This is a genomic window from Microbispora corallina (assembly GCF_016863035.1).
In the GTDB taxonomy this organism is placed as follows: domain Bacteria; phylum Actinomycetota; class Actinomycetes; order Streptosporangiales; family Streptosporangiaceae; genus Microbispora; species Microbispora corallina.
The window spans coordinates 1-88651 of record NZ_BOOC01000042.1; the positions used below are offsets into that span (position 1 = coordinate 1).

Here is an 88651-nt window from a genome sequence, read left to right on the forward strand (position 1 = left end):
CCTGGTCATGAACCCTCCACAGTTGTAAAGCGGCTGCCGTCAGCCGCGCTCCGCTCGACGGCGGCCAGCACCCGCTGCACCCGCAGACCGTCGTCGAAGGACGGCTCGGGGGCGGTGCCGGCGGCGATCGCCTCGATGAAGTCCTTCACCTCGTGGGTGAAGCTGTGCTCGTAGCCCAGGCCATGCCCGGGCGGCCACCAGGCGCCGACGTAGGGGTGCGAGGACTCGGTGGCCAGCACCCGCCGGAACCCGGCCTCGGCGCCGTCGAGAGTGTGGTCGTGGAACCACAGTTCGTTCATCGCCTCGAAATCGAAGGCCAGGCTGCCCAGCGAGCCGTTGACCTCGATGCGCAGCGCGTTCTTGCGCCCGGTCGCGAAGCGGGTGGCCTCGAAGGAGGCCAGCCCGCCGCCGCTGAGCCGGCCGATGAACAGCGCGGCGTCGTCGACGGTGACCGTGCCTCTCCCGGCGCCGCCACCGGCCGAAAGCCCCGCCGAGCCGGAGGCCAGGGGACGCTCCTTGACGAAGGTCTCGGTCAGCGCCGACACTCCGGTCAACCGCTCACCGGTGATGTACTCGGCGGTGTCGATGATGTGTGCGCCGATGTCGCCGAGCGCGCCGGAGCCCGCCTTGTCCTTCTGCAGCCGCCACACCAGCGGGAACTCAGGGTCGACGATCCAGTCCTGCAGATACTGCGCCCGCACGTGCCGGATCTCGCCGAGCCTGCCCTCGGCGACCCACCGCCGGGCGAGCGCGACGGCGGGTACGCGGCGGTAGTTGAAGGCGACCATCGAGCGCGCCCCACGGGCGGCGGCGGCGCGGGCGGCGGCGGCCATGGCCTCGGCCTCGGCGACGGTGTTGGCCAGGGGCTTCTCGCAGATGACATGCTTGCCCGCCTCCAGTGCCGCGATGGCGATCTCGGCGTGGCTGTCGCCCGGCGTGCAGATGTCGATGATCTGCACGTCGTCGCGGTCGATCAGGCGCTTCCAGTCGGTTTCCGCGTGGGCCCAGCCCAGCTTCTCGGCGGCCTGCGCGGTCGCCTCGGCGGATCTGCCCGCCAGCGCGACCATCGCGGGTTCGAGTGGCAGGTCGAAGAACGCGTCCACGCTGCGCCAGGCCTGCGAGTGGGCACGGCCCATGAACGCGTAACCGATCATGCCGACTCCGGCGACCGGCCTCATGACTCGAAACCGGTCGGCAGGTACTTGGCGGCGTTGTCCTTGGTGACGGTCTCCGACGTCAGCGTGATCGACTGCGGCACCTCGTTCTCCAGCAGGTCGCCCATGCCCTTGCCCTGCGCGATCAGGCGGGCAAGCTTGATCGCCGAGCCGGCCATCGTGGGGCTGTAGGTGACGGTGGCCTTCAGCACGCCCGAGTCGGCCTGGATGTCGCGCATCGCGTTGGCCGAGCCGGCGCCGCCGACCATGAAGAACTCGTTGCGCCCGGCCTCCTTGATCGCGGCCAGCACGCCGATGCCCTGGTCGTCGTCGTGGTTCCAGATCGCGTCGATCTTCTTGTGCGCCTGGAGCAGGTTGCTCGCCACCTGAGTGCCGGACTCCACGGTGAACTTGGCGTCCTGCTGCGCGGTCACCGTGAACCCGTACGTCTGCAGGGCGTCGGCGAACCCCTTGCTGCGGTCCTGCGTCAGCGGCAGCGTCGCGATGCCCTGGATCTCCAGGATCACCGGGTTCGACACGCCCTTGTCCTTGAGCGTCTTGCCGATGTAGTGGCCGGCGGCCACACCCATGCCGTAGTTGTCGCCGCCGATCCAGGTCCGGTACGACAGCTTGTCGGGGAAGACCCGGTCCAGGTTGATCACCGGGATGCCGGCGTCCATCGCCTTGCGGGCGACCTGGTTGAGCTGCTGGCCGTCGTTGGGGAGGATGACCAGCGCGTTGACCTTGGCCTGGATCAGCGACTCGACCGCGGAGATCTGCTGGTTGATGTCGTTGGTCGGCTCGACCGACTTGAGCTCCACGTCGGAGTACCGCTTGGCCGCGTCCCGCGCGTTCTGCGTGATCGCCGCGATCCAGCCGTGGTCGGCGGCGGGGGCGGAGAACCCGATCAACACCTTGGTGCCGGGCTCGTCGTTGCCGCCGCTCGCGACCGTCTGCGCGGCGGCCGGAGCGCTCGCCTGCGCCGCGGGCTCGTTGCTGGTGCAGGCGGTGACGAGGGCTCCGGCGCCGATGACGGCACCACCGAGGAGGAAGCCTCGGCGGCCGGGATTCTGGGTCATATCGTTCGTTCTCCCTTGCAGTGGGGGTGGAGAAGGGCGTGAGGAACCGGGACCGCGGCCGTGCGGCGGCAGACCTGGGAGATCGAGGGTGTGTCGGGGGTCAGGTGACGGATTTGAGACTTCGCCGCTGCAGCAGCACGGCGATGACGATGATCAGGCCCTTGGCGATGAGCTGGTCACTGGTGTTGAGCCCGTTCAGGATGAACAGGTTCGTGATCACGGTGAAGATCAGCAGGCCGAGGATGGAGCCGATGATCGTGCCCCTGCCGCCGGTGAGCAGGGTGCCGCCGATGATGACGGCGGCGATGGCGTCGAGCTCGTACAGGTCGCCGTGGGTGGACGACCCGGTGGTCGTGCGGGCCATGATGAGCACCGCGGCGATCCCGCAGCACAGTCCGGACAGCGCGTACAGCAGCACGGTGTGCCGGCGCACGTCGATGCCGGCCAGGCGCGCGGCCTCGGGATTGCCTCCGACCGCGTAGGTGCGCCTGCCGAACGTGGTGCGGTTCAGCAGCACCCAACCCAGCACCACGACGACCGCGAAGACGTAGACCAGCACCGGCAAGCCCAGCACCCGCGTCGTGGACATGTCCACGATCGCCTGGTTGGCCTGCTGGACCAGTTGGGTTCTGCGATCCGACATCCGCTGGGCGAGCCCGCGGGCGGCCACCAGCATCGCCAGCGTCGCGATGAACGGCACCATCCGTCCGTAGGAGATCAGCAGCCCGTTGACCAGTCCGGCCCCGGTGCCGACCAGCACCGCGCAGAGCACCATCACCACGGGTCCGTACGACTGGGTGGCCAGTGTGGTGGCCCACACCGAGGCGAGGGCCATCACGGCGCCGACCGACAGGTCGATCCCGCCACCGATGATCACGAAGGTCACGCCGACCGTGATCACTCCGATGGTCGCGGCCAGCGACAGGACGCTCACCAGGTTGGACCCGGTGGCGAAGGTCTCGGGGACCGTCACCATGCCCACCACCGCCAGCAGCGCGAGCGCGATGATCAGACCGAGATGCGGGATCCCCCCGAGTCTGCTCCACATCGTCGGCCCAGGGGTCGGTTTGCCGCGCTGTGCCCGGGCGTTCGCCTGCTCGTCCACCGCGGGCGTCAGAGAGTCGCTCACGCCGGCCTTCCTTCCATGATCATGTCCAGGATGTGGTGTTCGTCGAGGTCTCGGGCGTCGCTCTGGTGAATCAGGCGCCCCTCCCGGATGACCAGCACCCGGTCCGCCAGGCCGAGCACCTCGGGCACCTCGCTGGAGACCAGCAGCACCCCGACACCCTCGTCGGCCAACTTCCTGATTACGGCGTACAGCTCCGCCCGCGCCCCGACGTCCACCCCCCGGGTCGGCTCGTCGAGCAGCAGCAGCTTGCGGCCGTTGATCAGCCAGCGCGCCAGTACCGCCTTCTGCTGGTTGCCTCCGGAAAGGTTCTTGATCGGCCGGTCCAACTGAGGGGGGCGGATTCCCAACTCCTCGACCTGCCGCCTGGCGTCGGACGCCTCCCGGCTGCGATTCATCCAGCCGAACCTCGCGTAGCGGTCGAGGCTGCTCAGGGAGATGTTCCGCATGACGCTCTGGTCGAGCAGCAGCGCCTGGGCTTTGCGCTCCTCAGGGGCCAGGCCCATGCCGGCCCGGACGGCGCGGCTGGGGCTGCCGCCGCGGACCGGTGAGCCGTTCAGGATGACGCGGCCGTCGGCGCGGCGGGCTCCGTAGATCGCCTCGACGATCTCCGAGCGGCCCGATCCCACCAGCCCGGCCAGTCCGACGATCTCTCCGGCCCGCACGGTGAACGACACCTCGTCGACCCGGCCGGGGACGGTCAGTCCCTCCACCCGCAGGACCTCGGGACGGCCGTCGTGGCTGCCGGGACGGGGCCGGGGCGGGAAGACATGCTCGACGTTGCGGCCGGTCATCAGCGAGACCACCTGTGAGGTGGGCGTCTCCTTGGCCGGCAGTCCGACCGCGACCGTGCGCCCGTCCTTCAGCACCGTCACCCGATCGCCGATCTCGCGGATCTCCTCCAGCCGGTGCGAGATGTAGATCACCGCCACGCCCTGCGCGGTCAGCTCCCGGATGATGCGGAACAGGTTGGCCACCTCGTCGTGGGCCAGGGCCGCCGACGGCTCGTCCATCACGATCAGCCGCGTGTCGTACGAGAGGGCCCGTGCCATGCTCACCACCTGTTTGGCGGCCGGCGACAGCCGGCCCACCTCCGTCGTGGGGCGGATCTCGCCGTGGCCGAGCCCGGTCAGCAGTTCCCGGGTGGCCCGGTTGACCTCGCTCTGACCGACGAACCCCAGACGGGCCGGCTCGTGACCGAGGAAGACGTTCTCGGCCACGCTCAGTCCGTCGACCAGGTCCAGTTCCTGATAGATCGTGGAGATGCCGAGCCGGATCGCGGCCGTCGGACCAGTCAGGCGGACCTCCTGGCCGCCGAAGACGATGGTGCCCTCGTCGGGCTGGTGTGCCCCGGCCAGCACTTTGATCAGGGTCGACTTGCCCGCGCCGTTCTGGCCGAGCAGGCAGTGCACCTCCCCGGCGCGAACGTCGAGGTCGACGCCGTCCAGAGCGCGCACGCCAGGGAACTGCTTGACGATTCCTCGCATCATGAGGAGAGACGCCGAGTCGGATGATGACGGCGGCACAGGAGCCTCCAGGGGATCTGGGTGCGTCTGGTGTCCCGCCCGCCTGACGGCGCCGCTGGGCACCACCGCGGCGGCACCGAGGTCGGCGTCAACGGTGCCGATGCGGTTACGGCGGCCGATCAGGCGGGCGGGACGTTCTGGTGGAGGGGAAGGGGCATGGTGGGGGATCCCGCCCGCCTGACCGCATGCCTCATGGCCGCGGCACTCGGGATGGGCGGGGGTGACGAGGGACGCGGAACAGGACGGTCAGGCGGACGGGACGTCGAGATCGGGCGGGGGGACGTTGCGGGCGGGAGGCAGGGGTTACGGTGAGTGAGACGTGCGGGTCATGGTGGTTGCCGCGATCACTTGGGATCTCGGATCGCGATGGCTGTGGGGTCGGACAGAGCACGTTCGACGACGACGCCGGCGGCCCCACGTGAGGCGGCGCCGAAGCCGAGGTCGGAGGCGGCGAACCGGAAGCGGTCACCGGCGCCGGTCATGTCCAGTCGCGCCATCTCCTCCTGGGCGGCGGGGATGAGCCGGTCGGCGAGCTTGGCGAAGTAGCCGCCCAGCACGATCACCCGTGGGTTGAAGAGATTGATCAGCGTCGCCGCCCCGAATCCGAGCCAGCGGCCCACCTCGGTGACGGCCGCGTCGACGCGCGGGTCTCCTTCGGCCTGCCGCTGTTCGATCTCGGCCAGCCGCTCCTCGGGATCGCGGACGACCTGCGGGCCCATGCCGTACGCGTGGTCGGGGGTGGCCATGCGGACCAGCGCGGCCAGCCCGACCTTGGTCTCCCAGCAGCCGACGCGGCCGCAGCGGCACGGCTCGCCGGACGGATCGACCATGACGTGGCCGACCTCCCCGGCGAATCCGTCCGCTCCACCGAGCAGCCGGCCGCCGGAGATGATGCCGCCGCCCACGCCCACCTCGCCGGTGAGGTAGATCAGGTCAGGGGTGCCCGCCGCGGTGCCCGAGGTGTACTCGGCCAGAGCGGCGAGGTTGGCGTCGTTGTCCACCGTGATGGGGATGTGCCCGGCGATGTCGGCGCGGGACAGCCGCTCCGCCACCGCCACCCCGCGCCAGCCGAGGTTCGGGGCGACGACGACGGTGCCGGTGCCGGCGTCGATGAGACCGGGGACGGCCACGGTGATCCCGGCCGGCGTGACCCCGAGCCGGTCGAGGTCGGCGACGGTCTTCTCGACCATGCGGGCCATCTCGTCCAGTGAACGATCAGGGCCGGATCCCATGGCGTCGAAGCCGATGCGCCGGTCGATGAGCACTCTGCCGGCAAGATCGGTTGCGATGGCGGCGATGTAGTCGACGTTGACTTCCATGCCCAGGGCGCCGACCCCCGAGCCGTCCAGGACGAGCGCGACACTTGGGCGGCCGACAGAGCCGGCGTGCTGCGGTCCCGTCTCCTTGACCAGCCCGCGTGCCTGCAACTCGCTCACCAGACTGGTGACGGTGGTCTTGTTCAAGCCGGTGGCGACGGCGACGGCCGACCGGGAGCATGGGCCGTACGTACTCACGTGACGCAGCACCAGAGCGAGGTTGGAACGGCGCACACTGGCCTGGTCCGCGGCGACTCCCGCGGACCAGCACCGACTCATCGAGTCGGTCGTCTGGCCGTCGCTCCTGCCGTGGTCCACGCCGCTCCTTAATTAGTCCGCATGGCTGGCCGAATTAAAGGCAGCGATCTCCTGAGGACGCAAGGGTGAAACCGGTTACATGTTCTGTAACGTTCCCGTAACCGCAGGGGGGATAGCGGCTGATCTGCGCGGAAGCCGGCGATGCCAACTCGTTACAGATTCTGGGGGTGCATGGACGGACATCTTCGTGTTACAACCCTGATTAATTGATCTCAGAGACAAACAAAGGGCAGGTGGGGTGGGTGACGAACGAGCCGCACCTCGCCCGTGCCACTGGCGGCGCGGCGCCGCCGGCGGGCCCCGCCGCGCTCCGCAGGGCGAACCTCTCGCTGGTGCTGCGCGAACTGCGCGACCACCCGTCCCTGTCCCGCGCCGACATCGCGGAGGCGACCGGGTTGCACCGGGCCACCGTCTCCAACCTCATGGCCGAGCTCCTGGAACGGCGACTGGTGCGGGAGGTCGGCGTCGAGCACGCGGGGGCGATCGGACGTCCCAGACGGGCGGTGGCGCTGCACGGCGCGCACGTCGGCGCCCTGGGCATGGAGATCAACGTCGATTACATCGCGGTCCACGGGACCGACCTCAGCGGTCGCGTCCTGGTCGAGCGCCGAGTGGTCTTCGACGCGATGGGCAGCGGCCCGGACAGGGCGGTGCGCCGGCTCGGGCTCGTGGCCAAGGAGGCGGTGGAGGCGCTGCGGCGGGCTGGAACGGTCCCCGCCGGCATCGCGGTGGCCGTCCCCGGACTGGTCGACGTGGCGCGCGGCGTCGTGACACTCGCGCCGAACCTGTACTGGCACGATCTGCCGCTGGCCGACCGGTTGACCTCCATGCTCGGCCCGCTGAGCGTGCCGGTGCGGGTGGACAACGACGCCAACCTCGCCGCGCTGGCCGAGTACGTCTCGGGCGTCGCCGCGGGCACGCCGGACCTGGTCTACCTCACCGGTGAGGTCGGCGTCGGCGGCGGCATCATCTCGGGGGGCAGACTCCTGCGCGGAGCGGACGGCTTCTCCGGTGAGGTCGGACATCTGCGGGTCGATCCGAAAGGCGACCGGTGCGGCTGCGGCCGCGTCGGCTGCTGGGAGACCAAGGTCGGCCTGGCCGCGCTGGTACGTGCGACCATGCCGGAACAGGCGTACGGGCTTCCCGGCAAGCCGGTGCCGGACCCCGGCGAGCGAGTGGCCGACATCGCCCGGGGCCTGGCCTCCGGCGACCGGCGGATGACGATGGCGGTGGCGCAGGCCGGTGAGTGGCTGGGGCTCGGTGGCTCCATCCTGGCCAACCTGTTCAACCCGCGAGTGATCGTCGTCGGTGGTCACTTCGCCTCGCTGGCCCAATGGCTGCTGCCCCACGCGCAGGATCAGCTGCGGCGGCTCGTGGTGGCCGCTCCCGCCGTCCAGTGCCGATTCGTCGCCTCCACGCTCGGCTTCGGCGCAGCCTCCCGCGGCGCCGCGAGCATGGTGGTCAACCACATCCTCGACGACCCGACGACGATCATGGATCCGCTACCCCGGCCGGCAGCCCACTGACGGCCCCCTCAGACCTGGAGACGGCACCCTCCAGCACCCGCAATGTCCGCTACCACCAAGTGGCAACAAGCGCGGCGGCGCGCGCCTTGCCTGACCTCCCCCCAGTCAGGAAGGGTTTTCCATGTCACCACGTCATCGAACGTGGGCCAGGCTGCTCAACGCGGCCCTGCCAGAGAAGGGACGACGTCCGAGACGTCGAACCGCTGCGACGCTGGCCCTCGCCCTCGTCGTCCCCGTCATCACGTTCCTCGCGTCGCCCGCGAGCGCCGAGGCCGCGACAGCCGCGGCGGCACCCGACTTCAAGGTGCTCGTCTTCTCGAAGACCACCGGCTTCCGGCACGACTCGATCCCCGACGGCATCGCAGCCGTGCAGAAGCTCGGTCAGGAGAACAACTTCGCGGTCGACGCCACCGAGGACAGCGCTCTGTTCACGGACGAGAACCTGGCGCAGTACCAGGCCGTGATCTTCATGTCCACGACCGGCGACCCGCTGGGCACGCAGGAGCAGAAGGACGCCTTCCAGCGCTACATCGAGAAGGGCGGCGGCTTCGTGGGCGTCCACGCCGCCGCCGACAGCGGGTACAACTGGGCCTGGTACGGCAAGCTGGTCGGGGCGTACTTCAAGCAGCACCCGGCGATCCAGCAGGCCACGGTCAAGGTCGAGGACCCGGCGCACCCATCGACCAAGGACCTGCCGACGACCTGGACCCGTACCGACGAGTGGTACGACTACCAGACCAATCCGCGCGGCACGGTCCATGTCCTGACGTCGATGGACGAGAAGTCCTACACCGGTGCCACGATGGGCGCCGATCACCCGAACACGTGGTGCCAGGACTTCGACGGCGGCCGTTCGTGGTACACCGGGCTCGGCCATCTCAAGGAGAACTACAGCGAGCCGAACTTCCTGAAGCTGCTTCTGGGCGGCATCGAGACCGCTGCCGGAGCGGTCAAGGCCGACTGCTCGGCCTCGCAGAGCGACAGCTTCGAGAAGGTCACGCTCGACGACAACACGTCGAACCCGATGATGCTGGACGTCGCCAAGGACGGCCGGGTCTTCTACATCGACCGGCTGGGTGACGTCAAGATCATCAAGCCTACCGGCGGCACGGTGACGGCCGCTCACCTCAACGTCTTCACCGCCAACGAGAGCGGCCTGCTCGGGGTGGCGCTCGACCCCGGCTTCGCCTCGAACCACTGGGTGTACCTCTACTACTCGCCCAATGGGGAGAACGTCGACCGGCTGAGCCGGTTCACGGTCACCGGTGACGCCCTGGACCTGTCGAGCGAGAAGAAGCTTCTCGACGTCCCGGTGCAGCGGGCCGAGTGCTGCCACCACGGCGGCGGCTTGGTGATGGATCCCAAGACCGGCAACCTGTGGCTGGCCGCGGGCGACAACACCAACCCGTTCGCCTCCGACGGCTACGCGCCGCTCGACGAGCAGCCCGGCCGGTCCAGCTGGGACTCCCAGCGCACCGCGGCCAACACCAACAGCCTGAGCGGCAAGCTGCTGCGTATCCACCCCGAGGCTGACGGCACCTACACGATCCCGTCCGGCAACCTGTTCGCGCCGGGCACGGATAAGACCAGGCCGGAGATCTACGGCATGGGCTTCCGCAACCCGTTCCGCATGGGTCTCGACGCCAAGACGGGCAACATCATGCTCGGCGAGTACGGCCCCGACGCCAACGCGGCGAGCTCCACCCGGGGTCCGCAGAACACGGTCGAGTGGAACCTCATCTCCAAGCCGGGCAACTACGGATGGCCGTACTGCATCGGCAACAACACCCCGTTCGTCGACTACGACTTCGCCACCAAGACGTCGGGATCGCCGTTCAACTGCGCGGCGCCGGTCAACAACTCCCCCAACAACACCGGCCTGACCAACCTGCCGCCGGTGATCCCCGCGACGATCTGGTACCACTACGCGTCCGACCCGCAGAACTTCCCCGAGATGTCCGGCGGCGCCCCGATGGGCGGTCCGGTCTACCGGTACGACGCGAACCTGCAGTCGGATGTGAAGTGGCCGGCGTACTGGGACGGCAAGGCCATATTCGGTGAGTGGAACAACAACGCCATGTGGTCGTTCCAGCTCAACGAGGACGGCACCAAGCTCGTCGAGATGAACCGGATCCTTCAGTCCCTGAGCTTCAAGAAGCCCATGGACATGAAGTTCGGCCCTGACGGCGCGCTGTACCTGATCGAGTGGGGCTCCGGCTTCGGCGGCGACAACGCCGACTCCGGCGTCTACCGCATCGAGTACACCAAGGGCACTCGCCCGCCGATCGCGCACGTCACGGCGGACAAGACCGACGGGCCCCTGCCGCTGAGCGTCAAGTTCTCCAGCGACGGCAGCCGGGACCCCGACGACAAGGCGATCACCTACGCCTGGGACCTCGACGGCGACGGCACGACCGACTCCACCGACCCCAACCCCACCTTCACATACGAGAAGGCGGGCGAGTACAGCGTGGTCCTGACCGTCAAGAACGCCGACGGCAAGACCGCCACGGCCAGCGTGTCGATCAGCGCGGGCAACACCCGTCCCACCGTCACCGTGAACGTGCCGCCGAACGGCGCCTTCTTCGAGTTCGGCGACCAGGTGAAGTTCAAGGTCACCGTCACCGACCCCGAGGACGGCACGATCGACTGCGACAAGGTCCAGATCCAGGCGATCCTCGGCCACGACAGCCACGGCCACCCGCTCGACCAGCTCAAGGGCTGCGAGGGGACTCTGCAGACCTCGCAGAGCGGCCACGGCGAGACGGACAACCTCTTCTACGTGATCGAGGCCAGCTACACCGACGGTGGCGCCGGTGGCGCCAAGCCGCTGACCGGGCGGGGTCAGGTCATCCTGGAGCCCAAGCGCAAGCAGGCTGAGCACTTCGCGCAGACCGGCCGGGTGTCCGACGGCAAGGGCACCGACGCCGCGGGTGTCCAGACGGAGACCTCGAGCGACCCGCAGGGTGGCAACCTCAACATCGGGTTCGTCGAGGACGGCGACTGGTGGTCGTTCGACCCGGTGAACCTGTCGAACGTCTCCGCGATCCGGTTCCGGGCCTCCTCGGCCGGCGCCGGCGGGACCGTGCAGGTACGGGCGGGCGACCCCGAGACCGGCACCCTGGTCGGCTCGGTCGATGTGACGCCCACCGGCGGCTGGCAGACGTTCACCGACGTCACGCTCAATCTGACCAACCCGCCGACCGTAAGCGGACCGCTGTACTTCGTCGTGCGCAAGCCGGCGAGCGCGGCCAACGACGCCTACCTGGCCAACTTCAACTGGGTCGACTTCGTCGGCAAGGGGGCCACGGAGAACCAGCGTCCGACCGTGACCGCCACGGCGAGCCAGGCGACGGGCGTCGCCCCGCTGAAGGTCGACTTCAAGGCGACGGCCGCCGACCCCGAAGGCGACCCGATCACCTACAAGTGGAACTTCGGGGTGAACGGCGCGCCGCAGCCCACCACCGCCAACGCGAGCTACACCTACACCGCGCCGGGCACCTACACCGCCGTGGTGACCGTGACCGACGACAAGGGCGCGTCGGGCACCGCCCAAATCCCGATCAAGGTGGACGCGGCGGCCACGGTGTGCTTCACCGGCCGTTCCGACGACTTCCTGGGTAACCAGCTCGACCGTGACCGCTGGTCGGTCATCCGGGAGAACCAGGACCTCAAGGTCGCGGACGGCAAGCTCGTGATCCCGACGTCGACCACCGACATCTACAGCACGGGCGGCAACACGCCGAACATCGTCGTGCAGCCGGCGCCGTCGGGTGCCTGGACCGCCACCGCCAAGCTCACGCTGGACGCGCGTGACGCGTACCAGCAGGCGGGCCTGATCATCTACGGCGACGACGACAACTACGCCAAGATGGTGCTGCAGGCGCGGTCGACTTCGGGTTCCAACCACGCCAGCCGCATCTTCCAGTTCATCCGCGAGGACAAGGGCGCCCCGAACGAGGTGTCGGCGAGCAACTCCGCCAGCCTCGGGGACACCTACCCCGACACGGTGTACGTGCGGTTCGTCAGCGACGGCACCAACATCACCGCCCACTACTCGGCGGACGGCACCACGTTCACCGCAATGCCCGAGACGAAGCCGCTCGCCGGGATCACCAACCCGAAGATCGGCCTGATCTCGCTCGCCGGGGCGAACCACCCGGTGGTGAACGCGTCCTTCGACTGGTTCTCCATCACGCCGGACGACAAGGCGACCGCAGCGGACCCGAACGACGAGTTCAACGGCACGGCGCTCGACGCGTGCCGCTGGAACGCGGTCGTGCGCCCCGACGCGACGGCCGCCCGGATGACCGGTGGCAACCTGGAGCTCGACACCACGACAGGTGACATCTACACGACCACCAACACCGATCCGAAGAACTTCATCCTGCAGACGGCGCCGAGCGGCGACTGGACGCTGGAGACCAAGGTGGATGCCTCGGCCCTCAACGAGCAGTACCAGCAGGGCGGTCTGATGGTGTACGCCGGTGACGACGACTACGTGAAGTTCGACTTCCTCACCACCAATGCCGCGGGGTCGGCGGTGGCGCGGACCATCGAACTGCGCAGCGAGGTCGGCGGAACCGTGCAGAACCCGCAGCCGCAGGTGAACAACCTCACCACAGGTGTGTGGTGGCTGCGCCTGAAGAAGGTGGGAGACAGCTTCACCGGCTCCTACTCCTCCAACGGCACGACCTGGACCGATCTCGCCACGAACGGCACGCCGGCCGTGGTGAAAAACAGCGTGGTGGCGAACGCGTCGAAGGTCGGTGTGTACAGCATCGGCACCAGCCAGAAGGCGTCGAAGACGGTCAAGTTCGACTACTTCCACCTGATCAAGGGAGCGGCGAACGAGGACAAGACCGCGCCGGTGACGACGGCGACCGCCGACCCGGCAGCGCCGGCGAGCGGCTGGTTCACCGGTCCCATCTCGGTCACGCTGACGGCCGCCGACGAGGCGAACGGCAGCGGGGTCGACAAGACCGAGTACCAGTCGGACGGCGGTGCCTGGACCGCCTACAGCGCTCCGGTCGTCGTCTCGGGCGACGGCTCGCACACGCTGGCCTACCGCTCGGCCGACAAGGCGGGCAACGTCGAGGACGCCAAGACCCTGACGGTCAAGGTGGACGCGACGGCGCCGGTGACCAGCGCGACGGTCGCTCCGGCGAACGACGAGGGCTGGCACAACGGTGCGGTTCCGGTGAGCCTCGCCGCGACGGACGCCACGTCCGGTGTGGCGAAGACCGAGTACTCCCTGGACGGCGGCGACTGGACGCCGTACAGCGAGACGGTCGACCTGTCGGGCGAGGGGCAGCACGAGCTGCGGTACCGCTCGGCCGACAAGGCCGGGAACGTCGAGGAGATCAAGGCCGCCACGGTCAAGATCGACACGAAGGCCCCGACCGTCGTGGTCTCCGGCGTGGCGGACGGGCAGAAGTACGGCGACAGCCTGAACCTGACCATCGGCTGGACGGCCGTCGACAACGGCTCCGGGATCAAGACGGTCACCGGCACGCTGGACGGCAAGCCGTTCACGGCGGACACGGTCCAGGCGCTGTACGAGCTGGCTCTGGGCGAACACACGCTCACCGTCACCGCCGTCAACAACGCCGGCAACCAGACCGTTCAGACGGTGACGTTCTCCGTCGTGACCTCGACGGATGACATCGCCGCCCTGATCGACCGCTTCGAGGCCGCGAGCAAGATCAGCGCCAAGAGCGCCGACAGGCTCCAGACCAACCTCGCGACCGTGCGCGACGCGGAGAACAAGGACAAGAAGACCGACAAGATCATTAAGGAGCTGCAGAAGTTCAAGGACGTCGTCAACGACCAGAAGGTCGTCTCCGACGACCAGGTCCGCGACACGCTCCTGCGGGACGCCGACGCGCTGATCGCCCAGTACGGCGGCACCGAGCACTGACAGAAACGGGGCCGCGGCCCCGAAGGGGTGCCGGGCGACCGCAGGGAGACCCGGCACCCCCGTCCGACCACCCGGGGTCCCCGCGACACGCGTCGCGGGGCACCCTCGTTCCCCACAGATCCCCGCGTGCGCCCATCAGGAGGTGGCGGTCATCAGCCGACGCACGGAACCGACGCCGATCCGGCGTCCGGCCCGGAGCCGGGCGCTCGGCCTCGCGGCCGTCTTCATGCTCGGCGCGCTCGTCGCCGGCGGCCTGGTCTTCGCGGCGACCCGGCCGAGCTCCACCGAACAGATCGCGGACCGGCTCAGGGCCGAGGACGCTCTCCGGGACAAGGCGCAGATCAAGGCGCTCACCGAGCTGGCCCGCACCACCCGCGATCGGCTCGTCCCCGTGCTCGAAGGCCTGGGCCGCGTCATGCCCGTCGACGGCACCGCCGGACCGGCCGTCGTGACCCCCGCGGACGTCGCCCGCTGGCGGCAGGCGGCCGCCACGGCCGTCGACGGCTTCGCCGATCCGCCTTCCGGCGAAACCGCGACCAACATCGCGAGGTCGAGTCTCGCCTCCGCCGTACGGCAGATCGCCACCACCGTGGACACGTACGCGGCCTCGCGGGGACTCACCGGACAGATCCGGACGACCGTGATGGACCTCGCCGTGCGGCAACGCGCCGCCGCGCTCTTCACCTGGTCGGTCGGAGCCACCGCCCTCGACGCGGTCAACGTCGACGCGGGCTACGGACACCAGCACGTGTTCCTGCCGGCCTCGCCCGGCGACGGGGCCCTCACCCCCGACCCCGAACCTGAAGGGACCCACGAGTCGTGAACAAGACTCTGCGATACGTCATGACCCTCTTGCTGGCAGGACTCGTGCTGATGCTCGGGGCGCCCGCGGCCTCGGCCCACGAAGGACCGATCAAGCTGGAGGTGGCCGGGGACGGCGGCCAGAACGTCAACGTGCTGGCCACCTGGAAAGAGGACGGCCATCCCGTCACGGAGATCGTCGAGGCGACGTTGGTCGCGACCTCCACCGACGGCCGTTCCTTCGGACCGGTTCCCCTCAGGTCGTCACCCGAGGGCCAGAACCTCTACCACCTCGCCGAGCCGCTGCCTGCCGGCGAGTGGAAGGTCACGGTGACCGCGACCGAGCCCTCCAAGGCCAGCCTGACGACGAAGGTGAACGCGCGGGACATCGCCGCCGGATCCGCCGCGGCGGCGGCCCCGCTCGGACCGGAAAGGCCGGCGACCGCCTCCGCGCAGGACGCCGGGGTGTCGTTCGGGACGCCGCTCCAGATCGGCGTCATCGCCCTCGCGGCGTTGGCGGCCGTCGCGGTCGGGATCGCCCTCATCCGCCGCGGGCGGCCAGGCATCCGGCGCTGACGATCCTGACCGCTGACGGAAGCGGGCGGGCACGCCCGGTGCGACCTCTCCCTCTGCGCGCCCGGCGTGCCCGCCTCAACCCCACTGCAGGTGTGCCCCATGACCTGCAATGGCCACAGGTGCCCCGCATTTCGCGGCCTACACCTAAACGGGCGGAAGAAATCCCCCGGGAGTCGGATCCGCCGGTTCCGCCGGCCGCGCGGGCCCCTGGGTGACCGGCCCCGGTACGCCGCCGTACGGGCGGGGAACCCCGGCGTGCACGGGCCGTTCGTACGAGGGGAGCGGGCGGCGCGCCCGGGCGAGGCGCGCCTCGTCGCGGCGCCGGCGCTCGGCGAGGACGGCGGCGAGATAGGCGTGCGGCGGCACCCCGGGCGGGGGCGGGGGCGCGACCTGGGCGGCGACGCGGGCCGCGATCCGCGTCCCCATCTCGTCCCGGGTCCGCGGCGCGAGCTGGTGCCAGCGGGACAGGTATCCCCGGGCAGTGTCGGCCACCTCGCCGGTCAGCTGCGACAGCTCCAGCATCGCGGCCCACGAGGCGAGCTGCGGCGGCATGGCGGGGGGAGGGTCCTGCCGGGGGACCCTCTCGCTGATGACGATCGTGCCGGCGAAGACGTCGCCGAGCCGCTTGCCGCTCCGGTTGAGCAGCGACGTGATCAGCGCGGGCGCGCCCATGAACGTCCAGAACTCGACGAACCCGGCCAGCCCCCGGAACAGCGCCTGCCGGAAGCGCTCGGGGCCCCCGTCGTCGCTCACCACGCGCAGGCCGAGCGCGAGCTTGCCCAGCGTGCGGCCCCGGCTCACGGTCTCGGAGATCACCGGGTAGCCCACGAGCACGAGCACGGTCAGCAGGATGAGCAGGCCGGTGCTCAGCGCCTCGTCCGCGATGACGGACGCGTGGGACACCAGGACGTACGCCACGATCAGGACGGCCCACTGGAGGACCCAGTCGACGACGACGGCGAGGGCGCGGCTCGGCAGCTGGGCCACCCGGACCTCGACGACGACGGCTTCGCCGGTCACGACTTCGGACACACTGCGCACCCTACTGCGACCCTGTCGGTAGGGTCCCATGCGTGGACATGGACGCGTTCGTCGCCGCGAGCAAGCCGACCTGGGACCGGCTCGAGGACCTGGTCCGGCGGCACCGCCGGCTGACGGGCGCGGAGGTCGACGAGCTGGTCGAGCTCTACCAGCGGGCCACCACCCACCTGTCCGTCGTCCGCTCGGGCTCGACCGACGCCCTGCTGGCCGGCCGCCTGTCCTCGCTGGTGGCCCGGGCGCGCTCGGCCGTGACGGGGGCCCACACCCCGGCCTGGCGGGAGGTCGTCCGGTTCTTCACGGTGTCGTTCCCCGTGACGGCCTACCGCGCCCGCCGCTGGTGGCTCGGGGCCGCCGCGGCCTCGCTGGTCGTCGCCTACGTCGTCGGCGTGTGGGTGGCCAGGAACCCCGACGTCCAGGCGGCCGTCGGCACGCCGGAGGACATCAGGCAACTCGTCGAGCACGACTTCGCCGACTACTACTCCGAGCACCCGGCCGCGTCGTTCGCCGGCGAGGTGTGGATCAACAACGCCTGGGTGTCGATGCAGGTCATCGTCTCGGCCGTCCTGCTGGGCATCCCGATCCCGTGGATCCTGTGGCAGAACGCGGCGAACGTCGGCCTGCTCGGCGGGCTCATGCACGCGCACGACAGGGCCGGCGTGTTCTGGGGGCTGATCCTGCCGCACGGCCTGCTGGAGCTGACCGCGGTCTTCCTAGCCGCCGGGGTGGGGATGCGGCTCGGCTGGACGGTGATCGACCCCGGCCCGCGACGGCGCGGCGAGGCCCTGGCGGAGCAGGGCCGGGCCGTGATGAGCGTCGCCCTCGGCCTGGTGGCCGTGCTGTTCGTCTCCGGCCTGATCGAGGCCGGCGTCACGCCGTCCGGCCTGCCCACCTGGGCGCGCGTCTCGATCGGCGTCCTGGCCGAGGCGCTCTTCCTGACGTACGTGATCGTGTTCGGCCGGCGGGCCCTGCGGGACGGCGAGACGGGCGACATCGAGCAGGCCCCCGACCTGGCGCCCACGGCCTGACCGCGAGTCGCGCGTACGGAGGTCAGAGGCGGCCGGCGGCCTTGAGGGCGAGGTAGGCGTCGGCGAGGGCGGGAGCGAGGTCCTCGGGGAGGGCGTCGACGACCTCCACCCCCTGACGGCGCAGCAGCGAGACGATGCGCCGCCGCTCGCCCCTGAGCTGCTCGGCCGCGGCGGCGTCGTAGACGCGCTCGGCCGTGCCCCGGCCCGCGGCCATGGCCGCGACCTTCGGGTCGGCGACGGAGGCGACCAGCACGAGGTGGCGGCCCGACAGCTGGGGCAGCACGGGCAGCAGGCCCTCCTCCATGGCGGCCGGGTTCAGGTCGGTCAGCAGCACCACCAGGCAGCGCCGCCTCGCCCTGGCCAGCACGGCTGCCACCATCCCCGGGCCGTCCGACTCGACCAGCTCCGCCTCGATCGGGGCCATCGACGTCACCAGGGACGACAGCAGCTCGGTGCGGGAGGCGCCGGACAGCCAGGCGCGCACGCCCCTGTCGTAGGCCAGGAAGTCGACCCGGTCGCCCGCGCGGGCGGCCAGGGCGGCCAGCAGCAGCGCGGCGTCCATCGACCAGTCGAGCCGGGGCCATCCGGCCGTCCTGCCGCCCGCGCCGGGGATGGGCGAGACGCCGACGCGGCCGGCCGACGTGCGTCCCGTGTCGAGGACGATCAGGACCCGCCGGTCGCGCTCGGGCCGCCAGGTGCGGACGACGACGTCGCTGCGCCGCGCGCTGGCCCGCCAGTCGATGGACCGCACGTCGTCGCCGACCACGTACTCCCGCAGCGAGTCGAACTCGGTGCCCTGGCCGCGGACGAGCGCCGGGTGCCGGCCGTCCAGCTCGCGCAGCCGGGCCAGCCGCGCCGGCAGGTGCCTGCGGCTGAGGAACGGCGGCAGCACCCGGACCGACCACGGCACCCGGTGCGTGCCCTGCCGCGCGGCCAGTCCGAGCGGACCGACCGAGCGGACGGTCACGGTCACGGCCTCCCGGTCGCCCCTCCTGGTCGGGGTCAGCGTCGTCTCCAGCCGCCTGCGCTCGCCACGGGGGACGTCGACGCGGAGGTGGCGGGGGGTCGCGCCGGCCGAGGGCGGCCACGCGTCGCGCAGCACTCCCCGCACCCTCCGGGGCCCGGAGTTCTCCACGACCAGGCCGACCCGGACGGACTGGCCGAGCCGCACCAGGCGCTCGCCGTCCCGCTGGAAGCGCAGCCCGCGCACGCCGCCCGCGAGCAGCAGGTCAACGACGACCAGCGCGGCCAGCAGGAGCAGGATGCCGGCCACGGCGAGGCCCGGCCGCGGGGCGAACAGCACGAGGACGGCGCCCAGGGCCGCGAGCAGCCCGGCGCGACCGGTCAGCGCCATGGCGGCCGCCCGGTCGGCCCGGCCGGAGGCTGGGGCTGCGTCATCGTGAGAGGCTCCCTTCGGTACGGCCCGCCGGGTGTCATCGAGGGACGGGCACGGAGGCGAGGATGCCCTCGAGGATCCCGTCCGGGGTGGCCCCCTCCAGCTCGGCCTCCGGGCGCAGCTGCACCCGATGCCGCAGCGCGGGCCGGGCCAGGGCCTTCACGTCGTCAGGGGTGACGTACGCGCGGCCGGACAGCCAGCCCCACGCCCGGGCGGCGGCCAGCAGCGCCGTCGCGCCCCGAGGGGACACGCCCACCTGCAGGGACGGCGACTGGCGGGTGGCGCGGGCCAGGTCGACGACGTAGCCGAGCACCTCGGGCCCGACGTGCACCTGCCGGACGGCCCGGCGGCCCGCCTCCAGGTCGCCCGCCGTGGCGACCGCCTTGATCTCCGACAGGTCGCGCGGGTCGAAGCCCAGGGCGTGCCGCTCCAGGACGGCGATCTCCTGCTCGCGCGGCGGCAGGGGCACCGTGAGCTTCAGCAGGAACCGGTCGAGCTGGGCCTCGGGAAGCTGGTAGGTCCCCTCGTACTCGATGGGATTCTGCGTGGCGGCCACGATGAACGGGTCGGGCAGCGGGCGCGCCGTCCCCTCGACGCTGACCTGACGCTCCTCCATCGCCTCCAGCAGCGCGGCCTGGGTTTTCGGCGGCGTCCGGTTGATCTCGTCGGCGAGCAGCAGGTTCGTGAAGACGGGCCCCTCGCGGTACTCGAACTCCGCCGTCCGCGCGTCGTACACCAGCGAGCCCGTGACGTCGCCCGGCATGAGGTCGGGGGTGAACTGGACGCGCTTGAAGTCCAGCGACAGCGTCGCCGCGAGCGTGCGGACCAGCAGCGTCTTGGCCACTCCCGGCACGCCCTCCAGCAGCACGTGCCCCCGGCACAGCAGCGCGATGACGAGGCCGGTGACGACGGCGTCCTGCCCGACCACGGCCTTGGCGACCTCGGCGCGCAGCGCGCCCAGCGCCTCCCGCGCGGCGTCGGACCCCGGCGGCGCGGGGGATGGGGATCCCGGTGTGGTCACGACTCTCGTACCTGCCTTTCGAGTGTGTCGAGGTGGCCGGCCAGGGCCACCAGCGCGGCGTCGTCCGCGGGCGGCGGGCCGTACAGCGCCGACCGCACCCGCTCCGGGTCCTCCCCGGTCCGTACGGCGACGGCGGCGGCGATCTCGTCGAACGTCGCGGTCCGCGGAAGTCCCAGGGGCGCGGTGAGACGGTCGGCCGCGGCGGCCCGCAGCGCGAGCGCGGCCCGGTCCCTGGCTCTGCGCGCCCGGTAGAGCCGGCCGCGTCCCTCCACCGTCTCGGCGGCCCGCACGACCACCGGCAGCCGCTCCGCGACGACCGGCCCGAGGCGGCGGCCCCGCCACAGCGCCACCACGCCGACCGCGGCGACCAACTGGACCACCGCCCAGCCGACGCCGTCCGGGATGAGGTCGCCCAGCCCGCGTCCGCCGCCCGAGCCGCCGTCACCCGAGTCGTCGTCGCCCATGCCGTCCGCGTCGTCGGCGTCCGGGGGGACCAGCCAGATCAGCCGGGGCCGGGCGCCGGCGAGGTTCACGGCGAGCGCCGCGTTGCCGTCCTCGGCCAGCCTGCGGTTGGTGAGGAACGCGCCGTCCCCCACCACCGTGACCGTGCGGCCGCCGGTCGCGTAGCGGACCAGCGTGGGCCGTCCGTCGTCCGGGTAGCAGCCGGTCGACCCGGGCGGCCCGGTGAACGCCGTGCCGCCCATGTGGGCGCTGCCCGCGCGGACGGCCTCCCTCAGCGCGCACCCGGGCTCGCGTGAGCGGGGGCGGGCCGGCTCCCTCCTCGCGGTGACGCCGCTCGCGAGGACGTCGAGGTAGGGCACCTGCCCGACGACCAGCCGGTCGCCCGGCGCCGCTCCGATGCGGGACGCCTCGTCCCTGGTCAGCGCGCTCGCCTCGGTGACGAGGAGAAGGGTGTCCGGCCCCGCCTGCGCCAGCGCGCCGGCCACGCCGTCGGCCCGGCTCACCGACACGCCGTGGGCCGTCAGCAGCGCCGACAGCGCGCCGCTCCCCGACAAGGAGGTGTCGCCGGGGTCGAGGTACCTGCCGCTTTCCTCGGAGGGCGCCAGCAGCGCGGGGACCAGGGCGGCGACGAGGACGAGCACCGCGACCAGCAGCACGGCCCGCCCGCGGCGCCACAGGGCGCCCGCGGTCGGCGAGACCGGCGCCGGGCTCCCGGCCACGGTCACGGTCATGTGCCGGCGTCCAGCGAGACCCGCGCCGCCCGCAGGCGCTCGTCGAGGCCGGCCATCGTCTCGTACGCCTCCCGGGTGCCGGGGACCTCGCCGTACGTGACGTCGTCGAACACCCGCGCGGCGGCGCGCAGGTCGGCCGCGTGGGCCGGCAGGGCCCGTCCCGCGACGTCGGCGAGCTCCATGGCCGTGCGGCCGGGCAGCGGGGTCACGATGGCGCGCTCCTCCAGGTCGCGGGCGACGGCCCGCAGCCGCTCCCGGATCGCGCTGCTCCAGTCTCCCTCGGCCGCGAGCCGCCCGGCGGCGGCGCGGTGCTCGGCGGCGGTCAGCTCGCCCCGCTCGAACACGCCGCCCGCGCCCGCCCCGCGGTCACGCGACATGCGGCGCAGCGCCCACAGCAGCAGGGCGGCGAGGGCCACGAGGACCACGACGATGAGGACGAGCGACAGCACGCCGCCGGCCGTGCCGCCGCCGGCGTCCAGCAGGTCGCCCAGGAACTGCGTGAACGTCCGCCACATCCGGTCGAGGACCGACTCGTGCTGGTAGACCGGCTTCAGCAGCTCGCGGGCCGCCTCGCGCCGGGCCTCCTCCCGCCCGGCGTCGGGCCCGGCGAGCAGGAGCGCGGCCGCCGCCAGGGTCATGGCCGGGGCCCGTAGTAGGGGCCGGGGGCGGCGGGGTCCGTGCCCGCGGCGTACGAGGGGTGCCAGAGGTCGTCGACGCTCGCGTGCACCCAGCCCTGGGTGGCGTTGCGGGCGGCCGCCGTCTGCAGCACGAGGTCGAACGCCTCGGCCCGCATCCGCCGGTCGGCGTACAGCAGGCCGTTCACCCCGGCCTGGAACGGATAGGTGATCATGGCGCTCACCACGTTGCCGAGCGTCAGCGCGAGCGCCGCGAGCAGGGAGGCGGCGGGCGAGTGCCCCAGCAGCCCGAGCAACGAGCCGCCGATCGAGAACGGCACCGACAGCACGCCGCTGATGAGCGCCGCGAGCAGCTGCGTCAGCAGCAGGATGCCCAGCACGCGCCACGTGTCGCCCTTCACCAGCCGCCACGAGCGGCGCATCGCGTCGGTCACGCCGCGGCGCTCCAGCACCACGGCGGGCGCCGACAGGGCGAACCTCGACTGGAAGAACAGCACGTACGGGATGTAGAGCAGCAGGAACACAAGGGCGAGCACGACCGCGAGACCGACCCCGCCCGAGGCGTCGAACGCCCCCGCCACCGTGAGCGTCACGAACAGCAGGACGGCCACGATCAGCGGCGCCAGCATGAGGAGCCCCTGGACGAGCACGAGCCCGAGCAGGGCCGGGACCCGCGAGCGCACGAGCGCCCAGGCCTCGCCGACCGTGATGCGGCCGCCGAAGACGGCGCGCCCGAGCACCCGCGTGAGGATGCCGGTGAGGACGGTGGTCGCGACGAACGTCATGACGAGCGTGGCCAGCGTGCCGACGAGCTGCGGCCCGATCCCGTCGAGCGGCGTCGCGTCGCCGGACGACAGGGCCGCCGGGTCGTTCATCACCTCGCCGAGCGACCCCAGCCTGACCGCCTGCCCGATGGCCAGCGGGACCGAGGTGATCGCGGCCACGATGGCGGACAGGCCGAGCGTGGCCCGCGGGTTCGAGCGGATCAGCTTGATGGTGCCGTCGAGGATGTCGCCCAGCGCCAGCGGCCGCAGCGGGATGATGCCGGGGCGCGGCGCCTGCGGCACCTGGCCGTACGGCCCGTATCCCTGGTATCCCTGGTATCCCGGTTGGGCCCCGGGCCCGCCCGGGTACCCCTGCCGGCCCTGCTGGCCATCGGGGGCGCCGGGCTGCTGACCGCTGTACGGGTGGCCCTGCCAGGAGCCGGGCGGGGGCGGCGGCGGGGGAGGAGCGGCCTGGCCGTCGTCCGGCCGGCCCTGGTCGCCGGGGGAGGCCCAGGACCCGGGAGCCGCGCCGTACGGCGGCGGCTGCGCGGCGGCCCAGCCCGGGGGCACGTCGGGGGTGGATCCGGGACCGTCTGTCATGTCCCAATCCTGGCATGATGTACGGCGCGCTGGAGCGGTGTGCGGGCGAGGGCGGGCCGTAATCCGGCGGACACGCGTGGGCGGGCGCGCGGCACGGCCGGGGACAGCGCCGGGGACAGGGTCGCGGGCAGCTCCCGGGACGGCGCCGGGGACACGGTCGCGGGCAGCTCCCGGGACGGCGCCGGGGACACGGCCGGGGGATGGCCGAAACGGTGGCCGCGAGCGCAGACTGGGAGCGTGGCCGCACCAAGGGATTCCCCCCGATGTGACCGCATCTGGTCAGATAATCGCGCGCTCCAGCGTGTGCGCCTAAACTCCATGCACTGTCCCGGTCGTGTAACGCCCAAGGGGCGGCCGCCGGTAGCCTTCGGGGGAACCTGTGACAAACGCCCAAAACTCCCAAACGCGTAGAACGAATGAGGGGCCATGAAAGGACGCGTGCTGGTCGTCGACGACGACGCCGCTCTCGCCGAGATGCTCGGCATCGTCTTGCGCGGGGAGGGGTTCGAGCCGTCGTTCGTCTCGGACGGCGACAAGGCGCTCGACGCCTTCCGGGACACGCGTCCTGACCTCGTTCTGCTCGACCTGATGCTGCCCGGCGCCGACGGGATCGACGTGTGCCGCCGCATCCGGGCCGAGTCCGGCGTCCCCATCGTCATGCTGACGGCCAAGAGCGACACGATCGACGTGGTGCTCGGGCTGGAGTCCGGCGCCGACGACTACATCGTCAAGCCGTTCAAGCCGAAGGAGCTCGTGGCCCGGGTGCGCGCCCGGCTGCGCCGCACCGACGAGCCGACCCCCGAGATCCTGCAGATCGGCGACATCACGATCGACGTCGCCGGCCACTCGGTCAAGCGTGCCGAGGAGACCATCAACCTGACGCCGCTGGAGTTCGACCTGCTGGTCGCGCTCGCCCGCAAGCCCCGCCAGGTCTTCACCCGCGAGGTGCTGCTGGAGCAGGTCTGGGGCTACCGGCACGCCGCCGACACCCGTCTGGTCAACGTGCACGTCCAGCGCCTGCGGGCCAAGATCGAGAAGGACCCCGAGCACCCCGAGATCGTCGTGACCGTGCGGGGCGTCGGCTACAAGGCCGGACCCGCGTAAGCCGCGCGCCATGCCGGCCCCCGCAAGGAAGCCCCGCCGCCGGACCCCGGGCCAGATCGCCCGAGGGGTCCGCAGGCGCGCGCGCCGCCTCGCGGGGAGGGCGCGCCGGGTCTGGCGGCGCTCGCTCCAGCTCAGGGTCGTCACCAGCACGCTCGTGCTGTCGGTGGCCGTCGTGGTCGTCCTCGGCGTCTTCCTGATGCAGTCGATCATCACGTCGGTGCTGCACGCCAGCGAGCTGTCCGCGGTCGAGGAGTCGCGGGCCAACATCGCCACCGCGAGCGGGCTGCTCACCCCGCCGCCGACCGACGTGACCGACGCGCCGCAGGACGCCGCGTCCGCGCTGCAGAACGGCAACCTCGTCGACGCGGCCGCCAAGGCGCTGGCCGACCGGTCCGGCGGCCGGTACGACGTGGTCGTCTTCAACGACAGCACGATCGGCGAGGGGCGCGCCTCCGGCAACGTCGACCCCGCCAGCATCCCCGCGAACCTCCGGGCCAAGGTCCAGGGCACCGTCGAGGAGGGGACGCTCTGGCAGCAGTTCGTGACGCTCAGATATCTCGGGAACAGGCCGCCGGAGAAGGGCATCGTCGTCGGCGCCCGGATCAACGGGACGTACGAGATCTACCACCTCTTCCCGCTCGGCGAGGAGGAGAACACCCTCGACGCCGTCCAGCGGATGCTGATCGGCGCGGGCGCGGCGCTCGTGCTGCTGCTCGCCGGCATCGCCTCCCTGGTCACCCGCCAGGTCGTCACGCCCGTACGGCTGGCCAGGCAGGCGGCCGAGCGTCTCGCCGCGGGACGCCTGGAGGAACGGCTCAAGGTGCGCGGCGAGGACGACCTCGCCCGGCTCGCCACCTCGTTCAACGAGATGGCCTCGACGCTGGCCGTCAAGATCCACCAGTTGGAGGAGCTGTCCCAGGTGCAGCGGCAGTTCGTGTCCGACGTCTCCCACGAGTTGCGCACGCCGCTCACGACCGTCCGGATGGCCGCCGACCTGCTGTACGAGGGCCGCGAGGGCTTCGACCCGATGGCCGCCCGGTCCGCCGAGCTCATGCAGGCCCAGCTCGAACGGTTCGAGTCGATGCTCGCCGACCTGCTGGAGATCAGCCGGTACGACGCGGGCGCCGCCACCCTCGACATCGAGTCGGTCGACATGCGCGACGTCGTCCTGCGGGCCGTGGGCGACTCCGAGGCGCTGGCCGAGCGGCAGGCGACCCGTTTCGAGCTGCGCCTGCCCAGTGAGCCGTGCGTGGCCGAGGTGGACAGCCGTAGGGTCGAGCGCATCCTGCGCAACCTGCTGTTCAACGCCATCGAGCACGGCGAGGGCAGGGACGTCGTCGTCACGCTCGGAGCCGACCGCGACGCCGTCGCCGTGGCCGTGCGGGACCACGGGGTGGGGCTGAAGCCGGGCGAGGAGACGATGGTCTTCGACCGCTTCTGGCGGGCCGACCCGTCCCGCGCCCGGACGATCGGCGGCACCGGTCTCGGCCTCGCCATCTCCCGCGAGGACGCGATGCTCCACGGCGGATGGCTGCAGGCCTGGGGCTCGCCGGGGGAGGGCAGCCAGTTCCGGCTGTCGCTGCCCCGCCTCGCGGGCGCGCCGCTGAAGGGCTCGCCGCTGCCGCTCGTGCCGCCGGAGGTCGAGATGCGGCGCACCTGGCGCAGCCACGTCACCCCGGTCCTGTCCCCGGCCGTCGCCGTCGCCGAGGCCGGGATGCGGGTCAGGGAGAACGCCGACGCGGGCGGTTTCGATGGCGACTGAGCCGCGCTCTCCGAGGCGGACCGGCACGGTGCACGGCCGTCGCGCCGCGTATCGCCTGCCGCGGCCCCGGCTCGCCGTCGCCGGCGTGGCCGTCGTGCTGCTGTCCGGCGGCGCCGGGTGCGCCGTCGTCCCCACGAGCAGCAGTCCGCGCGCCGCCGAGGAGAACAGCGGCAGGGACACGCTCATCCAGCCGTACGTCCGCATGATCGCCACACCGCCCCGGGCGAACGCGCTCCCCGAGGAGATCGTCAAGGGCTTCCAGGCGGCGATGGCGAGCTTCGACGACTCCCGCCTCCGGATCGCGCGGACGTACCTGACGCCGTCGACCGCGAGCAGGTGGAACCCGCTCAAGGAGACCGAGGTCTACGAGGGCAAGCTGGAGCCCGACCGGTCCGCCTACCCGAAGAACGCGACGAGCGTGACGATCCCGCTGAAGGGCCGGCTGGTCGCCACGATCGACCCCCAGGGGCGGTACCACGCGGTGTCGGGCCCCCTCGACCAGGCGTTCACGCTGGTCAAGGTCCAGGGGCAGTGGCGCATCGACGCGCCGCCAGACGTCCGCTTCCTGTCCAGCGACGACGTGAAGCGGGCCTACCGTCCCGTGGACCTGTGCTACCCGTCCGCGACCCCGTCGCCGGGGCTCGTCGTCGACCGGGTGTGGGTGCCGATCGAGCCGAGCCGCGGCGTGCCCGAGACCCGCGTCCGCCGCCTCCTGGACGGTCCCACGGACGCGGTCAGGGACGCGGTGACGACCGCCTTCCCGTCCGGCACCGACCTCAACCAGATCACCGTCGAGGGCGACACGGTCGTGGTCGACTTCACCGCGGCCATCGAGTCGGTCCAAAGCGACCGGATCGAGACGATGAAGGCCCAGCTCGCCTGGACCCTCGGTGAGCTGGCCGCCGGCCGGAACATCGAGATCCGGGTGAACGGCGAGCCGTTCCGGGACACGGGGCTCAGGTTCCGGCCGGGCGACTACGCCAGGTTCGACCCGAACGTCCTGACCAGCTCCGCCCAGATCTACTACATGCGGGACGGCAAGCTCCAGCAGGCGCAGGAGAAGGAGAAGAGCGGCGGCCTGCCCGTCGCCGGCGCGGCCGGCGAGCAGGACGTGAAGTTCACCGACCCCGCGGTGTCGAGCGACTACACGCCCAGGGTCGCCGCCATCGTGAACGGCGACGGCGTGTACGTCACCGCCATGTCCAAGGGCAGCCCCTGGCGGCGCGTCATCACCGGCAAGAAGCTGACCGCCCCCTCCTGGGACCGGTACGGCCAGGTGTGGACGGCCGAGCCGTACGGGCTGCAGCAGACGCGGGTCTGGCAGTCCGACGGCGGGCCGGCGCGCAAGGTGCTGATCCCGGAGGAGCTCGCGACCTCGCACGTCTCAGCGTTGCGCGTCTCCCGTGACGGCGCCCGGGTCGCCGTCATCACGGACGAGGGGCTCGGGACCACGGTCAAGGTCGGCACGATCGTCCGCATCGGCGGCCAGGCCAAGATCGACGACATGCAGACGCTCGTCGACGCCCGCGACGAGCAGAAGATCGTCAACATCGCCTGGCAGGACGCGGCCGACCTGCTCGTGCTGTCGGAGGGCAAGAGCGGCCAGGAGCTCACGACCTGGTCGGTCATGGAGGGCAAGATCGACCCCGACGCGCCCAGCAAGCCCGACACGAACGCGAAGATCGACTCGCTCTCCGCCGCCCCCGGCCACGTGCTGGCCGGGGAGGAGGACGGCACGGTGCTGAACTACAGCATCGACAAGAAGGACTGGACCCCGGTCGCCAAGGACGGCGCCCGCACTCCGGTCTACCCCCTCGGCTGACCGCCGCCCCGCGAAGTTCTCCGCGCTGCGAGGGCGCCCGCGAGCGCCGCCCCGAAGCCGGCGGCCGCCGGTCCGCGGAGGCGCGGAAATGTCGGCGGCGGCTGGCAGGGTGGGGTCGTGCTGGCGGCGATGCTCGACCTCGTGCTCCCGCCCCGGTGCGCCGGATGCGGCGAGCCGGGGTCCGTGACCTGCCGCGTGTGCGCGACGGGACTGTCTCGCGACCCTGAGCCCCGGCCGCCCCACCCACCGCCGGACGGGCTGCCCGAGTGCTGGTCCGGGACCACGTACGAGGGGGCGGCCCGCCGCGTGATCCTCGCGTACAAGGAGCGCGGCCGCACGTCGCTCGCGCCGTTCCTGGGCGCCTGCCTGGCCGCGACCGCCCTCGCGGCGCTGCGCTCGCCCGGCGGCCCGTCCGGTCCAGGCGTTCCGGTTGCGGCCGGCATCGCCGGGGCGATCGGAGGAGCACGGCGTCCCGGCCCGATCGCCGGGCCGGCGCTGCGGCCGCTTGAGCCGTCCGGTCCGGTGGCGCGGGCGGGGTCGTTCGGGCCAGTCGTCCCGTTCCGGGCGGCGGGGCCGGTCGTGCTGGTGCCGGTCCCGAGCGCGCGGGCGGCCACGCGCAGGCGCGGGCACGACCCCGTGCGCGCGCTCGCGACCGTCGCCGCGCGCGAGTTGAGCGGCCGCGGCGTCCCCGCCGTCGCCGTGCCCCTGCTCCGGCAGGCGAGGCGGGTGGCCGACCAGGCGGGCCTGAGCGCCGCGCAGCGGGCCGCCAACCTGTCCGGGGCCTTCCAGGCAGCCCCCGGCGTCGCGGCCCTCCACGCGCCTCCTCACGCCCGCGCGGAGGCGGCGGTGGGCGGCCGGGGTGGCGAGCCGGTGGTGGTGCTGGTGGACGACGTGGTGACGACCGGCACCACGCTGGCGGAGGCGGCCCGGGCGATCACCGCCGCGGGCGTCCCGGTGCCGCTCGCGATCACGGTGGCGGCCACGCCGCGAAGGGCCGCGACACGCCGGGGCGTCGGGCGGGCCAATCATTACGCAGCGTAAAGATCGGGGCAAATGGCCGTGTGGCCGTCAGGACGTACATTCGTCACCCGGCCCGGCGATTCGCCTGGTGAGGCCGTCCATCTCGCTGTGGCGCCGCGCCTTCCGCAATCCAGCCACGAATTTTCCCCCGATTCGTCCAAGCTCCGGATCACGCAAAGTGATCGTTTAGCCGATCTCCTGGCTGACATTCGTGCCGCCAACGACTAGCGTTCAGACATGGCACCCGTTCGGGTCCGTGGTTGCGCCGGGCCGACTCCGCTCCGGAGTCCGGCCTGGCTAGCCGATGCCAGCCGCAGGCGAAACGGCCCACGTAAGGCGACTCTTGGTCGACCGATCACGGTGCGGCTTAGAGGTAAGTCCTGCCCTCCCGGGGGTCCAGATGTCCCCCGCCAGAGGAGAAGGGCAGTAGTGGCGAGTGAGCTGCGAACCCCTCAGCAGGCGGATGTGGGGACGAAGACCAGGTCGGCCGGACGGGTGCTACGAGCGCCGAACACGACAGTCGATGTCTGAAGGGGGGCTTTGCGTGGAAATCATTGTCAAGGGACGGCACACCACCGTGAGTGACCGGTTCCGCGACCATGTCTCGACGAAGCTGGCCAAGATCCAACGACTGGATAACAAGCTGATCCGCGTGGACGTGGAGGTCTCGAAGGATCCCAACCACCGCATGAGCGGCCAGCGCGAACGAGTGGAGCTGACGATCCACTCCCGCGGCCCCGCCATCAGAGCGGAGGCCTGCGCGGACGACCGGTTCTCCGCGCTCGACATCGCACTCGGGAAGCTGGAGGAGCGCCTGCGGCGGCTGCGTGACCGACGCAAGATCCATCACGGCAAGAGCTGCCCCCCCTCGGTGGCGGAGATCACCGCGGTGGTCGAGAGCGAGCAGGAGGTCGCCTGGCCGGCGGCTGCGCCGGTCGAGGCGCTGTCCGCGGCGGAGATCAGCGCCGAGATCCACGAGGAGCCGGGCGAGCACGCCGAACCCATCGTCCCCATCGAGATGGACGGGGACGGACCGCTGGTCGTCCGCGAGAAGTTCCACAAGGCCGACCCGATCACGATCGACCAGGCGCTCCTGGAGATGGAGCTCGTGGGCCACGACTTCTTCCTCTTCCGCGACAAGGAGGGTGGCCTGCCGAGCGTCGTCTACCGGCGCCGCGGCTACAACTACGGCGTGCTGAGGCTCGTCGAGGGTTAGGGTCCGGCCGGCCGGACCACGTCCGCGGGACTCTCTCGAGAGCCGTTTGAGGCCCCGGCCCGTGGGGAGTCCACGGGCCGGCGCGCCACGCGCGACGAAGATCCTCATTCGGCTGGAAGCCGTGTAATGATGGCGATCCAGCGTCCTTGGCCCCCGCAAGGAGGTTCCGTGACCCGACCCGACGAGGCGGCCCGACCGGCCACCCGCGGCGAGCCGATCCGTGTGCTGATCGTCGACGACCACGCGCTGATCCGCCGCAGCCTGGAGCTGGCGTTGGCCGCGGAGCCGGACATCGAGGTGGTGGGCGAGGCCGGCGACGGCCAGGAGGCGGTCGAACTCGCCGACAAGCTCATGCCGGACGTCGCGCTGATGGACGTCCGCATGCCGAAGAAGGACGGGATCGAGGCGACCCGCAAGATCAAGGAGTCGGTGCCGAGCACCAGGATCATCATGCTGACGGTCAGCGACGAGGAGGAGGACCTCTTCGAGGCCATCAAGGCCGGCGCGACCGGATACCTGCTCAAGGACGTCCAGATCGACGAGGTGCCCGACGCCGTGCGCGGCGTCCACGAGGGGCAGTCCCTCATCAATCCCGCCATGGCGGCCAAGCTCATCAGCGAGTTCGCGAACATGAGCCGGAAGGAGGCCGAGCGGCCGCCGCAGCTGCCGGTCCCGCGGCTGACCGACCGGGAGATGGAGGTCCTCCGCCTGGTCGCGAAGGGCATGAACAACCGCGAGATCGCCAAGGACCTGTTCATCTCGGAGAACACGGTCAAGAACCACGTCCGGAACATCCTGGAGAAGCTCCAGCTGCACTCCCGGATGGAGGCCGTGGTCTACGCCGTCCGCGAGCGCCTCCTCGAGATCACCTGACCGTCTCGGAGGCTTTCCCGGGATCGGCCGCCTGCCGTAGCGGGCCGTCCCGCAGAGGGCGCGGCCACTCCGGCCCGCCCCGGAATGACGCACCACTCCGGCCCGCCCGCGATGACGGGCGGTCGTTCCGGCCCGCGCAGGGACGTTCGGACGGCTCAGCCGGCGAGGGCGGCGCGTAAGGGGGCCTCGAGCTCGGGCGCGGCCACCCTCTCGACGCGGACGTCCGTGCAGCCCACCCAGCTCGCGGCCTCCCACAGGGCGTCGCGCATCCCCTCCACGGCCCGGGCCCGGCTCCCGCCCGGCTCGAACCCGACCTGGCGGGCGACGAGCGTCGTGCCCTCGCGGGCCGGATCGACCCGGCCGATGATCCGGCCGCCCGCCAGCACCGGCATCGCGAAGTAGCCGTGGACGCGTTTGTCCTTCGGCACGTACGCCTCGAGCCGGTGGTTGAGGCCGAAGATGCGCTCGGCGCGGGCCCGCTCCCAGATGAGCGAGTCGAACGGCGAGAGCAACGTGGTGCGGTGGCGGCCCCGCGGCTCGCTCTCCAGCGCGACGGGGTCGGCCCAGGCGTTGGGCCCGGGGGCGGCGGCCGACCGGCCGGCGCGGGGGACGGGCCATCCGGCGACCCGGACGGGCACGAGCCCGGCGGCGCCGCTCAGCAGGGCCTCGTCGAGCATCGCCGCGTGTCTGCCCTTCACCCGCGTGAAGTCGACGAGGTCGGCGCGCGTCGCCACGCCCAGGGAGCGCCCGGCGATGGTCGTCAGCCCGGTCACGCCCTCGGCGTCCGGCAGGTCCCGGGCGAGCAGGTCGGCGGGCACCACCCGCTCAGCCAGGTCGTACACGCGCCGCCAGCCGACCCTCTGGGTGCAGACGACCTCGCCGATGTCGAGCAGGAACTCGATCGCGATCTTGGAGTCGGACCAGTCCCACCAGGGGCCGCCGTTCTTGGCGCCGCCGATGTCGGAGGTGGTGAGGGGGCCGTCGGAGCGCACCCGCTCCAGGACCTTGTCGACCGTGGGCGGCACCTCGTGCCAGCGGAACCGGCGCTCGCGGTAGGCCCGGCGGCGGAAGCCGTACAGCGGCCACTGCTCGATGGGCAGGACGCAGGCGGCGTGGCACCAGTATTCGAAGGCGCGGGCGGGCTCGTGCCAGTAGGCCCGCTCCACGGCGGCCCGCCCGACGGCGCCGAGGCGCGCGTACGCGACGAGCTCGTGGGAGCGAGCGAGCACGGAGATGGTGTCGAGCTGGACGGCCCCCACGCGGCGCAGCACGGCGGGGACGCCGCCGGTGCGCGCGCCCGCGCCGAGGAAGCCCTGGGCCCGCAGGACGATCCGGCGGGCCTCGTCGGCGGTCAGGTCGGTCACGGAAGGGATGCTAGACCGAGTGACCGACAAAACGCCTACGGCGGTTCGTCACACCTCCAGAAGCCGCGCTCAGTGGTGGCGCTCCAGCGGCGAGTGGTGCTCCTGGACGGCGACCTGCCGGGGGGCGTCCACGATCACGTCGGAGAAGATGTCGAAGGCGAGGGCGAGCAGCGCGCCCACGGCGCAGATGCCCACCCCGATCCAGACGACCACCCAGTTCGGGCCGAGGGTCAGCGCGACGCCGCCGACGGCGAAGCCGATGAGGATGGTGGTGACGGCGAGCCAGGATTTGGCGCTTCCCGCGTGGCTGCCTTGGTGTCCGCTCTGTGCCATACCCGTTTTCTACCTGATGGCCAGGCCGGGGGGCACATCGGGGGAACCTTCTGACCCTTTCAGGGCTTATGTGTTATCCGATTGTGCCGCGGCGCTCCGTCGATTGCGGGTGGCTGTGTCTGGTGATGGAACCGCCTACGATGGCTAGCGGGGAAGTATGTCTCGTCCTCCCACCCCGGCGGAGCGGCCGGGGTAGACCTGCGAGGAGCTTTACTAAAAGTGGCAGCCATTCTCGACAAGATCCTTCGCGCCGGCGAAGGCAAGACTCTGCGTAAGCTCAAGCGGATCGCCGAGCAGGTCAACTCCATCGAAGAGGACTTCAAGAGCCTGTCCGACGCCGAGCTTCGAGCGCTGACCGCGGAGTACCGGCAACGCCACGCCGACGGCGAGTCCCTCGACGACCTGATGCCGGAGGCCTTCGCGACCGTGCGCGAGGCCGCCCGCCGGGTCCTCGGCCAGCGCCACTTCGACGTGCAGCTCATGGGCGGCGCCAACCTCCACATGGGGAACATCTCCGAGATGCGCACCGGTGAGGGCAAGACCCTCACCTGTACGCTGCCGGCGTACCTCAACGCGATCTCGGGCAAGGGCGTCCACGTCGTCACGGTCAACGACTACCTGGCCAAGCGCGACGCCGACACGATGGGCCGCATCCACCGCTTCCTCGGCCTTGAGGTCGGTGTGATCCTGGCCAACATGCCGCCGGAGGAGCGCCGCAAGCAGTACAACGCGGACATCACGTACGGCACGAACAACGAGTTCGGCTTCGACTACCTGCGCGACAACATGGCGTGGTCGAAGGAGGAGTGCGTCCAGCGCGGCCACAACTTCGCCGTCGTCGACGAGGTCGACTCCATCCTGATCGACGAGGCCCGGACGCCGCTGATCATCTCCGGCCCGGGCGAGCAGTCGGGCAAGTGGTACCAGGAGTTCGCCAAGATCGTCCCGAGGCTCCGCCGCGGCACCGAGGGCAAGGACGGCGAGGAGAGCACGGGCGACTACGTCGTCGACGAGAAGAAGCGCACGGTCGGCATCCTCGAGGCCGGCGTGGAGAAGGTCGAGGACTGGCTCGGCATCGACAACCTGTACAAGCCCGAGCACACCCACCTCGTGCAGTTCCTCAACAACGCCCTCAAGGCCAAGGAGCTGTTCAAGAAGGACAAGGACTACATCGTCGTCGACGGCGAGGTCCTGATCGTCGACGAGTTCACCGGCCGCGTGCTGCACGGCCGCCGGTACAACGAGGGCATGCACCAGGCCATCGAGGCCAAGGAGGGTGTGAAGATCAAGGACGAGAACCAGACTCTCGCCACGATCACCCTCCAGAACTACTTCCGCCTGTACGAGAAGCTCTCGGGCATGACCGGCACGGCCGCGACCGAGGCCAACGAGTTCCACCAGACGTACAAGCTGGGCGTCGTCCCGATCCCGACCAACCGGCCGATGGTCCGCCGCGACCAGGCCGACGTGGTCTACAAGAGCGAGGACGCCAAGTTCCAGGCCTGTGTCGACGACATCAAGGCCCGGTACGAGAAGGGCCAGCCGGTCCTCGTCGGCACCACCAGCGTGGAGAAGTCCGAGAAGCTGTCGCGGATGCTCAAGCGGCAGGGCGTGCCCCACGAGGTGCTGAACGCGAAGAACCACGCCCGTGAGGCCACGATCGTCGCCGAGGCCGGCCGCAAGCACGCCGTCACCGTCGCGACCAACATGGCCGGTCGAGGCACCGACATCATGCTCGGCGGCAACCCCGAGTTCCGCGCCGACCTGGAGCTGCAGCAGCGCGGCCTGTCGCCCTCCGAGACCCCGGAGGAGTACGAGAAGGCCTGGCCCGAGGCGCTGGAGAAGGCCAAGGAGGCCGTGAAGGCCGAGCACGAGGAGGTCGTCGAACTCGGCGGGCTCTACGTCCTCGGCACCGAGCGGCACGAGTCCCGCCGCATCGACAACCAGCTGCGCGGCCGTTCCGGCCGTCAGGGCGACCCGGGCGAGTCGCGGTTCTACCTCTCGCTCGAGGACGACCTCATGCGGCTGTTCAACTCGGCCCGGGTCGAGATGATCATGACGCGGCTCAACATCCCGGACGACGTGCCGATCGAGTCGGGCATGGTGTCCAAGGCCATCGCGTCGGCCCAGCACCAGGTCGAGCAGCAGAACTTCGAGATCCGCAAGAACGTCCTCAAGTACGACGAGGTGATGAACCGGCAGCGCACGGTCATCTACGCCGAGCGGCGCCGGGTGCTGGAGGGCGCCGACCTGCACGAGCAGGTGCGCGGCTTCGTCACCGACGTCATCGACGACTACGTCAAGGGCGCGACCTCCGAGGGCTTCGCGGAGGAGTGGGACCTCGACAAGCTCTGGAAGGCGTTCGGCCAGCTGTTCCCGATCTCGCTGACCGTCGACCAGCTCGTCCAGGAGGCCGGCGGCGACCGGGAGGACCTCACGGCCCAGCTCCTCGCCGAGAAGATCAAGGAGGACGCCCTCGCGGCGTACGACCGGCGCGAGGAGCAGCTCGGCTCGGAGGCCATGCGCGAGCTGGAGCGCCGGGTCATCCTGTCGGTCCTCGACCGCAAGTGGCGCGAGCACCTCTACGAGATGGACTACCTCCAGGAGGGCATCGGCATGCGCGCCTATGCCCAGAAGGACCCGCTCATCGAGTATCAGCGCGAGGGATACGAGATGTTCACCGCGATGCTCGACGGGATCAAGGAGGAGTCGGTCGGCTACCTGTTCAACCTCGAGGTCGAGGTGCAGGCCAACCCGATCGTGGAGGAGAACGCCGAGGAGGACCCGGCCCTCGCCGAGACCGGCTCGATCATCGCGCGGGCGCTGCGCCAGCCGTCGAGGCCCACGGAGATGGTCTACTCGGCGCCCGGCGAGAGCGGCGATGTCGAGGTCAGCCGGGTGCGCTCGACGCCCGAGCAGCGCGCGGCGTACGGCAACGTCGAGCGCAACGCGCCCTGCCCCTGCGGCTCGGGCAAGAAGTTCAAGCGCTGCCACGGCGACCCCAGGAACGTCGAGGCGTAGGCGACACCTAGGGAACCCCCGCCGGACCCCGTCCGGCGGGGGTTCCGCACGTCACGGCCGGTGCGGCCCACCCCAGGCGGCACGGCGGGATCGGTCGTCCGCCGGACCCCGCCCTCGCCGCGGTCAGGCGGTCTCGAACTCGGTGACCAGCCACTGCACGCCCTGCCGCTCCAGCCGTACGGCGAGCACCCGGCTGCGCGGCCCGCAGTGGACGAGCAGGCACATCTCCAGCACGCCCTCACGAGGACGCTGCACGTGGGGGAGGCCCACGAGCGGCGGCCGGGCCGTGTCGATCATCTTCCCGGCCCGGACCATCTCGCGGTAGGCCCGCTCGGTGAGCCTGCCCTGGACCGTCTCCGGCGGCCGCCGGCCTGCCAGGACCTCCGCCAGCGCCTGCCCGAGCCCGCGCAGGGCACGCTCGTCCGGCACCGCCCCCGGCCGCACACCGGGGAACCCCCGCATGGGCGGCCGCGCGACGGGAAGCCCCCGCAGACTCCCGGCGCCCGCCGGGGGGACGGCACGCGGCGCGGGCTCGGGAGCCAGCGCGAGCGAGCCGTACGTCAGGGGCGGCCGGCCGGCGCGCTCGTCGTCGTAAGGCGGATCGGCCGGGGGCGCGGAAACGAGCCTGGGCAGGGAGATCGGCTTGGGCATCGGGCACTCCGTCGTGAGATCGAAAACCTGACACGTAATAGAGATTCCGGTCAGCGGAGTTGATACCGCGACCGCCAACTTTGCCGTTCCGGTGGTCGATTCGACGCGATTTCCGGCTGAAGATCTCCGGCGGTTGGCGTGTTCCCCGGTCGTGTTTCCGTTCGTTTCCGTCGCGGCGCCGGGCGATTACCGGCGGCCGAAAAAGCGAGGGGGCGCCCGGGATCACCGGGCGCCCCCACTTGCTCGGTAGAGCGCGTCAGGCGCGGGTCCGCGCCGCCTCGGCCGACTCCCCGGCGTCGACGTCCGGCTCCGGCTCGCGGCCCGGCGTCATGATGTTCAGCTTCTTGATCAGGAAGGTGAAGATGAAGTAGTAGACGAAGAAGTAGATGACGCCGATCAACATGATCAGCCAGAAGTTGTGCGTGTTGTCCTTCGTCGCGTTCAGACCGGCGTCGATCGCGCCGGCGGAGAACCCGAAGCCGAGCCGCCCGTCGAGGGCCGCCACCAGAGCCATGGAGACGCCGGTGAGCAGCGCGTGGACGACGAACAGCACCGGAGCCACGAAGATGAACGCGAACTCGATCGGCTCGGTGATGCCGGTGACGAACGAGATCAGCGCCGCGGAGATCATGATGCCGCCGACGGCGGGGCGACGGTGGGCCGGGGCGGCCCGCCACATGGCGATCGCGGCGGCCGGCAGGCCGAACATCATGACCGGGAAGAAGCCCGCCATGAACGCGCCCGCGCCGTCCTGGCCGGCGAAGTAGCAGTTCAGGTCGCCCGCGGCGTGGGTGGCGCCGACGGTGCACTCCGGCACGGTGAACCACACGATCGAGTTGACGAAGTGGTGGAGGCCGAAGGGGATGAGCGCGCGGTTGACCACGCCGTAGATGCCGGCGCCGACCGTGGAGTTGCTGGCGAGCCAGTCGCCGAAGTTGGTCAGGCCCTCACCGATGGGCTGCCAGACCAGGCCGAACACGACGCCGAGGACGAGCGCGGCGAGCGCGGTGATGATCGGCACGAAGCGGCGGCCGCCGAAGAACGCGAGCCAGGCGGGCAGCTTCACCCGGTAGTACCGCTGCCACAGGATGGCCGCGATGAGGCCGATCAGGATGCCGCCGAGCACCCCTGTGGGGTTCGCCGAGGCGAGGTTGAGCGCCTCCGCCGGCTTGCCGTCCGCCCCCGCGATGCTCTGGACCACCTTCTTGTGCACGGCGGAGTCGGCCGAGGCGTCGAAGAACATCAGGTGCGTGACCCGGTCCCAGACGAGGTAGCCGACGACGGCGGCCAGGGCGGTCGAGCCGTCCGCGCGACGGGCGAAGCCGACCGCCACGCCGACCGCGAACAGCAGCGGCAGCGCGTCGAACAGCGCGCCGCCCGCGCCGCCGATGATCTGGGCGACCTTGTCGAGCCACACGATGTCCGTACGGCCGAGGAGGTCGTCCTGACCGAGGCGGAGCAGGATGGCCGCGGCGGGCAGGGCCGCGATCGGGAGCATAAGAGAACGGCCGATACGGGACAGCACGGCCATGAACGCGTTCTGGTTCGCGGGTGCGGCGGGCAGGCCCGCGTCGGCGGACGTGGAACTCATTGGTGTTCCTCCATGGGTGGGGGAGAGCGGGGAGGAGGTCGCTACACGCGTCTTGTCGGGATCTCGAGGAGAGTCCGTAACTGGTAGCGGTCGGCGCGATAGGTGGAGACCCCGAATTCCGCGCACACCCCGGCGGCGAAGGACCGGCGCTGCAGCAGCAGCACGGCCCCACCCCGGGGCAGCTTGAGCAGGTCGGCGTCGCCGGGATCCGCGACACCGCCGTCGATGGTGAGCTCCCCGGCGTCCAGCACCAGTCCGTAACGGGACTCGAGCAGGGCGTACAGGGATCGGCCGGTCAGATCGTAGGCATCGAGATCGGGCGCGAGCACGACCGGGATGTGGGCGCGCTCGATGCTCAGCGGTTCCCCGTCCGCTGTGCGGAGCCGCTCGATGAAGTGCACGGCGTCGCCCGGAGGGATCCCCAGCTGCCGTGCGAGGTGGGCACTGGCCCGGACCACTCGCCGGTCCAGGTCGCGGGAGCCCGGCTCCATGCCGCGCGCCCGCATGTCGTCGGTGAAGGAGGTGAGCTGCAGCGCCAGCTCGATCTTCGGCCGCGCCACGAACGTGCCCTTGCCGGGGACCCGGTGCAGCCGGCCCTCCGACACCAGGTGGTCCACGGCCTGCCGTACCGTCATACGGGACAGGTCGAACCGCTGGCTGAGCTCGCGTTCCGAGGGGATCGCCGCGCCGATCGGCAGCTCGTTGTTCTCGATGAGGTCGAGCAGGATCTCCCGGAGCTGGAAATACTTCGGCACCGGGCTGTCCGGATCGATCTGGGCCACTGATCCCCCCTCTCGCTTCTGATCAACGGAATAAGTTATGGTTCGTACTGGTCTAGTCCGGACTAGACCACAGCCGGGAAATGTGTGTCAATGTATGGGCCGGCGACGGATCGATAACGGACAAATCTCGCCAAGCAAGGATGACCACGAATGACGACACGAATGCGCGGTGAGATCGCCGAGCAGCCCGCCGCCATCCGGGCCACGCTTGACGCCCTGCTGCCGCGGACCGGCGAGGTCGAGGCGCTGGCCCGCGACACCCGTCAGCTGCTGTTCATCGCCCGTGGCACCTCCGACAACGCCGCTGTCTACGGCCGCTACCTGATCGAGGCGCGGGCGGGCCGGATGGCCTCGATGGCCGCCCCCTCGATCGCCACGACCTACCGCCGCCGGCTCGACCTCGACGGCGTGCTCGCGGTCGGGCTGTCCCAGTCCGGCCGTACGGAGGAGATCGTCGAGACCCTCCAGTGGGCGCGTGACTGCGGCGCGAGGACCGTCGCGATCACCAACGGCGGCGAGGAGTCGCCGCTGGCCCGGGCCGCCGACCTCGCCCTGTGCACGCTGGCCGGCGAGGAGAAGGCCGTCCCGGCCACCAAGACCTACACCACCCAGCTCGCCGCGCTCGCGGTCCTCGCGCTCGGCCTGGGCGCCGACGTCGACCGCGACGACCTGCGGCGGGTGCCCGACGCGGTGGACAAGCTGATCTCCGACCCCGGCGACCTGGAGGCGGTCGTCGAGGGCCTCGCCGACAAGCCCGGCGTCGTGGTGTCCGGCCGCGGGCTGGCCTTCTCGACCGCGCTGGAGCTCGCGCTCAAGCTCAAGGAGGCGTGCTACCTGCACGCCATGGGCCTGTCGTACGCCGACCTGCTGCACGGCCCGATCGCGGTCGTGGACGCCGACACCCCGGCCGTCCTGGTCGCGGCGGGCGCGGGCCCGACCCTGGCGGGCACGGTCGCGCTGGCCGAGCGGGTGACCGGCGCGGGCGCCTCCGCCTACGGCGTGGGCGGCGGGCCGCAACTGGCCGCCGCGTCCACCGCCGCCCTGAACGGCCCCGACCTGCCCGAGTGGGTGGCTCCGCTGGGACTCATCGTCCCGGGGCAGTTGCTCACGGAGGCGCTGGCGCGCAGGCTCGGAATCGACCCGGATGCCCCCCGTGGTCTGAACAAGGTCACTCAGACCGACTGAATGGAGGACCCCATGGCTGCAGACGCCGAGGCGATCATCGCCGGGCTCGGTGGCGCTGACAACATCATCGAGGTCGAGCCGTGCATCACGCGGCTGCGCACCGAGGTGCACGACGCGTCGAAGGTGAACCAGGCCGCCCTGAAGGCCGCCGGCGCCCACGGCGTGATGGCGGCGGGCAACGTCGTCCAGGTCGTGGTGGGCCCGGAGGCCGACACCATCGCCAGCGACATCGAGGACATCATCGGCTGACCGGGCCGAACCAGGTCAGCCGGCCGCGGCCGGACCTCTGGTGGAGCTCGCCAGGGATCTCAGGAAGGGCGCTTCATTGACGACAGTTCTCGCCCCGGTCGCGGGGGCGGCCATCGGGCTGGCCGCGGTGCCGGATCCGGTGTTCTCCCAGGCGATGGTGGGCCCGGGGACCGCGATCGACCCCCGACGCGAACCGGGCACCGCCATCGCCCCCATCAGCGGCACGATCGTCAAGCTGCACCCGCACGCGTTCGTGGTCGTGGGAGACGACGGCAGGGGCGTGCTGGTGCACCTCGGCATCGACACGGTGCAGCTCAAGGGCGAGGGCTTCACGCTGCTCGCGGCGGAGGGCGACCACGTCACCGCGGGCCAGCCCGTGGTGGCCTGGAACCCCGCGGCCGTCGAGGCGGGCGGCCGCTCGCCGGTCTGCCCGGTCGTGGCCCTCGACGCGCCGGCCGAGTCGGTGGGCGACGTCGTGCAGGGCGACGTGGACGCCGGTGACCTGCTCTTCCAGTGGTCGTGATGGAGGCGGCGCTCTTCGACCTCGACGGAACCCTGATCAACACCGAGCGGCGCAGCCTGGCCATGTGGCGGATGCTGCTGGAGAACCACGGCATCGAGCCCCACGAGGCGCTCGTGCGGCGGTTCATGGGCCGCCGCGGCCGGGACATCCTGCCCGAGATCATGCCCGGCGCGGACGTCCTGGCCCTGGTGGAGGAGGTCATGTCGTACGCCGACCACCCCGGGCTGCCGGACATCGTGCCGGTGCCCGGAGCGGCCGACCTGGTGCGCCGGGTGGCCGAGAAGGGCTCGCCGCTCGCGCTGGTCACCTCGGCGCACCGCGCCTGGGCGGTGGAGCGGCTGGCCGAGATCGGGGTCGGCGACCTGGTCCGGACCATCGTGTCCGGCGAGGACGTGGCCGTCGGCAAGCCGGACCCGTCCGGTTACCTCATGGCCGCGTCCCTGATCGGGGTCGAGCCCGCGAGGTGCGTGGCCTTTGAGGACTCGCTCGCGGGCATCGAGGCCGCCCAGGCCGCGGGTATGACGTGCGTGGCGGTGGCCACCACACACGCGCCGGAGGAACTGGCGCACGCGGACCTGGTTGTACCCGACATGTCGGGTATTGAGTGGCCATTGACAGAACTGGACCTGGTCTAGACCAGCAACTGAGACCAGTAATTGAGGAGGACACCGTGGCCGAGCGCAAGGTCAGCGTCACGTCCGAGGTCGGGCTGCACGCCCGCCCGGCGGCGACGTTCGTGCAGACGGCGGCGAAGGCGCCGTTCGACGTGACGGTCGCCAAGGCGGGCGGCCAGCCCGTGAACGCCAAGAGCATCCTGTCGGTCCTCGCGCTCGACGTCCGCCAGGGGGAGTCGATCGTCATCAGCGCGGACGGCGACGGCGCCGAGGAGCTGCTCGACCAGCTCGCCCAGATCGCCTCGGCCTCCTGACGGCGGTGGAGGCACAGGAGGCGGCGGGGCGGGGGCCCGGCGCGAACGAGACCGAGCAGGCGGCGGCCGTGACCCCGGACGCGGGCGCGGCTTCCACGGGGACGGGCGCGAGCGCCACCCGGCAGGGCGCGGCCGTCAGCGGGCCGGGCGCGAGCGAGCAGGCGGCCCTCACCGGGACGGGCGTGAGCCCGGGCGCGGGGTACGGGCCGGCGCACGTGCTGGTGGGGGACATCCCGGAGCCCGACAAGGAGGCGCGCCACGACGGCGACGCCGCCGCGGAGCGGGCCCGGGCCGAGCGAGCACTGGACGAGGTCGCGGCCGACCTGGAGGCGCGCGGCGCCCGCGCGGGTGGGGAGGCCGAGGAGGTCCTCGGCGCGCAGGCGATGATGGCCCGCGACCCCGGCCTGTCCGGCGAGGTGGGCGCGCTCGTCGACCAGGGCGTGGCCGCCGCCCGCGCCGTCTTCGAGGCCTTCGGCAAGTACCGCGACCTGCTCGCGGCGGCCGGGGGATACCTGGGCGAGCGCGTGGCCGACCTCGACGACATCCGCGACCGCACGATCGCGCTGCTCACCGGGCTTCCGATGCCGGGCGTGCCGGCGACGGCCGACCGGCCGTTCGTGCTGATCGCCAAGGACCTCGCGCCGGCCGACACCGCGCTGCTGTCGAAGGAGGTCGTGGCCGCCTTCGTGACCGAGCAGGGCGGGCCGACCAGCCACACGGCTATTCTCGCCCGCGCGATGGGCGTGCCCGCCGTCGTGGGCTGCGCCGGCGCCACCTCCGTCGCCTCCGGCACGCCGGTGCTGGTCGACGGCGCCGCCGGCACCGTACGGCTGTCGCCGTCGGACGACGAGGTCGCCCAGGCCCGCCAGGCCGACGAGGCCCGCCGCGCCGTGCTCTCGGCCGCCACCGGTCCTGGCCGGACCGCGGACGGCCACGCCGTGCCGCTGCTCGCGAACATCGGCGGCCCGCGCGACCTGGAGTCGGCACTGGCGAACGGCGCCGAGGGCGTGGGCCTGTACCGCACCGAGTTCCTCTTCCTGGACCGCGAGACCGCCCCGACCGGCGAGGAGCAGGAGGCGGCCTACCGGCCGGTGTTCGAGGCGTTCCCCGAGGGCCGCGTGGTCGTCAGGACGCTCGACGCCGGGGCCGACAAGCCGCTCGCGTTCCTGCCGCCTCCGGAGGAGGAGCCCAACCCGGCGCTCGGCGAGCGCGGGGTGCGGATGTTCCGCCGCTACCCCGAGATCATGGCCGTCCAGCTGGGCGCGCTGGCCCGGGCCGCCGCGGGGACGTCCGCGAAGGTGCAGGTCATGGCCCCGATGGTGGCGACCGTCGAGGAGGCCGAGTGGTTCGCGACGGCCTGCCGTACGGCGGGGCTCGACAGCCCGGGCATCATGATCGAGGTGCCCTCGGCGGCGCTGCGGGCGGCCGACCTCATCCGGGCCGTCGACTTCTTCTCGATCGGCACCAACGACCTCACCCAGTACGCGCTGGCGGCCGACCGGCAGGTCAGCGCGGTCGCGGGGCTGCAGGACCCGTGGCACCCGGCCGTCCTCGACCTCATCGCGCTGGCGGCGACGGCCGCCACGGCGGAGAGCAAGGGCTGCGGGGTGTGCGGCGAGGCCGCCGCCGACCCGGTGCTCGCGTGCGTGCTGGTGGGCATGGGCGTGACCTCGCTGTCGATGGGCGCCCCCGCCCTGCCGTGGGTGCGGGCCGCCCTGGGCCGGCACACGCTCGACCAGTGCCGGGCGGCCGCCGCGGCGGCCCGTACGGCGACCTCGGCGGCCGCCGCCAAGGCCGCCGCGCGGGCGGAGCTGCCCGGTCTGGCCGCTCTCGCCCTCTGACGCCCCGGCCGCCCGCCCCGGCCGCCCGCACCGATGAGGGGGCGCGGCCGCGGGCGGTGCGGAACCGGGTCGGAGGGTTCGGGGGTTTCCACCCGCCCGGCCCGGTTACGGTGAAAGGCGTGTCAGGACTGCGACGAGGTGCTCTCGGGCTGGCCGTGCTTCTCGTGACGGGATGCTCGGCCGGCACCGGGGCCGCCGCCCGCCCCGCTATCACGCCTCCGGCCGTGCGCGCCTCGACGGCGAGCCCCGCGCCCGCGGCGTCCCCGTCCCCGAGCCCGAGCCGTACGGCCGCCCCCGGGTGGAACGCGCGCGACGCGCTCGCGCGGATGAGCCTGGAGGACAAGGTCGGCCAGCTGTTCGTCACCGTCGTGTACGGCTCGCACGCCGACTCCGGCAGCAAGGAGAACCGGGCCAGGTACGGCGTGGCGACCCCGGCCGAGGTGATCGAGAAGTACCGGCCCGGCGGCGTCATCCTGTTCCCCTGGGCGGGCAACGTGTCCAGCGCGAAGCAGGTGGCCGCCCTCACCACCGGCCTGCGCGAGGCGTCGTCCCGCACGCCCCTGCTGATCGGCGTCGACCAGGAGAACGGCATCGTCTCGCGCCTGTCGCCGCTGGTCACCAAGCTGCCGGGCGCGATGGCCATCGGCGCGACCGGCGACCCGGACAACGCCCGCGACGCCGCCCGGGTGACCGGCGAGGAGCTGAAGGACCTCGGCATCGCGCTCGACTTCGCGCCCGTCGCGGACGTGAACGTCAACCCGCGCAACCCCGTCATCGGCCCTCGGGCGTACGGGGCGGACCCGAAGCGGGTCTCGACGATGGTGGGCGCGGCGGTGGAGGGGTTCCACGAGGCGGGCGTCGCGTCGGTGGCCAAGCACTTCCCCGGCCACGGCGACACCTCCGTCGACAGCCACACGGGGCTGCCGGTGATCAGGCACTCGATGGCGCAGTGGCGCAAGCTGGACGCGCCGCCGTTCAAGGCCGCCATCGCGCACGGCGTGGACGCGATCATGTCGGCGCACGTCGTCATGCCCGAGCTCGACCCGTCGGGCGACCCGGCCACGCTGTCCCGCCGCATCCTCACCGGGCTGCTGCGCGACGAGCTCGGCTTCGACGGCGTCATCAGCACCGACGCGCTCGACATGGCGGGCGTGCGGAAGAAGTACGGCGACGCGGAGGTGCCCGTGCGGGCCGTCCTCGCGGGGGCCGACCTGCTGCTCATGCCGCCCGACCTGCCCACGGCGTACGACTCGGTGCTCAAGGCGGTGAGATCCGGCCGCATCTCCGAGAAGCGGCTCGACCAGTCGGTGCTGCGGATCCTCACGCTGAAGCAGGAGCGCGGCATGGCCGATCCGCCGGAGACCGACCCGGGCGCGCTGCGGTCGCCCGAGCACCTCAAGGTGGCCAAGCGGGTGGCGGCGGCCGGCGCCGTCCGGGCGCGGTCGCTGCCGCTCGCCCGGAGCTGACCTGCCCCCTGCCGGCCGCCGGGATCGGCCTATATTTGAGGGACGTCCGGCGGGAGGTGCGGTGTACAAGGGAGTCCTGATCGACTGGGGCGGGGTCCTGACGACAGGTCTGCGGGAGGCCGTCCAGGAGTGGATCGAGGCCGATCGGATCGACCCCGGGCACTACCGGGAGGTCATGGGCGAGCTGGTCGTCCACGCGTACGAGGGCGGCCTCGCGCCGGGGGAGAACCCGATCCACGCGCTGGAGCGGGGCGAGCTGCCGGTGGCCGAGTTCGAACGCCGGTTGGCGACCCGGCTGCGCACCCTCGACGGGGAGCCCCCGGAGGCCGACGGCCTGCTGGAGCGGATGTTCACCGGCTTCCGGCCGGTCGAGGAGATGAACGAGATGCTCCGCCTGGCCCGCGCGGCCGGGCTGTCCACGTGCCTGCTGTCGAACTCCTGGGGCAACAGCTACCCGCGCGACGGCTGGGACGTCCTGTTCGACGCGGTGGTCATCTCGGGCGAGGTCGGCATGCGCAAGCCCGAGGAGCGCATCTTCCGCCACGCGCTCGGCCTGATCGCCCTCGACCCCGCTCAGTGCGTGTTCATCGACGACATCGAGGCCAACATCCTGGCGGCCCGGACGCTCGGCCTCGTCGGCATCCACCACCTCGACCCCGGGGCCACGATCGCCGAGATGGAGCGGCTGTTCGGCCTGCCCTTCCGGGCGGCTCCCGTGACACGCCCGGCGGACGGCCCCTCCGGCGCCCTGCGTCCCCCGCCGTAAGCTGGTCCGCGGACGACGGCGGCCGCGGCGCGGACCGCGCGCACCCGGACGCGGTGGGCAGAGCCGCCGGCGCCGACCGCCGCACCCGGAACCGACCGGAACGAACGATTCGAGGAACGCATGCGCGTGTACCTGCCGTGCACGCTCCCCGGGCTGGCCCGCGTGGTCGCCTCGGGCGAGCTGGGACCGGCCCCGCTGACCGGATACGCGGTGACGCCCGCGTTGATCGAATGGTACGTCTCGGGCGACACCGAGGAGCTGGAGTACGTCGCGCTGACCGAGGCCGCCCGCGCCTCCCTGCGCATGCTGGCCGCCGACCGCGCGGACGGGGTGAAGGCGGCCGCCCGCCGCGTCGTGATCGCCGCCGAGGTGCCGGACGGGACGGTCAAGGTGGGCACCGACCTGGAGGAGCGCGCGCGGGTGCGGGTGCAGGAGGCGGTCCCCCTGGCGCTGCTGGCCTCCGTCCACGTGGACGACGAGGACGCCGTGGACGACGTCGAGGCGGCGATCGAGGCGCTGCCCGCCGCCGACGAGGGCGACGACGACGCCCAGTTCACGGTCGACGGCGCGGAGGACCACGAGCTCATGTGGTACGCGACACAGGAGATTTCCGATCTCCTCACCTGACCCGCCGTGTTCACGGTTTTGTCACAGGGCACGTTTATGCTCAGGGGCGATATGACACACATCATCTGGGACTGGAACGGGACGCTCTTCCACGACATCGACGCGGTCATCGGCGCGACCAACGAGCTCTTCCAGCCGTACGGCCTCGGTCCGTACGACGTCGACGGATTCCGCGAGGTCTACACGCGGCCCATCTGGGTGGCCTACGAGCGAATGCTCGGCCGCTCGCTGCGGGAGGGCGAGTGGGAGGTCCTCGACCGGGGCTTCCACGAGCACTACCACCGGCTGATGGAGGCCTGCCAGCTCGCCGAGGGGGCCGTCTCCAGCCTGCGCGCCTGGGAGGAGTCCGGCCGCTCGCAGTCGCTGCTGTCCATGTGGGGTCACGACCGGCTCGTCGGCAAGGTCGGCGACTTCGGCATCTCGGGGCACTTCCTGCGCGTCGACGGGCTCCGCTCCGCCTCCGGCGGCACCAAGGCCGAGCACATGGTCGCCCACCTGCGGGCCCTCGACCTCGACCCGGCGAAGGTGGTGGTCATCGGCGACAGCGTCGACGACGCCGACGCCGCACGCCACGTCGGCGCCCGGGCCATCCTCTACGCCGGCGGCATGACCAGGCGGTCGGACCTCGACCTCGTCGGCGTCCCCGTCGTCGACTCGCTCGCCGCCGCCCTCGACCTGGTCTGACCCCGCCCCCGGCCCCCGCCCGTGACGGCGGGGTTGCCTGAAGGGGAGATGCGCCTACACGCTCGGCATCGGACGGCGTGGGGGCCGGGCGGTGGCCGTACCCTTGGCACGAGCCCTGCCGCATCCCCTCGGAGGCCCCGATTAGCCGCCTCGTTCTCTGGAACGTCGACCTCACGCTCGTCGACGTCACCATCGTCACCCGCGACGCCTACGCCGACGCGTTCCGGATGGTGACCGGGCGGCCGCTGGTCAAGCTCGCCCCCGCCATGGGGCGCCCCGACTCTGAGATCATCTTCGAGACCCTGGCCATCAACGGCATCGCGGTGGAGGACCACCACCTGCCGAAGTTCCTCGACGCGCTGGCCGTGTCGTTCGGCGACAAGCACCGGCGCCTGGCCAAGGAGGGACGGGCGATGCCGGGCGCCAAGGACGCGCTCAAGGCCGTGTCCAGGCTCGACGGCGTCGTGCAGTCGGTGCTCACGGGCACGATCAAGAGCAACGCCGTGCACAAGCTCACCGCGTTCGGGCTCGACCGGTGGGTCGACTTCGAGGTCGGCGGGTACGGCGAGGAGGTCTACCCCAAGGCGACCTTGCTGCAGGTCGCCCAGGGGCGGGCCAAGGCGAAGTACGGCTCGGTCTTCACGGCGGGCACCACCGTGCTGGTCGGCGACTCCACCCGCGACGTGCAGGCCGCGAGGATCGGCGGCGCGGCCATGGTGGCCGTGGCCTCCGGCCGGTCCACGGCCGCCGAGCTCCATGAGGCCGGGGCCGACATCGTGCTGCCCGACCTGTCCAACCCGTCCGAGGTCGTCGCCGCGGTCGCCCGCCTCACCGCCCCCGCCGACCGCGCCGCGGGCTAGGGACCCGGTTCACACGTCCTCCGCGGTGTGGACCGGCGCCAGGGAGAACACGGGGAACAGCGACGGGTCGCCGAACACCACGTTCCTGGCGATGCCGGAGCCGGTGACGGTGAACACGTGCAGGGAATGCGCCCGTGGCACGCCGTCGCCGGAATCGACGTAGGCCGCCAGGGCCGGTTGGCCGTTGGCCCGTGTGTGCCGCATCCGCCAGGGTCCTCGGGCGGAGCAGACCCACTCGATGGGGTCCACCAACGCGTCGGGAACGGGCTGCAGCCATGTGACCTCCGGGCGCCGGTGCCGCGGTCCCTCCTCGGGTTCCTTGCCGGGCCCGCTCAGACCGGACGGCAGCGCCCGGCGTCCCCGTTGCTCCAGCGCGGTGAGGCAGGCGTTCGTGGCGATGCGGTAGAGCCACGTGCGGGGGGACGCCCGCCCCTCGTCGAACCCTTCCGAGGAGCGCCAGGCACGCAGGAAGTACCGGGCGGAGTCCCGAACTCATCGGTCACCGATGAGTTCTCGGCGGGCCGCCGGTAGATACCGGCGTCTCCCGCGAAAGGAAGCGCATCCGATGACACTCGATCACGCCGTCCGGCCCGAGGGCCGCGTGGCGCCCGGCAAACCCTGGCCGATGCTGCTGGCCCTCCTGTTCGGCCAGTTCATGGGCCTGCTCGATCTCTACATCGTCAACGTGGCGATGCCGGCGATCGGGGCCGACCTGCACGCGTCAGGGGCCGCCCTGCAACTGGTCCTCGGCGGCTACATCATCGCGTACGCGATGCTGCTCATCACCGGCGCACGGCTGGGGGAGATGTACGGCAGGCGCCGCATGTACGCCCTGGGCGTGCTGGGCTTCACGGCCGCCTCGCTGTTGTGCGGTCTCGCCACCGGCGCCCCGATGCTGATCGCCTTCAGGGTCGTCCAGGGAGCCGCGGCGGCGGTCATGGTCCCGCAGATCATCAGCGTCATCCAGACGCGGTTCACCGGCAAGGCCAGGGCCACCGCGCTGAGCGCGTACGCGGCGGTGCTGTCGGCCGGGTCCGTCGCCGGGCTCGCCCTCGGGGGTGTCTTGGTGAGCGCCGACCTGTTCGGCGCCGGTTGGCGGCCGGTGTTCCTGGTCAACGTGCCCATCGGGATCGCGCTGTCGGCTCTGGTGCCCCGCCTGGTACTGGCGGACGGCGAGGGCGGCGCCGGCCGGCTCGACCTCGCGGGGCTGGCGCTCGCGCTGCCCGCCACGGTGCTGATCGTGCTCCCGCTCGTGCTCGGCCGGGAGGAGGGCTGGCCCGCCTGGACGTTCGCGTCGATCGCCGTCGGCGCCGTGCTCGCCGTCGCCTTCGTCCTTATGGAACGGCGCGTGGCCGCGCGGGGCGGGGATCCGCTTCTGAACCTGGACGTGCTGCACGCCGTCGGCATGCCCTCCGGGCTCACCACGCTGTTCACCCTGATGGTCGCCTACGGCGGGTTCCTCTTCACGTTCGCGCTGCACCTGCAGGGCGCCCTGGGGGAGAGCGCTCTGCGGGCGAGCCTCACCTTCCTGCCGATGGCCGCCACGTTCGGCTTGGCGAGCTTCTTCTGGCGCAAGCTGCCCGCCCGGACACATCCGCTGCTCCCGCTGACGGGAGTGACCCTGAACGTGGCCGGCACGCTGGCCCTCGCGTCGTCGGCCGAGGGCGGCCCCCTGATGCCGGCCGCTCTCCTGGCCTACGGCACCGGGCTCGGACTGGCGGTCAGCCTGCTCACCCACGCCCTGGTCCACGTGCCGAGGTCGCGGGCCGCGGACGCCAGCGGACTGCTCACCACCACGATGCAGCTGGGGCAGCTCACCGGGGTGGCCGTCTTCGGCACCATGTTCCTGGCCTTGGCCGACCCGCCTCGGCCGCACGCCATGGCCACGACGGCCCTCTGGCTGGCGCTCGTCGCGGCGACGGGGTCGGTGGCGGCGTTCCTCCTCGCGCGGGCCGTCTCGCCGCGGGCCGCCGTTCAGGCGACCGGCGTCCGAGCGCCCGCCGGTCGGTGAGGCCGGCGGCGGGCTCACAACGCGGCGAGGAAGCGGGCGGCCGCGGGGGCCGCGACGGCGGCTCCCGTGCCGCCGCCCTCGACGATGACGGCGAACGCCAGGTCGCCCCGGTAGCCGATGAACCACGAGTGCGTGGGCGGCTCGTCGCCCGAGCCGTACTCGGCCGTGCCCGTCTTGCCCGCCGTACCGGCGGGGAAGGAGACGCCGCTCGCGGTGCCCTCGCTCACCACGGCGGGCATGAGCCGTCGCAGGGCGGACACCACCGCGGGCTCCAGCGGACGCGGGGCCGAGCCGCCGCCAGGGACGAGCGACGCCGGCACCAGCCGCGGCTGACGCCAGGTGCCCGCGGCGATGGCCGCCGCGACCGCCGCCATGTTCAGCGGGCTGGCCAGCACCCGCCCCTGCCCGATCGCGGCCGACGCGAGGTCGGTGTCGTCGCGCGGCACGGGGAAGGCGGCGTCCACGGCGGGCACGCCGATCCGGATCCGCGCGCCGAACCCGAAGCCGGCGGCCACCGCGGCCAGCCGCTCCGCGCCGAGCCGGTCCACGGCCATCGCCCCGAACGTCGTGTTGCACGAGTGCGCGAACGCGTCGACGAACCGGAGCGTGCCGTAGTCGTGCAGCTCGGCGTTGTGGAACGGGAAGCCGCCGATCGTCTTCCGCGCGGGGCAGGACACGGTCTGGCCGGGCGTCACGCCGCCCGCGACGAGCGCGGACGCGGTGACGATCTTGAAGGTGGACCCGGGCGGGTAGGCGCCGAGGAGGGCGCGGTCGTACCCGCCCGGCTTGTTCACCACGGCCAGCACCTCGCCGGTGGAGGGGCGCAGCGCGACCAGCGAGGCGGGCTTGTCGACGCCCTCCAGCGCCTGGGCGCCGGCCCGGTGGACCCGCAGGTCGATCGTGGTCCGCAGCGGCGTCCCGGGGGAGGCGTGGCCCGTGGCGACCGTCGTGACCGCGGTGCCGTCGGCGTTCACCAGGTCCACCCGGGCGGACGAGGTGCCGGTGAGCCGGTCGCGGTACTGCTTCTGCAGCTCCCCGACGACCTGCTGCACCGAGCCGGGGGCGTCCGGGGTGTCGATCCGGGTGCCGTCGGCCGCGGTGACGGGAGCCCGCTCCGTCCGCTGCAGGGTGAGCCGCAGCCGCCTTCCCGCGGCGAGCTGCGGGTGGATGGCGGCCGGTGTCCAGGCCACCCGCCAGGCCCGGTCGCGCTCGACGAGGCGCAGCCTGCCGTCGTAGGAGAAGCTCACCGGGCCGCTCAGCGTGGCGTGGAACCGCACGGTGTCCTCACCGGCACCCGTCGTCCCCGTCACCCGGAGGCGCAGCGACGACAGGTCGAGGTCGTCGCGGAACTGCCGGTACCTGCTCTCGAAGTCGCGCGGCGGGTCCGCCGTGAGCCCGCGCATCGCCGCGTAGTCCGAGCGCGACCACGCGGCGAGGAAGCTCCGCGCCGTCTCCTCGGGCGAGCCCTGTGTGCGCAGCGCCCAGATCGTCACCGCCGCGGCCGTCACCGGCACGAGCACGCCCGACGTCACGTACGGCCACCGGCGCTGCCGGGCCCTGTACCTCGTCTGCTCTCGCATATGTCCCCCTTGTCCCCTGATGCGCGTATCAGGGGACCAGAGGCCGGGCGGGTATGTCCAATACGGATATCGTGCTCGCCATGTTTCGCCTTCGGATATCGTTCCTGCTCATGGACCTTGTCCGGCACCTCGCGTACTTCGTCGCGGTCGCGGAGGAACTGCACTTCGGCAACGCCGCGGCCCGACTGGGAATGGCGCAGCCGCCGCTCAGCCAGCGCGTCAAGCGGCTGGAGGAGGAACTCGGCGTCCGCCTCTTCGACCGGTCGAGCCGCCAGGTGGCGCTCACCGAGGCGGGACGGCTGCTGCTGCCGGAGGCCCGGGAGATCGTCCTGCGCGTGGAGCGGCTGCGCGACCTGGTCGGGGGAGCGGCGGACGGCGCCGGGACCACCGTGCGCGCCGCCGTCCCGTCCGACCTCGGCGGCGCGGTCCTCGCCGCCCTCATCGCCGGCTTCCGCGCCCGGTGCCCCGGCGTACGGCTCTCGCTGGCCGAGATGGGCACCGCCGCCCAGGCGGCCGCGCTGCTGGACGGCGGTCTCGACGTCGGCGTGCTCCGCCACCCCGTGACGGCCTCCGGGCTGGGCTTCGGGCCGGTCCTGGTGCAGCACCCCGGCGTCCTGCTGCCCGAGGGCGACGAGCTGGCGTCCTGGTCGGCCGTCCACCTGGCCGACCTGGCCGGCCGCGCGCTGGTGCTGTTCCCCCGCGAGTCGGAGCCGGGCCTGCACGACGAGACACTCGCCACCTGCCGCCGCCACGGGTTCGCGCCCGTCGAGGTCAGCCCGGCCGCGAACGCCGGGTTCGCGCTCGGGCTCGTGCTGTCCGGGACGGCGGTGGCCCTCGGGCCGCCCGCCGGCGTCCCCGGCACGGTCTGGCGTCCCCTGGCCGGGGCGCCGATCGCCTGGCGGTGCTCGACGGCCTGGCGCGGCGAGCCGGGGCCCCACGTCGGCGACTTCACCGCCGTGGCGGTGCGGGTGCTGCGGGAGGACGCCGGGATGGCGGACGACGCGGCGGCACCGGCCCGGCGGGTGGCACCCCGGCCTGCGACGGGGTTCCTGGCATGAACGCGATCGAGCAGGTGTTCCGCTCGGCCGGCGTCTCGGGCCGGCTGCACGTGGCCGACATCGACGGCGGCGCGGAGGTGGCCGTCGGTGCGGACGAGCCCGTGGTGCTCGCGTCCGTCTTCAAGGTGCCGCTGGTGGTGGAACTCCACCGCCAGGCCGACCTCGGGCTCCTCGACCTCGCCGAGCGGGTCCGTGTGCCCGCCGAGGACCGGACGCCGGGTCCCACCGGGCTGTCGGCCATGCTCGACGGCGCCGTCCTGTCCCTGCGCGACCTCGCGTACCTCATGATGGCCGTCAGCGACAACACCGCGGCCGACGCGGTGCTCGCGCGGGTCGGCCTCGGCGCGGTCAACGCGATGCTGGCCGGGCTCGGCCTCCCCGGCACCCGGGTGGAGCACGACTGCCGCGGCCTGTTCGCCCGTATGCTCGCCGACGCGGGGGTGTCCGACATGGCGGCGCTCGCCGAGGCGTCCACCGACCCCGCCGTCGTCGCGCGGCTGCGGGTGCTGTCGCCCGCCCACACCAACCGCGGCACGCCCCGGGAGATGACCCGGCTCCTCGGCATGATCTGGCGCGACGAGGCCGCCTCGCCCGGCTCGTGCGCCGCGATCCGCCGGCTGATGGGTCTGCAGGTGTGGCCGCACCGGCTGTCGTCCGGCTTCCCGTTCGACGACGTGGCGGTAAGCGGCAAGACCGGCACGCTCGCCACGCTGCGCAACGAGGTCGGCGTCGTCGAGTACCCCGACGGCGGCCGGTACGCCGTCGCCGTCTTCACCCGGTCGCACGGCACCGCCCAGAACCAGCCGCGGGCCGACGCCGCCGTCGGCTCGGCGGCCCGGATCGCGATCGACCACCTCAGGGCGCGGACGACGGCCCACATATGACAGGTCCTTTCTGTGTGGGCCGCGAGGGTGACATAGAGGCCGTCGCCCGAAAAGATGGGCACATGGTCGACGAAGGCGCTCTTCTCTGGGAGCCCGCCGCCGAGGTCGTCCGGGACGCCCGGGTGACCCGCTACACGCAGTGGCTCGGGCGCACAGGGGACTACCAGGACGTGTGGACGTGGTCGGTCGAGTCTCCGGCCGACTTCTGGACCTCCATATGGGACTACTTCGACGTCGTCGGTGAGCGTGGTGACGGGCCCGTCATCAGTGGGACGATGCCCGGCGTCGAATGGTTCGCCGGGTCGACGCTCAACTACGCGGAGAACGCCCTGCGGGGCCACCCCGGCCGTACCGCGGTGATCTTCCGCAACGAGTCGGGCGGGCGCTGGCAGTACTCACTTGGCGAGCTCCGCGAGGAGGTCGCGCGGGTGCGGGCCGGCCTGGTCCGGCTGGGCGTCGGACGCGGCGACCGGGTGGCGGCCTACGTCCCGAACGTCCCCGAGGCCCTCATCGCCTTCCTGGCCACGGCCTCGCTGGGGGCCGTGTGGTCGTCCTGCTCGCCGGACTTCGGCGCGCCGAGCGTGACCGACCGGTTCGCGCAGATCGAGCCCACGGTGCTCGTCGCCGTGGACGGCTACCGGTACGGCGGCAAGCGGTTCGACCGGTCGGACGTGGTGCGTGAGATCGCCGCAAAGCTGCCCACGCTCAAGGCGACGGTCTGGATCCCCACCATCGGCCTCGACGTCCCCGAGACCGCGCTGAGCTGGGACGACCTGCGTGCCGAGACCGCGCCCCTGGAGTTCGAGCGGGTGCCGTTCGGCCATCCGCTGTGGGTGCTGTACTCGTCCGGGACCACCGGCCTGCCGAAGCCGATCGTCCACGGGCACGGCGGCATCGTCCTGGAGCACCTCAAGTCGCTGTCCTTCCACCAGGACCTCGGCCAGGGGGATGTGTTCTTCTGGTACACCACCACGGGCTGGATGATGTGGAACTACCTCATCGGCGGCCTTCTGGTGGGCGCGACCGTGCTGCTGTACGACGGCAGCGCCGCCCATCCCGCGACCGACGCCCTGTGGCGCCTGGCGGCCGAGGAGGGCGTCACCTACTTCGGCACCGGCGCGCCGTACATCATGGCGTCGCTCAAGGCCGGGGTGAAGCCGGAGGGCCTCGACCGGCTGCGCGGCATCGGCTCGACCGGCTCCCCGCTGCCGCCCGAGGGTTTCGCCTGGGTGTACTCCGACGTGCGGCCCGACGTGCAACTCGGGTCGTTCTCCGGCGGCACCGACGTCTGCACCGGCTTCGTCGGCGCCGTCCCGCTGCTGCCCATCCGCGCCGGCGTGATCCCGTGCCGGTGCCTGGGCGCCAAGGTCGAGTCGTACGACCCCTCGGGCCGTCCCGTCATCGATGAGGTGGGCGAACTGGTGGTGACCCAGCCCATGCCGTCCATGCCGGTCATGTTCTGGAACGACCCCTCCGGCGACCGCTACCGCGAGTCGTACTTCGCCGACTATCCGGGGGTGTGGCGCCACGGCGACTGGATCAAAATCCTCCCGGACGGCGGCTGCGTCATCTACGGCCGGTCGGACTCCACGCTCAACCGCGGCGGCGTCCGCATGGGCACGAGCGAGTTCTACCGTGTGGTCGAGCGCTACGACGAGATCGCCGACAGCCTCGTCATCGACACGGGCCGCCTGGGGCAGGAGGGCAGACTGCTGCTCTACGTCACCATGGCCGAGGGAGCCACCCTCACCGACGACCTCATCGCCCGTCTCCGGACCGCCCTCCGCACCGAGCTGTCGCCGCGTCACGTCCCCGACGAGATCCACGAGGTGCCCGGCATCCCCCGGACGCTGTCCGGCAAGAAGCTCGAGGTCCCCGTACGGAAGATCCTGCTCGGCACGCCCGTAGAGGAGGCCGCCAACCCCGACGCCATGGCCAACCCCCAAGTCCTCCGGCACTTCAGTCCCATGGACTGACTCGCCCCTTGGTCGTTATAAGCGCACTTCTAAGAACCGCAGTTCTTGGAAGTGCACTTATATCGAGCGCAAGTTGAGCCGGACCGCGTGCGGCATCGGCAGAGGGCGGAGCGTCCGCATCTCAGACCCGGCTGCGCCACGGCGGAAGGCGCGGCGAACGGCAAACCGCTACGCCACCGGCTGTCAACGGCGCGGATCGTCCCTTCAGTCCAGGGGATGCGCGGTCAGGAATTCAACCGCGGCCGCATTGCTAGAGAGCCACTCGTCGCAGGCACCCCACTCCTTGCGTTCCGTTCTTGCGTCCGACAGAGCGACGTAGGCGGTGGCCGGACGGCTGCACGAGTCTTTGCCGTGCGCGCTGCATCTGCCTCGCGCGCCGTCTGTGGACGGGTTCCGAAAGAGACGGGCGTCCCATCGCTGGATGTCAAGAATCTTCGAGATCATGCGTGACATGCCGATCAGTCTGAACAGGGCTGGGAGAACGCTGGGAGCCGCAGGCTAAGGGGCCTCCTCCGGCACGCTCCCTTGGAGGTTGGGGAAGGCGGCGGTAAGTATCTGGAGGAGCTGAGCGGCGTGCTCACGGTCCAGTTGAAGGGTCTGACTAGTCTTCTTCTGAGTCTGTCGATGGTCCGACCCGTAGGTGCTGAGCTGGAGAAATACGCCCTCACTCGTATGAACCACCTGATATCCGCAGTCCACCACTGTGGGATGCGAGACCGAAGCCTTCTTGTCTTCGAAGAACTCTCTGACCTTCGCCATGGCGGCATTCTGGCCAACGCCTCACCGCTAGGGAAGAGAAGATGCGCACTCTTGATCACATTAAGTCGCTCAGTGGCAGACGGGATTCTCTGGACCGGAGCGTCCAGGTGCACTGTCCATTGGACAGCTGGGGGTCCAGCCCGCGCGTGTGAAGCAGGTCCCTTACCTGCTCCAGTCGCTAGATGGCCCCGGTTGGGAACCTTTGATCACTTCGCCTCGCGACGGACACAGTCCGAAGCCCGGGGTTATACCCATGCTGCACGGCTGACGCGCCGGGAACGGTTTCAGGCCGTAATTACGGGGACGTCGTACTTGGGAATGTGACCGTCCCTGGTGACCAGGGAGAGCCCCTCGCAACGGGCCTGCGCGACGAGTAGGCGATCGAAGGGGTCGCGGTGGAGGAGAGGGAGCCTTCCCGCTTCGATGGCATGGTCGAATCGGACGGGCAACTCCCGAAATTCGCTGTCGCGTATGCGTTCTACCAGGTCATCGGGTGCCGCGAGCTTGCCGATGCTCTGCTTGATAGCCACCTCCCACAAGGTGGCGGGGCTGACGAAGACATCCGGCTCCTCGTCGATCATGCTCTTGATCTCGTTGGCGAGCGTGGGATCGTCGCTCAACCACCACAGGACGACGTGTGTGTCGAGGAGAATTCTCACGGCATCAAGCCGAACTCGTCAGCGATCGCATCGTTGACCTCAGGCGAGTCCCAGTCGTCAGCGAGACGGAGCACTCCTTTCAAGGAGCCTCTGCCGTGCCGGTTCACCTTCGTGGGGAACGGAATGACCTTGGCAACGGGGCGTCCGGCGCGGCTGATCACGATCTCTTCGCCGTGCTCGACCCGCTCGATGATGCGCGACAGGTTCGTCTTCGCCTCGTGGATGTTGTACTGCTCGGAAGCGCCCTCAGACATGCCGACCCCCTTAGCTAAGTTAGCTTAGTCCAGCTTTCCGGCCGTGTCAGTGGTATCTCACGCCCTCCGCTGCCTGCGACCATCGCGGTCCTGATCTCCCAGCCCGATAGATGGCACAGGGACGCCCAGCGCATGTCCTCGCGGGCCCTTGACAGCTGGGCGCGGGAAGGAGGCCGGCTCGGCGTGGGCTTGAAGTCCGGACATCCGAAGGAAGATTCAGCGCAGTGGGGGGACGGCGTTGCGGGCGCGGTCGAGGGCGAGCACCGACCACCAGGTGCCGCCGATCGGGTCGACCTGGTGGTAGACGGGGTCCTCGAGGCCGTGGCCGCCCCGGGTGCACTGGCCGTTGGACTGCTCGGGGGAGCGGAGCCACAGGAACGCGTCGGCCAGGTCACTGCCGGTGTCGGTAGTGGGGCGGGGGCCGATGCCGCGGCCCGGGGGGTTGCACCAGATCTGCGGGTCGGCGTACTTCCCCTGGGGCGGGGTCCAGCCGCCCTTGCCGTTGCGGCTGGTGTCGACGACGAAGTGGGTCAGGGGCGCACCGGCCGGTACGGCGTCCAGTTCGGCGCCGGTGCAGGCGCTCCCGGCATTGTCCATCTTCAGATAGAGGCAACGGGAGAGGCTCTCGCCGTACCGGAGAAGCCCGTCGGTCTCCTGGTAGTCCGCGGCGTTCAGGTAGAAGCCGTCGGCTCGCTTCACCCCGGCCTTCACAAGCCTGCCGGCGATCTCGACGAGGCTGGGCCAGCCCTCGATGCCGCCGTCGAGGTACACGGCCGTGCGCGGAAGCCTCTTCAGACGGTCCACCGCGTAGCCGAGCTCGCGGTAGCGCTCGGCCGCGCCCGCCTCGCCCCCCGACGAACAACTGTCCGAGCCGGGAAGTCTGGTCAGGCTGTTCGGTTCCAGCACGACCACCGCCCGCGCCTGCCCGATGCCTTTCGCCACCCGGTCGATCCAGGCACGGTAGGACCGCTCGTCCGGCTCCCCCCATTGGGAGCAGTCCTTCATCGGGACGTGATCGGTCACGAACACGGGAACGGCGTGATGGGCGGTGGCCAGCCGTACGGTGGACGCGACCGTGCGCCCGGCCTCGGCGGCCGGCAGGTTCAGGTTCACGGGATGCGGCACCGCGGCCAGGGCGCGCATTAATGCGGCGTCGGCCTTCCTGCCCCGCGCGTCCCAGACGTCCGCCTGCCGCCGCGCGTCCGGATCCGGCGCGTACGCGAGCCGGACGCCGGGCTCGCGCAGCGGGTTGCCGCCCCCGCCCGCCGGAGCCGGCGACGCGGCCGGTGACGCGGCCGGTGCCGGCCCCCCGGAGGCCTCAGGGGCGGTGGGCGTGGGCCTCCCGGAGACCACGGCGGCCGAGGAGGTCGCGGACGCCGAGGTGTGCGTGTCGCCGCCGGAGAGCCCCACCGTGGCCACCGTCGCGATCACCGCCAGCCCGGCCGCCCCGGCCGCGGCCCCGGCCAGCAGCCTGCGGCGGTCTCTCCCGCCGACCGGCGGTTCCGGAACCGGGGACGAGCCGGTGATGGCGTCCAGGATCTCCTGCACGGCCGGCCGTTCGGCCGGGTCCTTGGCGAGGGCGCGTTCCACCAGGCGGCGCAGCGGCCCGTCGAGGCCCGACAGGTCCGGCGCCGCGTTGAGGATCCGGTGGAGCACGACGGGGAGGGACTCACCGCCGAACGGCGCGCGGCCGGTGCCCGCGTACGCGATCGTGCCAGCCCAGGCGAAGACGTCCGATGCGGGCGTGAGCGCGCCGCCCGAGAGTTGCTCGGGCGACATGAACGACGGCGTGCCGACGATAGCGCTGCTCGTCTGGCCGTCCACGTCCGCCAGGTGGGCGACGCCGAAGTCGATCACCTTGGGCCCGACGGGGGAGAGCAGGACGTTGCCGGGCTTCAGGTCGCGGTGGATGATCCCGGCCGCGTGGATGGCTTGAAGGGCGACGGCGACGCTGACCGCGAGCCCGTCCAGGCTGGAGCCGCGCAGCGGGCCCTCCCGCTGGACGGCCTCCCGGAGGGTCGGCCCGGGCACGTACTCGGTGACGAGGTAGGCGGTCTCGCCGTCCGTCTCCGCGTCGAGCACGGCGGCCGTGCAGAAGCGGGCGACCCGCTTGGCCGCCTCCACCTCCCGGCGGAACCGGCGGCGGAAGCCGGGGTCGGCCGCGACCGCGGGGTGGAGGAGCTTGACCGCCACGCGCGTCCCGTCGGGCGCCTCGGCCAGATAGACGACGCCCATCCCACCCTGGCCCAGCCTGCGCAGCAGCCGGTACGGCCCCACCTGGGCAGGGTCGTCGGCGGTCAGGCCATCCGGGCCGAAAGGCGGCGGACCGGGCCGATCCCCGTGGGATAAACCCGGGCCGCCGTCGTCGTTGCCGGTGCCCCCGTCGCCGCTCACGCTGGTACGCGACATCGCTCGCCCCCGCTGGGATGTCCTGGAATGGTCAGGTCATCACGATCTTATTGATCACGGGCGAGCGCGCCAGCGGATAAGGCCTAGCGGCGGTTGCCGGGTCAGCGCGACGCCGCGAGCAGGGCGGCGTTCTCACGCTCCAGCGCCTTGACCCCGCCCGCGGCCCAGCCCGGCGCGAGGGACGCCGACATGGGATCGGGAAAGATCTCCTCCTCCCCGGCGTCCACGCCGTCGAAGATCGCCTGGGCGACCGAGGCCGGAGCGGCCTTCGGTATCGGGAGGTCGCGGGTCATGTCGGTGTCCAGCGGACCGGCCAGCACGGCGTGCACCCGGACACCCCGCGGCGCGAGCAGCGCGCGCAGGGACTGGGTGAGCGAGAACGCCGCGGCCTTGGAGATCGAGTACGCCGGCATGACGGGTACGGACGCGAGGGACGCCAGCGACAGCACGTTGACGACGGCGCCGCGCGCCTGGGTCACCTGCGGCAGGAACGCCTGGGTGACGGCGTACGGGCCGAAGAGGTTGACCGCCAGGTGCCTCTCGAGCACCGCGGGATCGCCGAGGTCGTCGTAGACGGACTGGCCGGCGTTGTTGACCAGGACGTCGAGCGCGTCGACGCTCTTCGCGGCGGCCCGGATCCCCGCCTCGTCGGTCACGTCCAGGTTCAGGGTCGTGACACGTTCGTCGGGGTGCGCCAGCGGCTGCCGCGTCCCGGCGTACACGCGGGCGGCGCCTCTGCGCAGGGCCTCGTCGACCAGCGCGCGTCCGAGGCCCCGGTTGGCACCGGTCACCAGGACGGTCCTGTTGGCGACGCTGTTCTCCGACATCGGCATGGTGTCGTTCTCCGTTCGGTTCCGACTGTTCGGGCTTGCACTCGGACAGACAGGGCGACCGCCCGAAACCGGGCGGTCCCAGGGCGACCTGTTCCGGCGGCCGGCGGTGTCGGTATCGGGGAGACGATGAAAACGGAGGTGACGCCCATGTCGGCCGAACTGCTCAACCGGGCGCGGGCCGGCGACCGCGACGCGTTCGCGGCGCTGGTCGAACCGCACCGCGCCGAACTGCAGGTGCACTGCTACCGCATGCTCGGATCGCTGCAGGACGCCGAGGACGCGCTGCAGGATGTGCTGCTGTCGGCCTGGGCCGGTCTGAGCGGGTTCGAGGGGCGGTCGTCCGTCCGCACGTGGCTCTACCGCATCGCCACCAACCGGTGCCTCAACATGCTGCGGACGTCGGCGCGCCGGCCGATGGCCGCGACCCCGCTCCCGGCCCCGCCGCCGGAGCCGTCCCGCCTGGGTGACACGCCGTGGCTTCAGCCCTATCCCGATCTCCTGCTCGACGGCCTGCCCGACCAGGCGCCGGGGCCCGAGGCCCGGTACGAGTCCCGCGAGGCGATCTCGCTGGCGTTCGTGACCGCCGTGCAACTGCTGCCGCCGAACCAGCGCGCGGTCCTGCTGCTGCGCGACGTGCTCGGGTACCGGGTCAGGGAGGCCGCCGATCTGCTCGGGCTGACCGAGGACGCCGTGGCGAGCGCCCTCAAGCGCGCCCGGGCCACGATGGACGCCGCCCGCTCGGCCGACCGCCCGCCGCCGCCCGCGGGCGGGCCGGAGGAGCGCGCGCTCGCCGAACGCTTCGCCGCGGCCTTCACCGGGCACGACGTGCAGGCGCTCGTCGCGTTGATGACCGACGACGTGTGGGTGCGGATGCCCCCCCTGCCGTTCGAGTACCGCGGGACGGAGGCCGCCCACCGGTTCTTCACCGCGATCGGCGCGCACCGGCAAGGGATCGTCCGGATGGAGCCGGTCCGGGCGAACGGCCAGCCGGCGTGGGGCCAGTACGTCCGCGATCCGGTGACCGGTGTGCTGCGCTTCACGGGGCTCCTCGTGGCCGGCCTCGCCGGCGACCGGGTGTGCGCGATCACGCACTTCGAGACGACCGTCGGGCCGTACTTCGGCCTCCCCCGCACCCTCGCCTAGCGTTCCAGGATATGTACGTGTGTTAGCGTTGGTACATGTCGATGAAGAGAACGAACGTCTATGCCGATCCTGAGGACCTCGCTCTCATCAAGGAGGCCGCGAAGCGCCGGGGCATCGCCGAGGCGGAGATCATTCGCGAGGGGATCCATCTGGCGGCGATGGCGAACCGGGTATGGGACGAGCCACTGGACTGGCCCACCTTCGAGGGGAGCGGCGAGCCGGTAGCCGGCGACGAGGTCACCTCGGTGATTGCCGAGAGAGCCGCCGACAGGTGATCGTCGTCGCCGACACCTCCGGCGTCATGGCGGCCTCCGACCGGAACGCGGCTGAGAGCGCGGACTGCCAGAGGGTGCTCCGCGAGGCCGGAACCGTTGTCATCTCTCCCCTCGTGCTGGCCGAAGTCGACCACATGGCCAAGGTCCGTTTCGGTTCCGAGGCCCGGCTCCAGATCATCGCGTTCATCCTCTCGAACGCGCGCCGCCTGCGGTTTCAGATCCCGGATGTCTCCACCGAGATCCTGGAGACCGCATCCGCCGTACGGCGGCGCCATGCCGATCTGGACCTTGACCTCGCCGACGCGGTGAACGTCGTGCTGGCCGCGGAGTACCGCACCGACGCCCTCCTGACCCTCGACCGTCGTGACTTTCGCGCCGTGCGCCCCATGACTCCGCACAAGGCGTTCCGGCTGTTGCCCGACGACTTGTAGCCGCTACACGCCCTGGGGGAGGCGGAAGAGCCGCCCCGGGTCGTAGGCGGCCTTGACGCGGGCGAGGCGGGCGGCGTTGGCGCCGTAGTACTGCTGCCGCCAGTCCTTCAGCTCGGGGTCGACGTAGTTGACGTACGCGTGGTCGCCGAAGAACGGGCGCATGGCCGCGTGGGCGGCGCGGGTCCAGGCGGCGGCGCCCGACTGGTGGGCGTAGTACTGCACGCTGTAGAGGGCCTTGCGGTGGGGGAAGGCGGTGGCGTCGGGGCGGACCCGGGCGACGGCGCCGCCGAGCGCGTCGAGCAGCACCGAGTGCCGGCCGCCGGCCGCGACCTGGGCGAGCAGGGCCTTCACTCCCGCCGACGACAGCGGCGCGTACGCGAAGTGCGACTTGGCCGAGAAGGAGTCGCGCACGAGGCGGCCGTTCGCGGTCTCGCCGGGCAGGGTGCCGGGTCGGTGGCACTGGCCGACCGACAGCCCCGAGCAGCCCGCCATGATCATCATGGCGTGGTCGTAGGCGGACGCGGTGACGAACCGGGACGTGGGCCCGCTGCCGACCTTGTCGACGAGCCGCTGCAGCAGCCGCTCGCAGCCGGATTTGCTCCCGAGGTACAGGCCGCCCACCATGACGTCCGGCGAGGGGTCGTGGTTGAGGTGGCAGTTGGACCACAGGGCGTCCGGCGCCGCCGGCCCCCACGCCTGCCACGCCCTGAGCACGGCCGCGGCCTTGGCCCAGGGCCAGTGCAGGAAGAAGACCGTGACGTCCTGGGTGGCGTGGGTCCGGAACGTGAACGACGTGGCCACGCCGAAGTTGCCGCCGCCGCCCCCGCGGGAGGCCCAGTAGAGGTCGGGGTGGGAGGTGGGGGAGCAGGTCAGCGTCCGCCCGTCCGCCGTCACGATCTGCACCGACTCCAGCACGTCGCACGTCAGCCCGTACGCACGGGACACGACGCCGATGCCGCCGCCCAGCGTCAGGCCGGCCACGCCCACGGTCGGGCAGCTGCCCGCCGGGATGCTCACGCCGTGCGCGGCCAGCTTCGCGTACACGTCGACCAACCGGGCCCCGGCGCCCACCGTGGCGTGGCCGCCGGAGTAGGACACCTTGGCCATCGGCGACACGTCGACGACCAGCCCCTTGCCCGTCGACCAGCCGGCGTAGCTGTGACCCCCCGACCGGGAGGTCACCGAAACGCCGTACCTCCGGGCGAACGCCAGGCACTCCGCCACGTCCGCCGGGGTCGCGCAGTAGGCGATCCCGGCCGGGCGCACGGCGTCGAAACCGGCGTTGAAGAGGCGGCGGGCGCCGTCGTACGACGCGTCACCGGGGCGGATCAGCCGCCCGTCCAGCCCATGGCCGAGCGCCGCCCAGTCGGGCGTGCGCGGGCCGGCGGCGGCCGCCGCGGTTCCGGACACGGCAACGGTCCCGGCCATGGCCGAGACGCGGAGGAAGGCTCGTCTGTCAATCATGGTCATCTCCAAGGCGATCAACTACCTCGTGAGACGTGCCGTGATCCGTTTCGGTTGGTTACAGTGACATCACTTCGTCCCGATGCGCAGCGCGAGCGCCGGGCACATCTCGACCGCCTTCTGGGCCTCGCCCCGCAGCCAGGACGGCACGCCGCCGTCCATGAACACCGGGTAACCGTGGTGGTCGAGCTTGACGAGCTCCGGCACCAGGTGCGCGCACAGGCCGTGGCCGGCGCAGCGGGTCCAGTCCACGACGAGCCGGACGTCGGCCTCGTCGACGATCGGCAGCGGGAGGACCTCCGTGACGGGCCGCCCGCACGTGCCGTGCAGCCGGTGCTCCTCCACGTCCTCGGCGAACGCCTCCAGAGCCGACAGGACGAACCGGGCCGAGCCGTCGGGATGGAAGCACGCCCCTCGCCCCTTCACGGCCGCCGCGGCGCGCCGCACCATGTCGGGGCCGTCGGGCGACCCGTCCTCGACGTCCGCCATCGCGCGGGCGAGGTCGGGCAGGCCGAGCCGGCACGGCCCGCACTGCCCGGCCGACTGGGCGGCCAGGTAGCTCGCCACCCGGGTCGTCTCACCGAGCGGGCAGGTGTCCCCGCCGAGAGGGACGACGATGCCCGAGCCCAGCTCGCCCCCGGCCTCGGCGGCGCCCCGCCGCGACACGATCGCGCCGTACGCGTCGGCCGCCGACAGCCACCTGCCGTGGTAGCCGCCGAGCAGCACGCCGTCGCCCACGCTCGCCTCGCACAGGTCGAGCACGGCGGCGAGCGGGACGCCCGGCGTTACCTCGACGACCGCGGGGACGACCACCGAGCCGCCGACCGTCAGCAGCACGGTGCCGGGCTCCTGCACGGTCCCCACGGAGGCGTACTCCTCCGGGCCCAGCTCCGCCAGGACGGCGAGCTGGGCGTAGGTCTCCGTGTTGGACAGCAGCGTCGGCAGGCCGTACACGCCGCTGTCGCTCGACCGCGTCCTGCGCCCCGGAGGCAGCCCGGCGGCGCCGTTGACGGCCCGCACCAGCGCGCCGCCCTCCCCGGAGATGAACCGCTCCGGGATTCCGGCGATCCGGACGTATCCCTCCAGGCCGCGTTCGGCGACGGCCGCGCTCACCGACGCCTCGGCGAGGTCGCCTGCCGCGACGGCGACGACGACCTCCTTCGACCCGAGCGCGCTCGCGGCGAGCAGCGCCCCCTCCAGCACGAGATGCGGCGCGCGGGTGAGCAGCATCTTGTCCTTCATGCTGGCCGGCTCGCCCTCGGCGGCGTTGACCAGCACGACCGTGTCGCTGTCGCGGGCCCGCGCGGCGACCGCCCGCAGCTTGCGGGCGAACGGGAACGCGGCGCCGCCGCGTCCCCGCAGGTCCACCTCCTCGGTCATGCCGATGAGCGCGTCGACCGTCTCCCCGGGAAGCTGGTCGTGGAACGTGTAGTGGGTGTTGAGGTCGAGGCGGCGGTGCTGGTCGAGCCCGGCGGTCAGCCGCGCGGGGCCGAGCCGCCTCACCTGGGAGACGCGGTAGGGAATCACACGATCCTCCGAAGCCTGGTGTCCTGGGGCCTGCGCGCCGCCGCGCCCGCGGCGGCGTCGTCGGTGCCGGTACGGCGAAGGACGCTGACCGGCCGGGGTACGGCCTGGGGGGCCTGCCGGGGCAGGGTGGTGCGGGCGGGCCGCTGCTCGCGCTGCTCGGCCTTCGGCGCCCTGGCGGGCCGGGCCGCGGCGACCACCCGCAGCAGCAGAGCCGCGCCGACGGCGACGAGACAGACCACGTAGCTCCAGCTCACCCAGGCCGCGGGGGCGCGGCCGGCGGCCAGGCCGTGCAGGATCGACAGCGGCCAGGCGAGGTACGCGAGGTCGTGCACGATCCGCCACGCCCAGGGGCGCTCCGCCTGGGCGAACCTGCCGCGCATCACGCCGGTGGTGATCACCACGATCATGAGGTCGGACGCGACCGCGCCCATCCCGACGTACAGGTTCGTGCTCGGGACGACCGAACCGTACGCGGGGACGAGACCAGCGGCGATCTTCATGCCGATGTGCACGACCAGGAATCCGACGCCGATGAGGGCGGCGGCCCGGTGCACGAGCTGGGTGGCGACGCGGTGCCGGATCGGCAGCACGACGCGGTCGGTCGCGACGAGTCCGAGCGCGACCGTGGTGGTGAGGGCGACGAGGGACACGACGCCCGCGTAGAAGGTGAGGAAGGCCTGCGCCTCGGCCAGGTACTGGGCGCCCGCCTCGCTCCTCGCGGCGAGCAGCCCTCCGCTGAAGACCAGCGTGACCACGGCGCCGAGGCCGATGCGCACGCCGCGGCTGTCGAGGTCGAGGCCGGAGTCCGGCCGGTTGTGCCGGGGAGCCCGTCGTTGGGGCACGTGTTCCTCCGTCGGATGAACCGGTGACGAGTTGGTGAGGGTGCTGACTCGGGACCGGTGGGCGCCGCTCCCCGTCCTCAGGCGGGGGTGGTCTGCGAAGGACCGGACGGGGAACGGCACGTCGAAGGCTTCCCTGGTCGTGCCGTCAGCAGCGGAGGCCGCGGTTGATGCAGGACACCACCGCGCTCATCAGCCGGGCCGGCATCACGTTCTCGAAGTCCGCGTGGTCGGTGACCGGGCTGTGCTCCTGCTCGGGGAAGCTGTCCACGGCGAACGACGGGCCGCTCGGGACCGAGTACGCGAGCGTCATCCGCAGTTGCGGGATCGCCTTGGTGCCGGCCGGGCAGGCGCCGTTCGCGCCGGGGAACACGACGTGCGTCCGGTGGTTGGCGCTGTCGGTGTTCTGGCCGTCCCAGCAGCTCGGGAAGTCCAGGACCCGCAGCACCTGGCTGCCCCTCGGGCAGAGGGGGTACTTGGCGGTGAACCGGTTGGTGAAGCCGGAGCAGCTCCACTGGGCCCGCGCGTTGGCGCCGCCGTTCGTGGCCGCCTTGGCGTCGCCGGTGATGAGCCGGAGGAAGCGGGGCATCGCCACGACCCGGGCGGCCGGGTTGCCGCGGAACTGCAGCGTGACCGAACGGGCCTGCAGGATCGTCCCCACGTTGCCGTCGCCGGCGCCGCCGGGCTCGTCCGCGTGCGCCGCGCCCTCGTCGCCCGCGCCCTGCTGCGCGGAGCTACGGGACGCCTGCCCCTGGGACGCCTGGTCCTGATCGGCCTGGCCCTGTCCGTCCTGGCCCTGCGCGTTCTGCGCGTCCTGACTCTGCGCGTTCTGCGCGTTCTGGTCCTGTCCGGTCCCCTGATCCTGGCCGGTGGCCTGGTCCTGCGCGTCCTGAGCGTTGTCGGCGTTCTGCGCCTGGCCGTTCTGCGTCTGGCTGTTCTGCGTCTGGCTGTTCTGCGCGTTCTGGTTCTGGCCGCGCCGGCTCTGGCCGTTCTGGCCGTTCTGGCCCTGGCTCGTGGACGGCGAGGGGGACGGGCGCGCGCTGGGCGACGCCGACGCCTGGCCTCCCAGGCCCGCCCTGCTGCGCAGCACCGGCCAGAAGTACGCCGACTTGTCGCCGAACCGGCAGGTCGTCCCGCCGGCGGCCAGGCTCTCGTCGGTCGAGAAGCCGTTGGTCGTCAGGTTGCCGACGTAGTCGTGGGTGTGGTGGGCGCCGTTCGACACTCCGGGCGCGACGATGAAGTTGTCGGAGTTGCGGTGGCCGTTCTCGTTGCGCCCGCAGCGCGAGGTGAACGACCCCCGGCTCGCGCGGACACCCGTGTTGCCCGGCGGCACCTGCCGGATGTCGACGAAGTCCTCCAGGGTGGGTCCCACGTCCTCGCATTCGGCGCCCTGGACGGCCGGGTCGCAGTGGGCGTAGGCAGGTTGGCCGACGCCCACGAGGGCGCCCGCCAGCAGCACGCCCGACAGGGCGAGCATCAGTCGTTTTCGCATGGTTCCTCCTTGCCGAGACGGCTAGACCGTCGAAGGTGTCGGCAGCGTGGAGTAGTCGACGAGTCCCGTGCTCTCGAGCAGGGACATGTGCTTCATGACCACCTGGACCGCTTCCGTCGCGAAGTCCCTGACCAGCGAGTTGCGCGTCCCGGCCCGTACGGCGGACACGACGGTGAAGACCTTGCCGTGCGCGTTGCGCAGCCGGTCCGCGAAGATCTGGTCGAACTGGGGACCCCGGCTGTGGGACAGCTCGTCGAGCCAGTGCTGCTGGTCCGGGTTGGGGGTGTCCGGCAGCGGGACGCCCAGCTTGGCGGCGAGCGCCCGGACCTCGGCGTCGAGCTTGGTGTGGTCGGTCATGAGGTGCATGCCGACGTCCTTGACCTTCTGGTTCTCTGAGCGATCCTGCGCCCAGCGGCCGGCGGGGATCTCCCAGAGGCCCGCCCACCGGACCCGGACCAGCAGATCCCGGTCGGCGGGTCCCAGGGGCCCGTAGGGGGTCTGCGTCCAGCCGGCCTGGGACGCCTCGCTCCGTGGGACGACCACGACGACCGCCACGGCCGCCGCGAAGAGGAAGACGCCGAACACCAGGAGTTCCCCGAACCGGAACCGCATTGTGCCTCCTTTCGTGACCTTCGGTGGGAGGTACGCGGCGGTCTCGGAGGAGGGTTCACCAAATAGTCAGAAATGACTGGAGTTACGGATGTGGTGTACGTGGGAGTAACCCCGGTGCAAATATGTGCGCGTGCGTCGACAACTCGACAGCCGGTTCGTGCGTCTGGACCCCGATGACTACGACGACCCTGATCGCGATGAACTCCTGATCAGGGAGCTGTACCGCGAGTTCGGCGGTCCGCTGCTGCGGCACGTGCGCAAGACGACCGGCAACGACCTGCAATGGGCAGAGGACGTCGTCCAGGAGACGCTCGTGCGTGCCTGGCGCAACTCGGCGAAGCTGACCTGGGAGCCCGGCCTGCTGTGGGCGTGGCTCCTGACGGTCGCGCGCCGCATCGTGATCGACGGGCGCCGCAGGCGCGGCGTACGGCCCAGGGAGGTGGAGGCTCCCGAGGAGGACAGCATCGCGGTGCCGGACGGTTCCGACCGGACACTGGCGGCCATAGTGGTCGCCGACGCGCTGCGCGGGCTGTCAAGCGAACACCGGGAAGTTATCGAAGAGACATACTTACGGGACCGTACGGTAAGCCAAGCCGCCGAGGTTCTCGGCATCCCACCGGGTACCGTGAAGTCACGGCTCTTCTACGCCCTGCGCGCGCTCCGCACGGCCCTGAAAGAGAGGGGGGTGGCCAGCTGATGTCCGCGTCGTCGCCTCACTTCGATGTGGCCGCCTATGCCCTGGGAGTGCTCGACGACGACGAGACCGAGGCGTTCGAACGGCACCTCGACGGATGCGCGCAGTGCCGGGCGGAGCTCCTGGAGAACCAGGAGCTGCCCGGCTTGCTCGACGCTCTGAAGTCCGACTCCGTGTCCCCCGAGCGGACCCGCCCCTGAGCAGCGCGTCAAGTTGACGTTTGTGCCGATATGGGGTGATATCGGGTGCGGTGGTGCCGGACCTCCGGTCAATGGGGACCGGAAGCGGCGGGCCGCCGGAGGAGTGGGGCATGGCTGCGACGCCGCACAGGCGAGCCGGGACCGGAGACGCCCTGCCCCCGCCACGCAGTTTCGGCGAGGACGGCGGGCGTCTGTCCTACGGTGCCTACCTCCACCTGTCCGACCTGCTCGCCCAGCAGGACCCGCAGTCGGGCTCCGATGACGAACTGCTGTTCATCACCGTCCACCAGGTCTACGAGCTGTGGTTCAAGCTCCTCCTCCACGAGCTCGAACGCGCCAGGGACGCGATGATGGAAGGCGCCCTGTGGCGCGCCCGGCACCTGTTCCGCCGGATCCACGCCGTCGAGCGGGTCCTGGTCGACCAGGTCCAGGTCCTGGAGACGATGACCCCGCAGGACTTCCTGGAGTTCCGGTCCGTGCTCGCCCCGGCCAGCGGCTTCCAGTCGGTCCAGTTCCGGGAGATCGAGTTCATCTCCGGGATCAAGGACCCGGCGTACCTCGGGCGGGTGAGGGGTGCGAGCGACGCGGAAATCGCGAGGCTCGGACGGCGCCTCGCGGAACCCACGCTGTGGGATGCTTACCTCACCGCTCTTTCCCAGCGTGGCCTGGCCGTCTCCGACGAGGAGATCATGGAATCCCTGCTGGCCGTGGCACGGGATCGCGGATCGCACGACGATCTGTGGGAACTGGCCGAAGACCTCCTCACCCACGACGAGACGGCCGCCCTCTGGCGGATGCGTCACGTCCAGATGGTCGAACGCCAGATCGGCACGAAGTCCGGTACGGGCGGCTCGTCCGGGGCACCGTACCTGAGGGGGCGAACGCGGGTGCATTTCTTTCCCCTGCTCTGGGAACTACGGGCCTGGCTTTGATATCTAAAGGCTCACGAGGGAGTGAGTAGCGACATGCCGCTCGATATGGCGCTAAATCAGGATGAATCGGATGAAGCGCTGGACGAGCTTCTCCGTACGGCGGCGCAGAGATGCGCGAACGCACCGGGGGCGCACCTGGCGGAGGGCGAGGACGTGCTGGCCTTCCTCCGGCGGTACTACAAGCACGTGGCCCCCGAGGACCTGGCCGGCCGCGACCCGGTCGACGTGTTCGGCCCGGCGATGGCCCACCGCAACCTGGCCGAGCACCGCCCCCAGGGCCGGGCCCTGGTACGCGTCTACACCCCCACGCTGGAGGAGTACGGCTGGGACCCCGGCCACTCCGTCGTCCAGATCGTCACCGACGACATGCCGTTCCTCCTCGACTCGGTGACCACCGAGCTCGACCGGCACGAGCTGGGCACCCACCTGATCGTCCACCCCCAGATGCGGGTCCGCAGGGACATGACGGGCGCGCTCCTCGGCCCCGGCAAGGAGAACGTCACCGGCCAGGTCATCCGCGAGTCGTGGATGCACATCGAGATCGACCGGCAGGCTGACCCGACCGTGCTCAAGGAGCTGGAGGGCGACCTGCAGCGGGTGCTGCTCGACGTCCGCTCCGCCGTCGAGGACTTCGCCAAGATGCGGGCCCTCGCCATGCAGACCGCCGAGGACCTGGCGGTCAACCCGCCGCCGCTCGACCCGGCCGGGGTGGAGGACAGCCTGGAGCTGATGCGCTGGCTGGCCGACGGCCACTTCACCTTCCTCGGCTACCGGGAGTACCGCCTCGAGGACACCGAGGAGGGCGAGAACCTGCGGGCCGTCCCGGGCACGGGACTCGGCATCCTGCGGGCCGACAAGGCCGGCTCGGACAGCTTCGCCTCGCTGCCGGCCGAGCTGCGGGCGAAGGCCCGTGAGAAGCAGGTGCTGATCGTCACCAAGGCCAACAGCCGGGCGACCGTCTACCGCCCCCACTACCTCGACTACGTCGGGGTGAAGCTGTTCTCCCCGGAGGGCGAGGTCGTGGGCGAGCGCCGCTTCCTCGGCCTGTTCACCCACGTGGCCTACAACGAGTCGATCTCCCGGATCCCCGTGCTGCGGCGCAAGCTGGCCGAGGTCCTCGACCGGGCCGGCCTGCCGCCGGACAGCCACGACGGCAAGGACCTCATCGAGATCCTGGAGACCTACCCGCGGGCCGAGCTGTTCCAGATCTCGGTGGACGAGCTGCTGCCGATCGCGCTCGGCGTCCTGCGGCTGCGCGAGCGCAAGCAGGTGAAGCTCTTCCTGCGCCGCGACGAATACGGCCGCTACATCTCGTGCCTGATCTTCCTGCCGCGCGACCGGTACACCACCAAGGTCCGGCTGAAGATGCAGGAGATCCTGCTGCGGGCCCTCGGCGGCACCACGCTCGACTACAGCACGATGATCGGCGAGTCCGCGCTGGCCCGGTTGCACGTGGTGATCCGGGGCGAGCGCGGCAGGCCGCTGACGCCGGCCCCGGTCGACCTGGAGGACCTGGAGGCGCGGCTGGCCGCGACCACCCGCTCCTGGGAGGACGACCTCGCGGTCGCCGTCAACGAGCTGTGCACGGAGGAGGAGGCGCCCCGGCTCGTCCGCCGCTACAGCACGGCCTTCCCCGAGGGCTACAAGGCCGACTTCCCCCCGCGTACGGCCGTCGCCGACCTCAAGCGGCTGGAGCAGCTCGGCGAGGACCCGAGCGAGATCGGGATGAACCTCTACGAGCCGTACGGCGCGGCCGAGGGGGAGCGGCGGTTCAAGCTCTACAAGCTCGGCGCGCCGATCTCGCTGTCGCGCGTGCTCCCGCTGCTGCAGCGGATGGGCGTGGAGGTGGTGGACGAGCGGCCGTACGCGGTCGACCGCGACCACGACCCCTCCACCCGGGACGCGTGGATCTACGACTTCGGCCTGCGGTACACCCCCTCGGAGGAGGTCGACCGCGACGACTTCAAGCAGCTGTTCCAGGACGCCTTCGCCGTGCTGTGGCGCGACGAGGTGGAAAACGACGGCTTCAACGCGCTGGTGCTGGCCGGCGGGCTCACCTGGGAGCAGGCCGAGATCCTCCGGGCGTACGCCAAGTACCTGCGGCAGGCGGGAAGCACGTTCAGCCAGTCGTACATCGAGCGGGTGCTGCAGGGGAACGTCCGGCTGGCCCGGCTGCTGGTGCGGCTGTTCGAGGCCCGGCTCGACCCCCGCCGCCCCGACGAGGGCAGGTCGGAGGTCTGCGACGCGCTCAACGAGGAGATCCTCGCCTCGCTGGACGAGGTGGTCTCGCTCGACGAGGACCGCATCCTGCGGGCCTACCTGGAGATGATCAAGGCGACGCTGCGGACGAACGTCTTCCAGCCGGCCGCGGACGGGGGCCGCGACGCCGGGAGCCGCGGCAGCCAGTTCGTCTCCGGCGCCCGCAAGCCGTACATCGCGCTCAAGTTCGACCCCCAGGCGATCAGCGTGCTGCCGCTGCCCCGGCCGCAGTACGAGATCTTCGTCTACTCGCCCCGGGTCGAGGGCGTCCACCTGCGCTTCGGCAAGGTCGCGCGCGGCGGCCTGCGCTGGTCGGACCGGATGGAGGACTTCCGCACGGAGATCCTCGGCCTGGTCAAGGCGCAGATGGTGAAGAACACGGTCATCGTCCCGACCGGGTCGAAGGGCGGGTTCGTGGTGAAGCGCCCGCCGGCGGGCGGCCGCGACGAGATGACGGCCGAGGGCGTCGCCTGCTACCGGCAGTTCATCTCGGGGCTGCTCGACCTCACCGACAACCTGGTCGCGGGACAGGTCGTCCCGCCCCCGGACGTCGTCAGGCACGACGGCGACGACACCTACCTCGTCGTCGCGGCCGACAAGGGCACGGCGACGTTCTCCGACATCGCCAACGACGTGGCCAAGGAGTACGGCTTCTGGCTCGGCGACGCGTTCGCCTCGGGCGGCTCGGTCGGCTACGACCATAAGGCGATGGGCATCACCGCCAAGGGCGCCTGGGAGTCGGTGAAGTACCACTTCCGCACGCTCGGCGTGGACGTCCAGACCACCGACTTCACGGTCGCCGGGGTCGGCGACATGTCGGGCGACGTGTTCGGCAACGGCATGCTGCTGTCGGAGCACATCCGGCTGGTGGCCGCCTTCGACCACCGGCACGTGTTCGTCGACCCGTCCCCCGACGCCGCCCGGAGCTTCGCCGAGCGGCAGCGGCTGTTCGCGCTTCCCAGGAGTTCGTGGGCCGACTACGACAGGTCCCTCATCTCGGCGGGCGGCGGCGTCTGGCCGCGGACCGCCAAGTCGATCCCCGTCTCCCCGCAGATGCGGGCCGCGCTCGGCATCCCCGACGGCGTCTCGGCGCTCGCGCCCAACGACCTGATCAGCGCCATCCTGCGGGCGCCCGTCGACCTGCTGTGGAACGGCGGCATCGGCACGTACGTCAAGGCGACCGCCGAGACCCACGCCGACGCGGGCGACAAGGCCAACGACGGCCTGCGGATCAACGCGTCCGAGCTGCGCTGCAAGGTGGTCGGCGAGGGCGGCAACCTCGGCTTCACCCAGCGCGCCCGGATCGAGTACGCCCTCAACGGCGGCCTGGTCAACACCGACTTCATCGACAACTCGGCCGGCGTGGACACCTCCGACCACGAGGTCAACATCAAGATCCTGCTCGACCAGGTCGTCCGCGACGGCGAGATGACGGACAAGCAGCGCAACCAGCTCTTCCTCGACATGACCGACGAGGTGGGCCGGCTGGTGCTGGAGGACAACTACGCGCAGAACGTCGTGCTCGCCGCGGCGCGCGTGCAGGCCCCCGAGATGCTGCACATCCACTCGCGCTACCTGCGGCGGCTGGAGCGGGCCGGCCTGGTCAACCGGGAGCTGGAGTTCCTGCCGTCCGACAAGGTGCTGGCCGAGCGGCGCCAGGCCGGGCTGGGGCTGACCGGGCCCGAGTTCGCCGTGCTGCTCGCCTACACCAAGCTCGTCGTGGACGCCGAGCTGCTGCGCTCGGACATCCCCGACGACCCGTACCTCGCCTCCTGGCTGGTGTCGTACTTCCCGTCGGCGCTGCGCGAGCGCCTGCGCGGCTACATGGACGCCCACCCGCTGCGCCGCGAGATCATCACGACCCGCGTGGTCAACGACGTGGTGAACTTCGGCGGCACCAGCTTCGTCTTCCGCTTCGGCGAGGAGACGGGCGCCTCGACGGCCGACATCGTGCGGGCCTACCTGGTGGCCCGGGAGGTCTTCGACCTGTCGTCGTTCGTCCGCCAGGTGGAGGAGCTCGACAACCAGGTGGACACCGGCACCAAGCTCGCCATGCTGCTGGAGGGCCGCAAGCTGTCCGAGCGGGGCACCCGCTGGCTGCTCGGCAACCGCCGGCCGCCGCTCGACCTGGCCTCCACGGCCCGCTTCTTCCTCGAGGGCTCCCGGAGCCTCGCGCCGCACCTGCCGAAGCTGCTGACCGGGCCCGACCTCGCGGCGTACGAGGAGCGCAGGGACTCCTTCGTCGCCCGCGGCGTCCCGGACGAGCTGGCCGAGCGGGTCGCCTCGATGGTGCCGGCGTACTCGACGTTCGACCTCGTCGAGATCGCGACCTACACCGGCAGGCCGGTCAACGAGGTGGCCGAGGTCTACTTCGACCTCGCCGACCGCCTCCAGCTGGCCCGGCTGCGGGAGCGGGTCATCGCGCTGCCCCGAGACAACCGGTGGAACTCCATCGCCAGGGCGGCGCTGCGCGACGACCTGTACGCGGCCCACGCCACGCTCACCCGGGACGTGCTGATCCACAGCAAGCCCGGCCTGTCGCCCGAGGAGCGGCTGGCGAGCTGGACCGAGGCCAACCAGGCGGCGGTCAACCGGGCCCGGCAGACGCTGTCGGAGATCTGGGAGAGCGACACCTTCGACCTGGCCACGCTGTCGGTCGCGCTGCGCGCCGTCCGCACGCTCGTGGCCACCAGCAACCTCCCGCACGTGGAGGGATGAGTCCTGCGGGGGAGGGGGTCACCGGTTCGACGCGCCGGTGACCACTCCCTCGTAACCGATGATCCGCGCGGGAGCGGTGGACGCCTTCGACGGGACCTCGCCCACGTACTGCTGGGTCTCGACGATCTGCCGCCGCTGCTCGATGTGCACGTCGTCCTTGCCCAGCAGCCAGGACGCCGCCGCGGGGATCGGCACGGGACGGCCCTCGCCGCACTTCAGGCCCTGGTCGGTCGACCAGCTCGACGTGCGGGTCAGCGTGTAGAGCACGAGCGCGCCGCCGTCGTCGGTGCGCAGGGCGAACACCGGGTACGTCGGGACGAAGGCGAAGATCGACTCGTACGTCATGCAGTCGGCGCCCTTCACCCGGGCCCGCTCCCGCTTGATGGCGTCGGCGTAGCCGGTCGTCTGCGGGCCGGGGGCGATGAGGCTCGAGGCGTACCCCTCCGAGCCCTCCTCGGCCACCGTGGCGTGCAGCGGGCCCATCAGGGAGGGGGTGATGGCCACCGAGGTGTCGCGGGTGTCCAGGGCCGTCGCGTAGCCCTCCTGGTCGACCACGACCTCGGGAGCCGCCTGCCCCTTGTTGAGCAGCGACTCGAAGCTGTTCTGCCATCGGCCGTCCGGGCCGTTGCGCACGAAGGCCAGCACGGCGGTGCGGACCTCGCCGGAGGAGCCGCGGCGCTCGGCGGTCGCGGCGAACCACTGCGTGGCCCGGTCCGCGGGCTGCCGGGGGACCAGGACGGTCCGCCCGCCCCAGGTGTAGGAGGGTGGCCGGCCGCTCTGGCTGTGGACCTGGGCGATCGTGATCGGCCGCTGGCCGTCCCTCGTCAGGGCGAGCGTCCACCGGTCGGCGCCGGCGGCCCTGACCACGTCGTCGGTCGCGAGGAACGCGTCGAGCGCCTTGCGGGCCTCCTCCGGCGTCACCGCCTGCGCCTGCGGTCCGGCGCTCGGGCTCGCGGGAGCGGAGCCGGAGGCCGCGGCGGCGCTGGGCGAGACGACAGGTGCAGGCGCCGCGGCGCCCCCGCCCGAGCAGGCGGCCAAAGCGGCGCAGGCCAGGGCGGCGGCCAGCGCCTGCCGAACCACCCCGCTCACGCCAGCCCTCCCCGTGCACTCGACCCACATGCTAGTCATGTCCCCCGGCTCGTGGAGCGGCCGGTGGCGGCGCGTACCAGACAGGGTCGTCCGTTCGCGTACCCTTAACAGACGTGGCAGCCATCGATCCCGCCGAAGAGATCAACGAGCTTACCGGCACGCTCAGGAGCATCCAGGACGTGCTCGACGTCGAGTCCCTGCGCAAGCAGATCGGCGAACTGGAGGAGCAGGCCGCCGCGCCTGACCTGTGGAACGACCCGGAGCAGGCCCAGCGGGTGACCAGCAGGCTCAGCCACATCCAGGGCGAGGTCAACCGCGTCGACGGGCTCGCGCGCCGCCTGGAGGACCTGCCGGTCCTGTTCGAACTGGCCGCCGAGGAGTCCGACGAGGACGCGCTGCGGGAGGCGGAGCGCGAGCTCGCCTCGCTGCGCTCGGACGTCGGCGCCCTCGAGGTGCGCACGCTGCTGTCGGGTGAGTACGACGCCCGCGAGGCGCTCGTCACCATCAACTCGCAGGCGGGCGGCGTCGACGCGGCCGACTGGGCCCAGATGCTGCTGCGCATGTACCTGCGGTGGGCCGAGCGCAAGGGCTACCCGGCCGAGGTCTACGAGACCTCCTACGCCGAGGAGGCCGGCATCAAGTCGGCCACGTTCGCCGTCAAGGCCCCCTACGCGTACGGGACGCTGCGCGGGGAGCACGGCACCCACCGGCTGGTCCGGATCAGCCCCTTCGACAACCAGGGCCGGCGGCAGACCTCGTTCGCCGGCGTGGACGTCGTGCCGGTCGTCGAGCAGACCGACCACATCGACATCAACGAGGACGAGCTGCGGATCGACGTCTACCGGTCGTCGGGCCCGGGCGGCCAGGGCGTGAACACGACCGACTCCGCCGTGCGGATCACCCACCTGCCGACCGGCATCGTGGTGTCCTGCCAGAACGAGCGCTCCCAGATCCAGAACCGGGCCACCGCGATGGCCGTCCTGCAGGCCAAGCTGCTGGAGCGCAAGCGTCAGGAGGAGGCCGCCGCGATGAACGAGCTGCGCGGCGAGACCACCACCTCATGGGGCACGCAGATCCGCAACTACGTGCTCCACCCGTACCAGATCGTGAAGGACCTGCGGACGGGCGTGGAGGCGGGCAACCCGAGCGCGGTCCTGGACGGCGACCTCGACGGGTTCATCGAGGGCGAGATCCGCTGGATGCGCCGCCAGGAGACCGCCGACGCTCAGTAGCCGCTCACGTGCGACAGGGCGACCAAAGCCACCACGAGCAGCACGACGAGTGCGATGATGACCGGGGACAGGTTGCCCAGACCGTGGTGGTGAACCTTGGCGCGGCCCTCCCGGCAGACGGGGCAGCGGCCCTCCACCACGGGGCCCGCGCACGCCGCGCAGATCAGATGTTCGCAGCTCATAGCAGCTTTACCGCCCCATTACCTTAGGCTCAATCGTTTTGTTTCCGTTATGGACGTTCCATGCCAGTGTTACCCCTAGACTGGCCTCTGGCCAAACGGAACGTCGATCCATCGCAAAGTGACCGGCGACCCCCGTGCCGGCCGTCCCAACCCCTAGACTGGCTTGCCGTGATGCGCCCGTGATCCATTTCGATAATGTCACCAAGGTCTACGCGAACCAAAACCGGCCCGCCCTCGACCACGTGAGCGTGGACGTCGACAAGGGTGAGTTCGTGTTCCTGGTCGGTCCGTCAGGCTCGGGGAAGTCGACCTTCCTCCGGCTGGTCCTGAAGGAGGAGCGGCCCAACTCCGGAGCGATCCACGTCGCCGGCAAGGACCTGGCCCGGTTGTCCAACTTCAAGGTGCCGCACCTGCGCCGCCGCATCGGCTGCGTCTTCCAGGACTTCCGGCTCCTGCCCAACAAGAACGTCTACGAGAACGTCGCGTTCGCGCTCGAGGTCATCGGCAAGCCCCGGCGGTTCATCCGCAAGGTGGTGCCCGAGGTCATCGAGCTCGTCGGCCTGGAGGGCAAGGCCCACCGCATGCCCGAGGAACTGTCCGGCGGCGAGCAGCAGCGGGTCGCGATGGCCCGCGCGTTCGTCAACCGGCCGATGATCCTCCTCGCGGACGAGCCCACCGGCAACATCGACCCCGCGACGAGCATCGGCATCATGAAGGTGCTCGACCGCATCAACAGGACCGGCACGACCGTCCTCATGGCGACGCACGACGCCGCCATCGTCGACTCGATGCGCAAGCGCGTCGTGGAGCTCGAGGACGGAAAGATCGTCCGCGACCAGTCGCGCGGCGTGTACGGCCAGGCGTATTAGGAGTAACTGAGACCATGCGGGCCAACTTCATCTTTTCCGAGGTCTGGATCGGCCTCCGCCGCAACCTCACGATGACCATCGCCGTCATCGTCACCGTGGCGGTCGGCATGGCGCTGCTCGGCATCGGACTGATGATCAACTCCCAGGTCTCGTCCCTGACCGGCTACTGGACCGACAAGGTCGAGCTGTCGGTCTACCTGTGCACCAAGAACTCCTCCTTCCCCGCGTGCCGGAACAGGGGTGCCACCACCGAGCAGGAGCAGGCCACGCTCAAGCAGACGATCCAGCAGATGCCGGACGTCGAGCGCGTGGAGTTCGAGGACCAGGCGCAGGCGTACAAGAACTTCCAGGCCAGCGAGAGCAACCGGCTGCTGCTCTCGGTGACCAAGGTCGAGGACATGCCCGAGTCCTTCCGCGTGAAGCTCAAGGACCCCGACCGCGCCCCCGCCGTCGCCGACAGCCTGCGCGGCCAGCCCGGCGTGTCCAACGTCGTCAACCAGCGTGAGCTGCTGCAGTCGGTCTTCGGCTTCATGGGCAAGCTGCGCAACATGGCGCTCGGCGTCGCGATCCTCATGGTGTTCGCCGCCACCCTGCTGATCGGCAACACCGTCCGGCTGTCGGCCTACAACCGCCGCCGGGAGACCGGCATCATGCGGCTGGTCGGCGCGTCCAACATCTACATCCAGCTGCCGTTCGTGATGGAGGGCCTGATCGCGGGCCTGATCGGCGGCGTCTTCGCGGCCGTCCTGCTGATCATCACGAAGATCCTCATCTTCGAGGGCATCCAGACGTACATGGCGGCTCCGCTCGGCTGGAACACGGTCGCCGGGGTGATCACCTTCACGATGGTCGTCGGCGTGGTCATCTGTGTGCTCGCCTCGTTCATCACGCTGCGCCGCTACCTGCGCGTGTGACGACGTGTCCGTGCGGTCCCGGGCCCGGCGCGGCCCCCGGACGTCGTTCCCGCCCGCGGCGCCGACGGTAGGCTCCCTCTATGCCACGTGAGACGGGGCGAAAGCTGATCGCCCAGAACAAGCGTGCCAGGCACGACTACTTCATCGACGACACCTACGAGGCCGGGCTCGTGCTGACCGGCACCGAGGTCAAGTCGCTGCGCGCGGGAAAGGCCAACCTGACCGAGGGCTACGCCTCACTCGACGGCGGCGAGGTCTGGTTGATCAACGTCTACATCCCGGAGTACAGCCAGGGCACCTGGACCAACCACGCGGCTCGGCGCACCCGCAAGCTCCTGCTGCACCGCAAGGAGATCGGCAAGATCGAGGCCTCGCTCCGCGAGCGCGGCCTGACCCTCGTCCCGCTGGCGATGTACTTCAAGGACGGCAAGGCCAAGATCGAGATCGGCGTGGCCCGGGGCAAGAAGGACTACGACAAGCGGCAGACCCTGATGGAGAAGCAGGCCAACCGGGAGATGTCCAGGGCCATGTCGAACGCGGTCCGCCGCCGGGGGGGCCGCTAGGCCGTGGCCGTTCACGTGTCCGCCCGCGCGAGGGCCGTACGCGCCGTCCTCGCGCTGGGGCTGGCCGCGCCCCTGCTGACGGGCTGCTTCGAGGAGCCGTCCCCGCACGAGGCCGTCCGGGACTTCCTGCTCGGCTGGCAGAGCGGCGACTACGCGGCCGCCGCCAGACGTGCCGACGGTGACCCCGCCACCGTCCGCAGGGCGCTGGAGGACGTGCGGCTCCAGCTCGACGCGGCCTCGATCCGCTTCTCGATCAAGGACATCGCCCACGACGGCGACGACGGCCGGGCCGACTTCCACGCCGAGGTCGACCTCGGTGAGAACAACCCGCTCTGGCAGTACGACGGGCTCCTGCCCCTGCACCTGGTCGGCGGCGAGTGGAAGGTCCGGTGGTCGCCGAGCGTGATCCACCCCGACCTGCACGCCGGGCAGCGACTGGCGGTGGCGACCGTCCCCGTCGGCCGCAAGCCGATCCTCGACCGCGACGGCAACCCGCTGCAGGACGAGACGCCCCTCCAGGTCGCCGGCGTCAAGCCCGCGAAGATCAAGGACCCGGGCCGGCTGTGCGAGGAGCTGTCGCGGGTCACCGGCTTCGCCCAGGACCGCCTGCTGGGCCGGATCCTGTCGTCGCCCCCGCAGGACTTCGTCGCGCTCGCGACGTTCGGGCGCAACAAGTACCAGCAGATCAAGGACAAGCTCGCGGCCATCCCGGGGCTGGAGATCGTCACCGACAACCCGCCGGTGGCCCCCAAGTCGCCCGTCCAGATCGTCGGGCGGGTCACCGCGATCACCGCGGAGGCGGAGCAGCAGCTCGGCGGCCCCCAGCGCGCGGGCGACACCATCGGCAGGGACGGCCTGCAGCGGGCCTACCAGGACCAGCTCACCGGCTCGACCGAGACCCGCATCGTCATCCTCGACAGCAAGACGTGGCAGCAGGTCAAGGAGCTCAAGGCCTGGCCGGGCCGGCAGAACACCGAGGTCCGCACCACGATCGACAGCCGGATGCAGAGCGCGGGGGACGACGCGGTGCGGGGCTCCCGCCCCGCCGCCCTCGTCGCCGTGCAGGCGTCGACCGGGGAGATCCTCGCCGTGTCCACGAGCGAGCTCAACCAGGAGAAGGACGCGCTCGCGGGCAAGTTCGCCCCCGGCACCGCGTTCTCGATCATCGCCGCGCACGGGCTGCTCAAGGGCGGCCTCGACCCCGAGCAGAAGGTGCCGTGCAGCGCCGACCGCACGGTGGGCGGCGCCCGGTTCCAGCAGCCGGGCATCCTGGGGCTGGTCGCGCCGAGCTTCCAGACCGACTTCGCCCAGGGCTGCGTGACCGCGCTCGCGTCGCTGGCCCGCCGGATCAACGGCCCGGCCCTCGCCTCCAGCGCCGCCGAGTTCGGCATCGGGACGGGCTGGCGGCTGCCGCTCAGGTCGTTCAGCGGCTCGGTGCCGGGCGCCGGCGACGACGCCGCGGTGGCGAAGGTGATCGCCGGTCAGAGCGCGCGGGTGAGCCCGCTGTCCATGGCGCTGGTCGCCGCCGCCGTCGACTCCGGCACCTGGCGGCCGCCGGTGCTCGTGCTCTCGCCGGAGCAGCCGGTCACGACGTCGGAGCCGTCCGCGCGTCCCGCCCCCGGGCCGGTCGCGCTCGACGCCACCGTCACGGGCAGGCTGCGCACGCTGATGCGCGCCGGCGTCTCCTCCGGCTCGGCCCACGCCGCCACCGCCCCCGGCGGGACGGTGTACGGTGTGGCCTCCCAGGTGACCCAGACGGACAAGAAGCAGCGGCGCACGCTGTCGTGGTTCGTCGGGTGGCAGGGTGACGTGGCCGTCGCCGTGATGGCCGAGAGCGGCGACCCGGGGACCGCGGCGACCATGGCCGGGTCGTTCTTCCGGGACTCCAACGTGCAGCCCTGAAAAAGCCCGGGGGCCCGAGCAACCATCGGGGCGTCTCGCGGCGTCTTTCTAGGTGACTGGGACCCGCTTGGGGGGTTGCGGGCTCAGTCACCGTGATGAGACCAGGGCTCCATCTCGGGGGGAGCCCTGCCGTCCGGACCGGCTCGACCCTGCCGGTCGGCCCCCGGGACGCGTGCTTCGGCCGCGCTCCCGGGGGCTTCGCCGTCCCCGGCCGGCGCCGGGAATCCGAGTCGCGCCGAGGGTGTTGTGGTAGGTAAACTGAGGGTGCCCGGCCCGTGAGGGCCGTGGTTGACAACTCCACAGGGGGTGACCGGTTTCGACTTCGGCATTGCAACTCAGGGGAAGCGGGTCGGGGACTGCGGACATAACCCCGTCAACACTGTGACCGCGAACAATAAGTGCCAATAACAAGAGCACTGAGGTCAGCCAGAACACTCTGGCTCTCGCCGCCTAAGCAGCGAGAACCTCTGTCAGCCCGGGAGCGCCTCCGGCCCGGAACTGACATCGCTAGGAGGCTCAACCGAGAGACCCGGTCACGGGGTCGATCGGGAAATCAAACAGTGACTGAGCCCGTCGGCGACTCGCCTGTGAGATTGCCGGGGCTGAGAAAAACGTAACAGGCTGCACCCGGAGAAGCCCTGTCTTGGTGTTGAAGGACGCGGGTTCGATTCCCGCCACCTCCACGATGTGATCGCCACAGGGGCGGTCCGGTCGGCGACCCCGCCGATCCGGCCGCCCCTGATCCATGTCCGGCCCCCCGCACGCCAACCCCCGGACATACGACCCGGCTCCTTGTGGGCCGGGTTTTCTCATGTCCGGGGCCGGGCGCTTCCCCTGCTCCCGGCGGCCGGGGGGCGGCCGGGAGGGCCTAGAGTCGGGGCGTGCCGGGCGGAGGGGAGGCGGGTGCGGTGACGGAGCGGAAGCCGAGGGTCGTGGTGCGGCGGGCGCTGCCGACGGAGCCCGCCGTACGGGGGTCGGCGTCGCTGTTCATGACCGAGGCTGAGCGGCAGGGGGTGAGCGCCGGCCGTCGGATGCTGTACGTGGGGCCCGAGCCGGCACCGGCGGACGTCGCCGAGGCGCTGGAGGTGGGGTCCGGCGAGCCGGTGCTGGCCCGGCGCAAGCTGCTGCTGGCCGGCGACGTGCCCGTGCGGATCGCGACGAGCTACCTGCGCCTCGACCTGTTCGGCGGGACGCCGCTGGGCGAGCCGGGATTCGTGACGCCCAGCCTCCAGGCCGGCATCGAGGCGCTGGGCCACCGGTTCGGGCGGGCCGAGGAGCACCTCGTGGCGCGGGAGCCGCGCCCCCAGGAGGCCGAGACGCTGGACCTCGACCCCGGCGAGTGGGTCGTGCGGATCCTGCGGGCGAGCTACGCGGCCGACGGAACGCCCGTCCACGTGCTGGAGACCGTGTGCGCGGCCTCCCGGCACGTCTTCACGATCACCCAGGTCACCGGCGCCGACGAGTTCTGACCTCAGGGATCGAGCGGTCCAGGCGGCTGCACGACCCCCCGGTAGGCCGGCCCGATGACTCCCATCAGGCGGCGTACGCGTCGATCTCCGCGAGCAGCGCGGCCTTGCCGCCGTCGTCGAGGAACGACGCCCGCACGGCGGCCCTGGCCAGGTCGGCGACGCCCTCCCGGTCGAGCGAGAGCAGGTCGGCCGCCACGGCGTACTCCTGGTTGATGGTGGTGCCGAACATCGGCGGGTCGTCGGAGTTGATCGTCACGGGCACGCCGGCCTTGACCAGCTCGGGAAGCGGGTGGTCGGCCAGGGTGGGCACGGCCCTGGTCCGCACGTTCGAGGTGGGGCAGACCTCCAGCGTGATCCGGTGCTCCGCCAGGTAGTCGAGCAGCGCAGGGTCCTGGATGCTGTGTACCCCATGGCCGATGCGCTCGGCGCCGAGGTCACGGATGGCGGCCCAGACCGTCTCGGGGCCCGAGGTCTCACCGGCGTGCGGCACCACGTGCAGCCCGGCGGCCCTCGCCGCGGCGAAGTGCGGGGCGAACCGGCCGCGCGGCACGCCGTCCTCCGGGCCGCCGAGCCCGAAGCTGACGAGGCCGTCCGGCCGCTGGTCCAGCGCGACCGCCAGGGTGTTGTCGGCCGCCTCGACGCCGTACTCGCCGGGGATGTCGAAGCACCAGCGCAGCACCGTGCCGAAGTCGGCCTCGACGCGGCGCCGGGCGTCCTCGATGATCTCGCAGAACTCCTCGGGCGCGAAGCCGCGGGCGAAGTGGAGCTGCGGCGTGACGGTCAGCTCGGCGTAGCGGACGCGCTGGTCGGCCAGGTCGCGGCCGATGCCGTGGAACAGCTCCCACAGGTCGCCGGGCTCCCTGATCAGGTCGACGACCAGCAGGTAGACCTCGATGAAGTGGGCGAAGTCGCGGAAGTCGTAGAACGAGTCGAGCAGGGCCGGATCGGCCGGGAGCGGCGTGGACCCCTCATAGCGGGCGGCGAGCCCGGCGACGATGCGCGGCGAGGCGGCGCCGACGTGGTGGACGTGGAGTTCGGCCTTGGGCAGCCCGGCGATGAACCGGGTGAGGTCGGGGGAGGTCACGCGACGACCGTAACAAGCCGCCGTGCGGCACCTCCAAGCGAATTCGGGCTATCTACCACGACTTTGTCAGGATTTCCGCCTCCGCCGGGGTCGTCAGCCGGTGGACGGCAGCTCGGTGAGCGTCACCGGGACGGTGGCGTTGCTGCCGTCGGGGTGACGCACCTGGACGCGCACCTTGTCGCCGGGCTTGAGCGTGGCGAGCAGCTGGGACAGGGCGTTCGAGGAGGGCGTCGGGGTGCCGTTGACGTTCACGATCACGTCGCCCGCCCGGATGCCCGCCTTCTCGGCCCCGCCGCCGGGGGTGGTCGCCCCCACCACGACGCCGATCGGGTTGCCGTCGGCGTCGACCGCTGTGCCCACCCGTACGCCGAGGGCGGCCCGGTGGCTGTTGACCACCCTGCCGTACCGGACGATCTGCCGGGCCACGTCGGTGGCCGTGTCGCTGGGGATGGCGAAGCCGAGTCCCGGCGCCGCCCCGAGGTCGGGGTCGACGGCCGCGAGCGTCGGGATGCCGATGACGGCGCCGGTCAGGTCCACCAGCGCGCCGCCGCTGTTGCCGGGGTTGATCGGGGCCGAGGTCTGGACGGCGTTCGTGATGATGGCGCCGGGACGGCCGTTGTGGCTCTCCCCCGAGACGGTGCGGCCGAGGGCCGACACGATGCCCTCCGTCACGCTGCCGGAGAAGCCGAGGGGGTTGCCCATCGCCAGCACGATCTGGCCCACCTTCAGCTCGGCTGAGCGGCCGAACGTCGCGGGGGTGAGCCCCCGGGCGTCCTCGACCGCGATGACGGCCAGGTCGCCCGCGGGGAAGGTGTTGACCAGCCGGGCCTTCCTGGCCGGACCGCCGGTGGCCAGCGTGACCTGGAACTCCCGTGCGGTCCCGACCACGTGGGCGTTGGTCAGGATGTGCCCGGCGGTGTCGTAGACGATCCCCGAGCCCAGGGCCTGCGTGGTGGTGATCTGCACGATCGACGGGAGGACCTTCTTGATCACCCGTTCGAACGCGGACTCCAGCACCGCCGGCGCGGTCTGCGCGGACGTCGGCGCCGCCGTCGCCGTGGCGTTCCCGCCCACTCGTCCGCCGTTCCCCGCCTGGCAGCCGCAGGCGGCGAGCACGACCAGCGCGGCCGCCGCCAGCCGGACGGCCTTCCCCGAAAGGTCCATAGGGACCTGTGTACCCGGGCGGGCGCCCCGCGATCGGGCGGCACGCCGGACGAATGCCCAGCTCATCAAGGGTGCGGAGCGGGCATTTCCGGCGAGCGGGGCGGAACGTCCGCCGCCGATCCGCTTCTGTTGCCATTTGTGGCGTAATCTGCGGGCATGGCGGAGGGCGGTGCGCGTCAGGCCGGGGACGACCGGCCGAAACAGCCGTTCCTCCGTTACTACGACGCCCCCACCACGCCGCTGCCCCGGGTGAGCGCGGAGAGCCTGGCGCCGCCGGTCCCCGGCCCGGGCGCGCGTGACAAGGTCCGCTCCGCCGGGCGCGCAACCGGGTCCCGGCCGGGCTCCCAGGTGGGCTCCCGGGTGGGGGAGCTGCCGCTTCGGCTCATGTACACGCTGGCGGCCGCCCTCGTGGCCGTCGTCGCCGTCGTCGTGGTCTTCCTCGTCTTCTCCGGGGACAAGCCGGAGGTCGCGGACGGCGGGCAGGGGGCGGCCGCCGCCCCCGCCTCCCCGGCGAGCCCCACGCCGAGCCCCTCGCCCAGCCCGACCCCGATCGTGCTGCCGAAGGTCCCGGCGAGCAGGCCCATGCCGGTCTTCCCCGGCACGGGCACGGCCGTCGCGTCGTACGTGCTCGACCGCAAGGCCGGGATCAGCTACGCCAAGTTCGGCCGGCCGTGGACGGGCGACACCCTGCCGCCGTTCGCGTCCGGGCAGCGGGCGGGCGACACCGAGCTTCCGCTCGCGCTGATCGGGTCCGCCCCGCTCCCGGGGGCGGCGCCGGGCGCTCTCACCTCCTACGACGACTACCGCAAGGTCGCGGCGCGGGCGGCCCGGTGGTCGCTGCGCTACCAGCCCGAGGGCGCCAAGGTCACCTGGACCGCCTCCCAGCCCGTACGCCGGGGCATGGGCTGGCTGCTCGGATACAAGGCCACCTACCGGATCGACGGCGAGAAGCACTCGGCGCAGGCCTTCGTCATGGTGGTCGGCACGGGCCGCACGAAGCCGGCCCTGCTGTTCGCCACCGTGCCGGACGACCGCGAGGAGCTCTACCGCGACCTCGACATGCTGTCCTGGACGGTCACCCCGATCTGACGGGCTGCTCGCGGAATCGGCCCCGGCACTGCCACCCGGCGAACTTTCCTCTAGAATATGGTTCTACACAGACTAGCGCTGGAGGATCACATGGCGATCGGGCTGAGCGAGGAGCACGAGGCGCTCCGCGAGTCGGTGGCGGGATGGGCCGAGCGGGCCGTCCCCGCCGACCTGGTGCGGGGCGCGGTCGGAGCCCTCGCCGACTCGGGAACCGAGGAGCGCCCCGCCTTCTGGGCGGGCCTCGCCGACCAGGGACTGCTCGGCCTGCACATCCCCGAGGAGCACGGCGGATCCGGCTACGGGCTGCTGGAGGCGGCCGTGGCGATCGAGGCGCTGTCCGAGCGGGTCGCCCCCGGTCCCTACGTGCCGACCGTGCTCGCGGGCGCGGTGATCCTCGCGTCGAGCGCCAAGGCGCAGGCCGCCCTGCTGCCGGGCCTGGCCGACGGTTCGGCGATCGGCGCGGTGGCCCTGAACGGCGCGGTGTCCGGGGTCCGCGAGGGCGGGGTCCTGAGGATCACCGGAACGGCCGAGCCTGTCCTCGGCGGCGCGCTCGCCGACGTGCTCGTGCTGCCCGTGACGACCGACCTCGGCGAGGAGTGGGTGGCGGTCGACGCCTCGCAGGCGACGGTCACCCCCGTCAAGCCGCTCGACCTCACGAGGGGCGTGGCGAAGGTCGAGGTCGACGGGGTGGCCGTGCCGCCGGAGCGGGTCCTGGACGGCCTCGAACGGGCGGAGGTGCTCAACCTCGCCGCGATCGTGCTCGGCGCGGACGCGACCGGCGTCGCCGCCTGGTGCGTCGCCGCGGCGGCCGACTACGCGAAGGTGCGGGTGCAGTTCGGCCGCCCGATCGGCCAGTTCCAGGGCATCAAGCACAAGCTCTCCCGGATGCTGGTCGCGCTGGAGCAGGCCAGGGCCACGGTGTGGGACGCCACCCGCGCGACCGGGGAGGAGCGGGCCTACGCCGCCGCCATCGCGGGCGTGATGGCCCCCGACGCGGCCGTGCAGTGCGCGAAGGACGCCATCCAGACCTTCGGCGGCATCGGGTACACCTTCGAGCACGACGCCCACCTCTACTACCGCCGTGCCCTCACGCTGCGGGCCCTGCTCGGCTCGTCGGCCGAGTGGGCGGAGACGGTCGCGTCGCTCGCCCTGGGCGGCGTGTCCCGCGAGATGGAGATCGACCTGCCGGAGGAGTCCGAGCCGCTGCGGGAGGCCATCCGGGCCGAGCTCGCCGAGATCGCCGGGATCGACGACACGGCCGACGGCGAGGGCCGCCGGGGGAGCGCGCGCAAGCGGGCGCTGGCCGCGGCCGGCTTCGTCATGCCCCACCTGCCGCGCCCGTGGGGCAGGGACGCCTCCCCGCTGGAGCAGGTGCTGATCCACCAGGAGATCCGGGCGGCCGGGCTGAAGCTGCCGCAGATGGTCATCGGCGCCTGGGTGGTGCCGTCCATCGTCTCGTACGGGACCCGCGAGCAGCAGGAGCGCTTCCTGCCGCCGACGCTGAGCGGCGAGATGGTGTGGTGCCAGCTGTTCTCCGAGCCGGGCGCGGGCTCCGACCTCGCGTCGCTGCAGATGAAGGCCGAGAAGGTCGAGGGCGGCTGGAGGCTCAACGGCCAGAAGATCTGGACGTCGGTCGCCCACGTGGCGGAGTGGGGCATCTGCATCGCCCGCTCCGACACCTCCAAGCCCAAGCACGACGGCATCACCTACTTCATCGTCGACATGAAGTCGCCGGGGGTCACCGTCCGCCCGCTGACCGAGATGACGGGGGAGAACCTGTTCAACGAGGTCTTCCTCGACGACGTGTTCGTCCCCGACGACCTGGTGGTCGGCGAGGTGAACGACGGCTGGCGGGTCGCCAGGAACACGCTGTCGAACGAGCGGGTCTCGCTGTCGTCCGGCTCGGGCGGCACCGGCTCCTCCCTTCCCGACCTGCTCGGGCTCGCCGGACGGCTCGGCCGCGAGCTCACCCCGGCCGAGCGGCAGGAACTGGCGGCCGTGGCCTGCGAGTCCCACTCGATCAACGCGCTGTCGCTGCGGGTCACGCTCAAGCAGCTCGCCGGCGCGGAGCCCGGCGCCGACGCGTCGGTGCGCAAGCTGCTGTCCACCTCGCACGCCCAGCACGTGTCCGAGGCGGCGGTGAACCTCGTCGGGGCCGCCGCCGTCACCGCGGCCGACTGGAAGCTCGGCGACGCCGGCTACTGGAACCGGGCCGTGCTCGCGACGCGGGCCATGACGATCTATGGCGGTACGACCGAGGTGCAGCTGAACATCATCGGCGAGCGCATGCTGGGCCTGCCCCGCGACCCCGAGCCCGGCAAGTAGTCCCCTCCGATGGCGTCCACGCGGGTGTTCCGGGGCCCGCGTGGTCGTCACGATCGGACCCGCCCGCGCCCTAGC

74 protein-coding genes, 1 other RNA gene and 1 pseudogene are annotated in these 88651 nt (G+C 71.8%); 43 read left to right on the forward strand and 33 right to left on the reverse strand.

The genetic code is table 11. From position 1 onward, the window contains the following. Positions 1 to 5 precede the first annotated feature (5 nt). The 5 genes from Mco01_RS32495 to Mco01_RS32515 all read right to left on the reverse strand — a co-directional run bounded on the left by Mco01_RS32495 (position 6) and on the right by Mco01_RS32515 (position 6519). Positions 6 to 1154 carry a Gfo/Idh/MocA family protein gene (locus Mco01_RS32495; RefSeq protein ID WP_239104079.1) on the reverse strand — a complete coding sequence of 383 codons (1149 nt, stop codon included), beginning with the start codon at positions 1152 to 1154 and terminating at the stop codon, positions 6 to 8. Between the two features lie 20 nt (positions 1155 to 1174). Next, positions 1175 to 2233 (reverse strand): ABC transporter substrate-binding protein, encoded by a 1059-nt coding sequence (locus Mco01_RS32500; protein WP_204060665.1) that lies wholly within the window; start codon positions 2231 to 2233, stop codon positions 1175 to 1177. A 100-nt stretch (positions 2234 to 2333) separates the two neighbouring features. Next, on the reverse strand, positions 2334 to 3362 hold the full coding sequence (locus tag Mco01_RS32505) for an ABC transporter permease (protein WP_239104080.1): 1029 nt from the start codon (positions 3360 to 3362) through the stop codon (positions 2334 to 2336). Beyond that, positions 3359 to 4849, reverse strand: coding sequence for a sugar ABC transporter ATP-binding protein (locus tag Mco01_RS32510; protein ID WP_204060666.1), 1491 nt, complete (start codon positions 4847 to 4849; stop codon positions 3359 to 3361). Before Mco01_RS32510 ends, Mco01_RS32505 begins: the two co-directional genes overlap by 4 nt. 380 nt (positions 4850 to 5229) lie before the next feature. Continuing rightward, complete coding sequence (locus Mco01_RS32515; protein WP_239104081.1) at positions 5230 to 6519, reverse strand: ROK family transcriptional regulator; 1290 nt, start codon at positions 6517 to 6519, stop codon at positions 5230 to 5232. 242 nt (positions 6520 to 6761) lie between these two features. Between Mco01_RS32515 and Mco01_RS32520 the strand changes: the two genes are divergently transcribed. The 4 genes from Mco01_RS32520 to Mco01_RS32535 all read left to right on the forward strand — a co-directional run bounded on the left by Mco01_RS32520 (position 6762) and on the right by Mco01_RS32535 (position 15342). Then, entirely contained in the window at positions 6762 to 8045 is a 1284-nt protein-coding gene (locus Mco01_RS32520; protein WP_204060667.1) for an ROK family transcriptional regulator, read from the forward strand. Positions 8046 to 8166: 121 nt separating this feature from the next. Further along, positions 8167 to 13965 carry a ThuA domain-containing protein gene (locus Mco01_RS32525; protein ID WP_204060668.1) on the forward strand — a complete coding sequence of 1933 codons (5799 nt, stop codon included), beginning with the start codon at positions 8167 to 8169 and terminating at the stop codon, positions 13963 to 13965. A gap of 142 nt (positions 13966 to 14107) precedes the next feature. Further along, positions 14108 to 14788 (forward strand): hypothetical protein, encoded by a 681-nt coding sequence (locus Mco01_RS32530; RefSeq protein WP_204060669.1) that lies wholly within the window; start codon positions 14108 to 14110, stop codon positions 14786 to 14788. Then, positions 14785 to 15342, forward strand: a complete 558-nt coding sequence (locus Mco01_RS32535; RefSeq protein WP_204060670.1) for a hypothetical protein — start codon at positions 14785 to 14787, stop codon at positions 15340 to 15342. The genes Mco01_RS32530 and Mco01_RS32535 overlap by 4 nt, the downstream gene beginning before the upstream one ends. A 144-nt stretch (positions 15343 to 15486) precedes the next feature. On the opposite strand, the gene Mco01_RS32540 is transcribed toward Mco01_RS32535, so the two are convergent. Beyond that, a complete protein-coding gene (locus Mco01_RS32540) occupies positions 15487 to 16374 on the reverse strand; it encodes an RDD family protein (RefSeq protein ID WP_204060671.1) in 888 nt (295 codons plus the stop codon). 41 nt (positions 16375 to 16415) lie between these two features. Between Mco01_RS32540 and Mco01_RS32545 the strand changes: the two genes are divergently transcribed. Further along, entirely contained in the window at positions 16416 to 17408 is a 993-nt protein-coding gene (locus tag Mco01_RS32545) for a stage II sporulation protein M (RefSeq protein ID WP_204060672.1), read from the forward strand. A 22-nt stretch (positions 17409 to 17430) separates the two neighbouring features. Here Mco01_RS32545 and Mco01_RS32550 read toward each other — a convergent pair whose 3' ends face one another. The 5 genes from Mco01_RS32550 to Mco01_RS32570 all read right to left on the reverse strand — a co-directional run bounded on the left by Mco01_RS32550 (position 17431) and on the right by Mco01_RS32570 (position 23017). Next, positions 17431 to 18762 carry a DUF58 domain-containing protein gene (locus Mco01_RS32550; protein ID WP_204060673.1) on the reverse strand — a complete coding sequence of 444 codons (1332 nt, stop codon included), beginning with the start codon at positions 18760 to 18762 and terminating at the stop codon, positions 17431 to 17433. Positions 18763 to 18841: 79 nt separating this feature from the next. After that, positions 18842 to 19825, reverse strand: coding sequence for an AAA family ATPase (locus Mco01_RS32555; protein ID WP_204060674.1), 984 nt, complete (start codon positions 19823 to 19825; stop codon positions 18842 to 18844). After that, complete coding sequence (locus Mco01_RS32560) at positions 19822 to 21018, reverse strand: DUF4350 domain-containing protein (RefSeq protein ID WP_204060675.1); 1197 nt, start codon at positions 21016 to 21018, stop codon at positions 19822 to 19824. Before Mco01_RS32560 ends, Mco01_RS32555 begins: the two co-directional genes overlap by 4 nt. After that, positions 21015 to 21656: a DUF4129 domain-containing protein gene (locus tag Mco01_RS32565; protein WP_204060676.1), complete on the reverse strand. Its 642-nt coding sequence runs from the start codon at positions 21654 to 21656 to the stop codon at positions 21015 to 21017. Before Mco01_RS32565 ends, Mco01_RS32560 begins: the two co-directional genes overlap by 4 nt. After that, positions 21653 to 23017: a DUF7847 domain-containing protein gene (locus Mco01_RS32570; protein WP_204060677.1), complete on the reverse strand. Its 1365-nt coding sequence runs from the start codon at positions 23015 to 23017 to the stop codon at positions 21653 to 21655. The genes Mco01_RS32565 and Mco01_RS32570 overlap by 4 nt, the downstream gene beginning before the upstream one ends. 426 nt (positions 23018 to 23443) lie before the next feature. Here Mco01_RS32570 and mtrA point away from each other — a divergent pair, with 426 nt between their 5' ends. From mtrA to Mco01_RS32600, 6 genes are all read left to right on the forward strand, one after another. Further along, the gene (gene mtrA, locus Mco01_RS32575; RefSeq protein WP_036327899.1) at positions 23444 to 24121 is read left to right on the forward strand and encodes an MtrAB system response regulator MtrA; all 678 of its coding nucleotides are present in this window, start codon (positions 23444 to 23446) and stop codon (positions 24119 to 24121) included. Between the two features lie 10 nt (positions 24122 to 24131). Further along, a complete protein-coding gene (mtrB, locus tag Mco01_RS32580) occupies positions 24132 to 25883 on the forward strand; it encodes an MtrAB system histidine kinase MtrB (protein WP_204060678.1) in 1752 nt (583 codons plus the stop codon). A 28-nt stretch (positions 25884 to 25911) separates the two neighbouring features. Then, positions 25912 to 27705 (forward strand): LpqB family beta-propeller domain-containing protein, encoded by a 1794-nt coding sequence (locus Mco01_RS32585; RefSeq protein ID WP_204060679.1) that lies wholly within the window; start codon positions 25912 to 25914, stop codon positions 27703 to 27705. A 117-nt stretch (positions 27706 to 27822) separates the two neighbouring features. Further along, positions 27823 to 28746, forward strand: a complete 924-nt coding sequence (locus tag Mco01_RS32590) for a ComF family protein (protein ID WP_204060680.1) — start codon at positions 27823 to 27825, stop codon at positions 28744 to 28746. Between the two features lie 523 nt (positions 28747 to 29269). After that, a complete protein-coding gene (gene hpf / locus Mco01_RS32595) occupies positions 29270 to 29941 on the forward strand; it encodes a ribosome hibernation-promoting factor, HPF/YfiA family (RefSeq protein WP_036327895.1) in 672 nt (223 codons plus the stop codon). Between the two features lie 168 nt (positions 29942 to 30109). Next, a complete protein-coding gene (locus tag Mco01_RS32600; RefSeq protein WP_036327894.1) occupies positions 30110 to 30814 on the forward strand; it encodes a response regulator in 705 nt (234 codons plus the stop codon). 155 nt (positions 30815 to 30969) lie between these two features. Here Mco01_RS32600 and Mco01_RS32605 read toward each other — a convergent pair whose 3' ends face one another. Together Mco01_RS32605 and Mco01_RS32610 are read right to left on the reverse strand one after the other, a co-directional pair. Continuing rightward, positions 30970 to 32178, reverse strand: a complete 1209-nt coding sequence (locus Mco01_RS32605) for a winged helix-turn-helix domain-containing protein (protein ID WP_204060681.1) — start codon at positions 32176 to 32178, stop codon at positions 30970 to 30972. A 69-nt stretch (positions 32179 to 32247) separates the two neighbouring features. Beyond that, on the reverse strand, positions 32248 to 32511 hold the full coding sequence (locus tag Mco01_RS32610) for an HGxxPAAW family protein (RefSeq protein WP_036327892.1): 264 nt from the start codon (positions 32509 to 32511) through the stop codon (positions 32248 to 32250). A 219-nt stretch (positions 32512 to 32730) separates the two neighbouring features. Between Mco01_RS32610 and secA the strand changes: the two genes are divergently transcribed. Continuing rightward, a complete protein-coding gene (gene secA, locus Mco01_RS32615) occupies positions 32731 to 35532 on the forward strand; it encodes a preprotein translocase subunit SecA (RefSeq protein WP_204060682.1) in 2802 nt (933 codons plus the stop codon). 123 nt (positions 35533 to 35655) lie between these two features. Here secA and Mco01_RS32620 read toward each other — a convergent pair whose 3' ends face one another. The 3 genes from Mco01_RS32620 to Mco01_RS32630 all read right to left on the reverse strand — a co-directional run bounded on the left by Mco01_RS32620 (position 35656) and on the right by Mco01_RS32630 (position 38556). Then, on the reverse strand, positions 35656 to 36183 hold the full coding sequence (locus Mco01_RS32620) for an Rv3235 family protein (RefSeq protein ID WP_204060683.1): 528 nt from the start codon (positions 36181 to 36183) through the stop codon (positions 35656 to 35658). 256 nt (positions 36184 to 36439) lie between these two features. Beyond that, a complete protein-coding gene (locus Mco01_RS32625; RefSeq protein ID WP_204060684.1) occupies positions 36440 to 37774 on the reverse strand; it encodes a PTS transporter subunit EIIC in 1335 nt (444 codons plus the stop codon). Between the two features lie 41 nt (positions 37775 to 37815). Further along, positions 37816 to 38556, reverse strand: coding sequence for a GntR family transcriptional regulator (locus Mco01_RS32630; RefSeq protein WP_204060685.1), 741 nt, complete (start codon positions 38554 to 38556; stop codon positions 37816 to 37818). A gap of 150 nt (positions 38557 to 38706) precedes the next feature. Between Mco01_RS32630 and Mco01_RS32635 the strand changes: the two genes are divergently transcribed. The 11 genes from Mco01_RS32635 (at position 38707) to Mco01_RS32685 (ending at position 47685) form a co-directional block, all read left to right on the forward strand. Further along, positions 38707 to 39741, forward strand: coding sequence for an SIS domain-containing protein (locus Mco01_RS32635; protein WP_204060686.1), 1035 nt, complete (start codon positions 38707 to 38709; stop codon positions 39739 to 39741). A gap of 12 nt (positions 39742 to 39753) precedes the next feature. Further along, positions 39754 to 39990, forward strand: a complete 237-nt coding sequence (locus Mco01_RS32640; protein ID WP_036329147.1) for a PTS sugar transporter subunit IIB — start codon at positions 39754 to 39756, stop codon at positions 39988 to 39990. A 76-nt stretch (positions 39991 to 40066) separates the two neighbouring features. Next, on the forward strand, positions 40067 to 40513 hold the full coding sequence (locus tag Mco01_RS32645) for a PTS sugar transporter subunit IIA (protein WP_204060687.1): 447 nt from the start codon (positions 40067 to 40069) through the stop codon (positions 40511 to 40513). Further along, entirely contained in the window at positions 40513 to 41148 is a 636-nt protein-coding gene (locus Mco01_RS32650; RefSeq protein WP_204060688.1) for an HAD family hydrolase, read from the forward strand. The genes Mco01_RS32645 and Mco01_RS32650 overlap by 1 nt, the downstream gene beginning before the upstream one ends. A 35-nt stretch (positions 41149 to 41183) precedes the next feature. After that, a complete protein-coding gene (locus Mco01_RS32655) occupies positions 41184 to 41441 on the forward strand; it encodes an HPr family phosphocarrier protein (protein WP_204060689.1) in 258 nt (85 codons plus the stop codon). A 5-nt stretch (positions 41442 to 41446) separates the two neighbouring features. Next, positions 41447 to 43282, forward strand: coding sequence for a phosphoenolpyruvate--protein phosphotransferase (gene ptsP / locus Mco01_RS32660; protein WP_275410644.1), 1836 nt, complete (start codon positions 41447 to 41449; stop codon positions 43280 to 43282). Between the two features lie 119 nt (positions 43283 to 43401). Continuing rightward, on the forward strand, positions 43402 to 44748 hold the full coding sequence (locus Mco01_RS32665) for a glycoside hydrolase family 3 protein (RefSeq protein WP_239104082.1): 1347 nt from the start codon (positions 43402 to 43404) through the stop codon (positions 44746 to 44748). Between the two features lie 61 nt (positions 44749 to 44809). After that, entirely contained in the window at positions 44810 to 45514 is a 705-nt protein-coding gene (locus Mco01_RS32670) for an HAD family hydrolase (protein ID WP_204060690.1), read from the forward strand. Between the two features lie 120 nt (positions 45515 to 45634). Further along, entirely contained in the window at positions 45635 to 46141 is a 507-nt protein-coding gene (locus Mco01_RS32675) for a DUF6912 family protein (RefSeq protein ID WP_204060691.1), read from the forward strand. Between the two features lie 51 nt (positions 46142 to 46192). Next, complete coding sequence (locus tag Mco01_RS32680) at positions 46193 to 46825, forward strand: HAD family hydrolase (RefSeq protein ID WP_204060692.1); 633 nt, start codon at positions 46193 to 46195, stop codon at positions 46823 to 46825. Between the two features lie 140 nt (positions 46826 to 46965). After that, entirely contained in the window at positions 46966 to 47685 is a 720-nt protein-coding gene (locus Mco01_RS32685; RefSeq protein ID WP_204060720.1) for an HAD family hydrolase, read from the forward strand. A 9-nt stretch (positions 47686 to 47694) separates the two neighbouring features. Here Mco01_RS32685 and Mco01_RS39410 read toward each other — a convergent pair whose 3' ends face one another. Both Mco01_RS39410 and Mco01_RS40485 read right to left on the reverse strand, forming a co-directional pair. Beyond that, entirely contained in the window at positions 47695 to 47889 is a 195-nt protein-coding gene (locus Mco01_RS39410; RefSeq protein ID WP_239104083.1) for a hypothetical protein, read from the reverse strand. Between the two features lie 159 nt (positions 47890 to 48048). Next, a pseudogene (locus Mco01_RS40485) lies at positions 48049 to 48153 on the reverse strand (sigma factor); the annotation flags it as partial. A gap of 97 nt (positions 48154 to 48250) precedes the next feature. On the opposite strand from Mco01_RS40485, the gene Mco01_RS32695 reads away from it, so the two are divergent. After that, the gene (locus tag Mco01_RS32695; RefSeq protein WP_204060693.1) at positions 48251 to 49696 is read left to right on the forward strand and encodes an MFS transporter; all 1446 of its coding nucleotides are present in this window, start codon (positions 48251 to 48253) and stop codon (positions 49694 to 49696) included. Between the two features lie 14 nt (positions 49697 to 49710). Here Mco01_RS32695 and Mco01_RS32700 read toward each other — a convergent pair whose 3' ends face one another. Then, on the reverse strand, positions 49711 to 51276 hold the full coding sequence (locus Mco01_RS32700; RefSeq protein WP_204060694.1) for a penicillin-binding transpeptidase domain-containing protein: 1566 nt from the start codon (positions 51274 to 51276) through the stop codon (positions 49711 to 49713). Between the two features lie 110 nt (positions 51277 to 51386). Here Mco01_RS32700 and Mco01_RS32705 point away from each other — a divergent pair, with 110 nt between their 5' ends. From Mco01_RS32705 to Mco01_RS32715, 3 genes are all read left to right on the forward strand, one after another. Next, positions 51387 to 52334, forward strand: coding sequence for a LysR family transcriptional regulator (locus Mco01_RS32705; protein WP_204060695.1), 948 nt, complete (start codon positions 51387 to 51389; stop codon positions 52332 to 52334). Beyond that, complete coding sequence (locus Mco01_RS32710; RefSeq protein ID WP_204060696.1) at positions 52331 to 53218, forward strand: serine hydrolase; 888 nt, start codon at positions 52331 to 52333, stop codon at positions 53216 to 53218. Before Mco01_RS32705 ends, Mco01_RS32710 begins: the two co-directional genes overlap by 4 nt. Before the next feature lie 62 nt (positions 53219 to 53280). Then, positions 53281 to 55194: an acetoacetate--CoA ligase gene (locus Mco01_RS32715; RefSeq protein ID WP_204060697.1), complete on the forward strand. Its 1914-nt coding sequence runs from the start codon at positions 53281 to 53283 to the stop codon at positions 55192 to 55194. A gap of 498 nt (positions 55195 to 55692) precedes the next feature. On the opposite strand, the gene Mco01_RS32720 is transcribed toward Mco01_RS32715, so the two are convergent. From Mco01_RS32720 to Mco01_RS32740, 5 genes are all read right to left on the reverse strand, one after another. After that, positions 55693 to 55953 (reverse strand): hypothetical protein, encoded by a 261-nt coding sequence (locus tag Mco01_RS32720; protein WP_204060698.1) that lies wholly within the window; start codon positions 55951 to 55953, stop codon positions 55693 to 55695. Between the two features lie 284 nt (positions 55954 to 56237). Further along, positions 56238 to 56612: a type II toxin-antitoxin system VapC family toxin gene (locus tag Mco01_RS32725; RefSeq protein ID WP_204060699.1), complete on the reverse strand. Its 375-nt coding sequence runs from the start codon at positions 56610 to 56612 to the stop codon at positions 56238 to 56240. Further along, positions 56609 to 56866, reverse strand: a complete 258-nt coding sequence (locus tag Mco01_RS32730; protein WP_204060700.1) for a type II toxin-antitoxin system Phd/YefM family antitoxin — start codon at positions 56864 to 56866, stop codon at positions 56609 to 56611. The genes Mco01_RS32725 and Mco01_RS32730 overlap by 4 nt, the downstream gene beginning before the upstream one ends. A 216-nt stretch (positions 56867 to 57082) precedes the next feature. Further along, the gene (locus Mco01_RS32735) at positions 57083 to 59275 is read right to left on the reverse strand and encodes a glycoside hydrolase family 6 protein (RefSeq protein ID WP_204060701.1); all 2193 of its coding nucleotides are present in this window, start codon (positions 59273 to 59275) and stop codon (positions 57083 to 57085) included. 101 nt (positions 59276 to 59376) lie between these two features. Then, positions 59377 to 60108, reverse strand: a complete 732-nt coding sequence (locus Mco01_RS32740; protein ID WP_204060702.1) for an SDR family NAD(P)-dependent oxidoreductase — start codon at positions 60106 to 60108, stop codon at positions 59377 to 59379. 126 nt (positions 60109 to 60234) lie between these two features. Between Mco01_RS32740 and Mco01_RS32745 the strand changes: the two genes are divergently transcribed. The 3 genes from Mco01_RS32745 to Mco01_RS32755 are packed head-to-tail and all read left to right on the forward strand — an operon-like array spanning position 60235 to position 61957. Next, a complete protein-coding gene (locus Mco01_RS32745) occupies positions 60235 to 61251 on the forward strand; it encodes an RNA polymerase subunit sigma-70 (protein WP_239104084.1) in 1017 nt (338 codons plus the stop codon). Between the two features lie 35 nt (positions 61252 to 61286). After that, positions 61287 to 61526 carry a ribbon-helix-helix domain-containing protein gene (locus tag Mco01_RS32750; RefSeq protein WP_204060703.1) on the forward strand — a complete coding sequence of 80 codons (240 nt, stop codon included), beginning with the start codon at positions 61287 to 61289 and terminating at the stop codon, positions 61524 to 61526. Next, the gene (locus tag Mco01_RS32755; protein ID WP_204060704.1) at positions 61523 to 61957 is read left to right on the forward strand and encodes a PIN domain-containing protein; all 435 of its coding nucleotides are present in this window, start codon (positions 61523 to 61525) and stop codon (positions 61955 to 61957) included. Before Mco01_RS32750 ends, Mco01_RS32755 begins: the two co-directional genes overlap by 4 nt. Positions 61958 to 61960: 3 nt before the next feature. Here Mco01_RS32755 and Mco01_RS32760 read toward each other — a convergent pair whose 3' ends face one another. The 5 genes from Mco01_RS32760 to Mco01_RS32780 form a co-directional block, all read right to left on the reverse strand. After that, entirely contained in the window at positions 61961 to 63421 is a 1461-nt protein-coding gene (locus Mco01_RS32760) for an FAD-binding oxidoreductase (RefSeq protein ID WP_204060705.1), read from the reverse strand. 69 nt (positions 63422 to 63490) lie between these two features. Then, on the reverse strand, positions 63491 to 64948 hold the full coding sequence (locus Mco01_RS32765; protein ID WP_239104085.1) for an NADH-quinone oxidoreductase subunit NuoF family protein: 1458 nt from the start codon (positions 64946 to 64948) through the stop codon (positions 63491 to 63493). Next, positions 64945 to 65790 (reverse strand): hypothetical protein, encoded by an 846-nt coding sequence (locus Mco01_RS32770; RefSeq protein ID WP_204060706.1) that lies wholly within the window; start codon positions 65788 to 65790, stop codon positions 64945 to 64947. The genes Mco01_RS32765 and Mco01_RS32770 overlap by 4 nt, the downstream gene beginning before the upstream one ends. Positions 65791 to 65935: 145 nt before the next feature. Then, positions 65936 to 67279, reverse strand: coding sequence for a DUF1996 domain-containing protein (locus tag Mco01_RS32775; protein WP_204060707.1), 1344 nt, complete (start codon positions 67277 to 67279; stop codon positions 65936 to 65938). A 21-nt stretch (positions 67280 to 67300) separates the two neighbouring features. Then, positions 67301 to 67891: a DUF4142 domain-containing protein gene (locus tag Mco01_RS32780; RefSeq protein ID WP_204060708.1), complete on the reverse strand. Its 591-nt coding sequence runs from the start codon at positions 67889 to 67891 to the stop codon at positions 67301 to 67303. 130 nt (positions 67892 to 68021) lie between these two features. Between Mco01_RS32780 and Mco01_RS32785 the strand changes: the two genes are divergently transcribed. The 4 genes from Mco01_RS32785 to Mco01_RS32800 all read left to right on the forward strand — a co-directional run bounded on the left by Mco01_RS32785 (position 68022) and on the right by Mco01_RS32800 (position 74694). Beyond that, positions 68022 to 68588, forward strand: a complete 567-nt coding sequence (locus Mco01_RS32785; RefSeq protein WP_084370005.1) for a sigma-70 family RNA polymerase sigma factor — start codon at positions 68022 to 68024, stop codon at positions 68586 to 68588. Continuing rightward, a complete protein-coding gene (locus tag Mco01_RS32790; RefSeq protein ID WP_036327837.1) occupies positions 68588 to 68785 on the forward strand; it encodes a zf-HC2 domain-containing protein in 198 nt (65 codons plus the stop codon). The genes Mco01_RS32785 and Mco01_RS32790 overlap by 1 nt, the downstream gene beginning before the upstream one ends. A 110-nt stretch (positions 68786 to 68895) precedes the next feature. Next, positions 68896 to 69717, forward strand: a complete 822-nt coding sequence (locus Mco01_RS32795) for a tryptophan 2,3-dioxygenase (RefSeq protein WP_051458527.1) — start codon at positions 68896 to 68898, stop codon at positions 69715 to 69717. A gap of 33 nt (positions 69718 to 69750) precedes the next feature. After that, a complete protein-coding gene (locus Mco01_RS32800) occupies positions 69751 to 74694 on the forward strand; it encodes an NAD-glutamate dehydrogenase (protein WP_239104086.1) in 4944 nt (1647 codons plus the stop codon). 18 nt (positions 74695 to 74712) lie between these two features. Here the strand turns inward: Mco01_RS32800 and Mco01_RS32805 are convergent, their stop codons facing one another. Further along, positions 74713 to 75783, reverse strand: coding sequence for a DUF8094 domain-containing protein (locus Mco01_RS32805; RefSeq protein ID WP_204060709.1), 1071 nt, complete (start codon positions 75781 to 75783; stop codon positions 74713 to 74715). A gap of 113 nt (positions 75784 to 75896) precedes the next feature. Here Mco01_RS32805 and prfB point away from each other — a divergent pair, with 113 nt between their 5' ends. Beyond that, entirely contained in the window at positions 75897 to 77015 is a 1119-nt protein-coding gene (gene prfB, locus Mco01_RS32810; RefSeq protein WP_036327829.1) for a peptide chain release factor 2, read from the forward strand. Here the strand turns inward: prfB and Mco01_RS32815 are convergent. Next, positions 77009 to 77197 (reverse strand): hypothetical protein, encoded by a 189-nt coding sequence (locus tag Mco01_RS32815; RefSeq protein WP_204060710.1) that lies wholly within the window; start codon positions 77195 to 77197, stop codon positions 77009 to 77011. The two genes, prfB and Mco01_RS32815, sit on opposite strands and share 7 nt — an antisense overlap. A gap of 179 nt (positions 77198 to 77376) precedes the next feature. On the opposite strand from Mco01_RS32815, the gene ftsE reads away from it, so the two are divergent. The 6 genes from ftsE to Mco01_RS32845 all read left to right on the forward strand — a co-directional run bounded on the left by ftsE (position 77377) and on the right by Mco01_RS32845 (position 82914). After that, positions 77377 to 78066 carry a cell division ATP-binding protein FtsE gene (ftsE, locus tag Mco01_RS32820; protein WP_036327825.1) on the forward strand — a complete coding sequence of 230 codons (690 nt, stop codon included), beginning with the start codon at positions 77377 to 77379 and terminating at the stop codon, positions 78064 to 78066. A 14-nt stretch (positions 78067 to 78080) separates the two neighbouring features. Next, complete coding sequence (ftsX, locus tag Mco01_RS32825) at positions 78081 to 78980, forward strand: permease-like cell division protein FtsX (protein WP_204060711.1); 900 nt, start codon at positions 78081 to 78083, stop codon at positions 78978 to 78980. 80 nt (positions 78981 to 79060) lie between these two features. Further along, complete coding sequence (gene smpB, locus Mco01_RS32830; RefSeq protein WP_036327819.1) at positions 79061 to 79543, forward strand: SsrA-binding protein SmpB; 483 nt, start codon at positions 79061 to 79063, stop codon at positions 79541 to 79543. 3 nt (positions 79544 to 79546) lie between these two features. Further along, on the forward strand, positions 79547 to 81445 hold the full coding sequence (locus tag Mco01_RS32835) for a penicillin-binding transpeptidase domain-containing protein (protein WP_239104087.1): 1899 nt from the start codon (positions 79547 to 79549) through the stop codon (positions 81443 to 81445). Between the two features lie 302 nt (positions 81446 to 81747). After that, positions 81748 to 82131: a transfer-messenger RNA gene (ssrA, locus tag Mco01_RS32840) on the forward strand. Positions 82132 to 82353: 222 nt separating this feature from the next. Next, entirely contained in the window at positions 82354 to 82914 is a 561-nt protein-coding gene (locus Mco01_RS32845) for a GntR family transcriptional regulator (protein WP_239104088.1), read from the forward strand. A 64-nt stretch (positions 82915 to 82978) separates the two neighbouring features. Here the strand turns inward: Mco01_RS32845 and Mco01_RS32850 are convergent, their stop codons facing one another. Together Mco01_RS32850 and Mco01_RS32855 are read right to left on the reverse strand one after the other, a co-directional pair. After that, entirely contained in the window at positions 82979 to 83998 is a 1020-nt protein-coding gene (locus tag Mco01_RS32850) for an adenosine deaminase (RefSeq protein WP_204060712.1), read from the reverse strand. A 93-nt stretch (positions 83999 to 84091) separates the two neighbouring features. Further along, entirely contained in the window at positions 84092 to 85162 is a 1071-nt protein-coding gene (locus tag Mco01_RS32855; protein WP_204060713.1) for a S1C family serine protease, read from the reverse strand. A 156-nt stretch (positions 85163 to 85318) separates the two neighbouring features. Here Mco01_RS32855 and Mco01_RS32860 point away from each other — a divergent pair, with 156 nt between their 5' ends. Together Mco01_RS32860 and Mco01_RS32865 are read left to right on the forward strand one after the other, a co-directional pair. Then, entirely contained in the window at positions 85319 to 86251 is a 933-nt protein-coding gene (locus Mco01_RS32860) for a hypothetical protein (RefSeq protein WP_204060714.1), read from the forward strand. A gap of 90 nt (positions 86252 to 86341) precedes the next feature. Continuing rightward, positions 86342 to 88576, forward strand: coding sequence for an acyl-CoA dehydrogenase family protein (locus Mco01_RS32865; RefSeq protein ID WP_204060715.1), 2235 nt, complete (start codon positions 86342 to 86344; stop codon positions 88574 to 88576). Positions 88577 to 88651: the final 75 nt, after the last annotated feature.

Coding starts and splice junctions, on each gene's coding strand:
- Mco01_RS32570 (WP_204060677.1), bottom strand. CDS start 23,017: ATGACAGACGGTCCCGGATCCACCCCCGACGTGCCCCCGGGCTGGGCC.
- Mco01_RS32705 (WP_204060695.1), top strand. CDS start 51,387: ATGGACCTTGTCCGGCACCTCGCGTACTTCGTCGCGGTCGCGGAGGAA.
- Mco01_RS32710 (WP_204060696.1), top strand. CDS start 52,331: ATGAACGCGATCGAGCAGGTGTTCCGCTCGGCCGGCGTCTCGGGCCGG.
- Mco01_RS32740 (WP_204060702.1), bottom strand. CDS start 60,108: ATGCCGATGTCGGAGAACAGCGTCGCCAACAGGACCGTCCTGGTGACC.
- Mco01_RS32610 (WP_036327892.1), bottom strand. CDS start 32,511: ATGGCACAGAGCGGACACCAAGGCAGCCACGCGGGAAGCGCCAAATCC.
- ftsX (WP_204060711.1), top strand. CDS start 78,081: ATGCGGGCCAACTTCATCTTTTCCGAGGTCTGGATCGGCCTCCGCCGC.
- Mco01_RS39410 (WP_239104083.1), bottom strand. CDS start 47,889: ATGCGGCACACACGGGCCAACGGCCAACCGGCCCTGGCGGCCTACGTC.
- Mco01_RS32750 (WP_204060703.1), top strand. CDS start 61,287: ATGTCGATGAAGAGAACGAACGTCTATGCCGATCCTGAGGACCTCGCT.
- mtrB (WP_204060678.1), top strand. CDS start 24,132: ATGCCGGCCCCCGCAAGGAAGCCCCGCCGCCGGACCCCGGGCCAGATC.
- Mco01_RS32720 (WP_204060698.1), bottom strand. CDS start 55,953: ATGGCGAAGGTCAGAGAGTTCTTCGAAGACAAGAAGGCTTCGGTCTCG.
- Mco01_RS32560 (WP_204060675.1), bottom strand. CDS start 21,018: ATGACCGTGACCGTGGCCGGGAGCCCGGCGCCGGTCTCGCCGACCGCG.
- Mco01_RS32650 (WP_204060688.1), top strand. CDS start 40,513: ATGGAGGCGGCGCTCTTCGACCTCGACGGAACCCTGATCAACACCGAG.
- mtrA (WP_036327899.1), top strand. CDS start 23,444: ATGAAAGGACGCGTGCTGGTCGTCGACGACGACGCCGCTCTCGCCGAG.
- Mco01_RS32800 (WP_239104086.1), top strand. CDS start 69,751: ATGCCGCTCGATATGGCGCTAAATCAGGATGAATCGGATGAAGCGCTG.
- Mco01_RS32640 (WP_036329147.1), top strand. CDS start 39,754: ATGGCTGCAGACGCCGAGGCGATCATCGCCGGGCTCGGTGGCGCTGAC.
- Mco01_RS32625 (WP_204060684.1), bottom strand. CDS start 37,774: ATGAGTTCCACGTCCGCCGACGCGGGCCTGCCCGCCGCACCCGCGAAC.
- Mco01_RS32700 (WP_204060694.1), bottom strand. CDS start 51,276: ATGCGAGAGCAGACGAGGTACAGGGCCCGGCAGCGCCGGTGGCCGTAC.
- Mco01_RS32795 (WP_051458527.1), top strand. CDS start 68,896: ATGGCTGCGACGCCGCACAGGCGAGCCGGGACCGGAGACGCCCTGCCC.
- Mco01_RS32550 (WP_204060673.1), bottom strand. CDS start 18,762: ATGGCGCTGACCGGTCGCGCCGGGCTGCTCGCGGCCCTGGGCGCCGTC.
- Mco01_RS32855 (WP_204060713.1), bottom strand. CDS start 85,162: ATGGACCTTTCGGGGAAGGCCGTCCGGCTGGCGGCGGCCGCGCTGGTC.
- Mco01_RS32635 (WP_204060686.1), top strand. CDS start 38,707: ATGACGACACGAATGCGCGGTGAGATCGCCGAGCAGCCCGCCGCCATC.
- smpB (WP_036327819.1), top strand. CDS start 79,061: ATGCCACGTGAGACGGGGCGAAAGCTGATCGCCCAGAACAAGCGTGCC.
- Mco01_RS32565 (WP_204060676.1), bottom strand. CDS start 21,656: ATGACCCTGGCGGCGGCCGCGCTCCTGCTCGCCGGGCCCGACGCCGGG.
- Mco01_RS32865 (WP_204060715.1), top strand. CDS start 86,342: ATGGCGATCGGGCTGAGCGAGGAGCACGAGGCGCTCCGCGAGTCGGTG.
- Mco01_RS32730 (WP_204060700.1), bottom strand. CDS start 56,866: ATGTCTGAGGGCGCTTCCGAGCAGTACAACATCCACGAGGCGAAGACG.
- Mco01_RS32760 (WP_204060705.1), bottom strand. CDS start 63,421: ATGATTGACAGACGAGCCTTCCTCCGCGTCTCGGCCATGGCCGGGACC.
- Mco01_RS32790 (WP_036327837.1), top strand. CDS start 68,588: ATGTCCGCGTCGTCGCCTCACTTCGATGTGGCCGCCTATGCCCTGGGA.
- Mco01_RS32715 (WP_204060697.1), top strand. CDS start 53,281: ATGGTCGACGAAGGCGCTCTTCTCTGGGAGCCCGCCGCCGAGGTCGTC.
- Mco01_RS32780 (WP_204060708.1), bottom strand. CDS start 67,891: ATGCGGTTCCGGTTCGGGGAACTCCTGGTGTTCGGCGTCTTCCTCTTC.
- Mco01_RS32500 (WP_204060665.1), bottom strand. CDS start 2,233: ATGACCCAGAATCCCGGCCGCCGAGGCTTCCTCCTCGGTGGTGCCGTC.
- Mco01_RS32495 (WP_239104079.1), bottom strand. CDS start 1,154: ATGATCGGTTACGCGTTCATGGGCCGTGCCCACTCGCAGGCCTGGCGC.
- Mco01_RS32680 (WP_204060692.1), top strand. CDS start 46,193: ATGACACACATCATCTGGGACTGGAACGGGACGCTCTTCCACGACATC.
- Mco01_RS32745 (WP_239104084.1), top strand. CDS start 60,235: ATGAAAACGGAGGTGACGCCCATGTCGGCCGAACTGCTCAACCGGGCG.
- Mco01_RS32510 (WP_204060666.1), bottom strand. CDS start 4,849: ATGATGCGAGGAATCGTCAAGCAGTTCCCTGGCGTGCGCGCTCTGGAC.
- Mco01_RS32775 (WP_204060707.1), bottom strand. CDS start 67,279: ATGCGAAAACGACTGATGCTCGCCCTGTCGGGCGTGCTGCTGGCGGGC.
- Mco01_RS32695 (WP_204060693.1), top strand. CDS start 48,251: ATGACACTCGATCACGCCGTCCGGCCCGAGGGCCGCGTGGCGCCCGGC.
- Mco01_RS32735 (WP_204060701.1), bottom strand. CDS start 59,275: ATGTCGCGTACCAGCGTGAGCGGCGACGGGGGCACCGGCAACGACGAC.
- Mco01_RS32525 (WP_204060668.1), top strand. CDS start 8,167: ATGTCACCACGTCATCGAACGTGGGCCAGGCTGCTCAACGCGGCCCTG.
- Mco01_RS32675 (WP_204060691.1), top strand. CDS start 45,635: ATGCGCGTGTACCTGCCGTGCACGCTCCCCGGGCTGGCCCGCGTGGTC.
- Mco01_RS32860 (WP_204060714.1), top strand. CDS start 85,319: ATGGCGGAGGGCGGTGCGCGTCAGGCCGGGGACGACCGGCCGAAACAG.
- Mco01_RS32815 (WP_204060710.1), bottom strand. CDS start 77,197: ATGAGCTGCGAACATCTGATCTGCGCGGCGTGCGCGGGCCCCGTGGTG.
- Mco01_RS32620 (WP_204060683.1), bottom strand. CDS start 36,183: ATGCCCAAGCCGATCTCCCTGCCCAGGCTCGTTTCCGCGCCCCCGGCC.